Origin of the sequence: Escherichia sp. E2586 (assembly GCF_005781105.1) — a bacterium.
Classification (GTDB): domain Bacteria; phylum Pseudomonadota; class Gammaproteobacteria; order Enterobacterales; family Enterobacteriaceae; genus Escherichia.
Genome location: NZ_VATN01000006.1, coordinates 403701 through 503348, shown reverse-complemented (window position 1 = coordinate 503348; position 99648 = coordinate 403701). Strand labels below are relative to the sequence as shown.

General features: G+C 51.8%; 88 protein-coding genes and 2 pseudogenes (1 of these 90 cut by a window edge). 55 read left to right on the top strand and 35 right to left on the bottom strand.

Annotated elements, in window-relative coordinates:
* From sinH to FEK50_RS07500, 3 genes are all read left to right on the top strand, one after another.
* Positions 1–2126: intimin-like inverse autotransporter SinH (gene sinH / locus FEK50_RS07510; protein ID WP_131162109.1), on the top strand; the 2126-nt coding region annotated here is incomplete at its 5' end.
* A 55-nt stretch (positions 2127–2181) separates the two neighbouring features.
* Entirely contained in the window at positions 2182–3147 is a 966-nt protein-coding gene (locus FEK50_RS07505; protein WP_131162108.1) for a SinI family autotransporter-associated protein, read from the top strand.
* A gap of 116 nt (positions 3148–3263) precedes the next feature.
* Positions 3264–9713: a DUF823 domain-containing adhesin gene (locus FEK50_RS07500; protein ID WP_131162107.1), complete on the top strand. Its 6450-nt coding sequence runs from the start codon at positions 3264–3266 to the stop codon at positions 9711–9713.
* 68 nt (positions 9714–9781) lie between these two features.
* Here the strand turns inward: FEK50_RS07500 and xseA are convergent, their stop codons facing one another.
* Positions 9782–11158 (bottom strand): exodeoxyribonuclease VII large subunit, encoded by a 1377-nt coding sequence (gene xseA / locus FEK50_RS07495; RefSeq protein ID WP_131162106.1) that lies wholly within the window; start codon positions 11156–11158, stop codon positions 9782–9784.
* Between the two features lie 161 nt (positions 11159–11319).
* Here xseA and guaB point away from each other — a divergent pair, with 161 nt between their 5' ends.
* The gene (guaB, locus tag FEK50_RS07490) at positions 11320–12786 is read left to right on the top strand and encodes an IMP dehydrogenase (protein WP_001296289.1); all 1467 of its coding nucleotides are present in this window, start codon (positions 11320–11322) and stop codon (positions 12784–12786) included.
* Between the two features lie 68 nt (positions 12787–12854).
* A complete protein-coding gene (guaA, locus tag FEK50_RS07485) occupies positions 12855–14432 on the top strand; it encodes a glutamine-hydrolyzing GMP synthase (protein WP_000138266.1) in 1578 nt (525 codons plus the stop codon).
* A 132-nt stretch (positions 14433–14564) separates the two neighbouring features.
* Here guaA and FEK50_RS07480 read toward each other — a convergent pair whose 3' ends face one another.
* The 3 genes from FEK50_RS07480 to FEK50_RS07470 all read right to left on the bottom strand — a co-directional run bounded on the left by FEK50_RS07480 (position 14565) and on the right by FEK50_RS07470 (position 16142).
* Positions 14565–15104 carry a DUF5384 family protein gene (locus FEK50_RS07480; RefSeq protein ID WP_130207481.1) on the bottom strand — a complete coding sequence of 180 codons (540 nt, stop codon included), beginning with the start codon at positions 15102–15104 and terminating at the stop codon, positions 14565–14567.
* 15 nt (positions 15105–15119) lie between these two features.
* Complete coding sequence (locus FEK50_RS07475; protein ID WP_165382790.1) at positions 15120–15638, bottom strand: glycine zipper 2TM domain-containing protein; 519 nt, start codon at positions 15636–15638, stop codon at positions 15120–15122.
* A gap of 312 nt (positions 15639–15950) precedes the next feature.
* Positions 15951–16142: a YfgG family protein gene (locus FEK50_RS07470; RefSeq protein WP_165383277.1), complete on the bottom strand. Its 192-nt coding sequence runs from the start codon at positions 16140–16142 to the stop codon at positions 15951–15953.
* A 28-nt stretch (positions 16143–16170) separates the two neighbouring features.
* On the opposite strand from FEK50_RS07470, the gene FEK50_RS24160 reads away from it, so the two are divergent.
* Together FEK50_RS24160 and FEK50_RS07465 are read left to right on the top strand one after the other, a co-directional pair.
* Positions 16171–16311: a hypothetical protein gene (locus FEK50_RS24160; protein WP_165383276.1), complete on the top strand. Its 141-nt coding sequence runs from the start codon at positions 16171–16173 to the stop codon at positions 16309–16311.
* Positions 16312–16492: 181 nt separating this feature from the next.
* The gene (locus FEK50_RS07465; protein ID WP_130207477.1) at positions 16493–18736 is read left to right on the top strand and encodes a sensor domain-containing phosphodiesterase; all 2244 of its coding nucleotides are present in this window, start codon (positions 16493–16495) and stop codon (positions 18734–18736) included.
* A gap of 44 nt (positions 18737–18780) precedes the next feature.
* Here FEK50_RS07465 and ppx read toward each other — a convergent pair whose 3' ends face one another.
* The 4 genes from ppx to purM all read right to left on the bottom strand — a co-directional run bounded on the left by ppx (position 18781) and on the right by purM (position 24243).
* The gene (gene ppx / locus FEK50_RS07460; RefSeq protein WP_130260486.1) at positions 18781–20322 is read right to left on the bottom strand and encodes an exopolyphosphatase; all 1542 of its coding nucleotides are present in this window, start codon (positions 20320–20322) and stop codon (positions 18781–18783) included.
* 3 nt (positions 20323–20325) lie between these two features.
* Positions 20326–22392, bottom strand: coding sequence for a polyphosphate kinase 1 (gene ppk1, locus FEK50_RS07455; protein WP_130207473.1), 2067 nt, complete (start codon positions 22390–22392; stop codon positions 20326–20328).
* Between the two features lie 172 nt (positions 22393–22564).
* Positions 22565–23206, bottom strand: a complete 642-nt coding sequence (gene purN / locus FEK50_RS07450) for a phosphoribosylglycinamide formyltransferase (protein WP_131162105.1) — start codon at positions 23204–23206, stop codon at positions 22565–22567.
* The gene (gene purM / locus FEK50_RS07445; RefSeq protein ID WP_130207469.1) at positions 23206–24243 is read right to left on the bottom strand and encodes a phosphoribosylformylglycinamidine cyclo-ligase; all 1038 of its coding nucleotides are present in this window, start codon (positions 24241–24243) and stop codon (positions 23206–23208) included. The genes purN and purM overlap by 1 nt, the downstream gene beginning before the upstream one ends.
* Before the next feature lie 398 nt (positions 24244–24641).
* On the opposite strand from purM, the pseudogene FEK50_RS24465 reads away from it, so the two are divergent.
* Positions 24642–24746 (top strand): annotated as a pseudogene (locus tag FEK50_RS24465) (family 1 glycosylhydrolase); the annotation flags it as partial.
* Positions 24739–25086 (top strand): annotated as a pseudogene (locus tag FEK50_RS07435) (family 1 glycosylhydrolase); the annotation flags it as partial. The pseudogenes FEK50_RS24465 and FEK50_RS07435, both read left to right, overlap by 8 nt.
* A 30-nt stretch (positions 25087–25116) precedes the next feature.
* Here FEK50_RS07435 and FEK50_RS07430 read toward each other — a convergent pair.
* Positions 25117–25893: a hypothetical protein gene (locus tag FEK50_RS07430; RefSeq protein WP_130207465.1), complete on the bottom strand. Its 777-nt coding sequence runs from the start codon at positions 25891–25893 to the stop codon at positions 25117–25119.
* A 168-nt stretch (positions 25894–26061) separates the two neighbouring features.
* Here FEK50_RS07430 and upp point away from each other — a divergent pair, with 168 nt between their 5' ends.
* From upp to FEK50_RS07415, 3 genes are all read left to right on the top strand, one after another.
* Positions 26062–26688 (top strand): uracil phosphoribosyltransferase, encoded by a 627-nt coding sequence (gene upp / locus FEK50_RS07425; RefSeq protein ID WP_130207463.1) that lies wholly within the window; start codon positions 26062–26064, stop codon positions 26686–26688.
* Positions 26689–26776: 88 nt separating this feature from the next.
* Entirely contained in the window at positions 26777–28066 is a 1290-nt protein-coding gene (uraA, locus tag FEK50_RS07420; protein ID WP_130207461.1) for a uracil permease, read from the top strand.
* 95 nt (positions 28067–28161) lie between these two features.
* Complete coding sequence (locus FEK50_RS07415; protein WP_074399451.1) at positions 28162–28863, top strand: DnaA inactivator Hda; 702 nt, start codon at positions 28162–28164, stop codon at positions 28861–28863.
* A gap of 137 nt (positions 28864–29000) precedes the next feature.
* Here FEK50_RS07415 and arsC read toward each other — a convergent pair whose 3' ends face one another.
* Positions 29001–29360, bottom strand: a complete 360-nt coding sequence (gene arsC, locus FEK50_RS07410; protein ID WP_131162103.1) for an arsenate reductase (glutaredoxin) — start codon at positions 29358–29360, stop codon at positions 29001–29003.
* 20 nt (positions 29361–29380) lie between these two features.
* Positions 29381–30844, bottom strand: coding sequence for a beta-barrel assembly-enhancing protease (bepA, locus tag FEK50_RS07405; RefSeq protein WP_130260490.1), 1464 nt, complete (start codon positions 30842–30844; stop codon positions 29381–29383).
* Between the two features lie 212 nt (positions 30845–31056).
* Here bepA and FEK50_RS07400 point away from each other — a divergent pair, with 212 nt between their 5' ends.
* A complete protein-coding gene (locus tag FEK50_RS07400) occupies positions 31057–32118 on the top strand; it encodes an AI-2E family transporter (RefSeq protein ID WP_130207455.1) in 1062 nt (353 codons plus the stop codon).
* Between the two features lie 108 nt (positions 32119–32226).
* On the opposite strand, the gene bcp is transcribed toward FEK50_RS07400, so the two are convergent.
* Both bcp and FEK50_RS07390 read right to left on the bottom strand, forming a co-directional pair.
* Positions 32227–32697, bottom strand: a complete 471-nt coding sequence (gene bcp / locus FEK50_RS07395; protein WP_130207453.1) for a thioredoxin-dependent thiol peroxidase — start codon at positions 32695–32697, stop codon at positions 32227–32229.
* Complete coding sequence (locus FEK50_RS07390) at positions 32697–33269, bottom strand: glycine cleavage system transcriptional repressor (protein WP_130207451.1); 573 nt, start codon at positions 33267–33269, stop codon at positions 32697–32699. The genes bcp and FEK50_RS07390 overlap by 1 nt, the downstream gene beginning before the upstream one ends.
* 146 nt (positions 33270–33415) lie before the next feature.
* Between FEK50_RS07390 and dapA the strand changes: the two genes are divergently transcribed.
* The 6 genes from dapA (at position 33416) to ypfH (ending at position 40103) form a co-directional block, all read left to right on the top strand.
* Positions 33416–34294 (top strand): 4-hydroxy-tetrahydrodipicolinate synthase, encoded by an 879-nt coding sequence (gene dapA, locus FEK50_RS07385; protein ID WP_130207449.1) that lies wholly within the window; start codon positions 33416–33418, stop codon positions 34292–34294.
* A gap of 16 nt (positions 34295–34310) precedes the next feature.
* A complete protein-coding gene (gene bamC, locus FEK50_RS07380) occupies positions 34311–35345 on the top strand; it encodes an outer membrane protein assembly factor BamC (RefSeq protein WP_130207447.1) in 1035 nt (344 codons plus the stop codon).
* Positions 35346–35556: 211 nt separating this feature from the next.
* Positions 35557–36270, top strand: coding sequence for a phosphoribosylaminoimidazolesuccinocarboxamide synthase (gene purC, locus FEK50_RS07375; RefSeq protein ID WP_001295467.1), 714 nt, complete (start codon positions 35557–35559; stop codon positions 36268–36270).
* 167 nt (positions 36271–36437) lie between these two features.
* Complete coding sequence (locus FEK50_RS07370) at positions 36438–37301, top strand: neutral zinc metallopeptidase (RefSeq protein WP_130207445.1); 864 nt, start codon at positions 36438–36440, stop codon at positions 37299–37301.
* A gap of 14 nt (positions 37302–37315) precedes the next feature.
* A complete protein-coding gene (tmcA, locus tag FEK50_RS07365) occupies positions 37316–39331 on the top strand; it encodes a tRNA cytosine(34) acetyltransferase TmcA (protein WP_131162102.1) in 2016 nt (671 codons plus the stop codon).
* Positions 39332–39404: 73 nt separating this feature from the next.
* Complete coding sequence (gene ypfH, locus FEK50_RS07360) at positions 39405–40103, top strand: esterase (protein WP_131162101.1); 699 nt, start codon at positions 39405–39407, stop codon at positions 40101–40103.
* A gap of 97 nt (positions 40104–40200) precedes the next feature.
* Here the strand turns inward: ypfH and FEK50_RS07355 are convergent, their stop codons facing one another.
* Genes FEK50_RS07355 through FEK50_RS07345 form a run of 3 tightly spaced genes read right to left on the bottom strand, consistent with a single transcriptional unit; the run spans position 40201 to position 41916 of the window.
* Complete coding sequence (locus FEK50_RS07355) at positions 40201–40401, bottom strand: YpfN family protein (RefSeq protein WP_000383836.1); 201 nt, start codon at positions 40399–40401, stop codon at positions 40201–40203.
* 27 nt (positions 40402–40428) lie between these two features.
* A complete protein-coding gene (gene dapE / locus FEK50_RS07350; RefSeq protein WP_130207439.1) occupies positions 40429–41556 on the bottom strand; it encodes a succinyl-diaminopimelate desuccinylase in 1128 nt (375 codons plus the stop codon).
* Between the two features lie 3 nt (positions 41557–41559).
* Positions 41560–41916 carry an ArsC family reductase gene (locus FEK50_RS07345; protein WP_130207437.1) on the bottom strand — a complete coding sequence of 119 codons (357 nt, stop codon included), beginning with the start codon at positions 41914–41916 and terminating at the stop codon, positions 41560–41562.
* Between the two features lie 378 nt (positions 41917–42294).
* Between FEK50_RS07345 and ypfM the strand changes: the two genes are divergently transcribed.
* A complete protein-coding gene (ypfM, locus tag FEK50_RS07340; protein WP_001386977.1) occupies positions 42295–42354 on the top strand; it encodes a protein YpfM in 60 nt (19 codons plus the stop codon).
* A 92-nt stretch (positions 42355–42446) separates the two neighbouring features.
* On the opposite strand, the gene acrD is transcribed toward ypfM, so the two are convergent.
* Positions 42447–45560, bottom strand: coding sequence for a multidrug efflux RND transporter permease AcrD (gene acrD, locus FEK50_RS07335; protein WP_130207435.1), 3114 nt, complete (start codon positions 45558–45560; stop codon positions 42447–42449).
* A 163-nt stretch (positions 45561–45723) separates the two neighbouring features.
* Entirely contained in the window at positions 45724–47424 is a 1701-nt protein-coding gene (gene narQ, locus FEK50_RS07330) for a nitrate/nitrite two-component system sensor histidine kinase NarQ (RefSeq protein WP_130207433.1), read from the bottom strand.
* Positions 47425–47629: 205 nt separating this feature from the next.
* On the opposite strand from narQ, the gene aegA reads away from it, so the two are divergent.
* The 3 genes from aegA to FEK50_RS07315 all read left to right on the top strand — a co-directional run bounded on the left by aegA (position 47630) and on the right by FEK50_RS07315 (position 51421).
* Positions 47630–49609 (top strand): formate-dependent uric acid utilization protein AegA, encoded by a 1980-nt coding sequence (gene aegA / locus FEK50_RS07325; protein WP_130216798.1) that lies wholly within the window; start codon positions 47630–47632, stop codon positions 49607–49609.
* Positions 49610–49676: 67 nt separating this feature from the next.
* On the top strand, positions 49677–50252 hold the full coding sequence (gene nudK, locus FEK50_RS07320; protein WP_000193711.1) for a GDP-mannose pyrophosphatase NudK: 576 nt from the start codon (positions 49677–49679) through the stop codon (positions 50250–50252).
* Positions 50253–50377: 125 nt separating this feature from the next.
* Complete coding sequence (locus FEK50_RS07315) at positions 50378–51421, top strand: DUF1176 domain-containing protein (protein WP_131162100.1); 1044 nt, start codon at positions 50378–50380, stop codon at positions 51419–51421.
* A gap of 51 nt (positions 51422–51472) precedes the next feature.
* Here the strand turns inward: FEK50_RS07315 and tkt are convergent, their stop codons facing one another.
* Positions 51473–53476, bottom strand: a complete 2004-nt coding sequence (gene tkt / locus FEK50_RS07310; RefSeq protein WP_131162099.1) for a transketolase — start codon at positions 53474–53476, stop codon at positions 51473–51475.
* A gap of 20 nt (positions 53477–53496) precedes the next feature.
* Positions 53497–54447: a transaldolase gene (gene tal / locus FEK50_RS07305; protein ID WP_130207425.1), complete on the bottom strand. Its 951-nt coding sequence runs from the start codon at positions 54445–54447 to the stop codon at positions 53497–53499.
* Between the two features lie 287 nt (positions 54448–54734).
* On the opposite strand from tal, the gene maeB reads away from it, so the two are divergent.
* The 18 genes from maeB to eutR all read left to right on the top strand — a co-directional run bounded on the left by maeB (position 54735) and on the right by eutR (position 72192).
* On the top strand, positions 54735–57014 hold the full coding sequence (gene maeB / locus FEK50_RS07300; RefSeq protein WP_131162098.1) for an NADP-dependent oxaloacetate-decarboxylating malate dehydrogenase: 2280 nt from the start codon (positions 54735–54737) through the stop codon (positions 57012–57014).
* Between the two features lie 286 nt (positions 57015–57300).
* Positions 57301–57636, top strand: coding sequence for an ethanolamine utilization microcompartment protein EutS (eutS, locus tag FEK50_RS07295; RefSeq protein ID WP_000356956.1), 336 nt, complete (start codon positions 57301–57303; stop codon positions 57634–57636).
* A gap of 12 nt (positions 57637–57648) precedes the next feature.
* Complete coding sequence (eutP, locus tag FEK50_RS07290) at positions 57649–58128, top strand: ethanolamine utilization acetate kinase EutP (RefSeq protein WP_131162097.1); 480 nt, start codon at positions 57649–57651, stop codon at positions 58126–58128.
* Positions 58103–58804, top strand: coding sequence for an ethanolamine utilization acetate kinase EutQ (gene eutQ / locus FEK50_RS07285; protein ID WP_131162096.1), 702 nt, complete (start codon positions 58103–58105; stop codon positions 58802–58804). Before eutP ends, eutQ begins: the two co-directional genes overlap by 26 nt.
* A complete protein-coding gene (eutT, locus tag FEK50_RS07280) occupies positions 58801–59604 on the top strand; it encodes an ethanolamine utilization cob(I)yrinic acid a,c-diamide adenosyltransferase EutT (RefSeq protein ID WP_130260656.1) in 804 nt (267 codons plus the stop codon). The genes eutQ and eutT overlap by 4 nt, the downstream gene beginning before the upstream one ends.
* Positions 59601–60617: a phosphate acetyltransferase gene (gene pta, locus FEK50_RS07275; RefSeq protein WP_131162095.1), complete on the top strand. Its 1017-nt coding sequence runs from the start codon at positions 59601–59603 to the stop codon at positions 60615–60617. The genes eutT and pta overlap by 4 nt, the downstream gene beginning before the upstream one ends.
* Positions 60618–60655: 38 nt before the next feature.
* Positions 60656–60949, top strand: a complete 294-nt coding sequence (gene eutM / locus FEK50_RS07270; protein ID WP_000387713.1) for an ethanolamine utilization microcompartment protein EutM — start codon at positions 60656–60658, stop codon at positions 60947–60949.
* 106 nt (positions 60950–61055) lie between these two features.
* Positions 61056–61343, top strand: coding sequence for an ethanolamine utilization microcompartment protein EutN (gene eutN, locus FEK50_RS07265; protein ID WP_130207415.1), 288 nt, complete (start codon positions 61056–61058; stop codon positions 61341–61343).
* A gap of 11 nt (positions 61344–61354) precedes the next feature.
* Positions 61355–62758 (top strand): aldehyde dehydrogenase family protein, encoded by a 1404-nt coding sequence (locus FEK50_RS07260; protein ID WP_131162094.1) that lies wholly within the window; start codon positions 61355–61357, stop codon positions 62756–62758.
* A gap of 10 nt (positions 62759–62768) precedes the next feature.
* Positions 62769–63605: an ethanolamine utilization protein EutJ gene (gene eutJ / locus FEK50_RS07255; protein WP_001551440.1), complete on the top strand. Its 837-nt coding sequence runs from the start codon at positions 62769–62771 to the stop codon at positions 63603–63605.
* The gene (eutG, locus tag FEK50_RS07250) at positions 63595–64782 is read left to right on the top strand and encodes an ethanolamine utilization ethanol dehydrogenase EutG (RefSeq protein WP_131162093.1); all 1188 of its coding nucleotides are present in this window, start codon (positions 63595–63597) and stop codon (positions 64780–64782) included. Before eutJ ends, eutG begins: the two co-directional genes overlap by 11 nt.
* Before the next feature lie 216 nt (positions 64783–64998).
* Entirely contained in the window at positions 64999–66225 is a 1227-nt protein-coding gene (gene eutH / locus FEK50_RS07245) for an ethanolamine utilization protein EutH (RefSeq protein WP_000512386.1), read from the top strand.
* Positions 66222–67625 carry an ethanolamine ammonia-lyase reactivating factor EutA gene (gene eutA / locus FEK50_RS07240; RefSeq protein ID WP_131162092.1) on the top strand — a complete coding sequence of 468 codons (1404 nt, stop codon included), beginning with the start codon at positions 66222–66224 and terminating at the stop codon, positions 67623–67625. The genes eutH and eutA overlap by 4 nt, the downstream gene beginning before the upstream one ends.
* An 11-nt stretch (positions 67626–67636) precedes the next feature.
* Positions 67637–68998 (top strand): ethanolamine ammonia-lyase subunit alpha, encoded by a 1362-nt coding sequence (gene eutB, locus FEK50_RS07235; RefSeq protein WP_000769975.1) that lies wholly within the window; start codon positions 67637–67639, stop codon positions 68996–68998.
* A 20-nt stretch (positions 68999–69018) separates the two neighbouring features.
* The gene (gene eutC / locus FEK50_RS07230; protein WP_130207403.1) at positions 69019–69906 is read left to right on the top strand and encodes an ethanolamine ammonia-lyase subunit beta; all 888 of its coding nucleotides are present in this window, start codon (positions 69019–69021) and stop codon (positions 69904–69906) included.
* Positions 69907–69915: 9 nt separating this feature from the next.
* Positions 69916–70575, top strand: a complete 660-nt coding sequence (eutL, locus tag FEK50_RS07225) for an ethanolamine utilization microcompartment protein EutL (protein ID WP_131162091.1) — start codon at positions 69916–69918, stop codon at positions 70573–70575.
* A gap of 12 nt (positions 70576–70587) precedes the next feature.
* A complete protein-coding gene (eutK, locus tag FEK50_RS07220) occupies positions 70588–71088 on the top strand; it encodes an ethanolamine utilization microcompartment protein EutK (protein WP_131162090.1) in 501 nt (166 codons plus the stop codon).
* 45 nt (positions 71089–71133) lie between these two features.
* Positions 71134–72192, top strand: coding sequence for an HTH-type transcriptional regulator EutR (gene eutR / locus FEK50_RS07215; protein WP_131162089.1), 1059 nt, complete (start codon positions 71134–71136; stop codon positions 72190–72192).
* A gap of 70 nt (positions 72193–72262) precedes the next feature.
* Here the strand turns inward: eutR and FEK50_RS07210 are convergent, their stop codons facing one another.
* The 6 genes from FEK50_RS07210 to amiA all read right to left on the bottom strand — a co-directional run bounded on the left by FEK50_RS07210 (position 72263) and on the right by amiA (position 76664).
* Positions 72263–72580 (bottom strand): hypothetical protein, encoded by a 318-nt coding sequence (locus FEK50_RS07210; RefSeq protein WP_131162088.1) that lies wholly within the window; start codon positions 72578–72580, stop codon positions 72263–72265.
* A gap of 40 nt (positions 72581–72620) precedes the next feature.
* Positions 72621–73883 carry a DUF1963 domain-containing protein gene (locus FEK50_RS07205; protein WP_131162087.1) on the bottom strand — a complete coding sequence of 421 codons (1263 nt, stop codon included), beginning with the start codon at positions 73881–73883 and terminating at the stop codon, positions 72621–72623.
* 95 nt (positions 73884–73978) lie between these two features.
* Positions 73979–74494: an N-acetyltransferase gene (locus FEK50_RS07200; RefSeq protein WP_131162086.1), complete on the bottom strand. Its 516-nt coding sequence runs from the start codon at positions 74492–74494 to the stop codon at positions 73979–73981.
* A complete protein-coding gene (locus FEK50_RS07195; RefSeq protein ID WP_131162085.1) occupies positions 74478–74771 on the bottom strand; it encodes a DUF1778 domain-containing protein in 294 nt (97 codons plus the stop codon). Before FEK50_RS07195 ends, FEK50_RS07200 begins: the two co-directional genes overlap by 17 nt.
* A 120-nt stretch (positions 74772–74891) precedes the next feature.
* Positions 74892–75791: an oxygen-dependent coproporphyrinogen oxidase gene (gene hemF / locus FEK50_RS07190; protein ID WP_131162084.1), complete on the bottom strand. Its 900-nt coding sequence runs from the start codon at positions 75789–75791 to the stop codon at positions 74892–74894.
* A 3-nt stretch (positions 75792–75794) separates the two neighbouring features.
* Positions 75795–76664 carry an N-acetylmuramoyl-L-alanine amidase AmiA gene (gene amiA, locus FEK50_RS07185; protein WP_130207396.1) on the bottom strand — a complete coding sequence of 290 codons (870 nt, stop codon included), beginning with the start codon at positions 76662–76664 and terminating at the stop codon, positions 75795–75797.
* A gap of 213 nt (positions 76665–76877) precedes the next feature.
* On the opposite strand from amiA, the gene FEK50_RS07180 reads away from it, so the two are divergent.
* From FEK50_RS07180 to yfeX, 4 genes are all read left to right on the top strand, one after another.
* Positions 76878–77303 (top strand): GNAT family acetyltransferase, encoded by a 426-nt coding sequence (locus tag FEK50_RS07180; protein ID WP_000406000.1) that lies wholly within the window; start codon positions 76878–76880, stop codon positions 77301–77303.
* On the top strand, positions 77290–77739 hold the full coding sequence (locus tag FEK50_RS07175) for a DUF2919 domain-containing protein (RefSeq protein WP_130207394.1): 450 nt from the start codon (positions 77290–77292) through the stop codon (positions 77737–77739). The genes FEK50_RS07180 and FEK50_RS07175 overlap by 14 nt, the downstream gene beginning before the upstream one ends.
* 206 nt (positions 77740–77945) lie before the next feature.
* A complete protein-coding gene (locus FEK50_RS07170; protein ID WP_130207392.1) occupies positions 77946–78518 on the top strand; it encodes an RpoE-regulated lipoprotein in 573 nt (190 codons plus the stop codon).
* Between the two features lie 95 nt (positions 78519–78613).
* Positions 78614–79513 (top strand): porphyrinogen peroxidase, encoded by a 900-nt coding sequence (gene yfeX / locus FEK50_RS07165; RefSeq protein WP_000084590.1) that lies wholly within the window; start codon positions 78614–78616, stop codon positions 79511–79513.
* 238 nt (positions 79514–79751) lie between these two features.
* Here the strand turns inward: yfeX and pbp4b are convergent, their stop codons facing one another.
* The 3 genes from pbp4b to murQ are packed head-to-tail and all read right to left on the bottom strand — an operon-like array spanning position 79752 to position 83383.
* Positions 79752–81056, bottom strand: coding sequence for a penicillin binding protein PBP4B (pbp4b, locus tag FEK50_RS07160; RefSeq protein WP_131162083.1), 1305 nt, complete (start codon positions 81054–81056; stop codon positions 79752–79754).
* Positions 81057–81058: 2 nt separating this feature from the next.
* On the bottom strand, positions 81059–82483 hold the full coding sequence (gene murP, locus FEK50_RS07155; protein WP_131162082.1) for a PTS N-acetylmuramic acid transporter subunit IIBC: 1425 nt from the start codon (positions 82481–82483) through the stop codon (positions 81059–81061).
* A gap of 3 nt (positions 82484–82486) precedes the next feature.
* Positions 82487–83383, bottom strand: a complete 897-nt coding sequence (gene murQ, locus FEK50_RS07150; RefSeq protein WP_131162081.1) for an N-acetylmuramic acid 6-phosphate etherase — start codon at positions 83381–83383, stop codon at positions 82487–82489.
* A gap of 171 nt (positions 83384–83554) precedes the next feature.
* Between murQ and murR the strand changes: the two genes are divergently transcribed.
* The 7 genes from murR (at position 83555) to cysM (ending at position 90359) form a co-directional block, all read left to right on the top strand.
* Positions 83555–84412 carry an HTH-type transcriptional regulator MurR gene (murR, locus tag FEK50_RS07145; RefSeq protein WP_131162080.1) on the top strand — a complete coding sequence of 286 codons (858 nt, stop codon included), beginning with the start codon at positions 83555–83557 and terminating at the stop codon, positions 84410–84412.
* Between the two features lie 128 nt (positions 84413–84540).
* Positions 84541–85332, top strand: a complete 792-nt coding sequence (gene ucpA, locus FEK50_RS07140) for an SDR family oxidoreductase UcpA (protein WP_000517431.1) — start codon at positions 84541–84543, stop codon at positions 85330–85332.
* A 170-nt stretch (positions 85333–85502) separates the two neighbouring features.
* Entirely contained in the window at positions 85503–86519 is a 1017-nt protein-coding gene (gene cysP / locus FEK50_RS07135; protein ID WP_131162079.1) for a thiosulfate/sulfate ABC transporter substrate-binding protein CysP, read from the top strand.
* Positions 86519–87352 (top strand): sulfate/thiosulfate ABC transporter permease CysT, encoded by an 834-nt coding sequence (cysT, locus tag FEK50_RS07130; protein WP_000458420.1) that lies wholly within the window; start codon positions 86519–86521, stop codon positions 87350–87352. The genes cysP and cysT overlap by 1 nt, the downstream gene beginning before the upstream one ends.
* Positions 87352–88227 carry a sulfate/thiosulfate ABC transporter permease CysW gene (cysW, locus tag FEK50_RS07125; RefSeq protein WP_064526347.1) on the top strand — a complete coding sequence of 292 codons (876 nt, stop codon included), beginning with the start codon at positions 87352–87354 and terminating at the stop codon, positions 88225–88227. Before cysT ends, cysW begins: the two co-directional genes overlap by 1 nt.
* On the top strand, positions 88217–89314 hold the full coding sequence (gene cysA / locus FEK50_RS07120) for a sulfate/thiosulfate ABC transporter ATP-binding protein CysA (protein WP_131162078.1): 1098 nt from the start codon (positions 88217–88219) through the stop codon (positions 89312–89314). Before cysW ends, cysA begins: the two co-directional genes overlap by 11 nt.
* A gap of 133 nt (positions 89315–89447) precedes the next feature.
* On the top strand, positions 89448–90359 hold the full coding sequence (gene cysM / locus FEK50_RS07115; protein ID WP_130216852.1) for a cysteine synthase B: 912 nt from the start codon (positions 89448–89450) through the stop codon (positions 90357–90359).
* Between the two features lie 2 nt (positions 90360–90361).
* On the opposite strand, the gene FEK50_RS07110 is transcribed toward cysM, so the two are convergent.
* Complete coding sequence (locus FEK50_RS07110; RefSeq protein WP_130260669.1) at positions 90362–90730, bottom strand: YfeK family protein; 369 nt, start codon at positions 90728–90730, stop codon at positions 90362–90364.
* A 103-nt stretch (positions 90731–90833) separates the two neighbouring features.
* Here FEK50_RS07110 and pdxK point away from each other — a divergent pair, with 103 nt between their 5' ends.
* A complete protein-coding gene (gene pdxK / locus FEK50_RS07105; protein ID WP_130257428.1) occupies positions 90834–91685 on the top strand; it encodes a pyridoxine/pyridoxal/pyridoxamine kinase in 852 nt (283 codons plus the stop codon).
* Positions 91686–91726: 41 nt separating this feature from the next.
* On the opposite strand, the gene crr is transcribed toward pdxK, so the two are convergent.
* The 5 genes from crr to cysZ form a co-directional block, all read right to left on the bottom strand.
* Positions 91727–92236 carry a PTS glucose transporter subunit IIA gene (gene crr, locus FEK50_RS07100; protein WP_000522247.1) on the bottom strand — a complete coding sequence of 170 codons (510 nt, stop codon included), beginning with the start codon at positions 92234–92236 and terminating at the stop codon, positions 91727–91729.
* Between the two features lie 40 nt (positions 92237–92276).
* Positions 92277–94004 carry a phosphoenolpyruvate-protein phosphotransferase PtsI gene (gene ptsI / locus FEK50_RS07095; protein WP_000623129.1) on the bottom strand — a complete coding sequence of 576 codons (1728 nt, stop codon included), beginning with the start codon at positions 94002–94004 and terminating at the stop codon, positions 92277–92279.
* Positions 94005–94048: 44 nt separating this feature from the next.
* A complete protein-coding gene (ptsH, locus tag FEK50_RS07090; protein ID WP_000487600.1) occupies positions 94049–94306 on the bottom strand; it encodes a phosphocarrier protein Hpr in 258 nt (85 codons plus the stop codon).
* A gap of 382 nt (positions 94307–94688) precedes the next feature.
* On the bottom strand, positions 94689–95660 hold the full coding sequence (gene cysK, locus FEK50_RS07085) for a cysteine synthase A (RefSeq protein WP_000034402.1): 972 nt from the start codon (positions 95658–95660) through the stop codon (positions 94689–94691).
* Positions 95661–95844: 184 nt separating this feature from the next.
* Entirely contained in the window at positions 95845–96606 is a 762-nt protein-coding gene (cysZ, locus tag FEK50_RS07080; RefSeq protein WP_130260671.1) for a sulfate transporter CysZ, read from the bottom strand.
* A gap of 229 nt (positions 96607–96835) precedes the next feature.
* Here cysZ and zipA point away from each other — a divergent pair, with 229 nt between their 5' ends.
* Both zipA and ligA read left to right on the top strand, forming a co-directional pair.
* Complete coding sequence (gene zipA / locus FEK50_RS07075) at positions 96836–97816, top strand: cell division protein ZipA (RefSeq protein WP_135524378.1); 981 nt, start codon at positions 96836–96838, stop codon at positions 97814–97816.
* A 70-nt stretch (positions 97817–97886) separates the two neighbouring features.
* On the top strand, positions 97887–99648 hold the 5' portion of the coding sequence (gene ligA, locus FEK50_RS07070) for an NAD-dependent DNA ligase LigA (RefSeq protein WP_130257430.1). It continues 254 nt past the right edge of the window; 1762 of the gene's 2016 nt are visible here — the first part of the coding sequence; the start codon lies at positions 97887–97889; its stop codon lies off the right edge, out of view.

Below are 99648 nucleotides of genomic sequence, written 5' to 3'. Positions count from 1 at the left end.
CAGCACCGGAGATAAATATTAAGCAAAGCGAATCTTCATTACCTGATCTGGCAAGCGAAGCTGCTCAACAAGAAGAACAAAGTAACAAGGGCAAATCCGTCAAGGAACGTGGTGCCAATTACGTTACCGAGTCCGCCCAACAGGGCTTTGAGAACCTGACTCCAGAAGCGCTTGAATCCCAGGCGAGAAGCTATCTGCAAGGGCAAATCACATCATCTGCACAGTCTTATATCGAAGGTGCGCTTTCTCCTTATGGTAAAGTTCGCTCTAACCTTTCCATCGGTCAGGATGGCGATCTGGACGGCAGTTCAATCGACTATTTTGTCCCCTGGTATGATAATCAGAGCACGGTCTATTTCAGTCAGTTTTCTGCGCAACGAAAAGAAGAGCGCACGATAGGTAATATAGGTTTAGGCGTAAGACATAATTTTGATAAATGGCTTCTGGGGGGAAATATATTTTATGATTATGATTTCACCCGCGGACATCGCCGTTTAGGCTTAGGAACAGAAGCCTGGACGGATTATTTAAAATTTTCTGGTAACTATTATCATCCGCTTTCAGACTGGAAAGATTCAAAAGATTTTGATTTCTATTTAGAACGACCCGCACGTGGCTGGGATATCCGGGCTGAAGCCTGGTTACCTTCTTATCCGCAGCTGGGGGGCAAAATTGTTTTCGAGCAATATTATGGTGACGAAGTGGCGCTCTTCGGCACCGATAATTTAGAAAAAGATCCCTATGCAGTGACGCTCGGCGTGAACTATCAACCCGTTCCGTTACTGACGGTCGGGACAGACTATAAAGCAGGTACCGGAGATAACAGTGATCTTAGTGTTAACGCCACGATTAACTATCAGTTCGGTGTTCCGCTAAAAGATCAACTGAATAGCGATAACGTCAAAGTTGCTCACTCGCTGATGGGCAGTCGCCATGACTTCGTCGAACGTAATAACTTTATCGTGCTGGAATACAAAGAAAAAGACCCACTTGATGTCACCTTGTGGCTTAAAGCAGACGCCACCAATGAGCACCCGGAATGCGTGATTAAAGACACGCCAGAGGAAGCGGTTGGCCTGGAAAAATGTAAATGGACCATCAACGCGCTGATCAACCACCATTACAAAATTGTCGCCGCCTCGTGGCAGGCGAAAAATAACGCTTCCCGCACGCTGGTCATGCCTGTTGTTAAAGCGAATACCATCACTGAAGGTAACAACAACCACTGGAATCTGGTGCTGCCAGCCTGGCAGTACAGCTCCGATCCTGCCGACCAGGAAAAACTCAATACCTGGCGCGTGCGTCTGGCGCTGGAAGATGAAAAGGGTAATCGGCAGAATTCCGGTGTGGTGGAAATCACCGTGCAGCAGGATCGTAAAATTGAGCTGATCGTCAATAACATCGCAGATGTGCCGGATGAGAACAATCACAGCCACGAAGCCAGCGCCCAGGCGGATGGCGTCGATGGCGTGGTGATGGATCTCGACGTCACCGATAGCTTTGGGGATGACACTGACCGCAACGGCAATGCTCTGCCAGTAGATAACCTTTCGCCGCAGCTTTACGATGCGCAGGATAAAAAAGTTACGCTCACCAATAAACCCTGTTCAACCGAGAATCCCTGCGTCTTTATCGCTAAGCAGGATAAAGAAAAAGGCACCGTTACGCTCTCCAGTACGCTACCCGGTACTTTCCGCTGGAAAGCGAGAGCCGCGCCGTATGACGACAGTAACTATGTAGATGTGACTTTCCTCGGCGCGGGGGGCAATGATGTTAATGCCTTTATCTACCGTGTATCTGCGACTAACCCTGTCAATCTTATCGGCAATGAGAAAGAGCATTTGCCTGTTGATAATGCCTATCGCTTTGTCTTGTGGCGCGATGTCAACAACGATGGCGTTTTCCAGCAGTCGGAAAAACTGACGGAAGAGGAAATGGCGCAATACGACTACCAGTGGGAGTTTACCGGGCACAGCGTCAATGGCTATACCGGTGCGCAATCGAATACCAGTAATGAAGATATTGTCATCCCTGCGACAAACGAAGAGGCCGTACAGAAATTTGGTGCCCAAAAAGAAGATGGCGTGCAGGGGTATGGATTACGTGTGGTTTACAGCAAGCACTAGATCGGCGTAATGGCCGATCGGCCAGTCGCTGGATATTAATCAAGGAGAGAATTGAATGAACAATCATTTAACGCGGCCGTTGACGAAAGTCGCGCTAGCGCTGGCTTTAGCGGGGTACTGTGCAGTGCCTGTCGCAATGGCTGAAGGGCAGGGCAATCTTAGAGCTGGGCAGTGGCAATCAGAATCACAAAGTACCGGCACCATTCAGGGGACCGTGCCGTGGATCACCAGAAGTGCTTCAGAGATAGCGGATGCTGATAAATCACATGTCACTATTGATATTGATCGTGGTAGCCGCACGGTCACAACGGACGGTGATAAGCAGTTTCATGTGGGGGACACACTGACAGCCAACTGGGCGATTGGTGATACTCAGGGGGACCTTGATGACAATAACACAGCGACTAAAGCAACCCTCCAGTGGATGAGTTATAGCGACCAGTCAGGAGCAGATCCTAAAGAGATTGGTACCGTAGGGAGCGATACATATACCATCGCGGCTGCGGATGCTGATCGATACATAGGTTTGAAAATCACGCCGACTACCACTACCGGTGATCCGAATGTTGCGGATGAGGTGGTGATGCTTGACCTTTCCACCAATGCGGGCGGTGGTTCTGACAGCGATGATATTCCAGAAGGTCCGGTATTTGATGATGCCGTTCACGTCGTAATTCACGAAAAAGACATCAATACGAATCTGTTGGGTAAAACGACGAAACTCAAAACTAATACCACTTATCAAGTCATGTTGTGGAAAGATAAAAACAACAACAGTACTTATGATGCAGGCGAAGAGGTTACCAGCCAGTACAACTATCGCTGGCGCTTTACCGGAACCAGCCTCCAGTTGGGCACAGCCGGTGGTCTTGTTAATCCGACTTACAACAACAGCGACCTGGTTATCCCTGTTACCAACGCCGAAGCGAAAACCGCGTTCGATTTTGCCGGAAGTGGCGTTGTCCTCGGCAACGATGGCGTTCAGGGCTACGGCTTATCTATCGACTACCAGAGAAAATAATCGTTACCAGCACCATTCCCGCCAGGGAATGGTGCTTTTCCGCGCACTTTGCTTAGCCAGCGTTAAGCAAAGTGGGTTGAGGTGAAAACGCAACTTTTAACGGGCAGGTTTCAATCATGGACGGGGCTTTGAAACTAATAAAAGTAATAACGGCGATTTTATTGCTATCCCTGACCTTGCCTGCAATGGCCGTGTTAAAAGGGGGACAGTGGCAACAATCAAGCGCTTCAACTGATGCTATAAATGGCACCGTTCCCTTTGCAGATAGCGCCAGCGTACCCGTCTATCAAGGAAGTGTTCAGCTTGATCCCACTGTGGAGCATGATATTGCTAATACAGCTATGCCCGGTAATTTCAGCATTGAGGCCAGCGCAACGAGCATGATTTTAACCAACCCGCGCGACAATGAAGGTGACATATTCAACAGTCCGCCATTACTGCGCTGGGAAGATCAAATGTTGCCAGCCGTCACCCTTATCTGGGCAGACGCCGCTACGCCCGATGTGCCGCTCACCCCACAACCACGTCCTGATCGTTCCTTTTGTGTACAAAACCTGGCGGGTCATAAACTGGTGGCGATTCCGCAGTTTGATCCAGACAAAACGCTCCCAACATTGGATCTCTTTACCCTTACAGGCGTACCTAATCAGGGAACGGTGTTACTTAATGAAAAACAGGTCACGTTAAATATTGCCAGCGCAGTGGGTGATCTGGTTACTGTCAGTGCCAGTGACTATGATGAAACACTAAACGCGGCTAAAACTACCGTTGGCAACTCAATCACTTTAACCGTAACGACCAAAGATTGTCAGGGTAATACGGCAGGTAATATACCTTTTATTATCAAACGTAAAGATGCGGTAAACCGGCAGAATGTTGTGAATAACACCGGTCCAGTAAGACTCGGAAGTACAGAGTTAACGACTACAGCTACGGAATATCGTGGTACTACCGATGCCAATGGTACCGCTACTGTTACAGTAACGCAGGCGAACGGTCCCGGTGTAAAAACGCCCCTGGTTGTCAGTCTTTCTGGCATTACGCAAAGCAGCGAAACGGCGGTGATCTTTACCGTTCTCACCAGCCCGGATGTCCCGCAGGCTAATATGTGGGGCCATATGGCAGAAACGTTAAAGGCGATGCAATACACCTTCAGCCGTCCGAAACTGGCAGCAGAAGTGGATAATGAAGCGGGTACAGTCATCGATCATAACGAAACATGGTCAACCTTCACCTGGAGTGGTGCAGATAACCACTGCGACATTCTGCCTGGTATGCGGCAGTTTGGTGCGATGAAAACCGTCATTCCTACTTCAGTGCAAGAAGTCGTCGGTTGGCCAATGCAGGGAGATTATTACTGGTCTTCGCTGGCAGGGACCTCCGGGAAGCATCATGCCGCAGATGTTACGAACCATAGCGAAACACAGCAAGCAGATAGTACGAAGTATCTGGTGAGTTGTGTGGACAAAGACGCACCGGAGGTTGACCCCGAACTGGTGCTGACCCCCGAAAACTATGATGAGAGTTTGCAGGCAGTAAAAGTTCAGGTGGGTGAAGATACACTCATGCGCCTGACCATTACTGATAAAAAAAATAATAATCAGCCGCTGGCTTACTACTATTTCTCACTTCATTTAGATGATGGAATTAACCGTAAAAATCAATCCGATCCCACGTGGGAAGCGCATCCCGTACATATTTCCGGCGACTCGAATTTACACCAGATTGATGCACACAACTATGAAGGCATAACCGACTTTAACGGTCAGGCTACGCTTACACTTTCGCAACCAGACGGTGCTGGTGTTAAAACGCATATCACCGCGACAATGCGCAGCAACTTTGCTGCATCGGATGAGAAGGACGTGATTTTTACAGTTATCACCAGTCCGGACAGCGATCAGGCCCGGATGTGGGGGCATATGGCAAGAGGGATTATTTCCGATGGGAATATCTATAAACGCCCACTGCTGGCAGATGAAACGGCGCATGAAGTGGGGGTAATGCGCGAAAACAACGAGGACTGGGCTTTGTTTGATCAAGAGTCCAGTATGCAGAAGGAATGCGGCGTTGGACATATTCCGAGGCAACGTTCTCTGGAAGCTTTATACGTAGCAAATCAAGGAAATGCGATTGGTACTGAGTATGGTTGGCCGACGATAAAACAAGATTACCTCACAGCGGTTGAACAAGCAGATTCACATTCCTCTGTTGCTCTCGATAATGGCTCGGTTACCACTTATTCTGGTTTCAGGCAAAACTATCTCACTTGTTCTGCCAATGATCTCGTGGCTCGTGTCGTGGTAGAAACAGACAAAGATATCTCACCCGGTTCCAATTCTGCTAAAGCGAAGGTGGGTGAAAAAATAACCATGACGGTTCGTACCGTTAACGCGATGAACAATGATACTCCTGTCCCTTTTACCGCATTTACCGTTACCAAAGGGATGAGTCAGAACAGAGCTGGGTTGGTATCTGGTTTTACCGATCCGTCTGGTGGTGCTCTCACAATGAACGGAACCGCCTATGGTACCTCGCAACCATCAGTAATTTATTCCGGCCTCACGGATGCGCAGGGAGTGGCGACAATCGTAATTGAGCAGCCCGCAGGCGTTGGCTTAAGTACACCACTGACAATTACCCCAACTCAATCAGCGGTTCCGAATAATATTGTAAATTACAATGTGACCTTTACCGTGCCAATAAGTCCTGATGTTTCTGTGGCACAAATGTGGGGGCATATGGATGACTCAATTACTGTTGGAACCATGACCTTTAATCGCCCGAAATTAATTCAGGAGGTCAGTGGCGGTCGTAGTCCACAAGTAGAAAATAATGAAAGCTGGGTACGAGTCACTCAGGCGGATATTGAAAACAGTGCTGCGGGCGGTTGTGAAAAAAATAAAGTACCACGCAAAAACCAACTTGCTGCGTTGTACAGCGCCAACACTAACAATGCCATTCAGACAGTACACGGTTGGCCGACTCAGCTCCAGGAATACTGGAGTAGCACTCCAGTCGATAAGGTGCCGCATTTTGCGGCAGTCTGGTTAAATAATGGTAATGTACAAAGCAATGTTACCCCTCCTGTTTATATAAGCTGTCTGACTACTGCAAATACTGTTGCCAACAGCATCACGTTAGAAATTGTGGATCCAGCTCAGTGGAATAGTAGCCTCAATGCGGCAAAGCTGAAAAAGGGCGAGACATTACAGGTCAAGGTGACAGTAAAAGACGCCGCGGGTAATCCAATGGCAGATATGCCGTTTATCCTTCAACGTGGTGATGGTTATACCCGTTCAGAGGAACGTCATGTGGCGGGCAGCGGCGATGGCATTGTATCCTCAGTGGTTGTCGATGGCGGCCAGGCTGATGAGATAACGCTGAGCGATACCGCCACGAGCTATATCGCAATGACCGGCAGCGATGGCAGCAAGATCCTCACCATTACCCGTCCGGATACCCACGGCACTAAAACGGCGCTGATCGCAGCGTTGTATTCCGACCCGACCAAAAAAGCCAGCATGGACACCATCTTCACTGTGGTGACCAGCCCGGATAGCGCAAATGCCAAAATGTGGGGCCATATGCCGGAAACGCTAACGGCGGGCGGGCTAACGTTTAAACGTCCTTTGCTGTTCTCGGAACTGAGCGGTTCAGCGGGCAATGTGCGCAAAGGGCCTGAAGAAGACAATGAGATTTGGGCGCTGTTTACCGAAGCGCAGGCTGCTAAAAATACTAAAAATAACGGCTGCGGCGCGGATTTTATCCCGACAAAAGACGCGCTGACTATGTTGTCCGGCAACTGGGGCGGGCATACCGTAGACGGCTGGCCGGTGTTGAAAGTTTATGACTCCAGTACGGCGGATAGCGCCAGCGTGGAAAATCGTAATTATCTCGGCGTACAGCTCAGTAGCGGTACCAGCAGCGTGCTGGAGACGAACGGGGGATACCTGAGTTGTCAGACGACGGCAAATAAGAAAGTGGCGAAAATTGAGCTGACGTCAGAACAAACGGTTAGCGTCGACGGTCTTGATGCAGTAAAAGTCAAAACCAATTATGAAGATGTTCATGAGCAAATGACGTTCAAAGTGACGACCCGTGATGCCCAGGGGAATGTTGTAGGCAACACGCCATTCTTACTGAGCCACGGGAAAACGGTTAGTCGCCAGAATGTCGAGGTGACCGATTATCAGTCCAGACTGATTTCAGTGACAGACCAGTATAATCACCAGGCCTATCTGCTGAACACTGGTGATAATTTTTATGGCACGACCGGGTCGGACGGTACGGCGACGCTGACCATCAACCAGCCCAATACCGGTTTTGGTGAAAGAATACCGATGCAGGCTACGCTGGATGATACCAGCGTAGCTTCCCAGACTTTGAGTGCGATCTTTACGGTTGTGACCAGCCCTGATACGCCGAAAGCGAACTACTGGGGGCATATGTCTGAAACCCTCACGGCAAAAAATGGCAAGGTTTTCAGCCGTCCACTGTTGCAGGCTGAAGCCGCATCAACAGCTACTGTAACGGTAAATAATGAAGTGTGGCCGCGGGTTAACATCACGTCTGCACTGGACGGCAGCAATGGCGGCTGCAAAGACAAATTGCCAGTGATGAACGATCTCCAGTCATTGTATGATGCCTGGCCTGACGGAACGTTACAGACTGCGCAGGGATGGCCTCTCTATTCATCATCACCTTTGTTCTGGTCGCGTAATGTGAAATCAAGCGCCGGAACTACCACGCCTTTGTATCAATATATGAATCTCAAAACGGGCGAAGCCGGCGCGACGTCGAGTACGTCCAACACCTATTCGCAGGTGTGCCTGGAGACAGCGGAACCGATTGGCAGCGTGACCTTTATGCCTACAGCGGAAAACTGGGACAGCACGCTGTCTGCCGGAAAAGCGAAGGTGGGAGATGCGCTGCCTGTGACGGTAACGGTAACCCATACGGATGGTTCGCCTGCGGCGTATGAGTCGGTGGGGATCCAGCGTGGCATCAGCACGCAACGAGACGGTACGACTATCGGGAGTTCCTCTACTTTAGATGATCTTGTGCTGGATGAATTTAATCCGGCGGAAACCATGACATCCAGCATCCTCAACGGAAGTGCCAACCTTAACTATCTGCTCTTGCAAACGGATGCTCAGGGGCAGGTCACCTTTAAGCTCCATCAGGATCAATCAACCGGCCTGAAAACCCCGATGAGCGCGACGGCGTTTGGGCACGCCAATAAACCTATAGCACCGCTGGACGTTATCTTTACCGTTATCACCAGCCCGAACAGCGACAAAGCGCATATGTGGGGCCATATGCCGGAAACGGTCACCGCGGCTGACGGTACGGAATTTGAACGACCCAAACTGTGGGCTGAAATGGGTGCCACCAGCGGTGCGGGTAAAACGCTCACTAAAGTGAAGCTTAATAATGAAGACTGGCCTGCGCCACATTCCTCGCAGAGAGGCGATGCGGGGGGAACCGATCCGTGTGAAGAAGCGCGCCACCCTTCGCTGGACGAACTTAAATCGTTATACGCTCGCTACCCTAATGGCACTATCGTGAAAGAGATTGGTTGGCCAGTGAAGCAGAGCGGTTATGCGTGGTGGACCAATGCAACCTGTCCAGCGAAAGAAGGGTCCACTGTTTGTGAAGCAATAGATCTGTACACGGGGCTACTGGCATCAGGGAAAACCTGGGCCTATGAGGCATGCCTGGTGCATCCACACTCGACGGTTTCTGCCGTGACGCTGACCTCGACGACGTTTGATTCTGCTTATCAGGCGGCGGTGGCAAAAAAAGGCGATGCCATGTCGGTGATGGTTACGGTGAAAGACAGTTCCGGAAGAGCGGTGCCGAACGTGGCCTTTATGTTACACCGCGGCGATGCTGCGCCGCGTAACAGCGGGGCGACGTTGTCGCCTGCAAATGGAGTTAGTGTAGCGGAAATGGATGATATCACCATCCAGCCATCATCAGGAGTGGCTACTCGGTTGGCTGCAAGTGGGGACGAGATCAGTGGCGTGACAGGTGCAGACGGCACGGCAAGCTTTACTGTTCGTCAGGACAATACGCCGGGTTATAAAACGCCGCTGACAGTAACGCTGGATAATTACCCAACATTGACAGCAACGATGGACACTATTTTCACCGTATTAACCAGTCCCAATGTTTCTTCCGCGCACTTCTGGGGACATATGGCAGACTCGGTAGTGGTGAATGGCAAAACATTACATCGACCTTTGCTGAAAACAGAATTACCTGCTGGTGCGGTTGCTGTGTTGGCTCCAAATGTGGTCAACGAAACTTGGGCGTTGGGACACAGAGTTGATTCAGCCAAATGGGATATAGCAAAGCAGTGTGGAAGTATGAGCAATGCGCCAACGTACAGTGAGTTAGAAACGCTGCACACAAGTTTTAGCTCGTTGGGGTGGCCTTCAATTACGCCAAGCTATCCCTATTTATCCTCCGAGCAATGCGGAATGTTTGAAGACACGGGGACGCAGGATTGTAGTGTAGTTCTGCAAAATAAGGCTGGTCTAATCGCCTGCTTTCAGTGATGGCCTGGTTGTATCTGATGTTAGCATGGCGATATTACCTGATGCGATGCTGGCGCATCTTGTCCGACCTACGGATTAGCCGCTTTTTTGCGTGGTTTGCGAGTTTTCGTCACGTCACTCACTACGCTTACCACAATGCCATCATCTAAACGCGTGGTCATCGTATCGCCCGCTTTTACCTGTTTCACCTGCTTTAACACCGTGCCATCTGCGGCGCTGGTGACGCTATAGCCGCGCGCCAGCGTTGACAGTGGGCTAACCGCTTCCAGATGCGTCACCGCATTACCGAAACGTTCACGCGTGGCGCTAAGCTGTGCGCGCAGGGTTTCTGCTAAACGATATTCCAGTTGTTGAATGCGCGTTTGCACGCGATGAATCTTCGGCTGTGGATTTTGCTGATTCAGCCGCTGTGTTAACCGCTGCTGCTGTTGTCCGGCTCGTTTAAGCTGATTTTCCAGCGCAAAGCTCATCCGCTTTTGTAGACGTTCGAGTGTAGTCTGCTGACGCGCCAGCCGAAGCTGCGGATGCTGTTGCTGCAAGCGATGATGAATTTGCGTAAAGCGACGCGTGCGGTTGGCGAGATAATAATCCATCGCCATTTCCAGCCGCTGCTGCGCAGACTGCACCTGGCGCAGTAACTCCTGCTGATTACGGCTCACCACTTCAGCGGCAGCCGACGGAGTTGGTGCTCGTAAATCGGCAACGAAATCGGCAATGGTCACATCGGTTTCATGTCCAACGGCACTGACAACCGGAATGCGACTGGCAAAAATTGCCCGCGCCACGCGTTCGTCGTTAAAACTCCATAAATCTTCCAGCGAACCGCCACCGCGCCCGACAATTAACACGTCGCACTCGTTGCGCTGATTCGCTAGTTCGATGGCGCGAACAATTTGCCCCGGCGCATCGTCACCCTGTACCGCGGTAGGATAAATAATCACTGGCAATGACGGATCGCGACGTTTAAGCACATGCAAAATATCGTGCAGTGCGGCACCTGTTTTTGAGGTGATGACACCTACACAGTGCGCAGGGGAGGGGAGTAGTTTCTTAAGCTCTTGATCGAACAAACCTTCAGCCTGCAATTTCGCTTTGAGTTGTTCGTATTTCTGTTGCAACAAACCTTCACCGGCGGGCTGCATACTTTCGACGATAATCTGATAATCGCCGCGTGGCTCATAGAGTGTAATATTGGCGCGAACCAGCACTTGCTGCCCGTGTTGCGGGCGAAAGGCCACCCGGCGGTTGCTGTTGCGGAACATTGCGCAGCGTACCTGGGCGGTATCATCTTTGAGCGTAAAGTACCAGTGACCGGAAGCCGGTTGCGTGAAGTTAGAAATTTCGCCGCTGATCCACACTTGCCCCATCTCCTGCTCAAGCAGCAAACGGACGGTCTGATTCAGGCGACTAACCGTAAAAATTGCGGGGGATTGAGATGGTAACATGTGAGCGAGATCAAATTCTAAATCAGCAGGTTATTCAATCGATAGTAACGTGCTGACCGGGGAGCGCAAGCATTATTTGCAAAAAGGGGTAGATGCAATCGGTTACGCTCTGTATAATGCCGCGGCAATATTTATTAACCACTCTGGTCGAGATATTGCCCATGCTACGTATCGCTAAAGAAGCTCTGACGTTTGACGACGTTCTCCTCGTTCCTGCTCATTCTACCGTTCTGCCGAATACTGCTGACCTCAGCACTCAGCTGACGAAAACTATTCGTCTGAATATTCCTATGCTTTCCGCAGCAATGGATACCGTAACGGAAGCGCGCCTGGCTATTGCTCTGGCTCAGGAAGGCGGTATCGGCTTTATCCACAAAAACATGTCCATTGAACGCCAGGCGGAAGAAGTTCGCCGCGTGAAAAAACACGAATCTGGTGTGGTGACTGACCCGCAGACTGTTCTGCCAACCACGACGCTGCGTGAAGTGAAAGAACTGACCGAGCGTAACGGCTTTGCTGGCTACCCGGTTGTTACCGAAGAAAACGAACTGGTCGGCATCATCACTGGTCGTGACGTGCGTTTTGTCACCGACCTGAGCCAGCCGGTTAGCGTTTACATGACGCCGAAAGAGCGTCTGGTAACTGTGCGTGAAGGGGAAGCCCGTGAAGTTGTGCTGGCAAAAATGCACGAAAAACGCGTTGAAAAGGCGCTGGTGGTTGATGATGAATTCCACCTGATCGGCATGATCACCGTGAAAGATTTCCAGAAAGCAGAACGTAAACCGAACGCCTGTAAAGACGAACAAGGCCGTTTACGTGTTGGTGCTGCGGTTGGCGCAGGTGCGGGTAACGAAGAGCGTGTTGATGCGCTGGTTGCCGCAGGCGTTGACGTTCTGCTGATCGACTCCTCTCACGGTCACTCTGAAGGCGTTCTGCAGCGTATCCGTGAAACTCGTGCTAAATATCCGGATCTGCAAATCATCGGCGGCAACGTGGCAACAGCTGCGGGCGCACGCGCTCTGGCAGAAGCAGGTTGCAGCGCGGTTAAAGTGGGTATCGGCCCAGGCTCAATTTGTACTACCCGTATTGTTACTGGCGTAGGTGTTCCGCAGATCACTGCCGTTGCTGACGCAGTTGAAGCCCTGGAAGGCACCGGCATTCCGGTTATCGCTGACGGTGGTATCCGTTTCTCTGGCGATATTGCCAAAGCTATCGCCGCTGGCGCAAGCGCGGTGATGGTAGGTTCTATGCTGGCGGGTACTGAAGAATCTCCGGGTGAAATCGAACTCTACCAGGGCCGTTCTTACAAATCTTACCGTGGGATGGGTTCTCTGGGCGCGATGTCCAAAGGTTCCTCTGACCGTTACTTCCAGAGCGACAACGCTGCCGACAAACTGGTTCCGGAAGGTATCGAAGGTCGCGTAGCCTACAAAGGTCGTCTGAAAGAGATCATTCACCAGCAGATGGGCGGCCTGCGCTCCTGTATGGGCCTGACCGGCTGTGGTACTATCGACGAACTGCGTACTAAAGCGGAGTTTGTACGTATCAGCGGTGCGGGTATTCAGGAAAGCCACGTTCACGACGTGACCATCACCAAAGAGTCCCCGAACTACCGTCTGGGCTCCTGATTCTCTTCGCCCGACTTCATGTCGGGCGATTTATATTATCTGTTTCACTTGCCTCGGAATAAGCGTCAATGACGGAAAACATTCATAAGCATCGCATCCTCATTCTGGACTTCGGTTCCCAGTATACTCAACTGGTTGCGCGCCGCGTGCGTGAGCTGGGCGTTTACTGCGAACTATGGGCGTGGGATGTGACAGAAGCACAAATTCGTGACTTCAATCCAAGCGGCATTATTCTTTCCGGCGGCCCGGAAAGTACCACCGAAGAAAACAGCCCGCGTGCGCCGCAGTATGTCTTTGAAGCAGGCGTACCGGTATTCGGCGTTTGCTATGGCATGCAGACCATGGCAATGCAGCTGGGCGGTCATGTTGAAGCCTCCAACGAACGTGAATTTGGTTATGCGCAGGTTGAAGTTCAAACTGATAGTGCGCTGATTCGTGGTATCGAAGATGCGTTAAGCGCAGATGGCAAGCCGCTGCTTGATGTGTGGATGAGCCACGGCGATAAGGTAACAGCAATTCCTGAAGGCTTTGTTACCGTCGCCAGCACCGAAAGCTGCCCATTTGCCATCATGGCTAACGAAGAAAAACGTTTCTATGGTGTTCAGTTCCACCCGGAAGTGACTCATACTCGTCAGGGTATGCGTATGCTGGAGCGTTTTGTGCGCGATATCTGCCAGTGTGAAGCGCTGTGGACGCCAGCTAAAATTATCGACGACGCTGTAGCCCGCATTCGCGAGCAGGTGGGCGACGATAAAGTGATCCTCGGCCTCTCTGGTGGCGTGGATTCTTCCGTTACCGCGATGCTTCTGCATCGTGCAATCGGTAAAAACCTGACTTGTGTATTTGTCGACAACGGTCTGCTGCGTCTGAATGAAGCTGAACAGGTAATGGATATGTTCGGCGATCGTTTCGGTCTGAACATCATTCACGTTCCGGCAGAAGAGCGTTTCCTGGCAGCGCTGGCTGGCGAAAACGATCCAGAAGCAAAACGTAAAATCATCGGGCGCGTTTTCGTTGAAGTATTCGATGAAGAAGCGCTGAAACTGGAAGACGTGAAGTGGCTGGCGCAGGGGACTATCTATCCTGACGTTATCGAATCTGCCGCATCTGCAACCGGTAAAGCACACGTCATCAAATCTCACCACAACGTGGGCGGTCTGCCGAAAGAGATGAAGATGGGCCTGGTTGAACCGCTGAAAGAGCTGTTCAAAGACGAGGTGCGTAAGATTGGTCTGGAGCTGGGCCTGCCATACGACATGCTGTACCGTCACCCGTTCCCGGGACCGGGCCTCGGCGTTCGTGTGCTGGGCGAAGTGAAGAAAGAGTATTGTGACCTGCTGCGCCGTGCTGATGCCATTTTCATTGAAGAACTGCGTAAAGCGGATCTGTACGACAAAGTCAGCCAGGCGTTTACTGTCTTCCTGCCGGTACGTTCCGTTGGCGTAATGGGCGATGGTCGTAAATACGACTGGGTTGTCTCTCTGCGTGCTGTCGAAACCATCGACTTTATGACCGCACACTGGGCACATCTGCCGTACGATTTCCTCGGTCGCGTTTCCAACCGCATTATCAATGAAGTGAACGGTATTTCCCGCGTGGTGTATGACATCAGCGGCAAGCCACCAGCTACTATTGAGTGGGAATGATTTAATTCCTGCACTATGAATGAACAAAACCCTCTGTTGCTACAGAGGGTTTTTTATATTGCTGACTAAAGTTAGCAATATAAAAAAGCCTGTAATCCTCACGAATCATAGGCTTGAAGTGACTGACAGCGATTAATTAAACCAACTGTCCGATTTATTCTCTTCTGCTTTACCCACGCTTTTCATCAAATCGCGACCACCTTCTGTCACATTCCTGTTAGCGTCAGCTTCAGATTGCACGACATCAGTTTGCGCGGCTTTGTGCTTCAGCTCCTGATCGATAAATTCGTTCTCGCGCTTAACGCGGGCTTCTTCTTTCGCCAGCGCCAGTTTTTGTTTCTGAATCTCTAAGCTGCGCAGCTCATCTTCATAACTTTGATCGCGTTTTTTATCCGCAGTGGCTTCGGCGTCCAGTTTATCCTGGCGAGCTTTCTTATCCGCTGCTGCTGCCGCCGCTCTTTTATTGGCGGCGGCCTGAGCGTTTGCGCGACGCTGTTTCTCTTGTTGAATTTCCCTGTTGCGCTCCGCGACCCATTCGTCATGCTGCCTTTGCTCTTCATTTTTACCTTGCTGTTCCGCTTCTGCGACAGCCGAGAGTTGATCCTGCAATGATGAGGCGGCAGCCGGATAGCTTAAGGAGGCTAAGATGGCGCAAAGAAAAACTTTCTTCATGACTCCTCCTGATTATTAGCTCTTTTCAGGACATTTGGTATTTGGCTGAATACGCGTTTCGTTATACGTCGTGGTAATAACGACAGCTAAACCCGTCGTAAACTGGCATTCTTTACCCACCTGTGTGGATGTATACACTTTGGTGCCTTCCTTATAAGTTAAAGAAACACCTTCCACTAAGGTTTTATCATTCACCATAGAACCTGCTGCTGCGCCTACAGCTCCGCCGCCAACTGCACCTGCCGTCGTTCCGGAATTACTGCCAGACCCGACGTTGTGGCCGATAACGCCGCCAGCGACTGCGCCAATAAGTGCGCCGAAGGCTTGTGCGTTCCGTTTATTTTGGGAGTTGTCTACGGCAACTTTTGCGGGAAGAATGGAAATGATATTAACGGTTTTAGTTTCTTGCTTGGTATTCAGTTGATCAGTTTGATAAACATCGGCGGCATGATCGTCAGCATTTGATTGGCATCCTGCCAACATGAATGACGCTAAAATTGCCACAGGCAGAAGACATTTTTTAAATTTCATCACTATTCCTTGTTATAGACTTTACGAAAAACAAGACATTTAAGATCATCGAAAGAGGAAAGTAAATGTATAGACTATGAAGGAATAGATTAAATTTATTTAAATTCATTGAATAAATATATATGCATTAATGCATAATAAAAACATATATATTATGTCTAATATACATTGCGTCTTATTGCAGAATGATTCGAAATCAGAACAAAGAGGTAAAAATTTAGATAAACAAATGCCTGCCGCTTTGATAACAACAAAGAGCAACTGTATCTGACAGCATTGAGCCGTCTTGTTCAGTAAAGGTGACGAAGGTAACCGCTAACGTTGTACCGGGGATTCGATAGAGAATGTGGATTGCTGAGCTTCTTTTTTGCTCTGATGATGCTGCCAGGCGCCAACGGAGGAGTAGATAAAGCGGCCAAAGAAGAAGAGAAAGCTGATAAGCAATACGATACGAGTCATGCGACTGTTAAATCGGTGTCGTTTTCGCATACTGGTTGGCTGACTCACAAAGGGTTCCTCAAGGTATGTCCATGCCATGGACGGTACTTACATTAAGGCATACCCGGGCGCAATGGTCAATTGTTCATTATGTAAAAAAGCGTCAGTTGATACATATTTTAATGTTATGGAAGTTAATTTAATTATTTACAATAATGATGTAATAATGACGGGTTAACATGATAAACGTAATAATTCATTGAACAGGGTAATTTTGTTTGATATATATCAATTGGAACTTTCATATGACAATTAGAATCAATGCTCCTTAATTGCGATGAATAATCATCCATCGAAGTCAGGTGGGATGCCTGTCTGAATACACCCTTTCAGGATGTAAGGGGTTCTGCTGAGCATCTATGAAACTGAATGCAACTTATATAAATATACGTGATAAATGGTGGGGGCTTCCGCTGATCCTGCCGTCTATAATCTTGCCTGTTTTTGCCCATATAAATACGTACGCACATATTTCTTCTGGTGAAGTTTTTCTCTTTTATCTGCCGCTAGCGCTGATGATCAGTATGATGATGTTTTTTAGCTGGGCAGCATTGCCAGGTATTGCTTTAGGGATTTTTATTCGCAAGTATGCCGAGCTTGGTTTTTATGAAACGCTCTCGTTAACGGTTAATTTCATTATCATTATCATTCTTTGTTGGGGCGGCTACAGGGTGTTTACTCCCCGACGTAACAACGTTTCACATGGCGATACCCGCTTAATTTCCCAGCGCATTTTTTGGCAGATTGTTTTCCCTGCAACGTTGTTTCTGGTGCTCTTCCAGTTTGCGGCGTTTGTAGGTTTACTGGCGAACAGAACAAATCTGGTTGGCGTCATGCCCTTTAATCTGGGAACCTTAATTAATTATCAGGCTTTACTGGTGGGTAATCTGATAGGCGTCCCGCTTTGCTACTTCATCGTTCGTTCTGTACGAAATCCATTTTATTTACGAAGCTATTATTCTCAATTAAAACAACAGATTGACAGTAAAGTTACAAAAAAAGAGTTCGCGCTGTGGTTGCTTGCTCTGGGCGCATTGTTATTTCTGCTATGTATGCCTTTAAATGAAAAAAGCACAATTTTCAGCACCAACTATACCTTGTCGTTATTGCTGCCGCTGATGATGTGGGGAGCGATGCGTTATGGCTACAAGCTGATCTCGTTGCTCTGGGCAATAGTGCTGATGATCAGTATCCATAGCTACCAGAATTATATTCCCCTTTATCATGGGTATACCACTCAACTAACCATAACCTCCTCCAGCTATCTGGTATTTTCTTTTATCGTCAATTACATGGCGGTTCTGGCAACGCGTCAACGAGCGGTGACCAAACGCATTCAGCGGCTGGCTTACGTGGACCCGGTTGTTCATCTGCCGAATGTTCGAGCTTTGAATCGCGCGCTGCGTGATGCGCCCTGGTCCGCGCTATGTTTTTTACGCATTCCCGGTATGGAAATGCTGGTAAAGAACTATGGCATCATGCTGCGTATCCAATACAAACAAAAGCTTTCACATTGGCTGGCACCTTTACTGGAACCCGGAGAAGACGTTTATCAGCTTTCTGGCAATGATCTCGCGCTGCGACTGAATACAGAGTCTCACCAGGAGCGCATTATCGCATTGGATAACCATCTTAAGCAGTTTCGTTTCTTTTGGGATGATATGCCATTGCAACCACAGATTGGTGTCAGCTATTGCTATGTCCGTTCGCCAGTGAATCATATTTATTTGCTGTTAGGCGAGCTAAGTACGGTTGCTGAACTCTCTATAGTGACTAATGCCCCGGAAAATATGCAGCGTCGCGGAGCAATGTATCTGCAGCGAGAATTAAAAGACAAAGTGGCAATGATGAATCGGCTACAGCAGGCGCTTGAGCACGACGATTTTTGCCTTATGGCCCAGCCAATTACTGGAGTGCGCGGCGATATCTATCATGAAATTTTGCTGCGTATGCGAGGGGAGAATGATGAACTCATCAATCCTGATAATTTCTTGCCGGTTGCGCATGAATTTGGCTTATCGTCCAGTATCGACATGTGGGTCATCGAACATACATTGCAATTTATGGCGGAAAATAAAGAGAAAATGCCCGCCCAACGATTTGCGATTAATTTGTCGCCAACTTCAGTTTGTCAGGCCCGCTTTCCTGTTAAAATTAGTAAGTTATTAGCGAAATACCAAATAGAGGCGTGGCAGCTTATCTTTGAAGTCACCGAAAGTAATGCCCTTACCAATGTTAAGCAGGCACAGAATACGTTACAACATCTTCAGGAGTTAGGATGCCAGATTGCTATTGATGATTTCGGCACCGGATACGCAAGTTATGCGCGGCTAAAAAATGTGAATGCCAATTTATTAAAAATTGATGGCAGCTTCATCCGTAATATTGCCTCGAATAGTCTGGATTACCAGATAGTGGCATCGATTTGTCATCTGGCACGAATGAAGAAAATGCAAGTGGTTGCGGAGTATGTTGAAAATGAAGAGATTCGCAAAGCCGTACACTCTTTGGGTATTGATTACCTGCAAGGCTTTTTGATTGGTGAACCGCAGCCGTTAATTGCGATTACAGCTGAAAGAGAACCTGTTCGAGAAAGCGCGTAATTCATTTGGGCCAACGCAACAGGTTGGCCCGTTTTCATTTCATATTAAGCCGCGATTTCCGGCGTGCTTTCTTCTTCAATTTTTAACCGCCAGCCATTCACGCCTTCCCAGTATTCTTGCTCCTTTTCCAGATCAAGCAATACCAGCGCGTTCTGGCTAAACCAGTCATGCGGAAAACGTAACGTCCAGTGGCTATCATCAGTAATCAGAGTCAATGTCGGCGGTGTTGTGGTTGCCTGACGTTGATTGTTAAGTAATACGCCAAGACGCAACAGTTGAATTAACGGCAGGAACTGTTTTTTCTTAAACAGCGTAAAGCGTGGCAAATCGTCGAGCTTAATCGCTTTACGATGATAACGCACCAGCGTCGCCATCATCAGTTGTTGTTCCTGATTAAACCCTGGCAAGTCGCTGTTTTGCAAGATATACGCAGAATGGCGATGAAGGCCGCTATGATTAATGCTTAATCCGACTTCATGTAGCATGGCGGCCCAGCGCAGTAATGCTTCCAGTTGTGGATGCGCCAGCTTCGGTTGCTGTTCCCGCCATTGTTCGTACATTTGCATAGTTGTGTCGAGCACCCGTCGGGCCTGTTCACTGTCAATGTGATACTGGTTGGCCAGACTGCTGGCGGTGCGGCTACGCACATCTTGATGGCGGAAACGTCCTTCCATTTCATACAAAACGCCTTCACGCAGCGCCCCGTCAGAAAGCCGCAGTTCACGAATAGCTAAGGCATCAAATACACCACACAAAATAGCCAGACCAGGAACAAAAACTGTTTTACGCTCTTCCGAAAGACCCGGCAAACTTAACGCCGAGAAGTTACGATGCCGTAAAACTTCTTTCACCAGTTTATCGAGGCGCTCTGGTGTGATGATGCCGTCTTTCTCGCCCATTTCCAGCAACACTTCGTGGGCGGCTTTAATGGTGCCGGAAGCCCCCATAGCAACGTTCCAGCCCTGAATACGGAATTGCCAGGTTAATGTTTCCAGTTTTTGTGCAGCCGCCATGCGTGCGCGCTGAAAATTCTCTTTATTGATGACTCCGCCCGGAAAATAAAGCTGGGCAAAGCTAACGCAACCCATCCGGCGGCTTTCGACGAGAATCGGTTCGAAATTTTCTCCAATTACCAGCTCCGTTGAGCCGCCGCCAATATCAATAACCAGTTTGCGACCTTTTTCCGGCTGGGTATGTTCCACCCCCATAAAAATCAGACGAGCCTCTTCGTTGCCGGAAATAATTTCAATCGGATAGGGAATAACCTTTTCGGCGCGTTTCAGAAAATCAGTAGCGTTCAGCGCCTGACGCAGTGTATGTGTCCCGACAATGCAGACACTAGAGGGAGAGAAACCTTGCAAGCGCTCGGCAAACAGCGACAGACAGCTTAAACCACGCGTCATCGCCTCCTCACTCAACATATTATCTGGCCCCAGACCATCTGCCAGGTGTACCCGTTGTTTCAGGCGGCCAATAATCTGCATGGCGCCATCCACCACACGGGCAATAACCATGTGGAAACTGTTTGAACCAAGATCGACCGCAGCAAACTCCTGCGGGCGAGGGGATTTGTCGTGTATTGGCATAGGTTATTCTGGTTGTTCGAGTGATTTTATGTAGTCGTAGATCGCCAACTGCGCCCGAACTTTCCGGCGATTACCGCGGGGAACGTAGCGATTACTGAGTTCTTTATCGATATAACGTGCTTTCACCGTATCGCTGAACAGAATATCTACGATATCCAGTACCCGCTGCTTCAGGCGCGGGTCGAGCAGCGGCGTTGCCACTTCAATACGATAATCAATGTTGCGCGTCATCCAGTCGGCGGAAGAGAGGTAAACCTTTTTATCGCCACCATTTTCAAAAATATATACCCGATCATGTTCAAGGTAACGGTCAACAATGCTGATAGCACGAATATTGTCGCTAATGCCTTCCAGATTGGGGATCAACGAACACATCCCGCGTACCAGCAGATTTACCGGCACGCCGGAACTGGATGCCGCATACAGACGATCGACCAGTCCTTTATCGACCAGGTTATTCAGTTTCAGAGTAATACCGCTGGGCAGCCCTTGTTGTGCGTTGGCGATCTCGCGATCCACCATTTCATACAACAGACGGCGGGAGTTTTGCGGCGACACCATTAAATAATCAAATGTCACCGGACGGTATGGGTTTTCAATAAAGTTGAACACCCGCCGCACTTCGTTGGTGATGCGCGCATCGGCGGTCAGCAGCGAATAGTCGGTATAAAGACGTGCGGTTTTTTCGTTAAAGTTCCCGGTCCCGATATGCGCGTAACGGACGACTTCACCGTTTTCTTTACGTGAAATCAGGAACAGTTTGGCGTGAATTTTCAGCCCCGGCGCAGAGAAGATAACGTGCACGCCAGCTTCGGTTAGTCGCTTCGCCCAATGAATGTTAGCTTCTTCGTCAAAACGTGCCTGTAGTTCAACCACCACGGTCACTTTCTTGCCGTTGTGCGCTGCGTGGATCATCGAGTCGATGATGCGTGAATCTTTTGCCACACGGTAAATGTTGATTTTAATCGCCAGCACGCTCGGATCGAACGAGGCCTGACGCAACAGTTCCAGTACGTGCTCAAAGGTGTGATAAGGGTAATAGAGCAGAACATCGCGTTCGCGAATGGCATCAAAACCGTTGCGGAACTGGGCTTTATCAAACCAGATATGGCGTAAACGCGGCAGTGGTTTGTTAACCAGATTCGCTTTGCCGACATTAGGGAAATTAATAAAGTCTTTAAAATTGTGGTAACGACCGCCAGGGACGATAGAGTCGTAACGGGAAATAGTCAGTTTCTCACGCAACACTTCAACCAGCGCGTTAGGCATATCACGCTGATAAACAAAACGTACTGGCTCTGCGGTTAAACGCTGTTTCAGACTGGAAGACATCAGCTCCATCAGGCTGGCTTCCATCTCGTGTACTAAATCGTATTCGGCGTCGCGGGTCATCTTCATCGAATAGGCATTCAGCGCGTCATAATCAAAGAAGCCTTTGAAGATATCATCAAGGCAGTAACGCAGAATGTTATCCAATAAAATCATTGGTTTGCGTCGACGCGGTGCTTCCGGCGGCAAATTCACAAAGCGCGGAACTTTATCCGATGGGATCTCCAGCAGCGCGTAACGGATGGTATCGCCACGAATTATCTCCACCGCCAGATAGGTATAATCATCTTTCAGAAACTGCACTAAGTCAGTGTCAGGATTGATTAAAATCGGCGTAATGTGCTGACGCAGATACTGCTTAAAATAATGACGCAGCCAGTTTTGTTGATTAACGGAGAGTTGGCGTTCATTAATCAGGAAGATCTGGTTACGCGCCATTTCCAGTAGCAGTTCATTGTAAAGGCCGTCAAATTCCTGATCGGCTTTCAGCACGCGGGATTGAATTTTGCCCAGCAAATGGCGGGAATGAGAGTTAGAACCTTGTTCTTCGCTAATAATGATCCGTCGCTTCAGTTCAGCGAAGCGAACTTTATAGAACTCATCAAGGTTATTGGAATAGATCCCAAGAAAACGCATCCTTTCAATCAGCGGGTTAGATTTGTCCGCCGCTTCCTGAAGCACGCGTTCATTGAACGATAACCAACTGAGCTCTTTCTCGATGTATAGCTTTTCCTGACCCATTACCACTTTTACTCCGTTTTATTCACGGGACACTGCCTGGATATTATGGCGAGCAATGTTGGCAGATGTCCAACTATGCCAGAAAAGGGGGAAAAAAACTGCTGAAGCCTGCGATTTACAGGAGAAATGAGAAGCGCCAGCAGTAGCGCTGGCGCTTTAAATATGCGGAAGATTACTCGTCGTCGGCGGCGTAGCCCTGCGGTGGAAGACGCTGATCATCCAGCCACGCGGCGTTTTCCAGCATCTTCAGACGACCATCAACAAACCAGCTAATGACCAGCGGGTAAATAGCATGTTCCTTAGTTTGCACGCGAGCGGTGATTTCATCTTCCGTATCACCGGCAAAAACCGGAACTTTAGCCTGCAAAATCACCGGGCCGCCGTCCAGCTCATCGGTGACGAAATGCACTGATGTACCGTGTTCTTCATCGCCATTTTCCAGCGCCTGACGATGGGTATGCAAACCGGGATATTTCGGTAGCAGGGAAGGGTGAATGTTTAGCAAACGTCCGGCGTAGTGGGAAACAAACGCTGGGCTGAGAATGCGCATAAAACCGGCCAGAACTACCACATCGGGGGCGTACATGTCGATTTCGTGCATCAACTCCCGATCATAGTCTTCCCGACTGTCAAATTGGCTGGCAATAAGCGTATGCGTTGCGATACCTGCTTTGCGGGCGCGCTCAAGGCCGAACGCGTCGGCCTTATTGCTGAAAACTGCCCGTAGGGTGCCTTTAATTTTGTTGGTTTTACAGGCATCAATAATTGCCTGCAAATTACTTCCGTTGCCGGAAATAAGCACCACAATATTCATTATTCGATAACCACGCGTTGTTCGGAATCAGAAGCTTTGATGATACCGATTTTCCACGCGTTTTCACCGTTGGCATTGAGCAGGGCGAGAGCTTTGTCCACTTCCGGAGCAGGCAGGGCGATAACCATCCCGACGCCGCAGTTGAAGGTACGATACATTTCATGGCGGCTGACGTTACCTGCCGTTTGCAGCCAGTTGAACACTTCCGGCCACTGCCAGGAGGATTCATCAATCACTGCCTGAGTGTTTTCTGGTAATACGCGAGGAATGTTTTCCCAGAAACCGCCGCCGGTCAGGTGCGCAATGGCGTGAACATCAACCTTTTCAATCAATTCCAGCACTGACTTCACATAAATACGGGTTGGCGCCAGCAGATGATCGGCTAAAGGTTTTCCGTCCAGCTCTGTAGTTTGCGGGTCGCAACCGCTGACTTCGAGAATTTTGCGTACCAGCGAGTAACCGTTCGAGTGCGGGCCGCTGGAGCCGAGCGCAATGAGCACATCGCCGTCGCTAACTTTAGAACCGTCGATGATTTCTGATTTTTCTACCACCCCAACACAGAAACCAGCGACATCGTAATCTTCGCCGTGATACATCCCCGGCATTTCTGCCGTTTCGCCGCCCACCAGCGAACAGCCCGATTGCAGACAACCTTCCGCGATGCCGCTAATCACCGCTGAAGCGGTATCAACATCCAGTTTTCCGGTTGCGTAATAGTCGAGGAAAAACAGCGGTTCCGCGCCTTGCACCACCAGGTCATTAACACACATGGCGACCAGATCAATACCAATGGTGTCGTGACGTTTTAAGTCCATCGCCAGACGTAGCTTGGTGCCTACACCGTCAGTGCCGGAAACCAGTACGGGTTCACGATATTTTTGCGGCAGCGCGCACAATGCGCCGAATCCACCCAATCCCCCCATCACTTCCGGGCGACGGGTTTTCTTCACAGTCCCCTTGATTCGGTCAACCAGAGCGTTTCCTGCGTCAATATCAACACCGGCATCTTTATAGCTGAGAGAGGTTTTGTCGGTCACTGCTAAGTCTCCACGCGTTTGCGTTAGCAAGAAAAATCGGCGCAATTCTAACAGTCTAAGCAAACGTTTGCGAGCCCATTGTGCATCCATTTTTTAGGGGGTGGATTTTTGCCGTTCGGCCTGAGAACGTGGTCAACTTTGATACTATTCACGAAAATGAAACCGGGTACATTTTTGTCCTTGCATCAGTTGCGTTGAATGCACATGGTGCAACTGAAATCGGTTTCTGTTTTTGCGAAAACGAGAAGTCAGCGTGTCGTTTTACCATTCGGGAAGGATGAGAACGATGGGCATTGCAGCATTTGATATTGGCGGCACCGCGCTAAAAATGGGCGGCGCTATCCGTCGCTTCGATAACTTTGCTATGAAAACGTGGCTGATGTAATGACGGCAGGCGTAACCGTAAACTCATCGACTTCTTCGTGCGCTTTGCCCAGGTTGTCTTCACCCATTATCAGCATCCAGTGAAGTACTGGATGACCTTTAACGAGATAAACAACCAGCCTGGTTTCTAACCCATACGTGCATAAATTCTATTGGGGATGGCAGATTGACCCGGTAGGGCTGCGCTATTCGCTGAACTGGTTCTGTGACCACTATCAGCTACAGCTGTTTATCGTAGAGAACGGTTTTGGCTCGATCGACGTGCAGGAAAGCGACGGTACGGTGAACGACCAGTACCGTATTGATTATCTCGCAGCCCATATTAACGAGATGAAAAAACGCTACGGCTTTATTTACGTTGATAAAGATAACGAAGGTAACGGCACGCTAGCACGCAGCCGTAAAAAATCCTTCAACTGGTATAAAGCGGTGATCGCCTCTAACGGCGAGAAGCTGTAATCATGGGACGGCCAGCGAAAGCTGGCCGCGTTAGGATGCTTTTTTCTTCGTGCGCCTGGAATTGCGTTCAATCACCTCGTAAATAACCCAGGATCGCGCTATTTTCCTGCCGTTGATCGTCACAATCTCGCTGTTCCCCCCGCCTCTGATGGCGGTTATTTTCTTTTGATTCAGCAGAATATTGACCTCTTTTTTATTATTTGTTTCCAACAGTAGCTGTCCGGTTTGCCTGTCGCTAATCCGATACCACTGCTGTTTTGGTGGCGGTTGAGATGCTCGCCGAAATCGCTGTTTTACTTTTTCAGCGGCAATGGTTACAGCGATGCCTAATGCACCCATTATGGTCAATGACCAGAAGCCAAAGGGGAATCCAAAATAGCCTTTGTGAAGTTTGAACCAGAAGGCGTGGCAAAATTTTACAATTTCGGGGTTGCTTTTCACATAATTGATACAGACAGACTTTCTGTTGCCGGGATTCCAGGATGTATCAATAAATTCTGCTGTTCTTTTGCGTCCACTCGCCTGAAATTCAACGGTGAAGGTATATCGAAAATCGCAATTCGCGTTCCGGCCATGTAGTTTACATAAGCCTTTACTTGCAGCTTCTTCCGGTGAGATGAAACGCACATTGTAAATCGTCGACATCGTCGCAACTGAGTCTTGCCGCATCTGCACTTCATCATAAACCACCCAGCCAGTCCACAGGCTAAAAATCACAAAAGCTGCCTGATAGCTCCGGTATAACACCTTCTCAAAAGTAGAGGCTTCCGCCCACGCTTGCTCTTTTTTACTTTTCCGTTTTTTCATGTCTCGCGCATCCTGGCGCAAAAGCTGATGAGTACTGAGATTTGCTACTCTATTCCTGGCAACCCCGCCTATGCTTGATCAGCATCAAGTAAAAAAATGTTGTCGATGAAAAGAATGGCGGTATAATCCGTCGATTTTTTTTGTGGCTGCCCTCAAAGGAGAAAGAGTATGAAGATCGTGGAAGTCAAACACCCACTCGTCAAACACAAGCTGGGACTGATGCGTGAGCAAGATATCAGCACCAAGCGCTTTCGCGAACTCGCTTCCGAAGTGGGTAGCCTGCTGACTTACGAAGCGACCGCCGACCTCGAAACGGAAAAAGTCACTATCGAAGGTTGGAACGGCCCGGTAGAAATTGACCAGATCAAAGGTAAAAAAATTACCGTGGTGCCAATTCTGCGTGCGGGTCTGGGGATGATGGACGGTGTTCTGGAAAACGTTCCGAGCGCGCGCATCAGCGTAGTCGGTATGTACCGTGATGAAGAAACACTGGAGCCGGTACCGTACTTCCAGAAACTGGTTTCTAACATCGATGAGCGTATGGCGCTGATCGTTGACCCAATGTTGGCAACCGGTGGTTCCGTTATCGCGACCATCGACCTGCTGAAAAAAGCGGGCTGCAGCAGCATTAAAGTGCTGGTGCTGGTGGCTGCGCCAGAAGGTATCGCTGCGCTGGAAAAAGCGCATCCGGACGTCGAGCTGTATACCGCATCGATTGACCAGGGGCTGAATGAGCACGGATACATTATCCCGGGCCTCGGCGATGCTGGTGATAAAATCTTTGGTACGAAATAACGAATAAAAAATAATTAAAGCCGACTTTAAGAGTCGGCTTTTTTTTGAGTAAAGCGCCTATAACACATAATATACAGAGGATAATACTATGACGCGCCGTGCTATCGGGGTGAGTGAAAGACCGCCACTTTTACAGACAATCCCGCTTAGTTTACAACATTTGTTCGCCATGTTTGGTGCAACCGTCCTGGTGCCCGTCTTATTTCATATCAACCCGGCGACCGTACTGTTATTTAACGGTATCGGAACGCTGCTGTATCTCTTCATCTGTAAAGGGAAAATCCCGGCTTATCTTGGTTCGAGCTTTGCCTTTATTTCTCCGGTGTTATTGCTGTTGCCGTTGGGTTATGAAGTCGCGCTGGGCGGCTTTATTATGTGCGGCGTGCTGTTCTGTCTGGTTTCTTTTATTGTGAAGAAAGCAGGGACTGGCTGGCTGGATGTGCTGTTTCCTCCAGCGGCAATGGGGGCAATCGTTGCTGTCATCGGTCTGGAGCTGGCGGGCGTGGCCGCTGGCATGGCTGGCTTACTCCCGACTGAAGGGCAAATGCCAGATTCCAAAACCATCATTATCTCCATTACTACCCTTGCGGTTACGGTTTTAGGTTCCGTTCTGTTCCGCGGTTTCCTGGCGATTATCCCGATTTTGATTGGCGTGTTGGTGGGGTACGCGCTCTCCTTCGCAATGGGTATTGTCGATACCACGCCGATTATTAACGCTCACTGGTTTGCTCTGCCGACCTTTTACACGCCGCGCTTTGAGTGGTTTGCCATTTTGACCATTCTGCCTGCGGCGCTGGTGGTTATTGCTGAACACGTGGGGCATCTGGTGGTAACGGCTAACATCGTGAAAAAAGATCTGCTGCGCGATCCGGGCCTGCACCGTTCCATGTTCGCTAATGGCCTGTCTACCGTTATCTCCGGGTTCTTTGGTTCCACGCCAAACACTACCTACGGGGAAAACATCGGCGTTATGGCGATCACCCGAGTCTACAGTACCTGGGTAATCGGTGGTGCGGCGATCTTCGCCATTCTGCTCTCCTGTGTTGGTAAACTGGCTGCGGCTATCCAGATGATCCCACTGCCGGTGATGGGCGGCGTTTCGCTGCTGCTTTACGGTGTCATCGGCGCTTCTGGTATTCGTGTACTTATTGAATCGAAAGTGGACTACAACAAAGCACAGAACTTGATCCTGACTTCCGTGATCCTGATCATCGGTGTCAGCGGTGCGAAGGTAAACATCGGTGCGGCAGAGCTGAAAGGTATGGCGTTGGCGACCATCGTCGGCATTGGCTTAAGCCTGATCTTTAAATTGATTAGCGTGCTCCGTCCGGAAGAAGTGGTGTTGGATGCAGAAGACGCCGATATAACAGAAAAATAATGTAGCGACCGGGCAGTAATGCTGCCCGGTTCAAACATGATGGAATTCTGTGGTAAACTTCTCGTGATTTTGTGAAATCCCTGGTTGAGGTATCTCTGAACACACCGGCACAGCTCTCTTTGCCACTTTATCTTCCTGACGACGAAACCTTTGCAAGTTTCTGGCCGGGGGATAACTCCTCTTTACTGGCCGCGATGAAAAACGTGCTGCGTCAGGAACATAGCGGTTACATCTATCTCTGGGCACGCGAAGGCGCGGGGCGCAGCCATCTGCTGCACGCGGCTTGCGCGGAATTGTCGCAGCGTGGCGATGCGGTAGGTTATGTCCCGCTGGATAAACGCACCTGGTTTGTTCCGGAAGTGCTCGATGGTATGGAACAACTGTCGCTGGTTTGCATCGACAATATTGAGTGTATTGCTGGCGATGAGTTGTGGGAGATGGCGATTTTCGATCTCTACAATCGGATTCTGGAGTCAGGTAAAACACGGTTGCTGATCACTGGTGATCGTCCACCTCGTCAGTTGAATCTGGGGTTACCGGATCTTGCGTCACGTCTTGACTGGGGGCAGATCTACAAGTTGCAGCCACTTTCTGATGAAGACAAATTGCAGGCTTTACAGTTACGCGCCCGTTTGCGTGGTTTTGAACTGCCGGAAGATGTGGGACGTTTCTTGCTGAAGCGGCTCGACAGAGAGATGCGCACGTTATTTATGACGTTGGATCAGCTGGATCGCGCATCGATTACTGCACAACGTAAGTTGACCATTCCGTTTGTGAAAGAGATCCTGAAGCTGTAGACAGGACGTTTATTGTCGGATGCGGCGCGAGCGCCTTATCTGACCTACTCGAATCAAGTTCATTGTATTTGTAGGCCGGATAAGACGCGGCAAGCGTCGCATCCGGCAATATGCCTTAGCTACCGAAGGGGTACATCTTAACCCACGATTTCCAGCACTTGCTCCGGTGGGCGACCAATACGCGCTTTGCCATTCACGACCACAATCGGGCGTTCCATCAGCTTCGGATTATCCACCATCGCCTGAATCAGCGCCTCTTCGCTAAGCGAACTGTCTGCAAGATTCAGCTCTTTATAAAGATCCTCTTTCTGGCGCATCAATTCACGGGCGCTATTCATACCCAACATTTTCAGCAAATTACGTAGCGTTGCCGCATCGGCGGGTGTCTCAAGATAGAGCACCACTTCCGGCTCCACACCATTTTCTTTCAGCAGGTTCAGCGTTTCACGGCTCTTTGAGCAGCGTGGGTTGTGGTAGATTTTTACCTGTTTGGTCATTGTTCTTCCTTTAATGCGAATTACATCTTGGTATAAGGCTTAAAGCGTTCCTGCAACTGGCGCAACTGGTCGATGCGCGCATCGTAACGCGCTTGTTGTAGGCTGCCTAATTTCACCTGCGAACTTGCGCTACTTAACAGAGAAATGGCCTGGTCGAGTCGCCCGGCCAGCGCATAACCTTCTGCTCGCGCAGCCAGTTCCTGATCGCGGTTATTTAGCGCGGCCTCCGCCTGTGCCAGCAAATCCCAGCCATTGCTGTCATCTTTATTATTAAAAGTATAGCGATTCAGAATATTGGCCGCTTCCTGCGGTTGACCGCCTTGCAGATACGCGTTTGCCAGGTTGAGCTGCAACACCGGACTGGTGCGTAAATCGCGGGCATTTTTCAGCCTATTGATCGCGTCATTGGCTTTGTGTTGCCCAAGGTCAATATCGGTTGCCAGATCGAGAAACCATGCGTTAGCCGGTTCTGCCGCCAATAATGGCTGAAGCGTTTTCCGTGCTTCATCGAATTTATTGGCTACCATCGCCTGTAAAGCACGGCCATACTGTGCCGCCCGTTGCTGACGAACATTGCCTTTCGCCCATTCATCCAGCAAGTCGCTGGTGAGCTGATTACGTCCGGAATTGTACATCCCTAGAGTACGCGCTTTTGCCAGATAGAAATCTTCTGACGATTGCACCACCATCGGGCGCATCTGATTAGCACGGTTACGAGCATCAGCCAGACGGCTTTCCGGCAACGGGTGAGTCAGCAAAATTTCCGGCGGACGCGAAGAGTAACGCGCTTGATCGAGCAATTTTTCGAGGAAGGTCGGCATCGCCTGCGGATCGAACCCCGAGCGTTGCAGCACCTGAATCCCAATGCGGTCTGCTTCCTGTTCGTTTTGCTGGGTGAAGCTGATCATCCCCTGGCGTGTTCCCGCCAGCGTACCGGTCAGCGCTGCCATTCCCGCCTGCGGGCTGGCCATCGCCAGTAAAATAGAACCTAACGCCCCGACCCAGGTGAGTGGTGCGCTACGTTGCTGATCTTCCATCGCTCGCGCCAGGTGGCGCTGGGTGACGTGGGAGATTTCATGCGCCATAACCGAAGCCAGTTGGCTTTCGTTATCGGAATAACGGAACAGGGCAGAATGCAGCACTACGTTGCCGCCAAAGAAAGCAAAGGCGTTAATTTCGTCGTTATTGATCAGAAAGAAATGGAATGGCGTCTTAACTGAATTGGCATGCGAAACCAGACGCATCCCCAGCGAGTTAATGTATTGCGTTAATAGCGGATCATTAATTAACGGCGCGCTGCCGCGTAACTGGCGAACATAATAGTCGCCCATTTGCATTTCCTGACCAATGGAAAGCGTGCTTCCTGCGGAGGTTCCCATATCCGGCAAGGTGTCTGCGCTATCGGCAAACGCCGGGGCTACCTGACCGAGGGTCACAGCAGCAATGAGGGTAGCAACCAGGTTTTTTTTCAACTGCCTGAACATAACCTCTGTCCTGTATTTCTGGAGATAGTCATTTGACCGATACTGTGAAATATCGTTCCCACCGCGCCGTCTTTGAGTGTAACGGTGAAGATTAACCCACTCAAATGACTTTTTAGTTTCCTGAATCCGTCATAAAAAGCGAAGTCTTTTTTGTGACATTTCGATACAATTGCGGATCGCAATCCCCCTCTTGAGGTTCAGGGAAGGTCTTTATGCTCGAAATGTTGATGCAATGGTATCGCCGCCGTTTTAGCGACCCGGAAGCGATTGCCTTGCTGGTTATTTTAGTTGCCGGTTTTGGCATTATCTTTTTCTTTAGTGGATTACTCGCGCCGCTGCTGGTGGCTATTGTGCTGGCCTATTTGCTGGAATGGCCCACTGTGCGCCTGCAATCTATTGGCTGTTCCCGCCGTTGGGCGACGTCGATTGTGCTGGTCCTGTTTGTTGGCATCCTGCTACTGATGGCATTTGTGGTCATGCCTATCGCCTGGCAACAGGGCATTTATTTAATCCGCGATATGCCGGGTATGCTCAATAAGCTTTCTGATTTTGCCGCCACGTTGCCGCGCCGCTATCCGGCGTTGATGGACGCGGGCATTATTGATGCGATGGCTGAGAATATGCGTAGCCGGATGCTTACCATGGGCGATTCAGTGGTGAAAATCTCCCTCGCCTCGCTGGTCGGTTTGCTGACCATTGCCGTCTATCTGGTGCTGGTGCCATTGATGGTCTTCTTCCTGCTGAAAGACAAAGAGCAAATGCTGAATGCCGTTCGTCGGGTGCTGCCGCGCAACCGTGGACTGGCAGGGCAGGTGTGGAAGGAGATGAACCAGCAAATCACCAACTACATCCGTGGCAAGGTACTGGAGATGATCGTTGTGGGGATCGCCACCTGGCTGGGATTCTTACTCTTCGGGCTGAACTATTCGCTGCTGCTGGCGGTGCTGGTCGGTTTCTCGGTGCTTATTCCGTACATTGGCGCATTTGTGGTGACCATTCCGGTGGTCGGCGTGGCGCTATTCCAGTTTGGCGCTGGCACCGAGTTCTGGAGCTGCTTCGCGGTGTATCTGATTATCCAGGCGCTGGACGGTAACTTACTCGTACCGGTGTTGTTCTCTGAAGCCGTGAACCTGCATCCGCTGGTGATTATTTTATCGGTGGTGATTTTCGGCGGGCTGTGGGGATTCTGGGGCGTATTCTTCGCTATCCCACTGGCAACGCTAATCAAAGCAGTAATCCATGCCTGGCCGGATGGTCAAATCCCGCAAGAGTAATCTTCAGCGAAAAGGGCTTTGAAACGAGTGTCGCAGGGCGTGATTTACATCACCGGATGTGAAATGTGCTGGCCGCAAGCGCAGCCAACACGGAATGGAGCAAAGTAATCAGGCGTGTTCTTTTAGCCAGTTAAGCACTACGTCGTGGTGATTGCTGGTTTTGAAATCGTCAAATACGTGTTCGATTTTGCCGTTGGCATCGATCAGGAAGCTGATACGGTGAATACCATCGTAGGTTTTGCCCATGAAAGACTTCTCGCCCCAGACGCCGAATTGTTCGCATACCTGGTGGTCTTCATCGGACAGAAGCGTAAAGTTAAGCAGTTCTTTATCTGCGAAACGGGAAAGTTTTTCAGGTTTATCGGTGCTGATACCGAGCACATCAACGCCCGCTTTTTTTAACTCTTCCATGTTATCGCGTAAGCCGCAGGCCTGTACGGTACAGCCGGGGGTCATGGCTTTCGGGTAGAAATAAACCAGAACACGCTGTCCCTGGAAGTCGGTCAAATTAACTTGTTCTCCGTCTTGGTCCGGCAAGCTAAATTTCGGTGCGATGTCACCGGCTTTCAGTGGATTCATTAATTAACTCCATCCTGTTCATCATGTTGGGAATAGTTGACGACGTTAATACTGCCTTGCGCATTGAGTTCTGTACATAGTGCTTTGAACGCTTGCTCAATATTTGCTGAGTCCGCAGACGCCGGGCTGTGGGCGGTAATCTGAATATGTAGCTGCGCAGCCCTTTCATTTTCAGCAGGTTGCGTGCGTGACACCAGTTCTGCAATGTTCATATGGTGCGCGTCGAAAAGTGCTGTGAAGCGCTCAATTAAATGCGGGGAGTCCGCCACATCGACCTGAACCCAGACAGATGCGGGCATAGGTGGACGTGGGCGAGCGGTCGTTCGTTTCATCACGATTAAAAGATCCAGCTCGGCGCCTTTCAACGGTAACGTTGATTCAATCAAGGTGATGGCGTTCCATGAACCGGAAAGCAGCATGATAAACGTGAACTCTTCTCCCAACATCGCCAGGCGACTGTCTTCGATATTACAGCCGCAACTACTGACATGACGGGTGATGGTATTCACAATTCCTGGGCGATCGGCACCCAGCGCAGTGATCACCAGATAATGTTGCGATGACAGTGTCAAACTGGTTATTCCTTTAAGGGGGTGAGATGTTCCTAAGGAAAGCATAAAAAAAACATGCATACAACAATCAGAACGGTTCTGTTTGCTTGCTTTTAATGCCATACCAAACGTACCATTGAGACACTTGTTTGCACAGAGGATGGCCCATGTTCACGGGAAGTATTGTCGCGATTGTTACTCCGATGGATGAAAAAGGTAATGTCTGTCGGGCTAGCTTAAAAAAACTGATTGATTATCATGTCGCCAGCGGTACTTCGGCGATCGTTTCTGTTGGTACTACTGGTGAGTCCGCTACTCTGAACCATGACGAGCATGTCGATGTCGTGATGATGACGCTGGAGCTGGCTGATGGGCGCATTCCGGTGATTGCCGGGACCGGTGCTAACGCCACCACAGAAGCCATTAACCTGACGCAGCGCTTCAACGACAGCGGTGTTGTTGGCTGCCTGACGGTAACCCCTTATTACAACCGCCCATCGCAAGAAGGTCTGTATCAGCATTTCAAAGCCATCGCTGAACATACTGACCTGCCGCAAATTCTGTATAATGTGCCGTCCCGTACTGGTTGCGATCTGCTACCAGAAACGGTGGGCCGTCTGGCGAAAGTAAAAAATATTGTCGGAATCAAAGAAGCAACAGGGAACTTAACGCGGGTAAACCAGATCAAAGAGCTGGTTTCAGACGATTTTGTTCTGCTGAGCGGCGATGATGCGAGCGCGCTGGATTTCATGCAGTTAGGCGGTCATGGCGTAATTTCCGTTACGGCTAACGTCGCAGCGCGAGATATGGCCCAGATGTGCAAACTGGCGGCAGAAGGGCATTTTGCCGAGGCACGCGTTATTAATCAGCGTCTGATGCCATTACACAACAAACTATTTGTCGAACCCAATCCAATCCCTGTGAAATGGGCATGTAAGGAACTGGGTCTTGTGGCGACCGATACGCTACGCCTGCCAATGACGCCAATCACCGACAGTGGTCGTGAGACGGTCAGAGCGGCGCTTAAGCATGCCGGTTTGCTGTAAAGTTTAGGGAGATTTGATGGCTTACTCTGTACAAAAGTCGCGCCTAGCGAAGGTTGCGGGTGTTTCGCTTGTTCTTTTACTCGCAGCCTGTAGTTCGGACTCACGTTATAAGCGTCAGGTGAGCGGCGATGAAGCCTACCTGGAAGCGGCACCGCTTGCAGAACTTCACGCCCCGGCAGGAATGATTTTGCCGGTGACCTCCGGCGACTATGCGATTCCGGTAACTAACGGTAGTGGCGCAGTTGGCAAAGCGTTAGATATTCGTCCACCAGCCCAGCCGCTGGCGCTGGTTTCAGGTGCGCGTACCCAGTTCACGGGCGATACCGCTTCGCTGCTGGTGGAAAATGGTCGTGGCAATACTCTGTGGCCGCAGGTCGTTAGCGTGCTGCAGGCGAAAAACTATACCATTACCCAACGCGATGATGCCGGTCAGACGCTGACCACCGATTGGGTACAATGGAACCGTCTGGACGAAGACGAGCAATATCGTGGTCGTTATCAAATCTCCGTTAAACCGCAGGGTTACCAGCAGGCGGTAACGGTGAAATTGCTGAACCTGGAGCAGGCTGGCAAGCCGGTTGCAGATGCGGCGTCTATGCAGCGTTACAGTGCTGAGATGATGAACGTCATTTCCGCTGGCCTGGATAAATCCGTCACTGACGCGGCTAATGCGGCGCAAAACCGTGCTTCCACAACAATGGATGTACAAAGCGGCGCTGACGACACTGGTTTACCGATGCTGGTCGTGCGTGGTCCGTTCAACGTAGTATGGCAACGTCTGCCTGCTGCGCTGGAAAAAGTGGGCATGAAAGTGACCGACAGCACTCGTTCACAGGGCAGCATGGCCGTAACTTACAAGCCACTGTCTGACAGCGACTGGCAGGAACTGGGCGCCCGTGATCCTGAACTGGCATCCGGCGACTACAAATTGCAAGTCGGTGATTTAGATAACCGCAGCAGCTTACAGTTTATTGATCCAAAAGGTCATACGCTGACCCAAAGCCAAAACGACGCACTGGTATCAGTCTTCCAGGCTGCGTTTAGCAAGTAAAAATACAGGGCTGGAGTCATCCGGCCCTTTTTTCTGATATGATACGCAAACGTGTGCGTCAGCAGAAAATCGCGATTTTAGCGTTAATTCGCACGAAATTTGTTTGTCGGCGTAGGTCGGTTAAGGCGTACACGGTACAGCCGACAAAACGACAGGCACACCAGACAGCAAAAGATTTTAAAACGTTAATTCACACCCAGGAGTGATAAAGATGCAAAAGCAAGCTGAGTTGTATCGTGGTAAAGCGAAAACCGTATACAGCACGGAAAACCCGGATCTGTTGGTGCTCGAATTCCGCAATGATACGTCAGCAGGGGATGGCGCGCGCATTGAGCAGTTTGATCGCAAAGGTATGGTGAACAACAAGTTCAACTACTTCATTATGAGCAAACTGGCTGAAGCGGGTATCCCGACTCAAATGGAGCGTCTGCTCTCTGATACCGAATGTCTGGTGAAAAAACTGGATATGGTGCCGGTTGAATGTGTCGTGCGTAACCGTGCTGCTGGCTCTCTGGTGAAACGTCTTGGAATCGAAGAAGGTATTGAGCTGAACCCGCCGCTGTTCGATCTGTTCCTGAAAAACGACGCCATGCACGATCCGATGGTCAACGAATCTTACTGCGAAACCTTTGGTTGGGTAAGCAAAGAGAACCTGGCGCGCATGAAAGAGCTGACCTACAAAGCGAACGACGTGCTGAAAAAACTGTTCGACGATGCCGGTCTGATTCTGGTCGATTTCAAGCTGGAGTTTGGTCTGTACAAAGGCGAAGTGGTACTGGGTGATGAGTTCTCCCCGGACGGTAGCCGCCTGTGGGACAAAGAAACGCTGGAGAAAATGGACAAAGACCGTTTCCGCCAGAGCCTCGGTGGCCTGATCGAAGCCTATGAAGCCGTCGCCCGCCGCCTGGGTGTACAGCTGGACTGATTTTTCTGTTCATCGTCTTGCCGTGCTGCTGGCACGGCAAGACAACCGCTCTCGTAAGATGTGCATTGAACGCTCATTCCTCCATCATTTCCTCCCGTTTTCCTGTGGTAATCTTCCCCTGAACCACCTACGATCATTCCTATAATGAATATATTGTTGAGGTATCTATGCGCTGGCAAGGGCGTCGTGAAAGTGACAATGTTGAAGACAGGCGAAACAGTTCCGGTGGTCCGTCAATGGGCGGTCCCGGTTTTCGCCTACCAACCGGTAAAGGCGGGTTAATTTTACTGGTGGTTGTGTTGGTCGCTGGCTACTATGGTGTTGATTTAACTGGATTAATGACCGGGCAGCCCGTTTCCCAACAGCAATCAACGCGTTCAATTAGCCCAAATGAAGACGAAGCAGCAAAATTCACTTCGGTGATTCTGGCAACCACGGAAGACACCTGGGGACAGCAATTCGAGAAGATGGGTAAGACCTACCAGCAACCGAAGCTGGTCATGTACCGTGGAATGACTCGCACCGGTTGCGGGGCGGGGCAGTCCATTATGGGACCGTTTTATTGCCCGGCGGATGGCACAGTCTATATCGATCTCTCCTTCTATGATGACATGAAAGACAAACTGGGCGCGGATGGTGATTTTGCTCAAGGGTACGTTATCGCCCATGAAGTCGGTCATCACGTGCAGAAACTGTTAGGTATCGAGCCGAAAGTCCGTCAACTGCAACAAAACGCGACGCAAGCGGAAGCCAACCGCTTATCTGTGCGTATGGAACTCCAGGCCGACTGCTTTGCCGGTGTCTGGGGGCATAGCATGCAGCAGCAAGGCGTTCTGGAAACCGGCGATCTGGAAGAGGCGCTGAACGCGGCGCAGGCCATCGGCGATGACCGCTTACAACAGCAAAGTCAGGGGCAGGTAGTGCCAGACAGCTTTACCCATGGTACATCTCAGCAGCGCTACAGCTGGTTTAAACGTGGTTTCGACAGCGGCGATCCGGCACAATGCAATACTTTTGGTAAAAGCATTTAACTTCCGGGGCAGGGATGGCTGAACTGACTGCGCTTCACACATTAACAGCGCAAATGAAACGTGAAGGGATTCGCCGCTTGTTAGTGTTGAGCGGCGAAGGAAGCTGGTGCGGTGAGCATGTGCTTAAGTTGCGTGACGTATTACCGGGCGACTGGCTGTGGATTTCGCCGCAGCCAGCTTCTGAAAACCACTGTACGCCATCAGCGCTACAAACTTTACTTGGGCGCGAGTTCCAGCATGCGGTATTCGACGCCCGCCAGGGTTTTGATGCCGCCGCTTTTGCGGCACTTAGCGGAACGCTGAAAGCGGGAAGCTGGCTGGTGTTGTTGCTCCCTGCGTGGGAAGAATGGGAAAACCATCCTGATGTCGATTCGCTGCGCTGGAGTGATTGCCCTGGTCCTATTGCGACTCCGCATTTTGTCCAACATCTCAAACGCGTACTTGCGGCGGATAACAACGCTATCCTCTGGCGACAAAATCAGCCGTTCAAGTTGGCGCATTTTGCTCCTTATCCAGACTGGCGTCCTGCTACTGGCGAGCCGCAACCAGAACAACAGCACATATTACAGCAACTGCTGACCATGCCGCCGGGCGTGGCTGCGGTAATTGCTGCGCGCGGGCGCGGTAAGTCGGCGCTGGCGGGGCAACTCATTTCCCATATCTCTGGCAGTGCGATTGTTACAGCACCTGCGAAGGCTGCAACGGATGTGCTGGCGCAGTTTGCGGGCGAGGAGTATCGCTTTGTGGCGCCAGATGCCTTATTAGCCAGTGATGAAAAAGCCGACTGGCTGGTGGTTGACGAAGCCGCAGCCATTCCTGCACCACTGTTGCATCAGCTTGTATCGCGTTTCTCACGCACTTTGTTAACTACAACGGTACAGGGCTATGAAGGCACCGGACGTGGTTTTTTGCTGAAATTTTGCGCCCGCTTTCCGCATTTACACCGTTTTGAACTGCAACAGCCGATCCGCTGGGCGCAGGGATGCCCGCTGGAAAAAATAGTTAGTGAGGCACTGGTTTTTGACGACGAAAACTTCACTCACGAACCACAAGGTGACATCGTCATTTCTGCTTTTGAACAGACGTTATGGCGAAGCGAACCAGAAACGCCGTTAAAGGTATATCAGCTATTGTCTGGCGCGCATTACCGGACCTCGCCGCTGGATTTACGCCGGATGATGGATGCACCAGGGCAACATTTTTTAAAGGCGGCTGGTGAAAACGAGATCGCCGGGGCGCTGTGGCTGGTGGATGAGGGCGGATTATCTCAAGAACTCAGTCAGGCGGTATGGGCGGGTTATCGACGTCCACGGGGCAATCTGGTGGCGCAGTCGCTAGCGGCACATGGTGGCAATCCAGTGGCGGCTACGTTGCGCGGACGGCGGGTCAGCCGGATTGCAGTCCATCCGGCGCGTCAGCGCGAAGGCGTTGGGCAACAGCTCATTGCCAGCGCTTTGCAATATACGCATGGCCTCGACTACCTTTCGGTAAGCTTTGGCTACACCGAGGAATTATGGCGTTTCTGGCAACGATGCGGTTTTGTGTTGGTGCGGATGGGCAATCATCGCGAAGCCAGCAGCGGCTGTTATACGGCGATGGCGTTGTTACCGATTAGCGAAGCGGGTAAACAGCTGGCAGAACGTGAGCATTTTCGTTTACGCCGCGATGCGCAAAATATCGCGCAGTGGAATGGCGAAACTATTCCAGTCGATCCGCTTAACGATATCGTGGTTACTGACGGCGACTGGCTGGAACTGGCTGGTTTTGCTTTCGCTCATCGTCCGCTTTTAACGTCATTAGGCTGTTTAATGCGTCTGCTGCAAATCAGCGAACTGACATTACCAGCGCTGCGTGGGCGCTTGCAGAAAAACGTCAGCGACGCGCAGTTATGTACCACACTTAAACTTTCGGGGCGTAAGGCGTTGTTGGCCCGTCAGCGTGAAGAGGCGGCACAGGCGCTATTCGCGCTTGATGATACCCGCACTGAACGCCTGCGCGATCGCATAACGCAATGGCAATTTTTTCACTGACTCCTTCAATTTTATCCCATGGTCATTGTGAGTCAGCGGCGTAAAATTAATGACATCAGTTAAGGAGTTCGCCATGAAACATGACCATTTTGTTGTTCAAAGCCCGGATAAACTTGCGCAACAGTTGTTGCTGCTTTTTCACGGTGTCGGCGATAACCCGGTAGCGATGGGGGAGATCGGCAGTTGGTTTGCACCGCTGTTCCCGGATGCGCTGGTGGTGAGTGTCGGTGGCGCGGAGCCGAGCGGTAATCCGGCGGGGCGTCAGTGGTTTTCGGTGCAGGGCATAACGGAAGATAATCGCCAGGCGCGTGTGGATGCCATCATGCCGACCTTTATTGAGACGGTGCGCTACTGGCAGAAACAGAGCGGAGTAGCGGCTAACGCCACGGCGCTAATCGGTTTCTCCCAAGGCGCGATTATGGCGCTGGAGAGCATTAAAGCCGAACCGGGCCTTGCCTCACGCGTCATTGCTTTTAACGGACGCTATGCCAGCCTGCCGGAAACCGCGTCTACAGCCACGACAATTCACTTGATTCATGGAGGTGAAGATCCGGTTATCGATTTGGCGCATGCGGTTGCGGCGCAGGAAGCGTTAATCAGTGCCGGTGGTGATGTGACGCTGGATATCGTGGAGGATTTAGGCCATGCGATCGACAATCGCAGTATGCAATTTGCCCTGGATCACTTGCGTTATACCATTCCGAAACATTATTTCGACGAAGCGCTAAGTGGCGGTAAGCCTGGCGATGATGATGTAATTGAAATGATGTAATAACAGCTGCGTAGGCCTGACAAGACGCGTGAGCGTCGCATCAGGCATTGTTCACCGTTGCCGGATGCGGCGTTAACGCCTTATCCGGCCCCTCAGCTTACTTCTTCGGTTGATCCTTTTTCGGCCAGTCGTCGTCATCGTCCCACTTATCGTTGAAATCACGATGCGGGGGAAGCTCCGGCTTGTTGGCGAGAAATTTCTTATGGTCGACGCGCTTGAGATCTTTAATCACGTTCAGCAGGACGCCCACCAAAAAGACAATCACCAGAATCCACCAATATTTAGCCAGCCAGTCCATGCTTATTTCCTCTTACAGAACGACTCATCAGGCGACGAGCTGTTCCATGATACGTTGATACATACGGGCAAGTAGCTGCAGGTCGGCAGCATTCACACATTCATTAATTTTATGAATGGTAGCATTGACCGGCCCGAGTTCCACCACCTGCGCCCCCATGCGAGCAATAAAGCGCCCGTCGGACGTTCCGCCTGTGGTCAGTAGCTGCGGTTTTATTTCATTATAGTGCTCAACGGCGTTCACCACCGCATCCACCAGTTTACCGCGCGCTGTCAAAAATGGCTGCCCGGAAAGCCACCAATCCACTGTATAACGCAGTTGATGTTTTTCAAGCAGGGCAAGCACCTGCGCTTTGATCATCTCATCAGTCAGTTCGGTACTGAAGCGGAAGTTAAACTGCACAAACAGTTCACCCGGAATAACGTTGTTACTGCCCGTTCCCGCCTGAATATTGGCAATCTGCATACTGGTCGCCGGGAAGAATTCATTGCCCTGATCCCACTCAATAGCCACTAATTCATTAAGGAAAGGTGCTGCGCGATGTACTGGATTATCAGCCAGATGCGGGTAGGCCACATGCCCTTGCACGCCATGAATGGTGAGGTTGCAGGTTAACGATCCGCGACGGCCATTTTTCACTACATCGCCAACCACTTCGATACTCGACGGCTCACCGACCAGGCAGTAATCCAGCCGTTCATTACGCGCCATTAACGCTTCGACTACTTTGACCGTGCCATTGTGGGCGCTGGCTTCTTCGTCAGAGGTAATCAGAAATGCCAGTCGGCCTTTATGGTTGGGATGTTGCGCGACAAAACGTTCTGCTGCCACTACCATTGCCGCCAGCGAGCCTTTCATATCAGCCGCGCCGCGCCCGAACAACATGCCATCGCGAATGGTTGGCTCAAATGGTGGGTTGATCCAACGATCGGCATCGCCTGGAGGGACTACGTCAGTATGTCCGGCAAAGGCCAGGGTTTCTCCCTGTCCACGCCACGCCCAAAAATTCTGCGTATCCGCAAAATCCATGCGTTCAATGGTAAAACCGATTGCCTGCAGACGGTCGATCATGATTGCCTGACATCCTGCATCATCAGGACTTAAGGATGGGCGGCGAATAAGCTGCTGTGTCAGCTCAATAACCGGACACGACATAGACTACACCTCATGGAAAAATTGCTGATAACTGGATTCACTGAAACCCAGCAGCATAGGCTTCCCTGGCGCACAGAGCAATGGGCGTTTGATGATTGCAGGCATTTCAGTCATTAATGCCATAGCGGAGGCCGCATCGGTGATATTGTTGCGGGTAGCTTCGTCCAGCTTGCGCCAGGTGGTGCCACGGGTGTTAAGTAACGCTTGCCAGCCTAATTCATTGATAAAAGAGTTCAACAATTCACTGTTCAGGCCATCAACACGGTAATCGTGAAAGCGAAAGTCGATGTTATTGGTTTCCAGCCAACGACGTGCTTTTTTAATGGTGTCACAATTTTTGATACCGTAAAGGGTAACCATAATGAATCCTTTTGCGATTATTAAGAATAACTAATCATTTAACGGTCAATACATATTTCCCGCAAATGATTATCAGGCAATATAACATTATTAAGGTATTTAACTTAACAATTATTAAATGGTTGTGAACAATTTTAATGCAATTATTAAGAATGTTCCTCTTGGTATATTTTTGTATTTTAAACAGAATTAATTAAGTATTAGAATCCGTATGAATATGTCGAAATGTTGCTGTTCATCACATAAAAATCCCTGTCACAGGGCCATAGTATTAACGTAGGCTTCACCCCGGAGGTAGTAATCACAGCAATCGAATAAATTAGCTTCACCACGGTATATTGTTTCCGTAGAATACCCATAATTATAAGAGAGGTTGTTATGATTGAACGTGAACTGGGGAACTGGAAAGACTTTATCGAAGTTATGCTTCGTAAGTAATTTTCAGAACAGGAAATGAAAGAACCTGACGTCAGGTTCTTTATCAGAGAGTTGAAAAAGGCGACACATACGTATGTCGCCTTTTTTATTGCTTATTCTGGTCGAGGCTTCAGTGGGAAGCGACGACGCACCAGCACAAAGAATAGCGGCACGAAGTAAATCGCCAGAATGGTGGCAGAAATCATCCCGCCCATTACGCCAGTACCGACGGCGTGTTGACCACCGGAACCGGCACCACTGCTGATCGCCATCGGCAATACGCCGAAGATAAACGCCAGCGATGTCATCAGAATCGGACGTAAACGCTGACGGCAGGCGTGGAGTGTCGCTTCAAACAGGTCGTGGCCTTTTTGATTCATCTCGTTGGCAAACTCAACAATCAGGATGGCGTTTTTCGCCGACAAACCAATGACTGTTAGCAGGCCAACCTGAAAGTACACATCGTTTTCCAGCCCACGCATCCAGGTTGCCAGCAGCGCGCCGATAACCCCCAGCGGTACAACCAGCATTACCGAGAACGGTACTGACCAACTTTCATAAAGTGCAGCCAGACACAGGAATACCACCAGCAATGAAATGGCGTACAGCGCCGGAGCTTGTGCTCCGGAAAGTCGTTCCTGGTACGACATCGCTGTCCACTCCAGTCCAAAGCCGTTCGGCAACTGCTTCACCAACGATTCCATAATATCCATCGCGGTACCCGTACTGACGCCCGGGGCGGCTTCCCCGACAATTTCTACCGCAGAATAGCCGTTATAGCGTTCCAGACGCGGCGAGCCTGTTTCCCAGCGAGAGGTCGCGAAGGCGGAGAAAGGCACCATGCCGCCGTCTTTGTTACGCACATACCACAGGTTAATGTCATCTGGCAGCATGCGATACGGCGCGGCAGCCTGCACATAGACTTTCTTCACGCGACCGCGATCCATAAAGTCATTCACATAGCTCGAGCCCCACGCGGTTTGCAGCGTGTCGTTAATATCGTCAATGGCAACGCCCAGTGCCTGCGCTTTGCGCTGGTCGATATCAATCTGCAATTGCGGGCTGTCGTCCAGACCGTTATGGCGCACACGAGTAAGTTCTGGGTTTTCCGCCGCGAGCGCCAGCAGCTGATTACGCGCGGCCATCAGCGCATCGTGACCAGCCCCGGCGTGGTCCTGCAACTCCATATCAAATCCAGCGGAACTGCCAAGACCGCTGATAGCAGGCGGGCTACTGGCGATAACGCGAGCTTCTTTGATTTTATTAAATTCTTTTGTTGCACGTTCGATAATGGCAAACGAGGTGCCTGTTTTACTGTCGCGTTCGCTCCAGTCTTTCAGGCGGACAAACATTCGTGCCACGTTTTGCCCGTTCCCCCCTGGGCCAGAGCCGACAGTGGCAAACACCGACATGATGTTGTCTTTCTCATGGGTGAAGTAATACTTCTCGATCTGTTCCACCACTTTCAGAGTCTGTTGCTGAGTCGAACCGCTGGGTAACTGTACCGAGGTGGTAAACATGCCACGGTCTTCCAGAGGCAGGAACGACGTCGGCAGACGCAGAAACAGGAACACCATGCCGCCTAACAGCAGGACGTAAATCAAAATCCAGCGCAGGCTGCGGTGGAGAATTTTCGCCACCCCTTTTTCGTAGCGTTCGGCGTTGCGGTTGAACATCTGGTTAAACCAGGCAAAAAAGCCTTTCTGCCCGTGATGTTCACCTTTTTTCAGTGGCTTAAGTAGCGTAGCGCACAATGCCGGAGTCAGGATCATCGCCACCAGAACCGACAGCACCATTGCCGCAACAATGGTTATAGAGAACTGGCGATAGATAGCCCCGGTGGTGCCGCCAAAGAAGGCCATTGGCACAAATACGGCAGAAAGCACCATTGCAATCCCGACCAGTGCGCCCTGGATTTGCCCCATCGATTTACGTGTGGCTTCGCGAGGAGTGAGTCCTTCCTCACTCATAATACGTTCGACGTTTTCCACCACCACGATGGCGTCATCCACCAGCAGGCCGATAGCCAGCACCATCGCGAACATGGTTAAGGTGTTGACGCTATAGCCGAAGGCATAAAGCACCGAGAAGGTTCCCATCAACACTACCGGCACGGCGATAGTTGGAATCAGCGTAGCGCGGAAGTTTTGCAGGAACAGATACATGACGAGGAAAACCAGCGCGATAGCTTCTAACAGAGTTTTCACTACGTCTTCAATGGAGGCCTTAACAAACGAGGTGGTTTCATACGCCACCTTGTACTCCAGTCCGGGCGGGAAATACTGCGCCAGTTCATCCAGACGGTTGATCACCAGTTCTGCCGTTGCCATTTCGTTCGCACCGGAGGCCAGTTTTACCCCCAGCCCCGAGGCTGGTTTACCGTTGAAACGGCTAAGATAATCGTATTTCTCCGCTCCCATTTCGACGGTGGCGACATCACCCAGTTTCACTTCCGAACCGTCCTGATTTACCCGCAGAGTGATATCACGGAACTGTTCTGGCGTTTGCAACAGTGATTGGGCGTTAATGGTGGCGTTGAGTGCCTGGTTATCGACAGAAGGCGTACCGCCAAGCTGTCCAACCGCAATCTGTGCGTTCTGCGATTCAATGGCGTCAGTGACATCTTTAGCGGTCATCTGGAAACTGTTCAGTTTTGCCGGATCCAGCCAGATACGCATCGAATATTGCGAACCGTAAGCGTCGATATCACCAACGCCGTTCACGCGGCTTAACGGGTCCTGAATATTACTGGCAACGTAATCGGCAATATCCTGTTTATCCATCGAACCATCGGTAGAGACGAAGGCAATGGTCAGAATGTTGGTATCGCCGGTTTTACGCACCGTCACGCCCTGATTTTGCACCGCCTGCGGTAGTTTACGCATGGCCGACTGCAACTGGTTTTGCACCTGTTGCACCGCTTCGTCTGGATCTGTGCCAGCTTTAAAACTGAGCGTTACTGACGCCTGTCCAGTACCGCTGCTTTGTGATGACATATACATCAGGTTATCGAGACCAGTCATATTCTGCTCGATAACCTGGGTCACGGTGTTTTCCAGCGTCTGGGCTGACGCGCCAGGATAGTTAGCGGTCACTCGCACATTCGGTGGCGCGAGATCCGGGTACTGTTCAACGGGCAATGAGAAAATGGCCAGGGTTCCTGTCAGACACAACAGAATTGCCAGCACCCAGGCAAAAATGGGGCGATCAATAAAGAAATTCGCCATTAAAAGAGGACCTCGTAGTTCTGCGTATCGTTATGGGCATGCCTTGCTTCACTGTAGCGGCAAGGTACGAGCCAATCGTGGAGAAAAAAAGGAGATAATGTAAATTATCATGCCCTTTTATACTGAACCTAAAATGCCAGTATTTAATGAATAGTAGGCAGCATCATATCTGCTGGCTTTCCTCGCTCTCCGCAGAGCGAAAGCTAATACTCACTAACGTGCCGCCGCCGGAAGGTTGCGAAAAAGTCAGCGTCCCACCCAATCTTTCCGCGCGCTCGCGCATGATATTCAGACCATAATGGCCTTCGGGTTCCTCCGGTTCACCGATGCCAATACCGTTGTCGCGAATATAAACTGTGTGATTGCCATCCGGCGCGGTGACGCAGCTAACGGCAATTTCGCTGGCGTTGGCGTGCTTCATGGCGTTCAGCACCGCTTCGCGAATAATTTGCAACAAATGCACCTGCATCTGCGCATCCAGCGCCAGGGTTGGCAGACGGCAGTCGAGCGTCAGTTTGGCGCTGGTTTGGTTTTGTAATGTATCCAGCATTTCACGCAGCGCAGAGGGAAGATCCGCCTGCTGTAGCGTCAGTCGGAAAGTGGTTAACAGCTCGCGTAACTGCCGATAAGCATCATTCAGCGCCTGGGAGAAGTCGGCCATGATACTTTGTGCAGTGGCGTTATCTTCGGGTATCGAACGCTTCAGTAACGTCAACTGGATACGTAAATAAGAAAGCACCTGGGCCAGCGAGTCGTGCAGTTCGCGGGCGATGGTCGCGCGTTCTTCCATCAACAGCAACTGCTGAAAATGCTTCTGCGCCTGATTAAAGTACAAACCGCGTCCCAGCATCGATGAAACGCTGTTAAGTAGCGGTTCTGATGATGACACGTGGCTATTTTGCCAGTGCAACTCGCCGTAAACCGTCTCTTGCATGGTGACCGGTAAAATCTGCATTGGCAGCTCAGGGTTTGGCTTCCCTTCGCTAATCCGCCAGTTATCCCCAACGTTCAGCTCCAGATATTCAGCAGCCTCATTGTCGCGAACAATCTGCAAAATATGGCGGAAACAATGCACATCAATCTGGCTGGTGTTCAGTGCCTGCGAACACTGATACAACACCTCCAGGCGACGCTTGGCCTCGTGGAGATCGCGGGTTTTTTCTTCTACTGACGCTTCCAGCGAGCGGTACAACTTATGCAGCTCGCTCGACATCTGGTTAAAGGTTTTTGCAAGCAGGCCCAGTTCATTGGGTAGGCTGGTATCCAGCGGCGGCGAGTCGAACTGCCCGTGTTCAATACGCTGACTGGCGGTAACCAGTTGATTCAGCGGGGCTACCACCTGATGGCGTATGCGGCGCAGAGTAAAAAAGACCAGCGTGAAAATGCCAATACCGCCAGCCAGCGAAATCGCCACCACCAGCAGCATTTTTCGTTCGGCGTAGTGCTGTAGAGCCAGCACGAACAGGTCTATCTGATTAACATAATTATTAATATTGGCCTGATACCACGGCAAATCACCCTTGATGAGCCGATTATTCATCTCCAGCCAGTTGGCATTCAGATGCGCATAGCGGGCTTTTACTGCCTCTGGCACATACCAGACGTTGAGATTGGTTAATACCGGTGAATGCAGTGCCTGCTGGAACAGTTGGCGGTGTGCGTTAAGCTGTGGACTTCCACTTTGCAGATCGTAACCCAGACGATAACTCTGCATACGCAGCGATCCGGCAATATTGATAGCCTCAGCGTCGCGCAAACTGCTCGCCAGAGTTAGCAGAGCGATACCCGTGGAAAGAATCGACAGCAGCACAATGTAAAAAAAGGCCCGGGCCAGACTGGCCGAGACGGGGCGTTTGACAATCACACGCGTCTTCTCCACATAAAATAATGAATGTTACAGCTCGCTGAAACGCAATTTGATAAGCGATGAGATTATTTGATCTGCCACAGTTTATAGCGAAATAGTTACTTGTTCTGGGCACATGAACATTGCCGATCCCCGTCTAAGTCGGGTAATAACAACACTCATATAAAGAATAAGGTTTTTACAACCAAAAAAGAAGGTCGTTATGAATCGTTTTATTATGGCCAACAGTCAGCAATGTCTGGGGTGCCATGCTTGTGAAGTGGCCTGTGTGATGGCTCACAATGATGAGCAACACGTGTTGAGTCAGCACCATTTCCACCCCCGAATTACGGTTATTAAACATCAGCAGCAACGTAGCGCAGTGACTTGTCACCATTGTGAAGATGCGCCCTGCGCCCGTAGCTGCCCTAATGGCGCGATCAGCCACGTTGATGACAGCATTCAGGTCAATCAGCAAAAGTGTATTGGCTGTAAATCCTGCGTGGTGGCCTGTCCATTTGGTACGATGCAAATCGTCCTGACGCCCGTCGCGGAGGGCAAAGTTAAAGCCACCGCGCATAAATGCGACCTGTGTGCAGGGCGCGAAAACGGCCCTGCCTGTGTCGAGAATTGCCCGGCGGACGCGCTGCAACTGGTCACTGACGCTGCACTCTCCGGCATGGCGAAATCCCGCCGCCTGCGCACCGCGCGCCAGGAACATCAACCGTGGCATGCCAGTACCGCGGCACAAGAAATGCCGGTAATGAGTAAAGTCGAGCAAATGCAGGCAACGCCCGCGCGTGGCGAGCCGGATAAACTGGCGATTGAAGCGCGCAAAACTGGTTTTGATGAAATTTATCTGCCGTTTCGTGCCGACCAGGCTCAACGGGAAGCCTCGCGCTGCCTGAAGTGCGGCGAGCATAGCGTCTGTGAATGGACCTGCCCGTTGCATAACCACATTCCACAATGGATTGAACTGGTGAAATCTGGAAACATCGACGCCGCCGTTGAGCTTTCTCACCAGACCAACACCCTGCCGGAAATTACCGGACGCGTCTGCCCGCAAGACCGTCTGTGCGAAGGTGCCTGTACTATTCGCGATGAGCACGGTGCGGTGACTATCGGCAATATTGAACGCTACATTTCGGATCAGGCGCTGGCGAAAGGCTGGCGTCCAGACTTAAGTCATGTCACCAAAGTCGACAAGCGAGTGGCGATTATTGGCGCGGGGCCGGCAGGGCTGGCCTGTGCGGATGTTCTGACCCGCAATGGCGTGGCGGTGACGGTGTACGATCGCCATCCCGAAATCGGTGGCTTGCTCACTTTCGGCATTCCTTCTTTCAAACTGGATAAATCCCTGCTGGCACGCCGCCGGGAGATCTTCAGCGCGATGGGGATTCACTTCGAACTCAATTGTGAAGTGGGTAAAGATGTCTCTTTGGATTCGCTTTTGGAACAATACGATGCAGTCTTCGTTGGCGTAGGCACTTACCGTTCCATGAAAGCGGGTTTACCTAATGAAGATGCGCCGGGCGTTTATGACGCGCTGCCGTTCCTCATTGCCAACACCAAACAGGTGATGGGACTTGAAGAGTTACCGGAAGAGCCATTTATTAATACCGCCGGGATGAATGTGGTAGTACTGGGCGGTGGGGATACCGCGATGGATTGTGTACGTACTGCGCTGCGCCACGGCGCGAGCAATGTCACCTGTGCCTACCGTCGTGATGAAGCCAACATGCCAGGCTCGAAGAAAGAGGTGAAGAACGCCCGCGAAGAGGGGGCGAACTTTGAGTTTAATGTTCAGCCAGTGGCGATTGAGCTGAATGAACAAGGTCACGTCTGCGGGATTCGTTTCCTGCGCACGCGTCTTGGCGAAGCGGATGCACAAGGGCGTCGGCGTCCGGTACCGATTGAGGGCAGTGAATTTGTGATGCCAGCCGACGCGGTGATCATGGCATTTGGCTTCAACCCGCACGGGATGCCGTGGCTGGAGTCGCACGGTGTAACGGTGGATAAGTGGGGCCGCATCGTGGCAGACGTTGAAAGCCAGTACCGTTACCAGACCACCAATCCGAAAATCTTCGCCGGTGGCGACGCCGTGCGTGGCGCGGATCTGGTGGTTACCGCAATGGCAGAAGGACGTCATGCGGCACAGGGGATCATTGACTGGCTAGGCGTAAAATCAGTCAAATCTCACTGATAGCCTACGCAGACAAACCCGACTTCACAGCGTAAGATAATTGTTCATTTCGCGCTGTGGAGTCGGTATGACGCAACAAATCACCCTCATCAAAGACAAAATTCTCTCCGATAACTATTTCACCCTGCACAACATTACCTACGATCTTACCCGCAAAGATGGCGAAGTTATCCGCCATAAACGTGAAGTTTACGATCGCGGTAATGGTGCGACGATCCTCCTCTACAACGCGAAGAAAAAGACCGTAGTTCTGATTCGTCAGTTCCGCGTCGCTACCTGGGTTAATGGCAATGAAAGCGGGCAGCTGATTGAAACCTGCGCCGGGCTGCTGGATAACGACGAACCGGAAGTCTGTATTCGCAAAGAAGCGATTGAAGAGACGGGCTATGAAGTGGGCGAAGTGCGCAAATTATTTGAACTGTATATGTCGCCAGGCGGTGTGACTGAGTTAATCCACTTTTTTATCGCCGAATACAGTGACAATCAGCGCGCTAACGCCGGTGGCGGTGTCGAAGATGAAGATATTGAAGTGCTCGAGCTGCCGTTCAGCCAGGCGCTGGAGATGATCAAAACCGGCGAGATACGTGACGGTAAGACGGTGTTATTGCTTAACTATTTGCAAACGTCACATTTAATGGACTGAAAAATAACAATAATATTTCGTTGTTTATTATTGGCTCAATCCGATAAATCCGATTGAGCCGCGCTACCTGCGCAACGAAGATACGACTTGTGCTGTTTGTTTGAACTTCTGGGGTCGTACCGTCCATGCGCTATCGCATTTTTCTTCTCTTTTTTTTCGCTTTGTTGCCGACGTCTTTGGCGTGGGCGGCACCAGCGCAACGGGCGTTTTCCGACTGGCAGGTCACCTGTAATAACCAAAACTTCTGTGTGGCACGCAATACTGGCGATCATAATGGACTGGTGATGACCCTGAGCCGCAGCGCCGGGGCGCATACCGACGCCGTTTTACGTATTGAGCGCGGCGGGTTGAAATCACCGGATGTGTCGGAAGGGGAAATAGCGCCACGGCTGCTGTTAGATGGTGAGCCGTTGGCGTTAAGTGGTGACAAGTGGCGGATTTCACCATGGTTATTAGTAACCGATGATACGGCAACCATCACCGCGTTTTTGCAGATGATTCAGGAAGGGAAGGCAATCACCTTACGCGATGGCGATCAGACCATTTCTTTGAATGGCTTAAAAGCGGCGTTGTTGTTTATTGATGCCCAGCAAAAGCGCGTTGGCAGTGAAACCGCGTGGATAAAGAAAGGGGACGAACCGCCGCTCAGCGTACCGCCCGCGCCTGCGCTGAAAGAGGTCGCGGTGGTTAACCCAACGCCGACACCGCTTTCTCGTGAAGAACGTAACGATTTGCTGGATTATGGTAACTGGCGGATGAATGGTCTGCGCTGCTCGCTTGATCCGTTGCGTCGTGAAGTGAGCGTTACGGCACTGACCGATGATAAAGCATTAATGATGATTAGCTGTGAGGCAGGTGCTTATAACACCATTGATTTGGCATGGATTGTATCGCGTAAAAAGCCACTGGCCTCGCGCCCGGTACGGTTACGTTTGCCGTTCAACAACGGTCAGGAGACGAATGAACTGGAGTTGATGAACGCAACATTTGATGAAAAAACGCGTGAACTGGTGACCTTAGCGAAAGGTCGCGGATTAAGCGATTGTGGCATTCAGGCGCGCTGGCGTTTTGACGGCCAGCGTTTTCGCCTGGTGCGTTACGCCGCAGAACCGACCTGCGATAACTGGCATGGGCCAGACGCCTGGCCCACGTTGTGGATCACCCGTTAAACATCATGGCGGGGACAGGTAGGCCGGATAAGACGCATCCGGCAATCAGCATCAGGCACCTTTCACTCCCAGCACCTTATGCGCTTTTGCCACAATATTCTCGGCGGTAAAGCCAAAGAACGGGAACAGCTTATCCGCCGGAGCAGACTCCCCGTAACCCGTCATTCCGACAATCGCCCCTTTCAAACCAACATATTTGTACCAGTAATCGGCTATACCCGCTTCTACTGCCACGCGGGCCGCAACGTTAGAAGGCAACACCGACTCGCGATATTCCTCATTCTGGGCGTCGAAAATATCGGTCGAGGGCAGGGAAACCACGCGAACATTACGCCCTTCACCCGCCAGTTTCTCTGCGGCCTGTAGGGTGATTTCCATCTCTGAACCGGTAGCAATCAAAATGATATCCGGCTTGCCGCCGCTGTCTTTCAACACATAACCACCACGAGCAATCTCTTTTACCTGATCCGGTGTTCGTTCTACCTGTGCCAGATTCTGCCTGGAGAGGATCAGCGCCGTCGGTCCGTTGTGGCGCTCAACCGCCAGCTTCCAGCCCACCGCTGCTTCCACCTGATCGCACGGTCGCCAGGTGCTGAAATTCGGCGTTAAGCGCAGACTTGCCAGTTGCTCCACCGCCTGGTGCGTCGGACCATCTTCGCCCAGACCAATTGAGTCGTGGGTATAAACCATAATCTGCCGCGCTTTCATCAGTGCCGCCATCCGCGCGGCGTTACGGGCGTATTCAACAAACATCAGAAACGTTGCGGTATACGGCACAAAGCCACCGTGGTGTGCAATGCCGTTGGCAATAGCAGTCATACCAAATTCGCGTACCCCGTAGTGAATATAATTCCCTGCGGGATCTTCCTTCAGCGACACAGACCCTTTCCAGATGGTGAGATTACTTGGGGCCAGATCCGCCGAACCGCCAAGCAGCTCCGGCAGCATAGGGCCGTAGGCGTTAAGCGTATTTTGCGACGCTTTACGGGTAGCGATTTTCGCCGGATTCGCCTGCAACTCATTGATATATTTCTGAGTCGTTTTCTCCCAGTCCTTCGGCAGACCACCGCTCATTCGGCGAGTAAACTCTTCAGCCAGTTGTGGATGGGCCTTTTTATAAGCGGCAAACTTCTCATTCCAGCTCTGCTGGGCTTTTTCACCTTTTTCGCGGGCATCCCAGGCGTGATAAATCTCTTTGGGGATCTCAAAGGGTGGATGATGCCAGCCCAGTTTTTGCCGTGCCAGCGCGACTTCTTCTTCGCCCAGCGGGGCGCCGTGGGCCTCTTCCTTACCCGCTTTATTAGGCGAACCAAAGCCAATCACCGTGCGGCAGATAATCAACGACGGCTTATCTTTCACGCTTTGCGCTTCGAGGATCGCTTCCTTGACCGCCTGCGGATCGTGGCCGTCGATCTCGTGGACAACATGCCAGTGGTAGGCTTCAAACCGTTTTGCCGTATCGTCAGTAAACCAGCCTTCGGTTTCACCATCAATCGAAATACCGTTGTGATCGTAAAAGCCGATCAGCTTGCCGAGTCCCAGCGTTCCTGCCAGTGAACAGACTTCGTGAGAGATACCTTCCATCAGACAGCCGTCGCCCATAAACACATAGGTGAAGTGATCGACAATCTCATGATCCGGCTGGTTAAACTGCGCTGCCAGCGTGCGCTCCGCTATCGCCAGTCCAACCGCGTTCGCCAAACCTTGTCCAAGTGGACCGGTGGTGGTTTCAACACCTGGCGTATAGCCAATCTCCGGGTGACCTGGGGTTTTCGAATGCAACTGACGGAAGTTCTTCAGCTCTTCCAGCGGCAGGTCATAACCAGTCAGATGTAGCAAACTGTAGAGCAACATCGAGGCGTGACCGTTGGAAAGAATAAAGCGGTCGCGGTCATACCAGGTAGGATCGGTGGGGTTATGTTTGAGAAAGTCGTTCCACAGCACTTCGGCAATATCGGCCATGCCCATCGGCGCGCCGGGATGACCGGAATTGGCTTTTTGCACCGCATCCATACTGAGCGCGCGAATCGCATTGGCAAGGTCTTTTCGGGACATAAAACACTCCGTGGCTGGTTTTAGAATTTGGCGGCAAGAAGATCTTCCAGTTTGCGTTGATCAACGGCGAACAGGCGGATGCCTTCAGACAGTTTTTCTACCGCCATCGGATCCTGATTGTGCTCCCAACGAAATTCCGCTTCGCTCATCGGGGAGGGGCGAGGGAAGGATTGCGATGCCGGGATCAGTTTGCGAACCACTGGCGAAACCTTTTCCTGCAACTCCTTCAGCAAATTCGGCGCGATGGTCAGACGGTCACAGCCGGTTAACGCGAGGATTTGTTCGGTACGACGGAAGCTGGCACCCATCACAATGGTTTCGTAGCGATGCTGCTTATAGTAGTCGTAGATGTTGCGCACAGATTTGACACCCGGATCTTCCTCTACCACATACGGGTCCATCGGTTTGCGCGCCTGATACCAGTCATAAATACGACCTACAAACGGCGAAATCAGAAAAACGCCCGCTTCTGCACAGGCCCGTGCCTGAGCAAAGGAAAACAGCAGCGTCAGGTTGCAGTTAATGCCTTCTTTTTCCAGTTCTTCTGCTGCGCGAATTCCTTCCCAGGTGGAGGCCAGCTTGATCAGAATGCGAGATCTCTCAATGCCCTGTTGTTGGTACAACTCCACGAGATGGCGTGCTTTTTCGATACTTTTTTCTTTGTCAAAAGAGAGGCGTGCGTCAACTTCTGTCGACACGCGACCGGGTACGATTTTGAGAATTTCTGTACCGAAATTGACTGCCAGTTTGTCGCAGGCCGCGATGACTTGTTGTTCCTGGGTCTTGCCATTTTTTTTTCCCCAGGCAATAGCATCGTCTATTAAATGTTCATATTGTGATAAACCGGCAGCCTTGAGTAACAGCGAAGGATTGGTGGTGGCATCCTGGGGATGATAATGGCGAATGGACTCAATATCACCGCTGTCTGCCACGACAGTGGTGAACTGTTTGATGCCGTCTAACTCGTTCATAGGAAATACTCCTTGAAAAGTAAAGTGTTAGATGAGTGCGTTAATTCACACTTCTGAGAAATTTCGCTAAACGCATCAAAAAAGCATAGCAGACAGGCATGGTATTGCTGGATGAAGCAGGTAACATCAGTGTTATGGGATTATTACCAAAACATTATTTGATGGGAGAGAGTTTGGGCTTGCTCAGAATCTCGAAGCTCCGGCAAGGTAATAATGTGCGCCACGTTGTGGGCTGAGGCAGTTGCCCACACCTATTTTTGTGAACGTTACGTGAAAGGAACAACCAAATGGATGAGCAGTTAAAACAAAGTGCACTTGATTTCCATGAATTTCCTGTACCAGGAAAAATCCAGGTTTCTCCGACCAAACCTCTGGCAACCCAGCGCGATCTGGCGCTGGCCTATTCACCGGGTGTCGCCGCGCCTTGTCTTGAAATCGAAAAAGATCCGTTAAACGCCTACAAATATACCGCGCGCGGTAACCTGGTGGCAGTTATCTCTAACGGTACGGCGGTGCTGGGGTTGGGTAATATTGGCGCGCTGGCAGGCAAACCGGTGATGGAAGGTAAGGGCGTTCTGTTTAAGAAATTCGCCGGGATAGATGTGTTTGACATCGAAGTTGATGAACTCGACCCGGACAAATTTATCGAAGTGGTCGCCGCACTTGAGCCGACCTTCGGCGGTATCAACCTCGAAGATATTAAAGCGCCAGAATGTTTCTATATTGAACAGAAACTGCGCCAGCGGATGAACATTCCGGTATTCCATGACGACCAACACGGGACGGCAATCATCAGCACCGCCGCCATTCTCAACGGCTTACGCGTAGTAGAGAAAAATATCTCTGACGTACGGATGGTAGTTTCTGGTGCGGGCGCAGCGGCAATTGCCTGTATGAACCTGCTGGTGGCGCTGGGTCTGCAAAAACATAACATCGTGGTATGCGACTCAAAAGGCGTTATTTATCAGGGTCGTGAGCCGAACATGGCGGAAACCAAAGCGGCTTACGCGGTGGTGGATGACGGCAAACGTACCCTCGACGATGTGATTGAAGGCGCGGATATTTTCCTTGGTTGTTCCGGCCCGAAAGTGCTGACTCAGGAAATGGTGAAGAAAATGGCCCGCGCGCCGATGATCCTGGCGTTGGCGAACCCAGAACCGGAAATTCTGCCGCCGCTGGCGAAAGAAGTGCGTCCGGATGCCATCATCTGTACCGGTCGTTCCGACTATCCGAACCAGGTTAACAACGTGCTTTGCTTCCCGTTCATCTTCCGAGGCGCGCTGGATGTTGGCGCAACGGCTATCAATGAAGAGATGAAACTGGCGGCAGTCCGCGCGATTGCGGAACTGGCCCATGCCGAACAGAGTGAAGTGGTGGCTTCTGCGTATGGCGATCAGGATCTGAGCTTTGGCCCCGAATACATCATTCCAAAACCGTTCGATCCGCGTCTGATCGTCAAGATCGCCCCTGCGGTCGCTAAAGCGGCAATGGAGTCCGGCGTGGCGACGCGTCCGATTGCCGATTTTGACGTCTACATCGACAAGCTGACCGAGTTCGTTTACAAAACCAACCTGTTTATGAAGCCGATATTCTCCCAGGCTCGCAAAGCGCCGAAGCGCGTTGTTCTGCCGGAAGGGGAAGAGGCGCGCGTTCTGCATGCGACGCAGGAACTGGTAACCCTGGGACTGGCAAAGCCGATCCTTATTGGCCGTCCGAACGTGATCGAAATGCGTATTCAGAAACTGGGCTTGCAGATCAAAGCGGGCGTTGATTTTGAGATCGTCAATAACGAATCCGATCCACGCTTTAAAGAGTACTGGAGTGAATACTTCCAGATCATGAAGCGTCGTGGTATCACTCAGGAACAGGCACAACGTGCGCTGATCAGTAACCCGACGGTGATCGGTGCGATCATGGTTCAGCGTGGTGAAGCCGATGCGATGATCTGCGGAACGGTGGGCGATTATCACGAACACTTTAGCGTAGTGAAAAATGTCTTTGGTTATCGCGATGGCGTTCACACCGCAGGCGCAATGAACGCGCTGTTGCTGCCGAGTGGTAACACCTTTATTGCTGATACCTATGTTAATGATGACCCAGACGCAGAAGAGCTGGCGGAGATCACGCTGATGGCGGCAGAAACTGTCCGTCGTTTCGGTATTGAGCCGCGTGTTGCTCTGTTGTCGCATTCCAACTTCGGTTCTTCCAACTGCCCGTCGTCGAGCAAAATGCGTAAAGCGCTGGAGCTGGTCAGGGAACGTGCGCCTGAGCTGATGATTGATGGCGAAATGCACGGTGATGCGGCGCTGGTAGAAGCGATTCGCAACGACCGTATGCCGGACAGCACCCTGAAAGGTTCCGCTAATATTCTGGTGATGCCGAACATGGAAGCTGCTCGTATTAGTTACAACTTACTGCGCGTTTCCAGCTCGGAAGGTGTCACCGTCGGCCCGGTGCTGATGGGCGTGGCGAAACCGGTTCACGTGTTAACACCGATCGCGTCAGTGCGTCGTATCGTCAACATGGTGGCGCTGGCCGTGGTTGAAGCGCAAACCCAACCGCTGTAATTCTTGCTTAACTATCACGCTTACCCTGAGTAATTCGGGGTAAGCGATTTTTATATTATTAATACGTCTTACTGCTTTTACTAATAGCAAATAAATTACCCGACATAAAATAAAGCAATATCTTTATATTTATTCATGCTCTGCATATGAAAGTTTATGTATCACGGTAAATATCTCTCCATTCTTAGTGATCTACCTCACCTTTTAAACACGCTTGCCGAATTTTGTTATTTACTCTGACGAAAAATTGTCACGATACACGCACGTTTTTTACAGGCGGCGACTCATGGACAAAGAACGCATCATTCAGGAATTTGTACCTGGGAAACAGGTCACGCTGGCGCATTTGATTGCGCATCCGGGTGAAGAACTGGCGAAGAAAATCGGCGTTCCGGATGCTGGCGCAATTGGCATTATGACGCTAACTCCCGGCGAAACGGCGATGATCGCCGGTGATTTAGCGCTGAAAGCCGCTGATGTGCATATCGGTTTTCTCGACCGTTTTAGCGGCGCGCTGGTGATTTATGGCTCGGTGGGCGCAGTAGAAGAAGCGTTATCACAAACCGTCAGTGGTTTAGGACGCTTATTAAATTATACGCTGTGTGAAATGACTAAAAGTTAATACGAGGCATTCATGAAACGAATTGCGTTTGTGGGTAGCGTCGGGGCAGGAAAAACAACGTTATTTAATGCGTTGCAGGGAAATTATACCATCGCCAGAAAAACACAGGCCGTGGAATTTAATGATAATGGCGATATTGATACTCCTGGTGAATATTTTAGCCATCCCCGTTGGTATCACGCCTTAATAACCACGCTACAGGATGTGGACATGCTGATATATGTCCACGGCGCAAATGATCCAGAAAGCCGATTACCTGCCGGGCTGCTGGATATTGGCGCCAGTAAACGGCAAATCGCCGTTATCAGTAAAACGGACATGCCGGATGCTGACGTCACCGCAACGCGACAGTTATTGCTTGAGACTGGCTTTGAGGAGCCAATTTTCGCGCTAAACAACCATGACCCGCAAAGCGTGCAGCAACTGGTGGATTATCTGACATCTCTCACCGAACAGGAGGAAGCAGGTGAAAAAACTCATCACAGCGAATGATATTCGTGAAGCACACGCGCGCGGCGAACAGGCAATGTCCGTGGTTCTGCGCGCCAGCATTATTACCCCTGAAGCGCGCGAAGTGGCGGATCTACTGGGTTTTACCATCACCGAGTGCGATGAATCGACGCCTGTAATGGCATCCGTTCCCGCCAGTGCATCAGCCGATAAAACCGAAAGCCAGCGCATCCGCGAAACCATCATTGCCCAGCTGCCGGAAGGCCAGTTTACCGAAAGCCTGGTCGCGCAGCTGATGGAAAAAGTGATGAAGGAAAAACAGTCACTGGAGCAGGGGGCAATGCAGCCGAGCTTCAAATCGGTGACCGGCAAAGGCGGCATCAAAGTGATTGATGGCAGCAGCGTCAAGTTTGGTCGTTTCGATGGCGCTGAACCGCACTGCGTGGGCTTAACTGATCTTGTGACCGGAGACGACGGCAGCAGTATGGCCGCTGGTTTCATGCAGTGGGACAACGCCTTCTTCCCGTGGACCCTGAACTACGACGAAATCGACATGGTGCTGGAAGGGGAGCTGCATGTTCGCCACGAAGGCGAAACCATGATTGCCAAAGCGGGCGACGTGATGTTTATCCCGAAAGGATCCAGCATCGAATTTGGTACGACATCCAGCGTGAAATTCCTGTATGTCGCCTGGCCGGCTAACTGGCAGTCCCTATGAAAGATTTCATCACCGAAGCATGGCTAAGAGCGAACCATACGCTCAGCGAAGGCGCAGAGATCCATCTCCCTGCGGACAGTCGCCTGACGCCCTCTGCCCGGGAGTTACTGGAAAGCCGCCATCTGCGCATCAAGTTTATTGACGAACAGGGTAGCCTGTTTGTTGATGATGAACAGCAGCAGCCGCAGCCCGTTCACGGGCTGACCAGTAGCGATGAACATCCGCAGGCGTGCTGCGAACTGTGCCGCCAGCCGGTGGCGAAAAAACCAGACACACTGACTCATCTGTCGGCGGAAAAAATGGTTGCCAAAAGCGATCCGCGCCTGGGTTTTCGCGCTGTTCTCGACAGCACCATTGCGCTGGCTGTGTGGCTGCAAATTGAACTGGCGGAACCGTGGCAGCCGTGGCTGGCGGATATTCGCTCGCGTCTTGGCAACATTATGCGTGCCGATGCGCTGGGGGAACCGCTGGGCTGCCAGGCGATTGTCGGGCTTTCTGACGAAGATCTGCATCGACTTTCTCACCAGCCGCTGCGCTATCTCGACCACGATCATTTGGTGCCGGAAGCTAGCCACGGGCGCGATGCGGCGTTGCTGAATCTGCTACGTACCAAAGTGCGTGAAACCGAAACCGTAGCGGCGCAGGTGTTTATCACCCGCAGTTTTGAAGTATTACGCCCGGACATCTTGCAGGCGCTGAACCGCCTTTCGAGCACAGTTTACGTGATGATGATCCTGAGCGTAACGAAGCAGCCGCTAACGGTGAAGCAGATCCAACAACGACTGGGGGAGACGCAATGATTATTGAACGTTGTCGTGAACTGGCGTTGCGAGCGCCCGCCAGAGTGGTTTTTCCAGATGCTTTAGACCAACGTGTGCTGAAAGCTGCGCAATATTTACATCAACAAGGTCTGGCAACGCCCATTCTGGTCGCCAATCCGTTTGAACTTCGTCAGTTTGCGCTCAGTCACGGCGTGGCGATGGACGGGCTACAGGTGATTGATCCGCATGGCAACCTCGCAATGCGGGAAGAATTTGCTCATCGCTGGCTGGCCCGCGCGGGCGAAAAAACGCCGCCGGATGCGCTGGAAAAACTCACCGAACCGCTGATGTTCGCCGCCGCAATGGTCAGCGCCGGTAAAGCGGATGTCTGTATCGCGGGCAACCTCTCTTCCACGGCGAATGTGCTGCGTGCCGGATTACGCATTATTGGCTTGCAGTCTGGCTGTAAAACGCTCTCTTCCATTTTCCTGATGCTGCCACAGTACAGCGGTCCGGCGTTGGGCTTTGCCGATTGCAGCGTGGTGCCGCAGCCGACGGCGGCGCAGCTGGCGGATATTGCGCTTGCCAGCGCCGAAACCTGGCAGGCCATCACCGGAGAAGAGCCGCGCGTGGCGATGCTGTCGTTTTCCAGCAACGGTAGCGCCCGTCACCCCTGCGTTGCCAATGTGCAACAGGCGACAGAAATCGTCCGTGAACGCGCACCGCAGTTGGTAGTCGATGGCGAGTTGCAGTTTGACGCCGCTTTCGTGCCGGATGTCGCGGCGCAAAAAGCGCCTGCCAGCCCGCTACAGGGCAAAGCCAATGTGATGGTTTTTCCGTCGCTGGAAGCCGGAAATATTGGCTACAAAATCGCACAACGGCTTGGCGGGTATCGTGCCGTCGGGCCATTGATACAAGGACTTGCCGCGCCGATGCACGATCTCTCTCGTGGTTGTAGCGTGCAGGAAATTATCGAACTGGCGCTGGTGGCAGTCGTACCGCGTCAGACAGAAGTGAACCGCGAAAGCAGTTTACAAACACTGGTTGAATGAACGGTCCCGTTCTGGACCCTGATAAAGAGGAAAACACAATGGAAGCATTAGGAATGATCGAAACCCGGGGCCTGGTTGCACTGATTGAGGCTTCTGACGCGATGGTGAAAGCTGCGCGCGTCAAACTGGTCGGCGTGAAGCAGATTGGCGGCGGCCTGTGCACTGCGATGGTTCGCGGTGATGTTGCAGCCTGTAAAGCCGCGACCGATGCTGGTGCCGCAGCGGCACAGCGTATTGGCGAGCTGGTATCCGTACACGTTATCCCGCGTCCGCACGGCGACCTGGAAGAAGTCTTCCCGATCGGCCTGAAAGGCGACAGCAGCAACCTGTAATCACCCTGTGTGACGTCGATTCGGGCGTCACGCTCTCTCCTTTTTCATTTTACCTTCCGCGGAGGGTAGGGGGAGCTTTTACCTGAAATACGCCACGGAGGCGGGTATGAAACTGGCAATCGTCACTGGACAAATTGTTTGTACCGTACGCCATCACGGACTGGCGCATGACAAATTGCTGATGGTGGAAATGATTGATCCACAAGGTAATCCTGACGGGCAATGTGCCGTCGCCATCGACAATATTGGCGCGGGAACCGGGGAGTGGGTGTTGCTGGTGAGTGGCAGTTCCGCCCGCCAGGCGCATAAAAGCGAAACGTCACCGGTCGATCTGTGCGTGATTGGCATCGTCGATGAGGTGGTGTCTGGCGGTCAGGTTATTTTCCACAAATAAGGCAGAACATCATGAATCAACAGGATATTGAACAGGTGGTGAAAGCGGTACTGCTGAAAATGCAAAGCAGTGGCACGCCGCCCGCCGCCGTTCATGAGATGGGCGTTTTCGCTTCCCTGGATGACGCCGTTGCGGCAGCCAAAATTGCCCAGCAAGGATTAAAAAGTGTGGCAATGCGCCAGTTGGCGATAACAGCCATTCGTGAAGCAGGCGAAAAACACGCCAGAGATTTAGCGGAACTTGCCGTCAGTGAAACCGGTATGGGCCGCGTTGAAGATAAATTTGCCAAAAACGTCGCCCAGGCGCGCGGTACGCCAGGCATTGAGTGTCTCTCTCCGCAGGTGCTGACGGGTGACAACGGCCTGACCTTAATTGAAAACGCGCCCTGGGGCGTGGTGGCTTCGGTGACGCCTTCCACTAACCCGGCGGCAACCGTAATTAACAACGCCATCAGCCTGATTGCCGCGGGCAACAGCGTCATTTTTGCCCCGCATCCGGCGGCGAAAAAAGTCTCCCAGCGGGCGATTACGCTGCTCAACCAGGCGATTGTTGCCGCAGGCGGGCCGGAAAACTTACTGGTTACCGTGGCCAATCCGGATATCGAAACCGCGCAACGCTTGTTCAAGTTTCCAGGCATCGGCCTTCTGGTGGTGACGGGCGGCGAAGCGGTAGTGGAAGCGGCGCGCAAACACACCAATAAACGCCTGATTGCCGCAGGTGCCGGTAATCCGCCAGTGGTGGTGGATGAAACCGCCGACCTCGCCCGTGCCGCTCAGTCCATCGTCAAAGGCGCTTCTTTCGATAACAACATCATCTGTGCCGATGAAAAGGTGCTGATTGTTGTTGATAGCGTAGCCGATGAACTGATGCGTCTGATGGAAGGCCAGCACGCGGTGAAACTGACCACAGAGCAGGCGCAGCAGCTGCAACCGGTGTTGCTGAAAAATATCGACGAGCGCGGAAAAGGCTCCGTCAGCCGTGACTGGGTTGGTCGCGATGCGGCGAAAATCGCGGCGGCAATCGGCCTGAACGTCCCGTCAGAAACGCGATTGCTGTTTGTAGAAACCACCGCAGAACATCCGTTTGCCGTGACCGAACTGATGATGCCGGTGCTGCCCGTCGTGCGCGTCGCCAACGTGGCGGATGCCATTGCGCTGGCGGTGAAACTGGAAGGCGGTTGCCACCACACGGCGGCGATGCACTCGCGCAATATCGAAAACATGAACCAGATGGCAAACGCTATTGATACCAGCATTTTCGTCAAAAACGGACCGTGCATTGCCGGGCTGGGGCTGGGCGGGGAAGGTTGGACCACCATGACCATCACCACGCCAACCGGTGAAGGGGTAACCAGCGCGCGTACTTTTGTCCGCCTGCGTCGCTGTGTATTAGTCGATGCGTTTCGCATTGTTTAAGGAGTAACCGATGGCGCACGACGAACAATGGCTCACCCCGCGTTTGCAAACGGCGGCAACGTTGTGTAACCAGACGCCCGCCGCGACGGAATCTCCGCTGTGGCTGGGGGTGGATCTGGGCACCTGCGATGTGGTGTCGATGGTTGTCGATCGCGACGGTCAGCCGGTGGCGGTATGCCTCGACTGGGCCGATGTGGTCCGCGACGGCATCGTGTGGGATTTCTTCGGCGCTGTCACCATTGTTCGTCGCCATCTCGACACGCTTGAGCAGCAATTCGGTCGCCGTTTTAGCCATGCGGCGACCTCATTTCCTCCTGGTACGGACCCGCGTATATCCATCAACGTGCTGGAATCCGCCGGGCTGGAAGTGAGCCATGTGCTGGATGAGCCAACTGCCGTGGCGGATCTGCTGCAACTGGATAACGCAGGTGTAGTGGATATCGGCGGCGGCACCACCGGCATTGCCATCGTGAAAAAGGGCAAGGTGACTTACTCGGCGGATGAAGCCACCGGCGGACATCACATCTCTCTGACTCTCGCCGGAAATCGCCGTATTTCGCTGGAAGAGGCGGAGCAGTACAAGCGCGGACATGGTGAAGAGATTTGGCCTGCGGTGAAACCGGTGTACGAAAAAATGGCGGACATTGTCGCCCGGCATATTGAAGGGCAGGGCATTACTGATTTATGGCTGGCGGGCGGCTCCTGTATGCAACCGGGCGTGGCGGAACTGTTTCGCAAACAATTCCCGGCGTTACAGGTGCATCTACCGCAGCACAGTTTGTTTATGACCCCGCTGGCGATCGCCAGTAGTGGGCGAGAGAAAGCGGAGGGGATCTATGCAAAATGAATTGCAGACCGCGCTCTTTCAGGCGTTCGATACCCTGAATCTGCAACGGGTAAAAATATTTAGCGTCCCGCCTGTCACACTCTGCGGTCTGGGCGCAGTGAGCAGTTGCGGGCAGGAAGCACAAACGCGCGGGCTGAAACATTTGTTTGTGATGGTGGATGGCTTTTTGCATCAGTCGGGGATGACCGCCGGGCTGATTCGCAGTCTGACCGTCAAAGGTATCGCTATGACGCTCTGGCCGTGTCCGGTGGGCGAACCGTGCATTACTGACGTGTGCGCAGCCGTGGCGCAGCTGCGTGAATCAGGCTGCGATGGTGTCATCGCGTTTGGCGGTGGCTCGGTGCTCGATGCAGCGAAAGCCGTAGCGTTGCTGGTGACGAATTCCGATAGCACGCTGGCAAAAATGTCAGAAACCAGCGTTCTGCAACCACGATTGCCGCTGATTGCCATTCCAACGACCGCCGGAACCGGCTCTGAAACGACTAACGTGACGGTGATTATCGATGCGGTAAGCGGGCGCAAACAGGTGTTAGCACATGCCTCGCTGATGCCGGATGTCGCGATTCTCGACGCTGCGCTAACCGAAGGCGTGCCGTCGCATGTCACGGCGATGACTGGCATTGATGCGTTAACTCACGCCATTGAAGCGTATAGCGCGCTGAACGCCACCCCGTTTACCGACAGCCTGGCGATTGGCGCCATTGCGATGATTGGTCAATCGCTGCCGAAAGCGGTGGGCTACGGTCACGACCTTGCCGCGCGCGAGAGTATGTTGCTGGCTTCATGTATGGCGGGAATGGCGTTTTCTAGCGCCGGGCTTGGGTTATGCCACGCGATGGCGCATCAGCCAGGGGCAGCGCTGCATATTCCGCACGGTCTGGCGAACGCCATGTTGCTGCCAACGGTGATGGAATTTAACCGGATGGTTTGTCGTGATCGGTTTAGTCAGATTGGTCGGGCACTGCGAACTAAAAAATCCGACGATCGTGACGCTATTAATGCGGTAAGCGAGCTGATAGCGGAAGTTGGGATTGGTAAACGACTGGGCGATGTTGGTGCGACATCTGCGCATTACGGTGCATGGGCGCAGGCCGCGCAGGAAGATATTTGTCTGCGCAGCAACCCGCGTACCGCCAGCCTGGAGCAGATTGTCGGCCTGTACGCAGCGGCGCAATAAATGCCGGATGCGACGCTTGCCGCGTCTTATCCGGCCTGGGGGATTGCACATGTAGGGCGGATAAGGCGTTCACGCCGCATCCGCCAGTGGCGCGGTGCAAGTGCCGGATGCGACGCTTGCCGCGTCTTATCCGGTCTACAGGATTGCACATGTAGGGCGGATAAGGTGTTTACGCCGTATCCGCCAATAAATAACAACTAACAGGGAGTAAAGGCGATGGGAATTAACGAAATCATCATGTACATCATGATGTTCTTTATGCTGATAGCTGCCGTAGACAGGATCCTGTCGCAGTTTGGCGGTTCTGCACGTTTCCTCGGTAAGTTCGGTAAAAGTATCGAAGGATCCGGCGGGCAGTTCGAAGAAGGTTTTATGGCAATGGGCGCACTGGGCCTGGCGATGGTCGGTATGACCGCGCTGGCACCGGTACTGGCCCACGTACTCGGGCCGGTGATCATCCCGGTTTACGAAATGCTCGGCGCCAACCCGTCGATGTTCGCCGGAACGCTGCTGGCGTGCGATATGGGCGGCTTCTTCCTCGCCAAAGAGCTGGCGGGCGGCGACGTAGCAGCGTGGCTATACTCTGGGTTAATTCTCGGGTCGATGATGGGGCCAACGATTGTGTTTTCCATTCCGGTGGCGCTCGGCATTATCGAACCTTCTGACCGTCGTTATCTGGCGCTCGGTGTGCTGGCCGGCATTGTGACCATTCCAATTGGCTGTATTGCTGGTGGTCTGGTAGCTATGTATTCCGGCGTGCAAATCAACGGCCAGCCTGTGGAATTCACCTTTGCCCTGATCCTGATGAACATGATCCCGGTACTGATCGTCGCGGTACTGGTGGCGCTGGGGCTGAAATTCATCCCGGAAAAAATGATCAACGGCTTCCAGATCTTCGCCAAATTCCTCGTTGCATTGATTACCCTCGGCCTTGCTGCCGCGGTGGTGAAATTCCTGCTTGGCTGGGAACTGATCCCGGGCCTGGATCCGATCTTCATGGCCCCTGGCGATAAACCAGGTGAGGTGATGCGCGCCATTGAAGTTATCGGTTCTATCTCCTGCGTGCTGTTAGGGGCATATCCGATGGTGCTGTTGCTGACCCGCTGGTTTGAAAAACCGCTGATGAGCGTCGGTAAAGTGCTGAATATGAACAATATCGCGGCAGCTGGCATGGTGGCAACGCTTGCTAACAACATCCCGATGTTCGGCATGATGAAGCAGATGGATACCCGCGGCAAAGTCATCAACTGCGCCTTCGCCGTTTCCGCTGCTTTCGCCCTGGGCGACCACTTAGGCTTCGCCGCTGCCAACATGAACGCCATGATCTTCCCGATGATTGTCGGCAAATTGATCGGCGGCGTTACGGCGATTGGCGTGGCGATGATGCTGGTACCAAAAGAAGACGCGACTGCGGCTAAAACCGAAGCGGAGGCGCAATCGTGAACACTCGTCAGCTACTGAGCGTCGGTATCGATATCGGCACCACCACCACCCAGGTGATTTTCTCCCACCTGGAGCTGGTTAACCGTGCGGCGGTGTCGCAGGTGCCGCGCTACGAATTCATCAAACGCGAAATTAGCTGGCAAAGCCCGGTGTTCTTTACCCCTGTCGATAAACAGGGCGGTTTAAAAGAAGCGGAGCTGAAAACTTTAATCCTCGAGCAATATCAGGCTGCGGGCATTGCACCGGAAAGCGTTGATTCCGGTGCCATCATCATCACCGGCGAAAGTGCAAAAACCCGCAATGCTCGTCCGGCGGTGATGACGCTCTCCCAGTCGCTGGGCGATTTTGTGGTCGCCAGCGCCGGACCGCATCTCGAATCCGTGATTGCCGGTCACGGTGCCGGGGCGCAAACCCTCTCTGAACAACGGCTGTGTCGGGTACTGAATATCGATATCGGCGGCGGCACGGCGAACTACGCCCTGTTCGATGCCGGAAAAATCAGCGGTACTGCCTGCCTCAACGTTGGCGGTCGCCTGCTGGAAACCGACAGCCAGGGACGCGTGGTTTACGCCCATAAACCGGGGCAGATGATTGTGGATGAGTGTTTCGGCGCAGGCACTGACGCCCGTTCGCTGACTGGCGCGCAGCTGGTGCAGGTTACCCGGCGGATGGCGGAACTGATTGTCGAAGTGATTGACGGAACGCTCTCGCCGCTCGCGCAGGCATTGATGCAAACCGGTTTACTGCCCGCAGGTGTTACGCCCGAAATCATTACGCTTTCTGGCGGCGTGGGCGAATGTTATCGCCACCAGCCCGCCGATCCGTTCTGTTTTGCCGATATTGGTCCGCTGCTGGCAACGGCGCTGCATGACCATCCGCGCCTGCGTGAGATGAACGTGCAGTTTCCGGCGCAAACCGTGCGCGCCACGGTGATTGGCGCGGGCGCACATACTCTTTCGCTCTCTGGCAGCACAATCTGGCTGGAGGGCGTACAACTGCCGCTGCGTAATTTGCCGGTGGCGATCCCAATTGATGAAACGGATCTGGTGAGTGCCTGGCAACAGGCGCTGATTCAGCTGGATCTTGATCCCAAAACTGACGCGTACGTGCTGGCGCCTCCCGCCTCGCTGCCTGTGCGTTACGCCGCGGTACTGACGGTCATCAACGCGCTGGTCGATTTCGTCGCGCGTTTTCCGAATCCGCATCCCCTGCTGGTGGTGGCCGGGCAGGACTTTGGTAAAGCTCTGGGCATGTTGTTGCGCCCACAGCTACAACAACTCCCGTTGGCAGTCATTGACGAAGTGATTGTCCGCGCGGGGGACTATATCGACATTGGTACGCCTCTTTTTGGCGGATCGGTTGTGCCGGTGACGGTGAAATCACTCGCATTTCCTTCCTGAGGGAACGACTTATGAAACTAAAGACCACATTGTTCGGCAATGTATATCAGTTTAAGGATGTAAAAGAGGTGCTGGCTAAAGCCAACGAACTGCGTTCGGGGGATGTGCTGGCGGGCGTTGCAGCGGCAAGCTCACAGGAGCGCGTGGCGGCAAAGCAGGTGTTGTCGGAAATGACCGTAGCGGACATCCGCAATAATCCGGTGATTGCCTATGAAGATGACTGCGTCACGCGGCTGATTCAGGACGACGTTAACGAAACGGCCTACAACCAGATTAAAAACTGGAGCATCAGCGAACTGCGTGAGTATGTGCTGAGCGATGAAACCAGCGTGGACGACATTGCCTTTACCCGCAAAGGGCTGACCTCGGAAGTGGTCGCGGCGGTAGCGAAGATTTGCTCCAACGCGGACCTGATCTACGGCGCGAAGAAAATGCCGGTGATCAAAAAGGCCAATACCACCATCGGTATTCCGGGCACCTTTAGCGCCCGTTTGCAGCCGAACGATACCCGTGACGACGTGCAAAGTATCGCCGCGCAAATCTACGAAGGGCTTTCCTTCGGGGTGGGCGATGCGGTGATCGGCGTTAACCCAGTGACGGACGACGTGGAAAACTTAAGCCGCGTGTTGGATACCATCTATGGCGTGATCGACAAATACAACATTCCGACCCAGGGCTGCGTGCTGGCGCACGTCACTACCCAGATTGAAGCGATTCGTCGCGGCGCGCCGGGCGGGCTGATTTTCCAGAGTATTTGCGGCAGCGAAAAAGGGCTGAAAGAGTTTGGCGTGGAACTTGCGATGCTTGATGAAGCGCGCGCAGTGGGCGCGGAGTTCAACCGTATCGCCGGGGAAAACTGCCTCTACTTCGAAACCGGACAAGGTTCTGCGCTGTCCGCAGGTGCTAACTTCGGCGCTGACCAGGTGACGATGGAAGCGCGTAACTATGGGCTGGCGCGTCATTACGATCCGTTTATCGTCAACACCGTGGTCGGCTTTATTGGGCCGGAGTATCTCTACAACGACCGCCAGATTATTCGTGCGGGCTTAGAAGATCACTTTATGGGCAAGCTGAGCGGCATCTCTATGGGCTGTGACTGCTGCTACACCAACCACGCTGACGCTGACCAGAACCTCAACGAAAACCTGATGATCCTGCTCGCCACCGCAGGCTGCAACTACATCATGGGGATGCCGCTGGGCGATGACATCATGCTCAACTACCAGACCACGGCGTTCCACGATACCGCCACTGTGCGTCAGTTACTCAACCTGCGTCCGTCACCGGAGTTTGAACGCTGGCTGGAAAGCATGGGCATTATGGCAAACGGTCGCCTGACCAAACGGGCGGGCGATCCGTCACTGTTCTTCTGATGACGCGGAGATAACACATCATGGATCAAAAACAGATTGAAGAAATTGTACGCAGCGTGATGGCGTCAATGGGACAAGCGGCCCCCGCGCCGTCAGAAGCCAAATGCACCACCACAGCCTGTTCGGCACCGGTGACCTCGGAAAGCTGTGTGCTGGATTTAGGTTCCGCTGAAGCGAAGGCGTGGATTGGCGTTGAAAATCCGCATCGCGCAGACGTATTAACAGAACTGCGTCGCAGCACCGTGGCCCGCGTTTGTACCGGCCGTGCTGGTCCGCGTCCGCGTACCCAGGCGCTGCTGCGTTTCCTGGCCGATCACTCTCGTTCGAAAGATACCGTACTGAAAGAAGTGCCGGAAGAGTGGGTGAAAGCGCAGGGCTTGCTGGAAGTGCGCTCTGAAATTAGCGACAAAAATCTCTACCTGACTCGCCCGGATATGGGCCGCCGCCTGTGTGCAGAAGCTGTTGAAGCCCTGAAATCACAGTGTGTCGCCAGTCCGGACGTACAGGTCGTTATTTCTGATGGCCTGTCTACTGACGCGATCACCGTGAACTATGAAGAGATCCTGCCACCGCTGATGGCGGGCCTGAAACAGGCTGGACTGAAAGTCGGCACGCCGTTCTTTGTGCGTTACGGTCGCGTGAAAATTGAAGATCAGATCGGTGAGATCCTCGGCGCGAAAGTGGTGATCCTGCTGGTGGGCGAACGCCCGGGGTTAGGGCAGTCAGAAAGTCTTTCCTGCTACGCCGTTTACTCACCGCGTATGGCGACCACCGTTGAGGCCGATCGCACCTGTATCTCTAACATTCACCAGGGCGGCACGCCGCCAGTTGAAGCCGCAGCAGTTATTGTGGATTTGGCGAAACGTATGCTGGAGCAGAAAGCATCCGGCATCAACATGACCCGATAAGGAGGCATCATGCCAGCTTTAGATTTGATTCGACCGTCGGTCACCGCCATGCGGGTGATTGCCTCCGTTAACGCCGATTTTGCGCGTGAGCTGAAATTGCCGCCGCATATTCGTAGCCTTGGGCTGATTTCCGCCGACTCCGATGACGTCACCTACATTGCCGCTGATGAAGCGACCAAACAGGCGATGGTGGAAGTGGTGTATGGCCGCTCGCTGTATGCAGGAGCCGCACACGGCCCGTCACCGACTGCCGGTGAAGTGCTGATTATGCTGGGCGGGCCAAACCCGGCGGAAGTGCGTGCTGGTCTGGATGCAATGGTTGCGCATATTGAAAACGGTGCGGCCTTCCAGTGGGCCAACGATGCGCAAGATACGGCATTCCTTGCACATGTGGTTTCGCGCACTGGTTCTTATCTCTCTTCCACTGCGGGTATTACGCTTGGCGATCCGATGGCGTATCTGGTGGCGCCGCCGCTGGAAGCGACTTATGGCATTGATGCAGCGTTAAAATCTGCCGACGTACAGCTGGTGACTTATGTCCCGCCGCCGTCAGAAACCAACTATTCCGCCGCATTCTTAACGGGAAGCCAGGCGGCGTGTAAAGCGGCCTGTAATGCCTTTACCGATGCAGTGCTGGAAATCGTGCGGAATCCAATCCAGCGTGCGTAACGGAGGTTGCCGATGATCAATGCACTGGGATTGCTGGAAGTGGACGGCATGGTCGCAGCAATCGATGCGGCGGATGCGATGCTGAAAGCGGCCAACGTACGTCTGCTCAGTCATGAAGTACTTGACCCTGGTAGGTTGACGCTGGTGGTGGAAGGCGATCTGGCGGCGTGTCGTGCGGCGCTGGACGCAGGTTGTGCTGCTGCGATGCGTACCGGGCGCGTCATTAGCCGCAAGGAGATCGGTCGGCCAGACGATGACACCCAGTGGCTGGTTACTGGCTTTAACCGCCAGCCGAAGCAAGCTGTAAAGGAACCCTGCGTGCCAGCTATCGTTGCGGCATCTGCTGACGAGTTGTTGGCGCTGTTAACATCAGTACGTCAGGGAATGACGGCAGGAGAAGTGGCTGCCCACTTTGGCTGGCCGTTGGAAAAAGCCAGAAATGCGCTCGAACAGCTCTTTTCTGCCGGGACGTTACGTAAACGCAGTAGTCGTTATCGTCTCAAGCCCCATTAATCTGTCGGAGGTGCCGGGTGTCATATAACACCCGGCATTAACATCATGAAAAAGCCCCGTACAGCTAATTTGCACCATCTTTATCATGAACCCTTATCCGAAAACCTGAAGCTTACGCCGAAGGTCGAAGTGGATAATGTTCATCAACGACAGACAACGGATGTCTATGAACATGCTTTGACGATTACCGCCTGGCAGCAGATTTACGATCAGCTGCATCCGGGCAAATTTCATGGTGAATTTACGGAAATTCTGCTTGATGATATTCAGGTTTTCCGTGAATACACTGGTCTGGCACTGCGTCAGTCGTGCCTGGTCTGGCCGAACTCTTTCTGGTTTGGTATTCCGGCGACACGCGGCGAACAGGGATTTATCGGCTCACAATGCCTGGGAAGCGCGGAAATTGCCACGCGCCCTGGCGGCACCGAGTTTGAGCTGAGTACACCGGATGATTATACGATCCTTGGCGTAGTGCTTTCTGAAGATGTCATTACCCGGCAGGCTAACTTTTTGCATAACCCGGAAAGGGTGCTGCATATGTTACGTAACCAGTCGGCGCTGGAAGTGAAAGAGCAGCATAAAGCCGCGCTGTGGGGCTTTGTCCAACAGGCGCTGGCGACATTTTGCGAGAACCCGGAGAATCTTCATCAGCCTGCGGTGCGTAAAGTGCTGGGGGATAATTTGCTGATGGCGATGGGGGCGATGCTGGAAGAAGCGCAACCAATGGTGACAGCGGAAAGTATTAGTCATCAGAGTTACCGACGTTTGCTTTCCCGCGCCCGTGAATATGTGCTGGAAAACATGTCCGAACCGGTAACCGTACTGGACTTGTGTAATCAACTGCACGTCAGCCGCCGTACCTTACAAAACGCATTTCACGCTATTTTGGGCATTGGCCCGAATGCGTGGCTAAAACGCATTCGCCTGAACGCCGTGCGCCGTGAACTGATAAGCCCATGGTCGCAAAGTATGACGGTAAAAGACGCCGCCATGCAGTGGGGATTCTGGCATCTGGGGCAATTCGCCACGGATTATCAGCAACTGTTTGCCGAGAAGCCGTCACTGACACTGCATCAGCGGATGCAGGAGTTGGGGGGCGGTTGAGGGCCGGATGGGGAGGGTGTTTAATCCGGCCAATAGTGAAGTTATCAATTACATTAAGTTGCTTTGTTTTTTATTGCCCGACGGGATATGCGATAAACAAACCGATAATTGTCAAAATACATGCCAACAGGAATATCAAAATACGATTTACGCGCTTTCGCGAAATTCCAAATAAATAGCAAAATAGTGTTGTTACCACGATCACTACCGGAATAGTCATAAAATTAATAACGATGAGTGCTATCAATCCAAAACTTGCTCCTCCACCGTGGGGAATAAAAATGTGTTCTTCAAAATAAACTTCCATAGCAAATGCCAGCACGCATCCCAGAAAACTCATATCCAGATGAGGGTGCCATTTACTTTCTTTATGTGATGTGTCTGACATTTTTAAATGCTCCCGTGAGCAAACTGGCGCAAATTAATTCCTACGATTGTTGATAAGACGTCGCTGTTGTCCGGCACTCCGGGCAGATAAACGCGTAAATTATCCCTTCGCCGTATTGTTCAATATCGGCATAATCCAGTTGCGCAAGAAACGTCATTGAGCGGGAGCATTCCGGGCAGAGAGGATATTCCGCGTCCTGAATCCAGGTTGGATGCCCACCAAGTTGCGAGAAAGAGACAGGTAAAAATGGGTCTGCGGCGAATAATGGTGGCCGAAGGTTTCCTCGTCTCATGCTGTTTACAGGTAGCCGACGCCATTCAGATACATCATCAGGCAGCCAGGCTGGCGGGATATTTTTTGCAGACAAATGAGCGTTACCTCGTGAGTCCATGTAACCGAAAATGGTGCTGTAGGCGGTGCAACATTCACAAGTCACGACGCGAAACCTGCCGTTATCGCTAAGACCCGTTGCCTTCAGGTCAACGTCGAAAAGATTTGTCAGTGGCAATGCGCAATTTGGACAGGTATCGCTGCGTTCATCAACAACACGCAAAGCTTCGCAATACCCGGTGTTTTTCATCTCCAGATGAAAACAGTGAGGAAAATAGAGATTACGCCTTTGCCCTTCAGCGGTTAGCTCCCAACCGGCCTCATGCGCATATTCTTCTGGCGCGATGTAAAGTGAACTGCGCCACGGCGGCGGATTATTGCGCCAGTAGGCAAAACGCTCAACGACAACGTCATCCCCAATCCATGCCAGACATTGCAGAATACAATTTCTGTCGTCTGCATCAAACTCAACCCGTTCTAGTAGCGTATCGCGAACATCCGCAGGGGCGCGGTGGAAAGGCATGTAAGAATCACTGTCCAAATCATCGTAAGAGATCCATTCTCTGAAATATGCATCCAGATTCGCCTGGGTAAACGCCGCCAGACAAAGACAAATCTCCTGAGCGAGCTTATATTCACCAGATGCAAAGCGGTCTGTGGCGTAATCAGCCATCTGCTGCGCTTGATCGGCGGTCAGTTGTTGATACAGGGCATCGGTGGGAACGGGGCAGGGAGTCCACTCGATTAACGCATCGAATTTTCGCGGCTGGTGAACTAATTTCAGCATAGCAACTGGATCGCTTAACCCTGCAAACGCATTCACGGTCTTTTTGTTTTTCCTGATATATTCATCGTGCTCGCGCTGCTGTTGGGCCTGAACGCAGGGCATACAGTATCCGTCAGTACGCGCCGCGGTTTCCGGCAGAATGGTCGATGTACACGCGGGGCTTTTACAGGGAATACGGTCAGTCATTGGGGCGCTCCTTGCCTGAAGATAATAAATTGAAAGATAAGGTTATTAGAAGTCACATATATGGTTAATTCTCTGCCGTTAATAACGTACTTTATTTATAACAATATACTGGCTGTTTCAATACACGTTTTAATCGGCAGCCACATTTCTGTACGTGATGTATCACCACAATCAGCTTTTAAGAATCCATATTGTTCGTAAAAAGGCATCACTTTGGGGGGGAGTGGATCTACGAACAGCCCAATAGCTGAAATTTGCTCGGCAACTAATACAGTTCTATAGATGGCATCAATAAGTAATTTTTCTCCCAAACGCTCGCCCTGATTTAAACAATCGACCGCGAGCCTTGCCAGTTTTACCGCATTAAGAGGATGAGGATAGTTTTTATATTCTCTGAAAACAGGAGGAATAATAACAGAATATCCTGATAAAGTATGATAACCAATGATATTTGTGGGGGCTGATTTTCGGCAGGCCACATAGGTCTTTGCTATATGTTTGACTATTTTCTGCCGGGCTTGCTGTTGTAAAAACTGATTGAATTCGTGATTCCCACAGTCAAAAAGTTTCCGATTATGCTGCTGAGTTATCTCTTCAATTATCACGAACATTCACTACATCCTTGTAGTTTTGCGCTGCTTTTAGCAGTTTTTGATTAGGTCTTTGTGGATTCTCAAGGGCAGCAACCAGTGCATCTGCTCCTGCCATAGATAAATGCAACGCTTCAGTACGTTCAATGACGTTGCGTGCTTTATCCACAGCAGATTCAATAAGAAATTGTGACACAGTTGAACCACAATAATCTGCAGCTCTTTGAATCATTTCCTGTATTTCTAAAGATGTTCTGGCAACCAGGCGAGTGTCTTTTCGTTCGATGTTCTTAGCCATAATAATACCTCAATGTTAGTGATGACTAACAATTATGGTGTCACTATGGCACACAAATTAAACAGGGGCAATTTCAAATCACAAACAGAGAATTGTGATTTTTCTTTTATTTTCATGATGTTACACCCAATCTCTGACCTTAATAAACTCACTCAACGCCGCTTCCGGGCTGCCTGCTTCTGGCTGATAATCATACTCCCAGCGTACCAGTGGCGGCATCGACATCAGAATAGACTCGGTGCGCCCGCCGGTTTGTAAGCCAAACAGCGTCCCGCGATCCCATACCAGGTTGAACTCGACATAGCGCCCGCGGCGGTACAACTGGAAATTGCGCTCGCGTTCGCCGTATTCCATTGCTTTACGCCGTTCAACAATCGGTAAGTAAGCGTCGGTGTAGCCTTTGCCTACCGCCTGCATAAAGGCAAAACAGTGGTCGAAATCTGGCGTGTTCAGATCATCAAAGAACAGCCCGCCAATGCCGCGCTGTTCGTTGCGATGTTTGAGGTAGAAGTAATCGTCGCACCACTTTTTGTAACGGGGATAAACGTCTTCACCAAATGGCAGGCACAGGTCACGGGCGGTGCGATGCCAGTGAATGGCGTCTTCTTCAAAACCATAGAATGGAGTTAAGTCGAAGCCGCCGCCAAACCACCAGACGGGATCGGCACCCGGTTTTTCGGCAATAAAAAACCGCACATTCGCGTGGCTGGTGGGAACGTACGGATTATGCGGATGCACTACCAGCGATACGCCCATCGCCTCGAAACTGCGCCCGGCAAGTTCCGGGCGATGAGCGGTCGCGGAAGCGGGCATCGCGTTGCCATGGACGTGAGAAAAGTTGACGCCCGCCTGTTCGAAAACGCCACCATTACGCAACACCCGACTACGCCCGCCGCCACCAGCTTCACGTTGCCAGCTATCTTCGACAAACTCTGCGCCATCTACGGCGGCCAGTTGCTGGCAAATTGTATCCTGAAGGTCGAGGAGGAACTGTCTAACTTGGTGTGCGTCGGGTTTCATCACTTACCGCTTTTTCGAGTGTGCTTTCTGGTTATCAAACCAGTGGAAATAACTGATCACGCCTTCAGCAATCGCTGTGGCGATTTTCTGACGAAACGCCGCCGTGCCTAATAGCCGTTCTTCTTCCGGGTTGGTGATAAACGAAGTTTCCACCAGCACCGAAGGAACCGACGGTGATTTCAACACCACAAATGCCGCTTGTTCGGTGTTGCGGCTGTGCAGTTTATGCACCGGCTTAATCTTCTTCAGAATATGCGAGCCGAGCGTCAGACTATTTTTAATGGTATCTGTTTGCACCAGATCAAACAGCACTTGTTGCAATAGGTGATCCCTGTCGGTCGCCTTTTTCCCGGCAACTTCATCAGCACGGTTTTCGCGTTCCGACAAATATTTTGCCATCGCGCTACTTGCGCCACGGTTAGAGAGGGCAAAGACCGATGCACCAGCGGCTTTCGGGTTGGTAAAGCCGTCGGCGTGAATTGACATAAACAGGTCAGCGCCATGTTTATGGGCGATTTCAACGCGATCGTACAGTGGAATAAAGGTATCGCCAGAACGCGTCAGCCGCGCATCAATGCCATGATTGCGCAAAATTGAACGGACGTTTTTGGCGATTGCCAGCACCACGTGTTTTTCTTTTGACCCGTTGCGGCCAATCGCACCGGTATCAATCCCGCCGTGACCCGGATCGAGAACGACTATCCGCTTGCCCCCAGCTTTTTTGGCTTTCGGCTTAGTGTGTCCGTTGCTGGTTTTTAAAGGTTCTTCTTTGGCGATGGCTTGTGACATTCCTGACAACGTCAGGGCAGCCAATCCGGCTTTCAGCACCTGGCGGCGCGAAGTGAGTGTTTTTAGTGGTTTAAAAGTGCTCATACGGCCTGAGTTGTAATAATGAAGTTCCAGATGTTATATCGTATCGCGTAATCCGTTACGACGGTTTGCTGGTGAGAATTGTTTTACTTTTCATTTCAATAAATGACAACGCGTCATTATGCCACTTTTTCAACCGATTTTCGTCAGATATTGGCTAATTCGGTCGTTCACGCCATAATCACCCTTTTAACCCCCAAAAAGGTAACTCATACCATGGAGATACGCGTATTTCGCCAGGAAGATTTCGAAGAGGTCATCACCCTTTGGGAGCGTTGCGACTTGCTGCGTCCGTGGAACGATCCGGAAATGGACATCGAACGCAAGATGAACCATGACGTCAGTTTGTTCCTGGTCGCGGAAGTGAATGGTGAAGTGGTGGGAACGGTGATGGGCGGTTATGACGGGCATCGTGGGTCTGCTTATTATCTTGGCGTGCATCCGGAGTTTCGCGGGCGCGGCATTGCTAACGCGTTGCTTAATCGGCTGGAGAAAAAGCTCATTGCCCGCGGTTGCCCGAAAATTCAGATCAACGTGCCGGAAGACAATGACATGGTGCTCGGAATGTACGAACGCCTGGGATATGAACACGCTGATGTGCTGAGTCTGGGTAAGCGTTTGATTGAAGATGAAGAGTACTGAGTTTCATCCTGTCCATTATGATGCGCACGGACGCCTGCGTTTACCTTTTCTCTTCTGGCTTGTGCTACTGCTTCAGGCGCGAACCTGGGTGCTGTTTGTGATTGCCGGTGCGTCGCGTGAGCAGGGTACTGCGCTGCTGAATCTGTTTTATCCCGATCATGATAATTTCTGGCTGGGGTTAATTCCCGGCATTCCAGCAGTGCTGGCGTTTTTGCTGAGTGGTCGGCGGGCGACGTTTCCCCGTATCTGGCATGGGCTCTATTTTCTGTTGCTGTTGGCGCAAGTGGTTTTACTTTGCTGGCAACCGTGGCTGTGGCTGAACGGTGAATCGGTTAGCGGAATCGGTCTGGCGCTGGTAGTGGCGGATATTGTGGCGTTAATCTGGCTGCTGACTAATCGACGTTTACGCGCTTGTTTTAATGAAGAAAAAGAATAACGCAGAGGTGCGCTTTGTTTATGCCGGATGCGGCGTGAACGCCTTATCCGGCCTACAAAACATCGAAAATTCAAGATATTGCAGGAAAAAGCAGGCCTGATAAGCGTAGCGCATCAGGCAATTTTGTGTTTGTCATCTACCTCTAACGGCACTTTTTTGCAAATTTGCACTCCAAGCAACGTTATTGAATAACCAAAGGAAGTGAGATGAAATCGCTGCGTTTAATGTTATGCGCTATGCCGTTGATGCTGACCGGCTGTTCCACTATGTCGTCAGTTAACTGGTCTGCCGCTAATCCGTGGAACTGGTTTGGTTCATCTACCAAAGTGAGCGAGCAGGGCGTGGGTGAATTAACGGCGTCCACACCATTACAAGAACAAGCTATTGCCGATGCGCTTGATGGTGATTATCGCCTGCGCAGCGGAATGAAAACCGCTAACGGTAATGTAGTGCGCTTTTTTGAAGTGATGAAAGGCGACAGCGTGGCGATGGTCATCAATGGTGATCAAGGTACAATCAGCCGCATTGACGTTTCAGATAGCGATATTCCTGCGGACTCCGGTGTTAAAATCGGTACACCGTTTAGCGACCTTTACAGCAAAGCATTTGGCAATTGCCAAAAAGCAGATGGTGATGATCGTGCTGTCGAATGTAAAGCTGAAGGCAGTCAACATATTAGCTACCAGTTCAGCGGTGAATGGAGTGGTCCTGAAGGGTTAATGCCTTCGGACGATACCTTGAAAAACTGGAAAGTCAGTAAAATTATCTGGCGACGTTAATTTGCGTCTGAGCAAACCGCTAATCACAAAAAACACGTAAAATAGCGCCCAACAATGCCACGGATTGCGTGGCATTATTATTTTCAGGAGGAACAATGTCTCAGGTTCAGAGTGGCATTTTGCCAGAACATTGCCGCGCGGCGATTTGGATCGAAGCCAACGTAAAAGGGGAAGTTGATGCCCTGCGTGCGGCCAGTAAAACATTTGCCGACAAACTGGCAACTTTTGAAGCGAAATTCCCGGACGCACATCTTGGTGCAGTCGTTGCCTTTGGTAACAACACCTGGCGTGCTCTGAGCGGCGGCGTTGGTGCCGAAGAGCTGAAAGATTTTCCGGGCTACGGCAAAGGTCTTGCGCCGACCACTCAGTTCGATGTGTTAATCCACATTCTTTCTCTGCGTCACGACGTAAACTTTTCTGTCGCCCAGGCGGCGATGGAAGCCTTTGGTGACTGCATTGAAGTGAAAGAAGAGATCCACGGCTTCCGTTGGGTGGAAGAGCGTGACCTGAGCGGCTTTGTTGACGGTACAGAAAACCCGGCGGGTGAAGAGACGCGTCGCGAAGTGGCGGTTATCAAAGACGGCGTGGATGCGGGCGGCAGCTATGTGTTTGTGCAGCGTTGGGAGCACAACCTGAAGCAACTCAACCGTATGAGCGTTCACGATCAAGAGATGATGATCGGGCGCACTAAAGAGGCCAACGAAGAGATTGATGGCGACGAACGTCCGGAAACTTCTCACCTGACCCGTGTTGATCTGAAAGAAGATGGCAAAGGACTGAAGATTGTTCGTCAGAGCCTGCCGTACGGCACCGCCAGTGGCACTCACGGTCTGTACTTCTGCGCCTACTGCGCGCGTCTGCATAACATTGAGCAGCAACTGCTGAGCATGTTTGGCGATACCGATGGCAAACGTGATGCGATGTTGCGTTTTACCAAACCAGTCACTGGCGGCTATTACTTCGCGCCGTCGCTGGACAAGTTAATGGCGCTGTAAGCGTTTCTGATTCGATGATTAAAGGCCAGCCAATAGCATTACTGACTGGCTTCAGATTGTTGATAAAGTGCGCGTTGTACACGCCGGATGCGACGTAAACGTCTTATTCGGCCTACAAATCGTGCGAATTCAATACATTGCAGGGGCCGCGTAGGCCTGATAAGCGTAGCGCATCAGGCAGTATTGCGTTTGTCAGCAGTCTCAGGCCAGCCAGTAACAAAACTGACTGGCCTTTTTATTACTTCTGCTTTAACGCCGCATACACCTGATCAACTACCCAACCATAAGTTGCAATCGGTAACTGACCGCTTTCGAACATATTGGGATTTTTTTGTGGATCGGCAACTGGCGAATGGGGCTTGTTGCTTAACATCACAATCGCCATATGATTGACCGGATCGATAACGGTTACCGTCCCGGTCCAGCCCGTGTGACCATACGTTTGCGGGCTTGCCAGCGTGCCAAACGTCGGCGTCATGGTGGCATTACCATTCACGCGCCAGCCAAGGCCAAAAGTGGCGTCCTCCTTTGAGCTGGTGGTGAACATCTTCACCGTTTCCGCACTGAACAGCTGCACATCACCATAGCCACCGCCGTTCAGCATCGTTTGCATTAACACCGCAATATCGCCGGTATTGGAAAACAAACCTGCGTGTCCGGAAACGCCGCCCATCGAATAGAACGCTTTTTCATCGTGCACCTGACCCCAGATAGTGGAGGTGCGGATATTCGGAAAGTGGATCACGCCATCGCGGGTATTGCCGTTCAGTTCCGTCGCGGCAATTTGCTGCGGTTTAAAGCCTTTCAGCAGCGGGTTAAATACCGTATGCGTCAGGCCGAGTGGACGATAAATCGACTCTTCAACATAGCGGTCAAGCGGCTGGCCAGTAACTGACTCGACGATAAATCCAAGCAACATATAATCGACATCGCTGTAGATATGTTTGCTGCCGGGCTGATACTCCAGCGGCGTGCGCTTGATCATCTCCAGCGTCTGGCCTTTATCCTGGGAATATAACGCGCCCGCGACCGCTTTATTCGGGTATTGTGGGTCCGCCGGGAAACCGCCGCTGTGATGCAGCAGATCAGAAATCCGCAGCGTGTTTTTGCCTTTGATGGTGTCATTTGGACTGTCGGCAAACCCTGGAATATATTTCGCAATCAGATCGTCAGGATGCAGTTTGCCTTCGCTCATCAGCTTTTGCAGAGCGAAGTTAGTGGCGTACATTTTGGTATTTGAGGCTAGGTCATACAGCGTCTCGGTGGTGGCTTTTACAGGCTGCGCCATCAACACGCTGCCATCGTACTTTTTCGCCATCCCCCAGGCTTTGCGATACACAATCTGATTATCTTTAATAATCAGTAGGTTTACGCCGGGATAACCGGCATCAACTTGCTGGTTAATCCAGCGATCCATCTGGTTAAGCCGTTCGACATTGAACCCTGCTTTCTCTGGCGAACTTTCTGTCAGAACAGGGTATTTTGCGGCGCTGACGCTACAGCTGACAGCCAGCAGAGAAAGATAGAGCATTGTCCGTTTCATAATCAGTCCAGATTGACGTTACGGCAGCCAAAGAACGTGGTGAAAATAAACCCACTAACCCATGCCACCAGAATCCCACCTGCATATACCGCCATTGCCGGAAGGATACCTTGAGCGGAAGTCATCAGCGGCAGCGCCACCTTGCCAGACGGTCCGAAGGCGCTGTTTAAGCCCATTGGCAGACCCCACCAGGCTATCAGCCCGATAAACAAACCGCCCGCCGCGCCGCCTAAACAGGCGGTAACAAACGGCTTCATGCGGGGCAGGGTGACGCCGTAAATCAACGGTTCACCAACGCCCAGCAGACCGGGAATTATCGCCCCGCGCACCTGACTGCGTAGTGCACTGTGCGGTTGCGCCCGCCAGTAGAGCGCCATCGCCGCGCCCACCTGGCCCGCGCCCGCCATCGAAAGGATTGGAAATAAGCTGTTGAACCCCTGACTGTCCATTAAAGCCAGATAAACAGGAATGAAGCCCTGATGCACGCCAAACACCACGGCGATCAGGAACAGCCCGGCTAAAACCGCACAACCGAGCGGATTACTATTCAGGTGCATAAACAGCCACGACATACCTTCGAATAACCAGCCGCCCAGCGGCATAATGATCAGGTACGCAAGCGTAGCGGTGATCAACAGAGTGATTAACGAGGTCAGCAGCATGTCGAGATCGTCCGGCATAAAGCGGCGCACCATGCCTTCAATGCGGGCGCAGGCCCAGGCGGCAATCAACACGCCGATAATATTGCCGCGCGGATCGATGGGCAGACCGAAGAAATCGTGAAATCCGGCGTAGTAACCAGTGGTGGCAGCAGGGTTATAACCGAGCAAAAAGAGCGCGGCAATAATTGCGCCATTGACGCCCGTGCCGCCGAACGCCTGGGCCGCGTTATAGCCCACCAGAATTACCAGGAAGGTGAACAAGCCTTTGCTGAACACCTTCATAAAATTCAGCGCGTCGGGCAGCGTTCCCTGAGCATCTGCCGGAACGTGCATCACCGTGGCGATTAGCGTCGCTATCCCCAGCAACAGACCCGCAGCAATAAAACCGGGGATCAGCGGTGTAAAGATGGTGGCGAATTTGGCGAGAAATTGTTGCACGCCGGAAGTTTGTCTGGCTTTTAACTGGCGTTTATTCTGGGCGGCGATCTCTGCGGCATCCTGCACGGGTGCTTCGCCCAGCAACTCGCTCATGGCTTTTGCGGCACGATGCGCTTTGCCCGGCCCAAAGACCACTTGCACCTGATCGCTGGTCAAAATGACGCCCTTTACACCTTCCAGGGTTTTGATATCGGGATCAACCAGTGAACTGTCATGTACACCTAGACGCAGACGCGTCATACAGTTACCACAGCTGGCGATGTTTCCCGGGCCACCGACCCGGGTAAGAATGGTGTTCAGAAGTTCACTGCTGATCTCTTTAGCCATGGGTTATTCCTTTTCCAGAGCTTTGCGAATAAAGCCGCCATGTTGATCCAGGCGTTTTTTAGCTTCTGCGGCATCGAGATTTTTCAGCACCATCACAATAGCCGTTTTACAGTGGCGGTCGCAGGCAACCAATGCCGCTTCCGCTTGCTCAGCGCTACATCCGGTGGCGTTTTTGACGATATTGACCTGGCGTACATGCAGTTTTTCATTGGTGGCGACCACATCGACCATCAGGTTGCCGAACACTTTGCCTGACTTAATCATCAGACCGGTGGAGAGCATATTGAGCACCAGTTTCTGCGCCGTGCCAGCTTTCATTCGCGAAGAACCGGTAACTACCTCAGCCCCGACGACTGGCGTAATGGCAAACTCTGCGGTGGTGGAAACCGCGCTTCCCGGATTACAGGAAATACCGACCGTGCGGCAACCGAGCTGGCGGGCGTATTCCAGTCCGGCAATCACATACGGCGTACGACCGCTGGCGGCAATACCGACCACCACATCCTGTGCAGTTAAATTAATATTTTTCAGATCGTTAACGCCGCCTTCCCGGCTATCTTCCGCGCCTTCCACCGCGTGCTGAATGGCATATGCGCCCCCAGCAATCAAACCAACCACCAGGCCCGGTTTCACGCCGTAGGTGGGAGGGCACTCGCTGGCATCAAGAATACCCAGACGACCAGAAGTCCCCGCACCGATGTAAATCAGACGGCCGCCGCCGCTCACCTGGGCGTGAATAACATCGATCGCCGCTGCGATATCTGGCAGTACGCGCTCAACGGCGAGTGGTACGGTTTTATCTTCATCGTTGATAATCCGGCACATTTCCAGCGTCGAAACGCGGTCAATTTCAGCCGAGGCGGCATTCGAGCCTTCTGTAATCATCTTTTCAAGTTGCATCAGTGGTGACCTTAGTATTCACAATCAAATAATTGCATATTGATGGAATCATATATCTCAATTTGCTAGCTTTAAAGGAATCATTGAGTCTGAAATCACAGAGTGTGAAGAGCGTCAAAGGGCAAAATCCGTGTGCTATGCTGCGCGCAGGATGTGGTGAGGGAGTGGAAGATGTTGTACCTGACAAAATTACGCAATGCAGAAAGTGACTTTACTGAAAATGAGCAAAAGATAGCCGACTTTCTGCAGGCCAGGGTGAGCGAACTGAAATCTGTTTCTTCACGAAATATGGCGAAACAGCTCGGTATTAGCCAGTCGAGTATTGTGAAGTTCGCTCAGAAACTCGGCGCGCAAGGGTTTACTGAATTGCGTATGGCGTTAATTGGCGAATACAGTGCCAGCCGGGAGAAAACGAATGCCACGGCACTGCACCTGCACAGTTCGATTACCAGTGATGATTCGCTGGAAGTGATCGCGCGCAAACTGAATCGCGAAAAAGAGCTAGCGCTGGAGCAAACCTGCGCGTTGCTCGATTACGCGCGGCTGCAAAAAATCATTGATGTCATCAGTAAAGCGCCATTTATTCAGATAACGGGCCTGGGCGGATCGGCGCTGGTGGGGCGCGATCTGTCGTTCAAACTGATGAAAATTGGCTATCGCGTGGCCTGCGAAGCCGACACGCACGTACAAGCCACCGTTTCCCAGGCGTTAAAAAAAGGCGATGTACAAATCGCTATCTCTTACAGCGGCAGTAAAAAAGAGATTGTCTTGTGCGCAGAAGCGGCACGAAAGCAGGGGGCAACGGTGATTGCCATTACTTCTCTGACTGACTCTCCGCTGCGGCGGCTGGCGCATTTCACGCTCGATACCGTTTCCGGCGAAACCGAATGGCGTAGCTCGTCGATGTCCACCCGCACGGCGCAAAATTCTGTTACCGATTTACTGTTTGTTGGCCTTGTGCAACTCAATGATGTGGAGTCATTGAAAATGATTGAGCGCAGCAGTGAGCTAACACAACGCCTGAAATGATGCATAAAGCAGCGACTGGATTGAGATTTTCCTGAATTAGTGAGCTGATACGCAGCAATATTTTGTTTATCCTGTATTTTCAGAGGGAATGGAGTGTAACGCTCTGTATTAACAAGGAGAGCATTAAAATGGGTAAACTCACGGGCAAGACAGCACTGATTACAGGCGCATTGCAGGGAATTGGCGAAGGAATTGCCAGAACTTTTGCACGTCATGGCGCGAATCTAATCTTGCTGGATATCTCCCCTGAGATCGAAAAGCTGGCGGACGAACTGTGTGGTCGTGGTCATCGCTGTACGGCGGTTGTCGCCGATGTGCGTGACCCGGCGTCGGTAGCCGCTGCTATCAAGCGCGCGAAGGAAAAAGAAGGGCGCATTGATATCCTGGTGAATAACGCAGGCGTTTGTCGCCTGGGTAGTTTCCTCGATATGAGCGATGACGATCGCGATTTCCATATTGATATCAATATTAAAGGCGTATGGAACGTCACAAAGGCGGTGCTGCCGGAGATGATTGCCCGCAAAGATGGCCGCATTGTGATGATGTCTTCGGTCACTGGCGATATGGTGGCCGATCCTGGCGAAACGGCGTATGCCTTAACGAAAGCGGCGATTGTTGGCCTGACTAAATCGCTGGCGGTGGAGTACGCGCAGTCTGGTATTCGCGTAAATGCGATTTGTCCGGGCTACGTGCGCACGCCAATGGCGGAAAGTATTGCCCGTCAGTCGAACCCGGAAGATCCAGAATCGGTGTTGACTGAAATGGCAAAAGCAATCCCGATGCGTCGCCTCGCCGATCCGCTGGAAGTCGGCGAGCTCGCGGCCTTCCTCGCATCGGATGAATCCAGCTATTTAACCGGTACACAGAATGTGATTGATGGCGGCAGCACACTGCCGGAGACGGTAAGCGTCGGTATCTGATTTCCTTCTGTTTCCTCCCTGCATTCGTGGGGAGGATTTCGTTTTGAACCCGGTTCTTATTCCCTTTTCAACTTCCAAATCACCAAACGGTATATAAAACCGTTACTCCTTTCACGTCCGTTATAAATATGATGGCTATTAGAAAGTCATTAAATTTATAAGGGTGCGCAATGGCCGTTAACTTACTGAAAAAGAAATATCTCGCACTGGTTGCTACTCTGCTGCTGGCAGGCCATGTACAGGCAACGGAATTGCTCAATAGTTCTTATGACGTCTCCCGCGAGCTGTTTGCTGCCCTGAATCCGCCGTTTGAGCAACAATGGGCAAAAGATAACGGCGGCGACAAACTGACGATAAAACAATCTCATGCCGGGTCATCAAAACAGGCGCTGGCGATTTTGCAGGGCTTAAAAGCAGACGTTGTCACTTATAACCAGGTGACCGACGTACAAATCCTGCACGACAAAGGCAAGCTGATCCCGGCGGACTGGCAGTCGCGCCTGCCGAATAATAGCTCACCGTTCTACTCCACCATGGGCTTCCTGGTGCGTAAGGGCAACCCGAAGAATATCCACGACTGGAACGATCTGGTGCGCTCCGACGTGAAGCTGATTTTCCCGAACCCGAAAACGTCCGGTAACGCGCGTTACACCTATTTAGCTGCGTGGGGCGCAGCGGATAAAGCCGACGGTGGCGATAAAGCCAAAACCGAACAGTTTATGACCCAGTTCCTGAAAAACGTTGAAGTGTTCGATACCGGCGGTCGTGGCGCAACTACCACCTTTGCCGAGCGCGGCCTGGGCGATGTGCTGATTAGCTTTGAATCGGAAGTGAACAACATCCGTAAACAGTATGAAGCGCAGGGCTTCGAAGTGGTGATTCCGAAAACCAACATTCTGGCGGAATTTCCGGTGGCATGGGTCGATAAAAACGTGCAGGCCAACGGCACAGAAAAAGCCGCAAAAGCCTACCTGAACTGGCTCTACAGCCCGCAGGCGCAAACCATCATCACCGACTATTACTACCGCGTGAATAACCCGGAAGTCATGGACAAACTGAAAGATAAATTCCCGCAGACCGAGCTGTTCCGCGTGGAAGACAAATTTGGCTCCTGGCCGGAAGTGATGAAAACCCACTTCACCAGCGGCGGCGAGTTAGACAAGCTGTTAGCGGCGGGGCGTAACTGATGTTTGCAGTTTCATCAAGACGCGTGCTGCCGGGCTTTACCTTAAGCCTCGGCACCAGTCTGCTATTTGTGTGCCTGATTTTATTGCTGCCGCTCTCCGCGCTGGTGATGCAGCTCTCTGAGATGAGCTGGGCGCAATACTGGGAAGTGATCACCAACCCGCAGGTGGTCGCGGCCTACAAAGTGACGCTGCTGTCGGCGTTTGTGGCTTCGATTTTTAACGGCGTTTTCGGCCTGCTGATGGCGTGGATTTTAACCCGTTATCGCTTCCCTGGCCGCACGCTGCTTGATGCACTGATGGATTTACCCTTTGCGCTGCCAACGGCAGTTGCCGGTTTGACGCTGGCCTCGCTCTTTTCTGTGAACGGTTTTTACGGTGAATGGCTGGCGAAGTTTGATATCAAAGTCACCTATACCTGGCTGGGGATTGCGGTGGCGATGGCCTTTACCAGCATTCCGTTTGTGGTGCGTACTGTGCAGCCGGTGCTGGAAGAGTTAGGCCCGGAATATGAAGAAGCGGCAGAAACGCTCGGCGCAACGCGCTGGCAGAGTTTCTGCAAAGTGGTGCTGCCGGAGCTTTCTCCGGCGCTGGTGGCGGGTGTGGCGCTGTCGTTTACCCGCAGCCTCGGTGAGTTTGGCGCGGTGATATTTATCGCCGGGAACATCGCCTGGAAGACGGAAGTGACGTCGCTGATGATTTTTGTTCGCTTACAGGAGTTTGATTACCCGGCGGCGAGCGCGATTGCTTCGGTGATCCTCGCGGCATCCCTGCTGCTGCTGTTCTCAATTAATACTCTGCAAAGTCGCTTTGGTCGGCGTGTGGTAGGTCATTAATGGCGGAAGTTACCCAATTGAAGCGTTATGACGCGCGCCCGATTAACTGGGGCAAATGGTTTCTGATTGGCATCGGGATGCTGGTTTCGGCGTTCATCCTGCTGGTGCCGATGATTTACATCTTCGTGCAGGCATTCAGCAAAGGGCTGATGCCAGTTTTACAGAATCTGGCTGACCCGGACATGCTGCACGCCATCTGGCTAACGGTGATGATTGCGCTGATTGCCGTGCCGGTGAACCTGGTATTCGGCATCCTGCTGGCCTGGCTGGTGACACGTTTTGATTTTCCTGGGCGTCAGTTGCTGCTGACGCTGCTGGATATCCCGTTTGCCGTCTCTCCGGTGGTCGCAGGCCTGGTGTATCTGCTGTTCTACGGCTCTAACGGCCCGCTGGGCGGCTGGCTTGATGAACATAATCTGCAAATTATGTTCTCGTGGCCGGGAATGGTGCTGGTCACTATCTTCGTCACCTGCCCGTTTGTGGTGCGCGAGCTGGTGCCGGTGATGTTAAGCCAGGGCAGCCAGGAAGACGAAGCGGCGATTTTGCTTGGCGCGTCTGGCTGGCAGATGTTCCGCCGCGTCACATTGCCGAATATTCGCTGGGCGCTGCTTTATGGCGTGGTGCTGACCAACGCCCGCGCAATTGGCGAGTTTGGCGCGGTATCGGTGGTTTCTGGCTCGATTCGCGGCGAAACACTTTCGCTGCCGTTACAGATTGAATTGCTGGAGCAGGACTACAACACCGTCGGCTCCTTTACCGCTGCTGCGCTGTTGACGCTGATGGCGATTATCACCCTGTTTTTAAAGAGTATGTTGCAGTGGCGCCTGGAAAATCAGGAAAAACGCGCGCAGCAGGAGGAACATCATGAGCATTGAGATTGCCAATATTAAGAAGTCATTTGGTCGCACCCAGGTGCTGAACGATATCTCACTGGATATTCCTTCTGGTCAGATGGTCGCGTTGCTGGGGCCGTCCGGTTCCGGGAAAACCACGCTGCTGCGCATTATTGCCGGGCTGGAGCATCAAACCAGTGGGCATATTCGCTTCCACGGCACCGACGTTAGCCGTCTGCACGCGCGCGATCGTAAAGTCGGTTTCGTGTTTCAGCATTACGCGCTGTTCCGTCATATGACGGTGTTCGACAATATCGCCTTTGGCCTGACGGTGCTGCCGCGTCGCGAGCGCCCGAATGCCGCGGCGATCAAAGCGAAAGTGACAAAATTGCTGGAGATGGTGCAGCTTGCCCATCTGGCGGATCGTTATCCGGCCCAGCTTTCCGGCGGCCAGAAACAGCGTGTAGCGCTGGCGCGCGCGCTTGCCGTGGAACCGCAAATTCTGCTGCTTGATGAACCGTTTGGCGCGCTGGATGCGCAGGTGCGTAAAGAGCTGCGTCGCTGGCTGCGTCAACTGCACGAAGAGCTGAAATTCACCAGCGTGTTCGTTACCCACGACCAGGAAGAAGCGATGGAAGTCGCCAACCGCGTGGTGGTGATGAGTCAGGGCAATATCGAACAGGCCGATGAGCCGGAGCAGGTATGGCGAGAACCGGCGACCCGTTTTGTGCTCGAATTTATGGGCGAAGTAAACCGCCTGCAGGGAACCATTCGCGGCGGGCAGTTCCACGTTGGTGCACATCGCTGGCCGCTGGGGTATACACCTGCGTATCAGGGGCCGGTGGATCTCTTCCTGCGCCCGTGGGAAGTGGATATCAGCCGCCGCACCAGCCTTGAATCGCCACTGCCGGTCCAGGTGCTGGAAGCCAGCCCGAAAGGTCACTACACCCAATTAGTCGTGCAGCCGCTGGGGTGGTATGAAGACCCACTAACCGTGGTGATGCATGGCGACGATGCCCCGCAGCGTGGCGAGCGTTTATTCGTTGGCCTGCAACATGCGCGGCTGTATAACGGCGACGAGCGTATTGAAACCCGCGATGAGGAACTTGCTCTCGCACAAAGCGCCTGATAGGTTGAGTGAATGTTAAACGCCCGGAGGCGCTTCCCGCGATCCGGGCTTTTTAATGGCAAGGTTTGTAACCTGTAGGCCTGATAAGACGCGCAAGCGTCGCATCAGGCAACACCACGTATGGACAGAGATCGTGAGTACATTAGAACAAACAATTGGCAATACGCCTCTGGTGAAGTTGCAGCGAATGGGGCCGGATAACGGCAGTGAAGTGTGGTTAAAACTGGAAGGCAATAACCCGGCAGGCTCGGTGAAAGATCGTGCGGCGCTATCGATGATCGCCGAGGCGGAAAAGCGCGGGGAAATTAAACCGGGCGACGTGCTGATTGAAGCCACCAGTGGCAATACTGGCATTGCGCTGGCGATGATTGCCGCGCTAAAAGGCTATCGCATGAAGTTGCTGATGCCCGACAACATGAGTCAGGAACGCCGTGCGGCGATGCGTGCTTATGGTGCGGAACTGATTCTTGTCACCAAAGAGCAGGGCATGGAAGGTGCGCGCGATCTGGCGCTTGAAATGGCGAATCGTGGTGAAGGCAAGCTGCTCGATCAGTTCAATAATCCCGATAACCCTTATGCGCATTACACCACCACTGGGCCGGAAATCTGGCAGCAAACCGGCGGGCGTATCACTCATTTTGTCTCCAGCATGGGGACAACTGGCACCATTACCGGCGTGTCACGCTTTATGCGTGAGCAATCCAAACCGGTGACGATTGTCGGCCTGCAGCCGGAAGAGGGCAGCAGTATTCCGGGCATTCGCCGCTGGCCTGCGGAATATCTGCCTGGCATCTTTAACGCTTCGCTGGTGGATGAGGTGCTGGATATTCATCAGCGCGATGCGGAAAACACCATGCGCGAACTGGCGGTGCGGGAAGGGATTTTCTGCGGCGTAAGCTCTGGCGGTGCGGTTGCTGGCGCGATACGCGTGGCAAAAGCTAACCCCGGCGCGGTGGTGGTGGCGATCATCTGCGATCGCGGCGATCGCTACCTTTCCACCGGGGTATTCGGGGAAGAGCACTTTAGCCAGGGGGCGGGGATTTAAGATTATTGCGCAGGCACTGTTTTATCCGTCTGCGCAATCAGCGCATGTAAAAAAGGTTGTGCATTTTCATCGCTCTTACCGGGCATCTTCACGATATACGGCTTACCGGTAATCGATGATGACGAAGCCACCTTATCAATAAACTGCTCGGCGGTATCAATGCGGTTGCGCGTGTTGCCGAGCTTCAACTTCAGATGCGAAACTGCTTCATCGCAGGTATGTTCATCACCGTTGCGCACAAATATCAAATCCTTTTTCTGTGCTAATCCCTCCAGCATGGCGTTGATGCGGGCTTCTTCGTGGGCAGTTAACTTCGCGTAAGCGGGGAGTGTCATTAGCAGCGTAATGACCAGACAAATGATTTTCTTCACTGAATTACCATATCCTTGTTTTGTGATAGCCGATTTGACTGCCAAAATCAGGTAAAGTTTCGGTTGGGATGCGATGAGGATCATCGGCAAGGAGAAAAATTAAATGAGTAGTTTGTTGTTGTTTAACGATAAGAGCAGAGCGTTGCAGGCGGATATTGTCGCTGTGCAGTCGCAGGTGGTGTATGGCAGCGTAGGCAACAGCATTGCCGTGCCTGCTATTAAACAGAACGGCCTGAATGTCTTTGCCGTGCCGACCGTGTTGCTCAGCAATACGCCACATTATGATACGTTCTACGGTGGTGCGATTCCGGACGAATGGTTTAGCGGATATTTACGCGCACTACAGGAGCGTGATGCGCTGCGCCAGCTGCGCGCTGTCACCACCGGTTATATGGGAACCGCGTCGCAAATCAAAATACTTGCCGAGTGGCTGACTGTATTACGCGAAAACCATCCTGACTTATTGATTATGGTCGATCCGGTCATTGGCGATATTGATAGCGGTATCTACGTCAAACCTGATCTTCCGGAGGCGTATCGGCAATATTTGTTGCCACTGGCGCAGGGAATTACGCCAAATATCTTTGAGCTGGAAATCCTGACCGGTAAAAACTGCCGCGATCTCGACAGCGCCATTGCCGCAGCAAAAAGTTTGCTTTCAGACACATTAAAATGGGTGGTTATTACCAGCGCCTCTGGTAACGAAGAAAATCAGGAGATGCAGGTGGTAGTGGTCAGTGCCGACAGCGTGAATGTCATTTCCCATTCTCGGGTAAAGACGGACCTTAAAGGAACAGGCGATCTGTTTTGCGCCCAGCTCATCAGTGGCTTGTTGAAAGGTAAGGAATTAACTGACGCGGTACATAGCGCAGGCTTACGCGTACTGGAGGTGATGCGCTACACCCAGCAACATGAGAGCGATGAATTGATTTTGCCGCCGTTGGCGGAAGCATAAAAAATGGCGCCGATTGGCGCCATTTTTCACTGCGGCAAGAATTACTTCTTGATGCGAATAACCGGGGTTTCGCCCACAGTCACGCTACCGGACAGTTTGATCAGTTCTTTGATTTCGTCCATGTTGGAGATAACAACCGGAGTCAGGGTAGACTTGGCTTTCTCTTCCAGCAGCGGGAGATCGAATTCAATCACAGTATCGCCAACTTTCACGCGCTGACCTTCTTCAGCAATACGCTTGAAGCCTTCGCCTTTCAGTTCAACAGTGTCGATACCGAAGTGAACGAACAACTCAACGCCGCTATCAGATTCGATGGAGAACGCGTGGTTGGTTTCAAAGATTTTACCAATGGTGCCGTCAACCGGAGCGACCATTTTGTTACCAGTTGGTTTGATAGCAATACCATCACCAACGATTTTTTCCGCAAAAACGACATCCGGCACGTCTTCGATATTGACGATCTCGCCAGAGAGCGGAGCAATGATCTCAATAGTTCCAGTATCCTTCTTGTCGTCGGAAACCAGAGATTTCAGTTTATCGAACAAACCCATGATCTTCTCCTAAGCAGTAAATTGGGCCGCATCTCGTGGATTAGCAGATTGTTTTTTCTTCAATGAACTTGTTAACCAGCGTCATTAACTCGTCCGTTGTCGGTTGAGCAAGAGCCTGCTCTGCTAACACCTTCGCATCTTCGAAGTTCGTGTTACGGATAATCTTCTTAATGCGCGGGATAGAAATGGCGCTCATAGAGAATTCGTCCAGACCCATCCCCAGCAACAGAAGTGTAGCACGTTCATCGCCAGCAAGCTCACCACACATACCTGTCCATTTGCCTTCAGCATGAGAAGCATCAATAACTTGCTTGATCAAGTTCAGCACGGACGGTGACATTGGCTGGTAAAGGTGTGAAATCATATCATTACCACGGTCAACTGCCAGAGTGTACTGCGTTAAATCATTGGTGCCGATACTAAAGAAATCAACTTCTTTGGCTAAATGACGCGCAATTGTCGCGGCAGCCGGTGTTTCCACCATTACGCCAATTTCAATTGACTCGTCAAACGCTTTACCTTCGTCGCGCAGTTCCTGTTTGTAGATTTCGATCTCTTTGCGCAGTGCACGCACTTCTTCAACAGAGATGATCATCGGGAACATGATGCGCAATTTACCGAAAGCAGAGGCACGCAGGATAGCGCGAAGCTGATCGCGCAGGATCTCTTTACGATCCATCGCGATACGGATAGCACGCCAGCCGAGGAACGGGTTCTCTTCTTTCGGGAAGTTCATGTACGGCAGCTCTTTATCGCCGCCAATGTCCATGGTACGAACAATAACTGCCTGTGAGCCACACGCTTCAGCCACCGCTTTGTAAGCAGCAAACTGTTCTTCTTCGGTTGGCAGCGCGTCGCGGTCCATGAACAGGAATTCGGTACGATACAGACCAACGCCTTCAGCGCCGTTACGTTCTGCACCTTCAACGTCACGAACAGTACCGATGTTAGCGCACACTTCGACCTGGTGACCGTCCAGCGTAATTGCTGGCAGATCTTTCAGTTTAGCAAGCTCTGCTTTTTCAGAAGCAACTTGCTCCTGAACGGCGCGCAGTTTATCAATAACTTCATTGGTTGGATTGACGTAAACTTGATTGTTTACGGCATCCAGAATCAGATAGTCGTCGTTTTTCACCTGAGAGGTGACGCTACCGGTACCCACGATGGCTGGCAGTTCCAGAGAACGCGCCATGATAGAGGTGTGGGAAGTCCGGCCACCCGCGTCGGTGATGAAACCCAGCACCTTCTTCAGGTTTAGCTGTGCGGTTTCAGACGGCGTCAGGTCAGCGGCAACCAGGATTACTTCATCCTGAATGGCGCTCAGGTCGATGATCTTCAGCCCAAGGATGTTGCGCAGCAGGCGCTTACCGATATCACGTACGTCGGCCGCACGCTCTTTCAGGTATTCGTCATCCAGTTCTTCCAGGGCAGAAGCCTGACCTTCGATAACTTCATGAGCAGCTGCATCAGCGGTCATGTGCTTATCTTTAATCAGGGCTATGATTTCCTGCTCCAGCTCCTCATCTTCGAGCAACATAATATGCCCTTCGAAGATGGCTTCTTTTTCTTCACCGAACGTTTCACCAGCTTTCGTTTTGATCGTTTCCAGCTGGGCAGATGCCTTGGCACGACCGCTCAGAAAACGTTCAACTTCCTGATCAACCTGGTCGGCAGAAATTTTTTTCCGGTCAATGACGATTTCGTCTTCTTTCAAAAGCAGAGCTTTACCGAAAGCGATACCCGGGGATGCTAAAATGCCTGAAATCATAACCCTACCTTACTTGTGACTGATTTTTAAAAGAACCCGGGAAATTACTCGAGTTCCGCCATCAGTTTAACCAGATGTTCAACCGCTTTTTGCTCGTCTTCGCCTTCTGCAGAGATAGTCACAACGGTGCCTTGAGTCAGGCCCAGAGTCTGCAGTTTGAACAGGCTTTTGGCGCTGGCGCTTTTGCCGTTAGAAGTCACAGTAATTTCAGAAGTGAAGCCCTTAGCTTCTTTTACAAACTGGGCAGCAGGGCGGGTGTGCAGACCGTTCGGAGCGGTAATGGTAACTTCTTGCTGGAACATTGTATTTCCCCAACTTATAGGTTTAGTGTTGTGGAACTAAAGTCTAGCCTGGCGGTTCGACTTTAGCCTGTATTGTTAGCGCCAGTTTTAACAGACGCGACGCACGAAGTGCTCTATACAGTCCATTGCTGGCGGATGTTGGCCGCTGACGTTTCGTTCATCATTAAACATTATGCCGCTAAAGGAAGACTTGAACCAAATCATAAAATCGATTCAGCTAAGGCTTTTCCTGTAACGATTAATTTCGCGCATCAAAATAATTAGTCAGGTTAAATACCAGTTCCGACAAGTTGAATCAATGCCAGGAGGGGTGAAAGTTTGAAGCAGGCCACAAAAAAGCACCTGAAAAGGTGCTTTTTTACGCATTTCTAACAAGCTGGCATTACTGTTGCAATTCTTTCTCGGTAAAGAGATCGGCAAACAGTGCAGTGCTTAAATAACGCTCACCCGATGATGGAAGAATAACCACAATATTCTTATTGGTAAAGCTTTCATCTTCTTGTAGTTTCAACGCCGCAGCAACAGCCGCGCCGGAAGAGATCCCGGCAAGAATGCCTTCTTCTTCCATCAGGCGACGCGCAGTAGAGATGGCTTCTTCATTGGTGATGCCAATAACTTTGTCGACCAGTTTGAGATCAAGGTTAGCCGGGATAAAGCCAGCACCGATGCCCTGGATTTTATGCGGCCCGGGTTTGATTTCTTCACCTGCCAGCGCCTGGGCGATAACGGGAGAGTCGGTTGGTTCTACGGCAACAGAGATGAGGTCAGTCTTGCCTTTGGTGCCTTTAATGTAGCGGCTGACGCCGGTCAGCGTACCGCCAGTGCCGACACCAGCAATAAACACATCGACCTGACCGTCAGTATCTTCCCAGATCTCCGGGCCGGTGGTTTTTTCATGAATTTCCGGGTTTGCCGGATTGCTGAATTGTTGCAGCAGCAAGTATTTTTCTGGATTGCTGGCAACAATTTCCTCCGCTTTTTGAATCGCACCTTTCATGCCTTTAGCACCTTCGGTCAGCACCAGGTTTGCACCTAACGCTTTGAGCAGCTTGCGGCGTTCAATACTCATGGTTTCCGGCATGGTCAGAGTGAGTTTATAACCGCGAGCGGCAGCCACATACGCCAGTGCAATCCCGGTATTGCCGCTGGTTGGCTCCACCAACTCAACGCCCGGCTTCAGTACGCCGCGCTTTTCGGCATCCCAAATCATATTGGCACCGATACGGCACTTAACGCTGAAGCTGGGGTTTCGGGATTCCACCTTCGCCAGAATACGTCCGTTACCGATGCGATTCAGGCGAACCAGCGGTGTGTGACCGATAGTCAGCGAGTTATCTTCAAAAATCTTACTCATGGCCTGTCCTTAACTGTATGAAATTGGGATACAACAGGTAGCATACCCACTCAGAGAATATGCGGAAGTAAGGATTTAGCATATCTATATGCAGAAGGGAAATAATGGCTCGCAAGATGGAATAAGGGGCGGCATAAGCCACCCCTGTTCCACACATAATGTTTACAAAATAATCGGTAAATTGTTACCGCCATAATGCATGTTTAGCGCGGTAGCAATCGACCCACATCGCCGTAGCGCCACAAACGGCCACCGGCATGATGAACAGGTTGAGTACCGGGATCATCGTGAACAAGCTGGTTAAAGCACCAAACTGCATATTAGTGATTTTGCGCGTGCGCAGGGCAGTGCGCATATCTTTGAATGGCACTTTGTGGTTATCGAACGGATAGTCGCAGTACTGGATGGCTAACATCCAGGCGCTGAACAGGAACCACAGCACCGGTGCAACGGTTTGCCCAATGCCAGGGATGAAGTAAAGGATCAGCAATACAATCGCGCGCGGCAGATACCAGGCAAACTTTTGCCATTCACGTTTCATAATCCGCGGCACATCTTTCATGATGCCGAAAATACCGGTATCCGGTGGCGTAGCGCCAGTCAGTCTTGCTTCCAGTTGTTCAGCCAACAAACCGTTAAATGGTGCGGCAATCCAGTTGGCGATGGTGGAGAAAAAATAGCCAAAAACCAGTAGCACGGAGATAACCGCTACAGGCCACAGCAAATAGCTCAACCATTGCAGCCAGTCAGGTACGTGACTCATTAACGACGGGATCCAAACATCCAGCTGGCTAAAGAGCCACCAGAACGCGCCTCCCATCAACAAGATATTGATCAACAGCGGTAAGATGACAAAACGGCGAATCCCAGGTTGCGAGACGAGCTTCCAGCCTTGCGCAAAATAGTAAAAACCGCTGCGTGAGGCAGATGTGAATGTTGAAACCATAATCAGGATATGCTCCTTTTGACCAATCCCAGGAAAGTTCTGCGTATTTTACCGGGTATTTGCGCAATGGACAGTTAGGATATGTTCGAAAAACCAGCAAAAAGCACGATTTCATCTATCTTTGTGCTGTGAAAGTTAATAGTGCACTTGCACTTGAGGTAATCGACAAATACTCTTAGTGAGTAAATGTTTGCCGTGGTGGCAAGGTGTTAGAACAACAGAGAATATAATGATGCAGGATTTGCGTCTGATATTAATCATTGTTGGCGCGATCGCCATAATCGCTTTACTGGTACATGGTTTCTGGACCAGCCGTAAAGAACGATCTTCTATGTTTCGCGATCGGCCACTAAAACGAATGAAGTCAAAACGTGACGACGATTCTTATGACGAGGATGTCGAAGATGATGAGGGCGTTGGTGAGGTTCGTGTTCACCGCGTAAATCATGCCCCGGCTAACGCCCAGGAGCATGAGGCTGCTCGTCCGTCGCCGCAACACCAGTACCAACCGCCTTATGCGTCTGCGCAACCGCGTCAACCGGTTCAGCAGCCGCCTGAAGCGCAGGTACCGCCGCAACATGCTCCGCATTCAGCGCAGCCTGTTCAGCAACCGCAGCCAGTGCAACAACCGCAGCCAGTACAGCAGCCGGCTTACCCGCCGCAGCCTGAACAGCCGGTTGTTTCGCAGGTGCCTCCAGCTCCGCAGCCTACTTTCCAGACCGCGGAACCTGTAGCGGCACCGCAGCCTGAACCTGTAGCTGAACCAGCGCCTGTGATGGATAAGCCGAAGCGCAAAGAAGCGGTGATCATCATGAACGTCGCGGCGCATCACGGTAGCGAGCTGAACGGTGAACTGCTTCTTAATAGCATTCAACAGGCGGGCTTTATCTTTGGCGATATGAATATTTATCATCGCCATCTTAGCCCGGATGGCAGCGGCCCGGCGTTATTCAGCCTGGCGAATATGGTGAAACCGGGAACCTTTGATCCTGAAATGAAGGATTTCACAATGCCGGGTGTCACTATCTTCATGCAGGTGCCGTCTTACGGTGATGAACTGCAAAACTTCAAGCTGATGCTGCAATCCGCGCAGCATATTGCCGATGAAGTAGGCGGCGTAGTGCTTGACGATCAGCGCCGTATGATGACTCCGCAGAAACTGCGCGAGTATCAGGACATCATCCGCGAAGTCAAAGACGCCAACGCCTGATACACTTAAGGCAAATTAACTTCTTTTCGAACCCCCGCTTGTCGGGGGTTTTTAGCATTGATGGTGCGATATGGAATCAATCGAACAACAACTGACAGAACTGCGAACGACGCTTCGCCACCATGAATATCTTTATCATGTGATGGATGCGCCGGAAATTCCCGACGCTGAATACGACAGGCTGATGCGCGAGTTACGTGAGCTGGAAGCCAAACATCCAGAGCTGATTACCCCTGATTCACCTACCCAACGTGTAGGTGCTGCGCCGCTGGCAGCCTTTAGCCAGATCCGTCATGAAGTACCAATGCTGTCGCTGGATAACGTATTTGATGAAGAGAGTTTTCTCGCCTTCAACAAACGCGTACAGGATCGTCTGAAAAGCAACGAAAAAGTGACCTGGTGCTGCGAGTTAAAGCTCGATGGGCTTGCCGTCAGCATTCTGTATGAGAATGGTGTACTGGTAAGCGCGGCAACCCGTGGCGATGGCACTACTGGGGAAGACATCACGTCTAACGTGCGTACCATTCGCGCCATTCCGCTGAAACTGCATGGTGAGAATATTCCAGCACGTCTGGAAGTGCGTGGTGAAGTGTTCCTGCCGCAGGCGGGCTTTGAGAAGATTAACGAAGAGGCGCGACGCACGGGCGGAAAAGTGTTTGCTAACCCACGTAATGCGGCGGCAGGTTCTCTGCGCCAGCTTGATCCGCGTATTACTGCGAAGCGACCGCTTACTTTCTTCTGCTATGGCGTTGGCGTACTGGAAGGTGGCGAGTTGCCGGATACTCATCTGGGCCGCTTAATGCAGTTTAAAGCGTGGGGATTACCAGTCAGCGATCGGGTAACGCTTTGCGAATCAGCAGAAGACGTGTTGGCGTTTTACCACAAAGTGGAAGAAGACCGCCCGACGCTGGGCTTTGATATTGACGGTGTAGTCATTAAGGTCAACTCGCTGGCGCAGCAGGAGCAACTTGGCTTTGTTTCCCGCGCCCCGCGCTGGGCTGTTGCGTTTAAATTCCCTGCGCAGGAACAAATGACTTTTGTGCGCGATGTAGAGTTTCAGGTTGGGCGTACAGGTGCGATTACGCCCGTTGCGCGTCTGGAACCTGTCCATGTTGCAGGCGTGCTGGTGAGCAACGCCACACTACATAATGCCGACGAAATTGAACGTCTCGGTTTACGCATTGGCGATAAAGTGGTGATTCGCCGCGCAGGTGACGTGATCCCACAAGTGGTGAACGTCGTGCTTTCTGAACGCCCGGAAGATACCCGTGAGGTTGTATTCCCGACGCATTGCCCGGTATGTGGTTCTGACGTGGAACGTGTGGAAGGTGAAGCGGTTGCTCGCTGTACTGGTGGCCTGATTTGCGGTGCTCAACGTAAAGAATCGCTGAAACACTTTGTTTCCCGTCGTGCGATGGACGTTGATGGCATGGGTGACAAAATTATCGACCAGCTGGTTGAAAAAGAATACGTTCACACTCCGGCGGACCTGTTCAAACTCACCGCAGGCAAACTTACCGGACTGGAGCGAATGGGGCCGAAATCGGCACAAAATGTGGTTAACGCGCTGGAAAAAGCGAAAGAAACCACCTTTGCCCGCTTCCTCTATGCCCTTGGCATCCGTGAAGTCGGTGAGGCTACCGCAGCCGGTCTGGCGGCATATTTTGGCACGCTGGAAGCGCTGGAATCAGCCTCGATTGAAGAGCTGCAAAAAGTGCCAGACGTCGGGATCGTGGTGGCATCTCATGTTCACAACTTCTTTGCCGAAGAAAGCAACCGCAATGTCATCAGCGAGCTGTTGGCGGAAGGCGTTCACTGGCCTGCGCCGGTGG

Excerpts from the sequence above, each read along its gene's own strand:
- FEK50_RS07505 (WP_131162108.1), top strand. The coding sequence starts at position 2,182 with ATGAACAATCATTTAACGCGGCCGTTGACGAAAGTCGCGCTAGCGCTG.
- FEK50_RS07500 (WP_131162107.1), top strand. The coding sequence starts at position 3,264 with ATGGACGGGGCTTTGAAACTAATAAAAGTAATAACGGCGATTTTATTG.
- xseA (WP_131162106.1), bottom strand. The coding sequence starts at position 11,158 with ATGTTACCATCTCAATCCCCCGCAATTTTTACGGTTAGTCGCCTGAAT.
- guaB (WP_001296289.1), top strand. The coding sequence starts at position 11,320 with ATGCTACGTATCGCTAAAGAAGCTCTGACGTTTGACGACGTTCTCCTC.
- guaA (WP_000138266.1), top strand. The coding sequence starts at position 12,855 with ATGACGGAAAACATTCATAAGCATCGCATCCTCATTCTGGACTTCGGT.
- FEK50_RS07480 (WP_130207481.1), bottom strand. The coding sequence starts at position 15,104 with ATGAAGAAAGTTTTTCTTTGCGCCATCTTAGCCTCCTTAAGCTATCCG.
- FEK50_RS24160 (WP_165383276.1), top strand. The coding sequence starts at position 16,171 with ATGGACGGTACTTACATTAAGGCATACCCGGGCGCAATGGTCAATTGT.
- FEK50_RS07465 (WP_130207477.1), top strand. The coding sequence starts at position 16,493 with ATGAAACTGAATGCAACTTATATAAATATACGTGATAAATGGTGGGGG.
- ppx (WP_130260486.1), bottom strand. The coding sequence starts at position 20,322 with ATGCCAATACACGACAAATCCCCTCGCCCGCAGGAGTTTGCTGCGGTC.
- ppk1 (WP_130207473.1), bottom strand. The coding sequence starts at position 22,392 with ATGGGTCAGGAAAAGCTATACATCGAGAAAGAGCTCAGTTGGTTATCG.
- purN (WP_131162105.1), bottom strand. The coding sequence starts at position 23,206 with ATGAATATTGTGGTGCTTATTTCCGGCAACGGAAGTAATTTGCAGGCA.
- FEK50_RS07430 (WP_130207465.1), bottom strand. The coding sequence starts at position 25,893 with ATGAAAAAACGGAAAAGTAAAAAAGAGCAAGCGTGGGCGGAAGCCTCT.
- upp (WP_130207463.1), top strand. The coding sequence starts at position 26,062 with ATGAAGATCGTGGAAGTCAAACACCCACTCGTCAAACACAAGCTGGGA.
- uraA (WP_130207461.1), top strand. The coding sequence starts at position 26,777 with ATGACGCGCCGTGCTATCGGGGTGAGTGAAAGACCGCCACTTTTACAG.
- arsC (WP_131162103.1), bottom strand. The coding sequence starts at position 29,360 with ATGACCAAACAGGTAAAAATCTACCACAACCCACGCTGCTCAAAGAGC.
- bepA (WP_130260490.1), bottom strand. The coding sequence starts at position 30,844 with ATGTTCAGGCAGTTGAAAAAAAACCTGGTTGCTACCCTCATTGCTGCT.
- FEK50_RS07400 (WP_130207455.1), top strand. The coding sequence starts at position 31,057 with ATGCTCGAAATGTTGATGCAATGGTATCGCCGCCGTTTTAGCGACCCG.
- bcp (WP_130207453.1), bottom strand. The coding sequence starts at position 32,697 with ATGAATCCACTGAAAGCCGGTGACATCGCACCGAAATTTAGCTTGCCG.
- dapA (WP_130207449.1), top strand. The coding sequence starts at position 33,416 with ATGTTCACGGGAAGTATTGTCGCGATTGTTACTCCGATGGATGAAAAA.
- bamC (WP_130207447.1), top strand. The coding sequence starts at position 34,311 with ATGGCTTACTCTGTACAAAAGTCGCGCCTAGCGAAGGTTGCGGGTGTT.
- purC (WP_001295467.1), top strand. The coding sequence starts at position 35,557 with ATGCAAAAGCAAGCTGAGTTGTATCGTGGTAAAGCGAAAACCGTATAC.
- FEK50_RS07370 (WP_130207445.1), top strand. The coding sequence starts at position 36,438 with ATGCGCTGGCAAGGGCGTCGTGAAAGTGACAATGTTGAAGACAGGCGA.
- tmcA (WP_131162102.1), top strand. The coding sequence starts at position 37,316 with ATGGCTGAACTGACTGCGCTTCACACATTAACAGCGCAAATGAAACGT.
- ypfH (WP_131162101.1), top strand. The coding sequence starts at position 39,405 with ATGAAACATGACCATTTTGTTGTTCAAAGCCCGGATAAACTTGCGCAA.
- FEK50_RS07355 (WP_000383836.1), bottom strand. The coding sequence starts at position 40,401 with ATGGACTGGCTGGCTAAATATTGGTGGATTCTGGTGATTGTCTTTTTG.
- dapE (WP_130207439.1), bottom strand. The coding sequence starts at position 41,556 with ATGTCGTGTCCGGTTATTGAGCTGACACAGCAGCTTATTCGCCGCCCA.
- FEK50_RS07345 (WP_130207437.1), bottom strand. The coding sequence starts at position 41,916 with ATGGTTACCCTTTACGGTATCAAAAATTGTGACACCATTAAAAAAGCA.
- acrD (WP_130207435.1), bottom strand. The coding sequence starts at position 45,560 with ATGGCGAATTTCTTTATTGATCGCCCCATTTTTGCCTGGGTGCTGGCA.
- aegA (WP_130216798.1), top strand. The coding sequence starts at position 47,630 with ATGAATCGTTTTATTATGGCCAACAGTCAGCAATGTCTGGGGTGCCAT.
- nudK (WP_000193711.1), top strand. The coding sequence starts at position 49,677 with ATGACGCAACAAATCACCCTCATCAAAGACAAAATTCTCTCCGATAAC.
- FEK50_RS07315 (WP_131162100.1), top strand. The coding sequence starts at position 50,378 with ATGCGCTATCGCATTTTTCTTCTCTTTTTTTTCGCTTTGTTGCCGACG.
- tkt (WP_131162099.1), bottom strand. The coding sequence starts at position 53,476 with ATGTCCCGAAAAGACCTTGCCAATGCGATTCGCGCGCTCAGTATGGAT.
- tal (WP_130207425.1), bottom strand. The coding sequence starts at position 54,447 with ATGAACGAGTTAGACGGCATCAAACAGTTCACCACTGTCGTGGCAGAC.
- maeB (WP_131162098.1), top strand. The coding sequence starts at position 54,735 with ATGGATGAGCAGTTAAAACAAAGTGCACTTGATTTCCATGAATTTCCT.
- eutS (WP_000356956.1), top strand. The coding sequence starts at position 57,301 with ATGGACAAAGAACGCATCATTCAGGAATTTGTACCTGGGAAACAGGTC.
- eutP (WP_131162097.1), top strand. The coding sequence starts at position 57,649 with ATGAAACGAATTGCGTTTGTGGGTAGCGTCGGGGCAGGAAAAACAACG.
- eutT (WP_130260656.1), top strand. The coding sequence starts at position 58,801 with ATGAAAGATTTCATCACCGAAGCATGGCTAAGAGCGAACCATACGCTC.
- pta (WP_131162095.1), top strand. The coding sequence starts at position 59,601 with ATGATTATTGAACGTTGTCGTGAACTGGCGTTGCGAGCGCCCGCCAGA.
- eutM (WP_000387713.1), top strand. The coding sequence starts at position 60,656 with ATGGAAGCATTAGGAATGATCGAAACCCGGGGCCTGGTTGCACTGATT.
- eutN (WP_130207415.1), top strand. The coding sequence starts at position 61,056 with ATGAAACTGGCAATCGTCACTGGACAAATTGTTTGTACCGTACGCCAT.
- FEK50_RS07260 (WP_131162094.1), top strand. The coding sequence starts at position 61,355 with ATGAATCAACAGGATATTGAACAGGTGGTGAAAGCGGTACTGCTGAAA.
- eutJ (WP_001551440.1), top strand. The coding sequence starts at position 62,769 with ATGGCGCACGACGAACAATGGCTCACCCCGCGTTTGCAAACGGCGGCA.
- eutG (WP_131162093.1), top strand. The coding sequence starts at position 63,595 with ATGCAAAATGAATTGCAGACCGCGCTCTTTCAGGCGTTCGATACCCTG.
- eutH (WP_000512386.1), top strand. The coding sequence starts at position 64,999 with ATGGGAATTAACGAAATCATCATGTACATCATGATGTTCTTTATGCTG.
- eutB (WP_000769975.1), top strand. The coding sequence starts at position 67,637 with ATGAAACTAAAGACCACATTGTTCGGCAATGTATATCAGTTTAAGGAT.
- eutC (WP_130207403.1), top strand. The coding sequence starts at position 69,019 with ATGGATCAAAAACAGATTGAAGAAATTGTACGCAGCGTGATGGCGTCA.
- eutL (WP_131162091.1), top strand. The coding sequence starts at position 69,916 with ATGCCAGCTTTAGATTTGATTCGACCGTCGGTCACCGCCATGCGGGTG.
- eutK (WP_131162090.1), top strand. The coding sequence starts at position 70,588 with ATGATCAATGCACTGGGATTGCTGGAAGTGGACGGCATGGTCGCAGCA.
- eutR (WP_131162089.1), top strand. The coding sequence starts at position 71,134 with ATGAAAAAGCCCCGTACAGCTAATTTGCACCATCTTTATCATGAACCC.
- FEK50_RS07210 (WP_131162088.1), bottom strand. The coding sequence starts at position 72,580 with ATGTCAGACACATCACATAAAGAAAGTAAATGGCACCCTCATCTGGAT.
- FEK50_RS07205 (WP_131162087.1), bottom strand. The coding sequence starts at position 73,883 with ATGACTGACCGTATTCCCTGTAAAAGCCCCGCGTGTACATCGACCATT.
- FEK50_RS07200 (WP_131162086.1), bottom strand. The coding sequence starts at position 74,494 with ATGTTCGTGATAATTGAAGAGATAACTCAGCAGCATAATCGGAAACTT.
- FEK50_RS07195 (WP_131162085.1), bottom strand. The coding sequence starts at position 74,771 with ATGGCTAAGAACATCGAACGAAAAGACACTCGCCTGGTTGCCAGAACA.
- hemF (WP_131162084.1), bottom strand. The coding sequence starts at position 75,791 with ATGAAACCCGACGCACACCAAGTTAGACAGTTCCTCCTCGACCTTCAG.
- amiA (WP_130207396.1), bottom strand. The coding sequence starts at position 76,664 with ATGAGCACTTTTAAACCACTAAAAACACTCACTTCGCGCCGCCAGGTG.
- FEK50_RS07180 (WP_000406000.1), top strand. The coding sequence starts at position 76,878 with ATGGAGATACGCGTATTTCGCCAGGAAGATTTCGAAGAGGTCATCACC.
- FEK50_RS07175 (WP_130207394.1), top strand. The coding sequence starts at position 77,290 with ATGAAGAGTACTGAGTTTCATCCTGTCCATTATGATGCGCACGGACGC.
- FEK50_RS07170 (WP_130207392.1), top strand. The coding sequence starts at position 77,946 with ATGAAATCGCTGCGTTTAATGTTATGCGCTATGCCGTTGATGCTGACC.
- yfeX (WP_000084590.1), top strand. The coding sequence starts at position 78,614 with ATGTCTCAGGTTCAGAGTGGCATTTTGCCAGAACATTGCCGCGCGGCG.
- pbp4b (WP_131162083.1), bottom strand. The coding sequence starts at position 81,056 with ATGAAACGGACAATGCTCTATCTTTCTCTGCTGGCTGTCAGCTGTAGC.
- murP (WP_131162082.1), bottom strand. The coding sequence starts at position 82,483 with ATGGCTAAAGAGATCAGCAGTGAACTTCTGAACACCATTCTTACCCGG.
- murQ (WP_131162081.1), bottom strand. The coding sequence starts at position 83,383 with ATGCAACTTGAAAAGATGATTACAGAAGGCTCGAATGCCGCCTCGGCT.
- murR (WP_131162080.1), top strand. The coding sequence starts at position 83,555 with ATGTTGTACCTGACAAAATTACGCAATGCAGAAAGTGACTTTACTGAA.
- ucpA (WP_000517431.1), top strand. The coding sequence starts at position 84,541 with ATGGGTAAACTCACGGGCAAGACAGCACTGATTACAGGCGCATTGCAG.
- cysP (WP_131162079.1), top strand. The coding sequence starts at position 85,503 with ATGGCCGTTAACTTACTGAAAAAGAAATATCTCGCACTGGTTGCTACT.
- cysT (WP_000458420.1), top strand. The coding sequence starts at position 86,519 with ATGTTTGCAGTTTCATCAAGACGCGTGCTGCCGGGCTTTACCTTAAGC.
- cysW (WP_064526347.1), top strand. The coding sequence starts at position 87,352 with ATGGCGGAAGTTACCCAATTGAAGCGTTATGACGCGCGCCCGATTAAC.
- cysA (WP_131162078.1), top strand. The coding sequence starts at position 88,217 with ATGAGCATTGAGATTGCCAATATTAAGAAGTCATTTGGTCGCACCCAG.
- pdxK (WP_130257428.1), top strand. The coding sequence starts at position 90,834 with ATGAGTAGTTTGTTGTTGTTTAACGATAAGAGCAGAGCGTTGCAGGCG.
- crr (WP_000522247.1), bottom strand. The coding sequence starts at position 92,236 with ATGGGTTTGTTCGATAAACTGAAATCTCTGGTTTCCGACGACAAGAAG.
- ptsI (WP_000623129.1), bottom strand. The coding sequence starts at position 94,004 with ATGATTTCAGGCATTTTAGCATCCCCGGGTATCGCTTTCGGTAAAGCT.
- ptsH (WP_000487600.1), bottom strand. The coding sequence starts at position 94,306 with ATGTTCCAGCAAGAAGTTACCATTACCGCTCCGAACGGTCTGCACACC.
- cysK (WP_000034402.1), bottom strand. The coding sequence starts at position 95,660 with ATGAGTAAGATTTTTGAAGATAACTCGCTGACTATCGGTCACACACCG.
- cysZ (WP_130260671.1), bottom strand. The coding sequence starts at position 96,606 with ATGGTTTCAACATTCACATCTGCCTCACGCAGCGGTTTTTACTATTTT.
- zipA (WP_135524378.1), top strand. The coding sequence starts at position 96,836 with ATGATGCAGGATTTGCGTCTGATATTAATCATTGTTGGCGCGATCGCC.